This window comes from Lentzea sp. NPDC003310 (assembly GCF_040610935.1).
Taxonomy (GTDB): Bacteria; Actinomycetota; Actinomycetes; order Mycobacteriales; family Pseudonocardiaceae; genus Lentzea.
Genome location: NZ_JBEXNC010000011.1, coordinates 1 through 115,343 on the forward strand (window position 1 = coordinate 1; position 115,343 = coordinate 115,343).

Below are 115,343 nucleotides of genomic sequence, written 5' to 3' on the forward strand. Positions count from 1 at the left end.
GTCGGCCTTAAAAGCCGGGCTGAAAAGCGCCCGGCCGATCCGCGAGGGGTAGCACCTCGCACCCAAAGTCAAGCCCCGATCGCCGAGGCCGGGGCTTATCGCCTCGCAGCGCGCCGAGGTTCAGACGGCTCGCTTCGCATCGCCACGCCAGGCTGCGTGCGTGGTTGCCTTGCGCGGGCGGGCGCCTGTTCGATCGTGGTTGTCTGCTTGCGTGGGCGCGTGATGCGGCTGGCGCCGGCTTCATGCCCGCCCGCTGCCCGCTGCCCGCTGCCCGCAGCCTGCCGCCCGCGCGTCTGCCCGCTTGCCCGCCGCCGTCCGCCCCGCCGCCCCGTCTGCCGCCCATCCGCTCGCCGCCCGCCCACCCGCTCGCCGCCCACCCGACTGCCTGCCGCTCGCCCCGCCATCCCGTCCCGATTGGTGTGCGACTGCGGGTTCGCTCTGCGGGGATTTTCCGGGGAACTTCGAGGGGCTCGCAAACGTTCGCGGTTGGCGAAAAGTGCTGCTCGTAGCACGGATTCCCGGTGGTGGATACCCCGGATGGACCAGCGATCCGGTCAGAGATCAACGAGTTGGAACCTGTGATTGGCCACTGGGTACGGCGTGGTACTGGAGGGCTGTTAGAGTCGCGGGCTGAACCCGGATGTCCTCCGGGTTGCTTGGTCGTGGCTACCTGACTCGGCCTGCCAACTACCGCATGTGCCGGTCCCTGGGGGTCGGCAACGCTCAGGAGGTTCGCGTGCTCGGCGCATTCCGCTCGGCTCTCGCGACGCCGGATCTACGCAAGAAGATCCTGTTTACGCTCGGGATCATCATTGTGTACCGGCTTGGTGCGACCATGCCCGCGCCGGGCGTGTCCTTCAAGAACGTGCGGGCGTGTGCTGAACAGCTCGAGAGTCAGAGCATCTACTCGCTGATCAACCTGTTCAGCGGTGGCGCACTGCTCAACCTGTCGGTCTTCGCGCTGGGCATCATGCCCTACATCACCGCGAGCATCATCATCCAGCTGCTCACCGTGGTCATCCCGCGGTTCGAGCAGTTGAAGAAGGAAGGCCAGGCCGGCCAGGGCAAGCTGACGCAGTACACGCGCTACCTGACGATCGGTCTCGCGATCCTGCAGTCGACCGGTCTCGTGGCGCTGGCGGTGCGCGGGCAGCTGTTCGGTGAGTGCGACCAGGACGTCATCCCGAACAAGGACAGCATCTTCACCCTCATCGTGCTGGTCATCACCATGACCGCCGGTACCTCGGTCATCATGTGGCTGGGTGAGCTGATCACCGAGAAGGGCATCGGCAACGGCATGTCGTTGCTGATCTTCACCGGTATCGCCGCCCGCATCCCGGCCGAGGGCAAGAACATCCTCGACAAGAGCGCCCTGACCTTCTCGCTCGTCGTCGTGGCAGCCCTTCTCATCATCGCGAGCGTCATCTACGTCGAGCAGGCGCAGCGCCGCATTCCGGTGCAGTACGCCAAGCGCATGATCGGTCGCCGCATGTACGGCGGCACGTCGACGTACCTTCCCCTCAAGGTGAACCAGGCCGGCGTCATCCCGGTCATCTTCGCCTCTTCGCTGCTGTACCTGCCGGACCTGATCGTGCGCCTCACCCAGGGCTCCTCGACCGAGCAGAACTGGTTCTCGACCTTCGTGCAGACCTACCTGGTCAAGCAGTCGAGCTGGGTGCACATCGCCACGTACTTCCTGCTCATCGTCTTCTTCACGTACTTCTACGTCGGCATCACGTTCAACCCGGACGAGCGTGCTGACGAGATGAAGAAGTTCGGTGGCTTCATCCCCGGCATCCGCCCGGGTCGCCCCACCGCCGAGTACCTCAAGTTCGTCCTGGGCCGCATCACCCTGCCCGGTTCGCTCTACCTCGGCATCGTGGCGATCCTGCCGAACCTGTTCCTGGACCTGACCGGCGACGGCCAGAACCAGAACTTCCCGTTCGGCGGTACCGCGGTTCTGATCATGGTCGGTGTCGGCCTCGACACCGTGAAGCAGATCGAGAGCCAGCTCATGCAGCGCAATTACGAAGGGTTCCTCCGCTAGATGCGACTCGTTCTCGTTGGCCCGCCTGGCGCGGGCAAGGGCACCCAGGCCGAAGTTCTGAGCCGCAAGCTCGGCGTGCCGCACATCTCGACGGGCGACCTCTTCCGGTCACACATCAGCAACCAGACCGAGCTCGGGCTGGAGGTGCAGAGCATCCTCGACGAGGGCGCTCTCGTGCCGGACTCCATCACGAACGAGATGGTGCGCAAGCGGTTGGCCGAGGCGGACGCGGCGGACGGGTTCCTGCTCGACGGGTTCCCCCGCAACGTCGCCCAGGCCGACAAGCTGGGCGAGTTCCTGGCCGTCGGCGGCCACTCGCTCGACGCGGTGCTGGAGTTCCGGGTCGACGAGGACGTCGTGGTGGAGCGGCTGCTCGCCCGCGGGCGCACGGACGACAAGGAAGACGTCATCCGGCACCGCCAGCAGGTGTACCGCAACGAGACCGCGCCGCTGCTGAGCTACTACGCGGACAAGGTCATCTCCATCGACGCGGTCGGCGAGATCGACGAGATCAGCGAGCGTGCGCTCGCCGCGCTGAACGAGAAGTGACAGGCGGGCTGCTTCAGCGGTTCCGTGCTGTCGTCACAGGTGCAACAGATCGTGAAGGCATGAGCAAGATCGAGATCAAGACCCGCGGCCAGCTGGAGGCCATGCGCGCCTCCGGCCTGGTCGTGGCACGTGCGCTGCGCAACGTCGTGGACGCGGTCAAGCCCGGGGTCACCACCTGGGAGCTCGACGAGATCGCCGAGCAGACCATCCGCGACGCCGGCGCCGTCCCGTCCTTCAAGGGCTACCACGGCTTCCCGGCGAGCATCTGCGCGTCGGTGAACGACCAGATCGTCCACGGCATCCCCAGCAAGACGCAGGTGCTGGCCGAGGGAGACCTGATCTCCATCGACTGCGGCGCGATCCTCGACGGCTGGCACGGCGACTCGGCCGTCACGGTCGGCGTGGGCGAGCTGTCTCCCGCGGACCACAAGCTGTCCGAGGCGACCCGGCTGTCGATGCTCGCGGGCATCGAGGCGGCGCTGCCCGGCGGCCGGCTCACCGACATCTCGTTCGCCATCGAGTCCTCGGCCATCGAGTCGGGGGAGCGCGACGGCATCGAGTACGGCGTGGTCGCGGACTACGGCGGCCACGGCATCGGCACCAAGATGCACATGGAGCCGTTCCTGCCGAACTTCGGCAAGCCCGGCAAGGGGCCCCGGCTCAAGGTCGGCATGGCCATCGCGATCGAGCCGATGCTCACGCTCGGCACCGACGACTCCCAGGAGCTCGAGGACGGCTGGACCGTCGTCACGCTCGACGGCACGCGTGCCGCGCACTGGGAGCACAGCGTCGCGATCACCGAGGACGGCCCCTGGGTGCTCACCGCGCCCGAGGAGACCAAGTAGTCCCCAGGTTCTGGACATAGCCCCGTTCGCCTCGCGGTGAACGGGGCTATTTCGTTTGTCGGGCCCGATACGGTCGAGGTGACGAACGAGTCCAATGCTTGGGGGCATTGTGGGGGTCACCCGTTTCGTCCTGTCCACCCTTCTGATCGCACTAGCAGGCTGCGCTGCCTCTAAGCCGGCCACAGATCTGACCTACCAGGACGTGCCGGCTGAGCGAATAGCCGACCGGATCTTCCTGGCCGACGCCATCGCGGCTGCGGAGGGCTGTCAGCCACCGTTCTCCGACGTGCTCGTGCGGCGTCCGAACTTCGTCAGTCCGCCGCCGCCCGTCGACGGTGGCTGTGGAGGCCGTAGTCGCGCCTCCGCGCCGTGGGAGTACATCGACGCCGTGAGTCGCATCACCGTCCTGCACGACGTGGTCGTGCGTGAGTGGGAGGTGCTGCTGCAGTCCGGTCCGGAGGCCGCGGAGACGCGGGCCATCGGGACGACGTTGCTGAGCTGCCTCGATCGGGCGGGGTTCGTCCAGCGCGAACCCGGCGACCCGAGCCTTGCGAGCTACGGCATTGGATCGGGCGACGTCGCGCTCAACAACGCAGCTCAGAGGTGTTCCGACGACACCGGCTACGGGGATCGGACCGCCGCCCAGCGCCTGCGGACGCTCAAGTCGGTGCTCGGCAGGCACGAGTCCGAGATCAACGACATCGCGCGCCTGCGGCCCGTGCTCGAGCGGGGCGCACGGCCCGGCGAGGGCCGGGAGCGGACCCGATTTGGGTTGCCGCAGTGAACTGCGTACACTGGTCAGGTGGCGCACCAGTCGCGCCGGTTCTGTCATGCCCTTGCAGGTGAGATCGAACCGGGATGACGCGCGTCCAAAGGTTATTACCACCGTCACGAAACGCGGAGGACATGGGCAAGAAGGACGGGGCCATTGAGGTCGAGGGCCGCGTAGTCGAGCCGCTCCCCAACGCGATGTTCAGGGTCGAGTTGGAGAACGGTCACAAGGTACTCGCGCACATCAGCGGCAAGATGCGACAGCACTACATCCGCATCCTCCCTGAGGACCGGGTTGTCGTGGAGCTCTCGCCCTACGACCTGTCCCGCGGGCGCATCGTCTACCGCTACAAGTGACCTCCAGTAGCAGGAGATCTCAGGCGTGAAGGTTCAGCCGAGCGTCAAGAAGATCTGCGACAAGTGCAAGGTGATCCGCCGTCACGGCCGGGTCATGGTGATCTGCGAGAACCTGCGCCACAAGCAGCGCCAGGGCTGAGCAGTTCCACTTCGCGCTCGTCGGGTTCTTCGATGACGCAGTAACGAGAAGCCTCCTCGCACCTACCGCACGCCGGGCTTTCAGGCGTGCGGACACCCCCGGATTCCAGGCCGGGGCCGGGACACCGGCTGTGAGAACAGCCGGAACGACACACAGCGAGTCAGTCACCGGAATTGGGCGAGGAGCAGACCTGGAAGTAATCGACAGGAGTTAACCGCCACATGGCACGACTCGCTGGCGTCGACCTCCCCCGCGAAAAGCGGATGGAGATCGCGCTCACCTACATCTTCGGCATCGGTCGTACGCGCTCCAAGGAGCTGCTCGCCGCCACGGAGATCTCCCCGGACCTCCGGGTGAAGGATCTGACGGACGACGACCTCGCCAAGCTGCGGGACCACATCGAGACGAACTACAAGGTCGAGGGTGACCTTCGCCGTGAGGTCGCGGCCGACATCCGTCGCAAGATGGAGATCGGCTGCTACGAGGGTCTTCGGCACCGTCGCGGCCTGCCCGTTCGCGGACAGCGCACGAAGACGAACGCCCGTACCCGCAAGGGTCCGAAGAAGACCGTGGCCGGCAAGAAGAAGGCCGGCAAGAAGTAAGACCTCGCGTCTACTGCACTCGACTTAGGAGTTCGTTTTGCCACCCAAGTCCCGCACGGGAGCCGGGGTCAAGAAGATCCGGCGCAAGGAAAAGAAGAACGTCTCGCACGGCCAGGCGCACATCAAGAGCACGTTCAACAACACCATCGTGTCGATCACCGACCCGATGGGCAACGTGATCTCGTGGGCGTCCGCCGGCCACGTGGGCTTCAAGGGCTCGCGCAAGTCCACGCCGTTCGCGGCGCAGATGGCTGCCGAGAACGCCGCCCGCAAGGCCGCCGAGCACGGCATGCGCAAGGTGGACGTGTTCGTCAAGGGTCCCGGCTCCGGCCGTGAGACCGCGATCCGTTCGCTGCAGGCCGCCGGTCTCGAGGTCGGTACCATCCAGGACGTGACCCCGCAGCCCCACAACGGCTGCCGCCCGCCCAAGCGGCGCCGGGTCTGAGGCACGGGGAGGAGTAAGAACTAATGGCTCGTTATACGGGACCCGCGACGCGCATCTCGCGTCGCCTGAAGGTCGACCTCGTTGGTGGGGACCAGGCGTTCGAGCGCCGTCCGTACCCGCCCGGCCAGCACGGTCGTGGCCGGGTCAAGGAGTCCGAGTACCTGCTGCAGCTCCAGGAGAAGCAGAAGGCTCGCTACACCTACGGCGTGCTCGAGAAGCAGTTCGTCCGCTACTACAAGGAAGCGGTTCGTCGCCCGGGCAAGACCGGTGAGAACCTGCTCCAGATCCTCGAGGCCCGCCTCGACAACGTGGTGTACCGCGCGGGCCTCGCCCGCACGCGTCGCCAGGCTCGCCAGCTGGTCAGCCACGGTCACTTCCTGGTCAACGGCCACAAGGTGAACATCCCGAGCTACCAGGTGTCGAAGTTCGACATCATCGACGTGAAGCCGAAGTCGATGCCGACGCTGCCCTTCGAGGCCGCCCGCGCGTCGTTCGGTGACCGCCCGATTCCCGCTTGGCTGCAGGTCGTTCCGTCGAACCTGCGCATCCTCGTGCACCAGCTGCCCGAGCGCGCGCAGATCGACACGCCTGTCACCGAGCAGCTCATCGTCGAGCTCTACTCGAAGTGATCCTCTCCGAGCCATCGTCTCTTGTGGACGGTGGCTCGGGTCGGGTCCCGCATCGGCGCGAAGGGTGTGCCGAGTGCGTTTGCCGGTCCTCGTGTCCGGCTGTTGTTGACAGCGTCAAATAGTGGGCGCTGTTGTCGAAAGGTAGAACCCAGTGCTGATTTCCCAGCGCCCCTCGCTCGGCGAGGAAGCGGTCTCCGAGACCCGTTCCCGGTTCGTCATCGAACCGCTGGAGCCGGGCTTCGGTTACACGCTCGGCAACTCGATCCGCCGCACGCTGCTCTCGTCGATCCCCGGTGCTGCTGTCACGAGCATCCGCATCGACGGCGTGCTGCACGAGTTCACCACGGTTCCCGGGGTGAAGGAGGACGTCACCGACGTCATCCTGAACCTGAAGGAGCTCGTCGTCTCGTCCGAGGAGGACGAGCCGGTGACCATGTACCTGCGCAAGCAGGGCCCCGGTGTGGTGACCGCGGGCGACATCGTGCCTCCGGCCGGTGTCACCGTGCACAACCCCGACCTGCACATCGCGACCCTGAACGGCAAGGGGAAGCTGGAGATCGAGCTCGTCGTCGAGCGCGGTCGCGGCTACGTCCCGGCTGTCCAGAACAAGCAGGCGGGCGCCGAGATCGGCCGCATCCCCGTCGACTCGATCTACTCGCCGGTTCTCAAGGTGACGTACAAGGTCGAGGCGACTCGTGTCGAGCAGCGCACGGACTTCGACAAGCTGATCCTCGACGTGGAGACCAAGCCCTCGATCACCCCGAGGGACGCGGTTGCCTCCGCGGGTAAGACCCTGGTGGAGCTGTTCGGCCTCGCTCGCGAGCTGAACATCGACGCCGAGGGCATCGAGATCGGCCCGTCGCCGGCCGAGGCCGACACCATCGCCGCGTTCGCGATGCCGATTGAGGACCTGGACCTGACGGTCCGGTCTTACAACTGCTTGAAGCGGGAAGGCATCCACACCGTCGGCGAGCTCGTGTCGCGCAGCGAGGCGGACCTGCTGGACATCCGCAACTTCGGTGCGAAGTCGATCGACGAGGTCAAGATGAAGCTCGTCGGCCTCGGCCTCGCCCTGAAGGACTCGCCTCCTGGGTTCGACCCGTCCGCGGCTGCTGCCGACTACCACCCCGGTGACACGGGCTGGGGCGCCGGTGCCGGCCTGGACCCGCACGACGACGGCCAGGACTACGCGGAGACCGAGCAGCTCTGACGCTCTCAGAGCCAGAGGATCTCTTTCAGTTACAGGAGTAAGCGATGCCCACCCCTACCAAGGGCCCCCGGCTCGGTGGGTCTCCGGCGCACGAGCGGCTGCTGCTCGCCAACCTGGCGACGGCGCTGTTCCAGCACGGCCGGATCAAGACCACTGAGGCCAAGGCGAAGCGGCTGCGTCCGTACGCCGAGAAGATCATCTCGAAGGCCAAGGTCGGCGACCTGCACAACCGTCGCGAGATCATGAAGGTGATCCGCGACAAGGACGTCGTCCACAAGCTGATCGCCGAGATCGGTCCGTTCTTCAGCGACCGTTCCGGTGGTTACACCCGCATCACCAAGACGCTGGCGCGCAAGGGCGACAACGCCCCCATGGCCATCATCGAGCTGGTGCAGCAGAAGCTCGTCTCCACCGAGGCCGAGGCTGCGCGCAAGACCAAGTTCGCCAAGGACGAGAAGCCGGCCGAGACCGCCGTCGTCGACCAGGACGCTGACGCGCCCGAGTCCGCGACCAAGGACGCTGCCGACGAGCCCGCCGAGGGCGCTGTCGAGGTCGACGGCGAGCCGTCGGCCGAGGACGTCAAGGCGGAAGAGGCCAAGGACGAGTCCAAGGACAAGTCCTGACTCTGAACGCTGACGAGCCCGTCGTTCCCGGTTCCGGGGGCGGCGGGCTCGTTCGTGTGCGCCTCGACCTGGCGTACGACGGAACCGAGTTCTCCGGCTGGGCCCGTCAGCCTTCGCGGCGGACCGTCTGCGGTGTCCTCGAGGACACCATGTCGATGGTGCTGCGCGAGGACGTCGTGCTGACCGTGGCCGGTCGCACCGATGCCGGCGTGCACGCCAGTGGGCAGGTCGCCCACGTCGATCTCCCTGCCGCCGTGGATGTCGCCGGGCTGCCGAAGAGGCTGGCCCGGGCGTTGCCCTCGGACGTGCGGGTTTTCTCTGCTCGCGTGGTGCCTGAAGCCTTTGACGCCCGGTTCTCGGCGTTGCGTCGGCACTACGAGTACCGCGTGACCGATGCTGCGTTCGGCGCGCATCCGTTGCGGCGCTTGGACACCCTGGCCTGGCCTCGTCCGCTGGACGTTTCCGCGATGAACGTGGCCGCTGGGTTGTTGTTGGGGGAGCACGATTTCTGCGCTTTTTGCAAGCGGCGTGAGGGGGCTACCACGATCCGCGAGCTGCAGCGGCTCGAGTTGGTGCGTGGTGGTGATGGGGTGATCACGGCGTTCGTGTCCGCTGATGCGTTCTGCCACTCGATGGTTCGGTCGCTCATCGGGGCGTTGCTGGCTGTTGGGGAGGGGCGGAAGGCTGTCGAGTGGCCTGGGTCCCTTTTGTCGTTGAGCGGGCGTGCCAGCGGGGTGACTGTGGCTCCTGCGCACGGGCTTGCGTTGGTCCGGGTGGATTTCCCGGATGAGTCGGAGTTGGCGGCTCGGGCTGAGGCGACTCGGCGGGTTCGCACGCTGTCCTGACCCGTCGCGTGGGTTGTTCGTGCGTGGGGCGTTGAGTCCTGTGGCAGCGGTTGCTTCCTGGGGACTCCGCCCCCAGACCCCCACAAGCTGATCAAAGACCGGCCAGCGGCCCTTGCGCCTCGCGTCCTGCCCCTCCGTCCCGCCTCTGCCCCTCTTCGTGCAAAAGCAGAGCCCCCGGCTTCCCGGGGGCTCTGTCACGGCTGGTGCGGCTGGATCAGATGTCGAGCGTCCACGAGTCGATGTGGCCCGTGTCCTGGCGGTAGAGGTCGCGCACCCTCAGCTGCCACGTGCCGTTGGCGTCCTCCGCCGACACGTTCACCGCGTAGGTGGCGTTGAGGTCGTCGGCGCTGTCGGAGCCGTTGCTGACCTTCAGGGTCTTCACGGCGCCCGAGGGGGCGATGAGGGACAGTTCCAGGTCGCCTCGGTAGGTGTGCTTGATGGCCACCTTCACGGAGGCGGTGGCGCTGGCCTTGCCCAGGCAGTCGGCGATGGTGATGGGGGACTTGACCTCGCTGGCGTCCGGGATGGCGGTGTCGGTGTCGTTGGTCGCCGCCGGGCACTGGCCGGGCGGGTTGCCGGGGGCCGTGCCGGTGATGTGGAGCAGCTTGTTCGGGCTGCCGGTGCCGGGGGTGGTGACAACGTCCGAGGTGGCGTTGTCAACGAGGGCGTCCCGGACCTGCTGCGGGGTGGCGGTGGGGCTGGAGCCCAGGTAGACGGCGGCTGCGCCCACGACGTGCGGGGTGGCCATCGAGGTGCCGCTGATGGTGTTGGTGGCCTCGTCGTTGGTGTGCCACGAGCTGGTGATGTCGCGGCCCGGGGCGAAGATGTCCAGGCAGGTGCCGAGGTTCGAGAAGCTCGAACGGGCGTCGGTGCGGTCCGTGGAGCCGACCGTGATGGCTTCCGGGGTGCGGGCCGGGGAGGTGTTGCAGGCGTTGCCGCCGTTGTCGTTGCCGGCGGCGAGGCCGTAGGTGACGCCCGCTGCGATGGAGCGCTTCACGGCGTCGTCGACGGTCTGGTTGGCGCCGCCGCCGAGGGACATGTTGGCCACCGCGGGCTTGCGGGCCGGGTTGGCCTGGACGTCGGCGGTGACCCAGTCGATGCCTGCGATGACGCCTGCGAAGGTGCCGCTGCCGGAGCAGTTCAGGACTCGGACGGCGACCAGCTTCACGTCCTTGGCGACGCCGTTCTTCGTGCCGCCGACGGTGCCCGCGACGTGGGTGCCGTGGCCGTTGCAGTCCGAGGCGTCGGCATCGTTGTCAACGGTGTCCGTTCCGGACACCGCCCGGCCGCCGAAGTCCGCGTGGGAGATGCGGATGCCGGTGTCGATGATGTACGCGGTGACGCCCGCGCCCCTGTTCGGGTAGGTGTAGCTGTTGTCCAGCGGGAGGGCTCGCTGGTCGATGCGGTCGAGGCCCCAGGACGGGGTCGGGGTCTGCGTGTCGGAGACGCGGACCTCGCCGTCCTGTTCGACGTGGGCGACGGCCGGGTCCGCTGCCAGGCGCTTGGCCTGGGCTTCGGACATCTGCGCCGAGAAACCGCGCAAAGCGGACTTGTAAGTGTGCTTCACCTTCGCGCCGTACTTTGCGCTCAGGTCGTCTGCGCTCGCCGTGCTCACGTCCTTCAGCACGACGATGTAGTTGTCCTTGACCGCGTTGGCCGCCCCGAGGTTGCGAATCTCCCCCTCAGGCGCAGCGGTGGCCGAGACGGACGAAAGGACGAGCGCAGTGCCCGCCACCAGTCCGATTCCGGCCGCTCGTCTGGCCCACGATTCTCCCATAGCAGCAAGCTCCCTCGTCGCAGGGTTGTGCAGGTGAGAATTTTCTTAGTGGTGCGGACTGAATGGGCACAAGACGGTCCACGACATTGCCATCGAATGCCGAATCAACAGATTTGCTGCGGTTTGTGAATTAGTTGGTTCCGCTGATCTATGGACAAAACAATTGCGCCCCGAACGGTTGTCCGTTCGGGGCGCTTGTTCAGCTATTTCGTCTGTCTTCTCAATCGCCCCTGCGGACGGCTCCCAGGATCTGCTGTTCGGCGGGCGTGGTGTACAGGCGCAGGTGCGCCCACATGTCCTGGCCCATCGCGATGACCTGGTCGTCCTTGAGCTGCGTCAGCTGCTGGAACATCTGCGGGCGCAGGCGCCACATCTGGCCCGCGAGCTGCGCCTGGCCCATCGGGAGGCGCTGCAGCAGCACGAGGTCCGCGTTGTTCGCCGTGGACGACGCCTGCGGGTGCAGGTACGGCAGCACGTACATCGTGGTCTGCCACGGGGCGCGCGGCGGGAACAGCTCCTGCGGGACGTGGCCGCCGTCGTGGATCACGAGCAGCGGCATGTCCTCCGTCGGGCGCGGGAGGTCCGCCGGGGACAGTCGGCGCAGCTGCACCAACTGAGACGGACGGCCGTCCGGGCCCTGGCCCGCGGCGCGCACGACCGGCTGCCACGCCTGGGGGCGGCCGGTGGCGATGATGATCCACGCGCCGGTCGCCATGGCGCGCAACGCGATCTGGCGCGCCAGGTACAGGCCGCCCACGACCACCATGCGGGTCGGCGTCGGGCGCAGCACGGACACGGTGAGCGGCTCGCCCTTCGTGCCCTGGCCGAGCATCATGCCGCCGCGGTCACCGCTCGGGCTGACCAGGTCGAGCATGTTCGGCGACACCAGGAACTCCGGTGCCACGGCACCGCGGCCTCGTGTGTCGAGCAGACGGGACGACGAGCTCATGCGACACCTCCCAGCGGCAGCGTCGCGGCGAGGCCCGCGAGCTGCATGCCCCGCAACGGGGTCAGCGTGATGTCGAGCTTGTCACCCAGCTTCGCGAGCTGGTCCTCGGCCCTGCCGAGCTCGCTCGGCGTGCGGGCGCTCACCCGGACCAGACCGCGCAGCGACACCTGACCGTCCTCGCGGGACGGTGAGATGGACATCGCGAGCGTCGACGAGAGAGCGCGCACACCGGTCAGCGCGTTCAGGTTGCCCTTGAGGCCCTTGGACGGCCAGCCGGTGATCGCGTAACTGGCGTGCCCGACGCCACCCGCGGTGACGCCCGACCACTTCTCCCGCAGCGACACGGGGTTCGTGCCGCCGACGGCCGCGGTGAGCTCGGCCGACGAGATCGCCGCGCGCAGCAGCTCGTCCGAGTCGAGGGGACGGATCGTGACGCCGGCGGACTCCAGGGCGTTGCGGACGCGGGACAACGCGCCGATCAACGCGCGGTGGGCGCCGACGACGCCGCCGCCGCGCTCCCGGATCGCCTCGCCGCAGCGGCGCGGGTCCAGCCGGACCGTGATCCACGTGGTGCGCCGGGCCGCCGCGGGCAGCGGGCCGAGCACCTCCATGTACGAGCTGACGGCCGGCGAGTTCGGCGGAAGTGCCGCGCTGCCGGGGTAGCAGTGCCAGATCACCGTGATCGCGTCGAGCACGACACCGCGGTCCTCGAGGCACGGTGTGAGCGCTCCCAGCGGCAGCGACGGGGCCGAGCCGACCGCGGAGATCAGCGGCGGCGTCGGGTCGACCAGCAGCACCGCGGTCCACACGCCGTCGTGCCACGACAGCGCGAGCGGGCGGCGTTCGTGGTCGACGCCCTTCGCGATCACCAGGTCCGGGATCGCGAGGCGCAGCAACGCGACGCGGGGGTCCTCCGGGCCGAGCACCTGCAGCTCGTCGTCACCGGGCTTGGACTCCGCCGGGTCCTGCCGCTGCGCGGTCCGGCTGTGCGACCGGAAGTTGTAGCGCAGGCGGACGCCGATCCACTGGGTGAGCCAGCGGCCACGCGACCGGGTGAAGGCCAGGACCAGTGCGATGAGCAGCACGCCACCGGCGATCGAGACGGAGACGACGTTCAGCGCGTCGCCCTTCTTCACGCCCATGATCGCCAGCACGAGGAGGGCGATGGCGAGACCGACCTCGATCGTGACTACGTTCGACACGGGCAACGAGCCGAGGCTCACGCCCGCGGCTCTGCGACGGACACGCCCGACCGGACGCGGAGGCGCGGGTGCCTGCTGGCCAGGACCCCCAGGACCCCCTGGGCCCTGCGGCCGTGCCATCCCTGGGTTGGGCCGGGGCGGATGTGGAGTCTTCACGGACATCCGTTGTGGTCTCTTTCCCCTCGATGGTCGGTGGGCTTGGCGAACCGGCCCACGGAGCAACCTGCGTCCGGCTATCCTGCCGAACCGTACCGCGACTGGGAGAGCAGCGAGCCGAGAATGGCATCAACACCCACCACCAAGGCACAGGTCCAGGCCTACCGATTCGTCTTGAAGCGGATGCAGTCAGCTCTGGTCCGCAGAGACGCGGTGATGCTCAACGACCCGATGAGCACCCACTCGCGCGCGACAGCCGTGGGTGTGGTGCTGGGCGTTCTCGGTCTGATCGTGTTCCTCGTGATCGGGCTCTTCAGCCCGGCACCGAGGCTCGACGACCAGACCCAGATCGCCATCAGCAAGGAGACCGGCCAGGTCTACGTGGTCGACGCCTCACCCCGGCGGCTGATCCCGATGACGAACCTGGCGTCGGCCCGGCTGCTGTGGCTCTCGCGCCAGAGCCCGGACGCCCAGCAGGGCCAGGGCGGCGGTGACGCCCCGGCCGGACAGGCGGGCGTTCCGCAGGAGGCCGCGGGCGGCACCCCGAAGCTCGTGAGCGAGAAGGCGCTGGCGAACCTGCCGCGCGGCAGGCTCACCGGTCTGCCGGACGCGCCGGACGTGCTCCCCAAGCAGGACCTCCGCATCGACGCGCAGTGGTCGGTCTGCGACACCCTCCAGCTCGACAAGTTCCGCGAGGACCAGGCGGCGGAGAACCAGATCCGGACCTCCGTGATCGCGGGCGTCAGCGGCGGCAACCCGGAGTTGGGCGGCGAGGCCGTGCTGGTGCAGCAGCGCACCGGTGCCAAGAAGGCGTACCTGATCTACAAGACGCCGCAGAACCTGCGCGACATCTCGTCGTCGACGGTCCGCGCCGAGGTCGACCTGAAGAACGACCGGGTCGTCAACGCCCTCAAGCTCACCGGCAAGAAGCCCCGTGCCATCAGCACCGCCCTGCTGAACGCGATCCCCGAGGTCGCCCCGCTCATCGCGCCGGTCATGCCGAAGCAGGGCCAGCAGGCCACGTACGTCACCGAGACCAAGGTCAACGTCGGTGAGGTCGTCCAGGTCGAGCGCCAGAACGGCTTCGAGTCCATGGTCGCGCTGGAGGACGGCTTCCAGACCGTCGACGAGACGGTCGGCGACCTGCTGCGCTACGCGTACTCGAACAACCGGGCGGCGATCAGGCTCTCGCCGAGCGCGGTCGCGAACCACCGCAGCCCGGCGAAGCCGCTCGAGCTCACGTCGTACCCGGAGAAGATCCCGACGACGCTGGAGCCCAACCCCAACAACGTCGTGCTGTGCCTGGGCTGGAAGGCCGAGAACGTCACCGCCGACAACCGGGCCGAGCACACGACGGTCACCATCGGCTCCGCGCTGCCGGGCCCGAAGGACATGACCCCGGCCGAGCTCGGTGCGCCGGGTGCGGGCGGCGAGATCATCGACCAGTTCCTGATGCTGCCGGGCAAGGCCGCCGTCGTGCGGGCGAGCCAGGGCAAGAACGACTTCGGGACCGGGCCGGTGCAGATCGTCACGGGTCGCGGTGTCCGCTACGGCGTCCCGGACGCGGCCACGGCGGCGGCGCTGGGTCTCGACGGGACGTTCCCGCCGGCACCGAACCAGATCCTGAGCCTGCTGCCGATGGGGCCGCAGCTCAACAAGAACGAGGCGAACCGCAGCTACGACTCGATCCCGGTGCCCGGCAAGGGCGCGATCAAGGATCCGCAGGCGGTTCAGCAGAAGTAGCGGAACCACTCCGGGTGCATCACCGTCGAATGCGGACAAACGCACCCGGAGTTCGGTAGGGGGATTCGCTGTGGCCGGTCGGATCAGCGTCGATGCCGAGTGGTTGGAGAAGTACGCCGACCGCATCGACGGGACGACGGACGACCTGAGGCGGGTGCGGGACGCCATGAAGGTGTCCCCGCTGCGCCCGCAGTCGTTCGGCGAGATCGGCAGGACCCTCGGTACGGCGCAGGGGTACGCGCGGGCGGCCGAGTTGCTGAACTCGCAGCTCGGTCGTGCCTGCGACGTGCTCGACGCCGCGGCCAAGGGGTTGCACGCGGTCGCCGCGCAGCACGGGCGCGGCGACGAGGAGGCCCTGCAGGCCATCAAGAAGGTCGAACGGCGGTAGGGGCTGTGGTGACCAAGGACGGCAAGCAGATCGCGGCCGAGGTGGGTCCCGAGCTCGACTACCTCTCGCGGGTCAGCCGCAAGCTCGGCGTCGTGGACCTCGTGCACGACTTCTTCGACCCGCTCGTCGGCGACTGGAACGACCTGCGCGACGAGGCCGAGCGCTGGCGCAAGGCCGCGAAGGTGACCGAGGCGGTCAACAAGCACGTCACGGCACCGCTCGGCGGCGTCGACGCGCGCTGGGAGGGCAAGGACGCCGACGCGTTCCTCGACCACATGCGCAAGGTGGGCCTCGCGGGCGGCGACCTCTCCGACGCGATGAACGCCATGGCGGACGCGCTGGAGGAGACCGCGGACGGCGTGCGGGTCATCGTGCAGGACATGGCGCACGTGCTCGCGGACGCCGCCGACTCGGTGTCCGGCACGGCCGCGCTGCCGGTGGACGGCGACCAGCGCGCGATCCGGCACATCGAGGAGCTCAAGGACCCGGTGCGCGAGCTGCACGAGTCCGCGCGGCAGGTGCTGGAGGCGTTCCTCAAGCTGTGCGAAGGGGTCTCCGGGGACGCCGGCGGCTTCGGTGCCGTGCGGATGGAGCACAAGTACCCCGAGCAGAACTGGACCTACACGGCGCCCGCCAAGCCCGCGGCCACGCTCCCGCAACCGGCTGCGGCCTCGGTCACGGCGGCCGCGGGCAGCGGTGCCGGCTCCGGCGGTGGCGCGGTCGGTGGTGGCGGCGGCGGAGTCGGTGGAGGGGTCGGTGGCGGCGTCGGTTCGGTGGGTGCGCCCGCCGCTGCCGCGACACCCGAGCAGCCGATGCAGTTCGGAGGCGCCACAGGCGTCGCTGAGCAGGTTCCCCCGGCGGACAAGGGTGCCGGGGCCGGTGCGGCTCCCGCGGCGGCTGGTGGCCGTCCTGGGGCTGCTTCCGGGGGCATGGCGGGCGGTATGGGCATGGCGCCGATGATGGGTGCCATGGGTGGGCAGCAGGGCGGCGACAAGGAGCACAAGCCGCGGCAGCGCCTCACCGGGTCGATCGAGGACCTGCTCGGCAAACCCAAGAAGGCCGCGCCGAAGTCGATCGGCGACGACGACTGAGTTCCTTCCAGACCGACGAGAAGGGCCCCGCCGGACTGCTCCGGCGGGGCCCTTCTCGTCGGTCGGCTAGGCCGGACTGCCGCGCTTGCGGTTGAGCGAGTTGCGGATGAACAACGTCAGGGCCAGCAGCAGACCACCGACGCCGATGCCGCTCAGCGCCACGATGATCGGCGGCCAGTCGAGCCCCTGCGGAGGCGTGACGTCCGTGTTCATCTGCTTCAGCTCCGCGGCGGTGAACCCGGCCGCCTCACCCGGCAGCACGGCGGTCAGCGCGGCGACGGGGTTGACCATGCCGAAGCCGGTCTTGTTGTCCCTGCCGGTCACGTTGCCGGGGTGCAGCGCGGTGGCCTTGAGGCGCTCCATCACCTGGCGCGCCTTGAGGTTCGGGAACCGCTCGCGCACCAGCGCCGTGATCCCCGCCACGTACGGCGAGGCGAAACTGGTGCCCTTGATGTCCTGCACGCCCTGCGCGGTCACGTTGGCGTTGGTCAGGCCGGTGCCCTTGGGGTCGACGGAGATGATCTCCTCGCCCGGCGCGGCGATGCTGACCCAGGGGCCCCAGACGCTGAACGACGAGACCGCGCCCGAGCGCGAGATCGACGCCACGGACAGCACGTCGTCGGCGAACCACGCCGGCGACGAGACCGAGTTGACGTTGGCCGGGTCGAGGTTGCTGTTCTGCTGGGCGCAGCCCGTGCCCTGGTCGCTCAGGTTGCCGGCCGCCGTGACGATCACGGCGTCCTTGACGTCCACCGCGTACCGGATGGCGGCCTGCAGCTTCTGGTCGTCCGCGCTGAACCCCTTGGGGGAGCTGCAGTTCGTCAGCGAGATGTTGATGACCTTGGCGTTCTGGTTCGCCGCGCGGACGATCGCCTGCGCCAGCGTGCCGACCTTGCCGGCGGAGGCGCGCTTCTCGTTGTTCGCGTCGCCCTTGAACTCGAAGCGGTCGCTCGTCTGGCGGATCGCGAGGATCGTCGCCTCCGGTGCGGCGCCGACGAAGTCGCCCTCCGTCTTCGCCGCGGCGGCGACCCCGGCGACCTCCGTGCCGTGACCGTCGCAGTCGTCGAGGCCGTTCTGGTTGGCGACGTAGTCGCCGCCGCCCTGGACCCGGCCGCCGAAGCGCGGGTTGCGCGGGTCGACGCCGGTGTCGATGATCGCGATCTTGACGCCGGCGCCCGTCGCGAACCGGTGGGCCTGGTCCAGGTTCAGGTGGACCTGGCCCCACGGCATGTACTCGATCAGCTCGCTCTTGGTGTCGGACTCCACGCACCCCTTGGTGGTGCGCTCGTACTTCACGTCCGGCACGCCCTTGTCCTCGGGAGGCCCGACGTTCGCCGGGAGTTCCGGCGGCACCGAGTTCGACTTCGGTGCGACCGCCGAGGAGGACGGCTGAGCGGAGGCCTGCGGCAGCGTCCCCGTCAGCAGAAGCAGACCGGCGGTCGCGGCCGCCGTGGTGCGCCTGATGCCGGACCTCATAGCGTGATCAGACCTCGGAACACCTGGTACATGTCCATCACGGCGAGCGCGAGCGGCAGCACGGAGGCGATCAGGATCGCCTCGATGATGTCGACGGTGCGACGCAGCGGCGGCGAGAACTTCTGGCCGGGGAAGATCACACCGAGCACCAGCGCGAGCGCGCCCAGCACCAGCAGCGTGCCGAACACGAACGCGATGCGCTCGAACGACTGCGAGATGACCAGCCAGCCGAGCAGGATGCCCGCGCTCGCGACCATGCCGGTCGACAGCAGTGCGACGGCCTGCGCGCCGTTGGCGTACGCCCGGCCGCGCATCATCAGCACGATCGCGACGACGACGCCGTAGATCGGGCCCCAGATCGTCTCGGAGGACGCGGCGACGATGGCGGCCAGTGCCGCGACCACGCCGGTGCCGATGATCATGCCGGTCAGGTACTCGTGCGCGACGGCCGTGCGGCGCTCGATGACCGCGTACTCCGGGAAGCCGCTGTCCTCCTTGAGGTCCTCGGCGTTCGTCGGCACGACGGGCGGCGGGATCTTCGCGAGCTGCAGCGTGAGCCTCGGCAGCATCGACAGCGCGGCGAGCGCCACGGCACCGGTCGCCGCGGCCACGCCGGGCAGCGGGTGCTCGACGAACGTCGCGACGAGGAACGCGAGCGCCACCAGCGTGCCGCCGGTCGCGGCCGCGATGAACACCGTGATGCCCTGCCCGATCAGCAGGATGCCGCCCCACGCGAAGATCATCATCAGCGCGGACGCCAGCAGCATCTTCGGGTTGAAGCCGACGCCGGGCACCGCGTGGTAGCCGGCGACGAACGCCAGCGGCAGCGAACCGCACGCGGCGATCAGCACACCGGTCGAGACGGCGTTGTAGGCCCGCGCGATGGTCGAGCCCGCCGCCAGCAACGCGATCGCGCCGACGCCACCGGCGATGGCGGCCGCGAGACCGCTGCCGGAACCCGCCGTCGTGATCGGGCCGGACAGGAACAACGCCACCGCGGACGCGATCAGCGCGAGCGCGCCGGCGAGGTGACCGAACTTCTGCGCGGTCTCCTTGGTCCACGGCCGGAACGAGTCCGGATCGGACTCCGCGATCGCGTCGACGACGTCGTCGTACAACGGCGGAGGCGGATTCTCGTTGCGGCGCCGCAACTGCAGCAGCTCGCCGTCGACCACGCCGAGCGACGCCAGGGTGCGCGCGGGGTCGAGCGGGCTGTCGCCGAGCTTCGCGAGGCACCAGCCACCGTGCCGTACGCCACCGTCCGGAGTGGCCTCTCTCGCCATGTCCAGCAGCATCGGCAGGAGATCGGCCACCGCCACGTCGGCAGGCAGCGCGACGTCGATACGCGTTCGAGGTGCCACCACCGTGACACGGCTGAACACCGTCGTACCGGTCGCCACCAGGGCCCCCTAAGTCAGATCAGTGCTAACAAATCAACGGCCCGACCTTATTGGTCCACCTGGGCGGTTGCCGGGCGGCCCTAGTATGGCCTCACCGACGTCTCCTGCACGTGTCGTTTGCAGAACACGTTCGGTCAGGTTTTTTCCAGACCCACCTTCGCGACGCGCGCGGATGCGCAATAGTGTCCGTTGCTACTGGTGGCGTAACGAGTCGAAGAGGTGCCTGTCAGTTGAGCACGCTGCAGTTCAAGCGAACGGCACGCCTTGCTGCTCCCCGGCCTCCGGGCGGTGAGGTCCACCTCGAACCGCCACCCGAGGTCCCCCGCATCATCCCGGGCAACATCATGATGAAGGCGATGCCCGTCGTCATGATCGTGGCGTCCGTCGGCATGATGGGCATGATGCTCGTCTTCATGCCGCGGCAGCCCGCGGCGATGATCATGCCGGGCATGATGATGATCTCGACCATCGGCATGATGGCGAGCGGCATGGGCTCGGGCAAGGGCCAGAAGAAAGCCGAGATGAACGAGGACCGCAAGGACTACCTGCGGTACCTCGGCCAGATGCGCGACCGCGCCCGCGAGGCCGCCGACGAGCAGCGCGCCGAGCGCGAGTGGGTGCACCCGGACCCGCAGATGCTGTGGTCGCTCGCCACCACCCGGCGCATGTGGGAACGCCGTCAGAACGACCCCGACTTCTGCCACCTGCGCGCCGGACGGGGGTCGCAGCGACTCGCGACCCGCCTCGTGCCGCCGCAGACCGGTCCCGTCGAGGAGCTGGAGCCGATCGCGACGCTGGCGCTGCGCCGGTTCGTCCGCGCCCACTCGCTCGTGCCGGACCTCCCGATCTCCATCGCCCTGCGCGGGTTCGCCGCGGTCGGCCTGCTCGGCGAGATCGAGGACCGCCGCGACCTCGCGCGCGCCCTCATCGCCCAGCTCGTCACCTTCCACGCCCCGGACGACCTGCTGATCGCGGTCGTCAGCGCGGGCCGCACCAAGCAGCTGTGGGAGTGGGCGAAGTGGCTGCCGCACGCGCAGCACCCCACCGACATCGACGGCATCGGCCAGCGCCGCATGATGGCGAACTCGCTCGCCGAGATCGAGGCGATGCTGGACGAGAACCTGCGCGACCGGCAGCGGTTCACCCGCAACGCCCCGCCGCCGCCCGACCAGCCGCACATCGTGATCGTCATCGACGACGGCGACATCAGCCGCGAAGAGATGATCATCCTCGAGGAGGGCCTGGTCGGCGTCACGCTGCTCGACCTCTCCGAGTGCCTGGGCAACCTGACGGCGCGGCGCGGTCTGCGGCTCGTCGTCGAGAACAACCAGCTGGGCGCCCGCTCCGCGAGCGGTGTCGAGTGGTTCGGCGCGCCGGACCGGCTGACCATCGAGGAGTCCGAGGCCCTCGCCCGCCGCCTCTCGCCGTACCGCATGGGCGCGGCCGGCGACGCCGGTGGCGACAGCGGCGAAGACCCGTTGGCGATGAGCAACAACCCGCCGCTGCTCGAGTTCATGGGCATCCCCGGCGACCCGATCACGTTCGACGTGCAGCAGGCGTGGCGGCCGCGGCCCAAGCGCGACCGCTACCGCATCCCGTTCGGCATCGGCGAGCACGGCCAGCAGGTCGAGCTCGACATCAAGGAAGCGGCCGAGGACGGCATGGGCCCGCACGGCCTGTGCATCGGCGCGACCGGTTCCGGCAAGTCGGAGTTCCTCCGCACCCTGGTGCTGGGCCTGCTGGCCTCGCACTCGTCGACGGCGCTCAACATGATCCTCGTCGACTTCAAGGGTGGTGCGACGTTCCTCGGCCTGGACAAGGCCCCGCACGTCGCCGCGACGATCACCAACCTCGCCGGCGACCTCAGCCTCGTCGACCGCATGAAGGACGCCATCGAGGGCGAGGTGGCCCGCCGCCAGGAAGAGCTGGCGAAGGGCAACTACAAGAACGTCTGGGACTACGAGAAGGCCCGCGAGAACGGCGCCCAGCTCGACCCGCTGCCCGCGCTCTTCATCTGCATCGACGAGTTCTCCGAGATGCTGACGGCGAAGCCGGACTTCATCGACATCTTCCTCCAGATCGGTCGTGTCGGCCGGTCGCTGCAGATGCACATGCTCCTCGCGTCGCAGCGACTGGAGGAGGGCAAGCTGCGCGGTCTCGACACGTTCCTCTCGTACCGGATCGGTCTGAAGACCTTCAACGCGGCGGAGTCCCGTGCGGCGATCGGTGTGCCCGACGCCTACGAGCTGCCGCCGATCCCGGGCTCGGGTTACCTGAGCGTGCAGGGCATGCCGCTGACCAGATTCAAGGCGCTCTACGTCTCGGGCACCTACCGCCCGGCGGGCATGCAGTCCGTCGGCGAGTCGGTGGCCGTGCGCAGCGACAAGCGGCCTCGGTTCTTCGTGCCGGACTTCATCGAGATCCCGAAGGAGCCGGAGCGCCCGATCGAGCCCGTGAAGGTCGCGGAGCCGGTCAAGGAGGACGCGAACGAGCCGACCCAGCTCGAGCTCATCGTCAACCGGCTCGTCGGTCAGGGCCCGCCCGCGCACGAGGTGTGGCTGCCGCCGCTCAACGAGCCGCCGACGATGGACACGATGCTGCCGCCGCTCGACGTGACGTCGGACCGCGGTCTCACGTCGCCGGGCTACCCGGCCAACAGCACGCTGCAGGTCCCGGTCGGCATCGTCGACAAGCCGTTCGAGCAGCGCCGCGACCTGCTGTGGGCGGACTTCTCCGGTGCCGCGGGCCACGGCGCGATCGTCGGTGGTCCGCAGTCCGGCAAGTCGATGATGCTGCGCACGCTCATCGCGTCCATGGCGCTCACCCACACGCCGGAGGAGGTGCAGTTCTACTGCATCGACCTCGGTGGTGGTTCGCTCGCCGCGATGGAGGACCTGCCGCACGTCGGTGGTTTCGCCGGCCGTCTCGACGTCGACAAGGTCCGCCGCATGGTGGCCGAGCTCCAGACGCTGATCGCGGAGCGCGAGCTCCGCTGGCGCGACCAGCGCATCGAGCTCGCCGAGTTCCGCAACCGCAAGCGGCGCGGTGAGATCAAGGACGACGCCTTCGGCGACGCGTTCCTGGTCATCGACGGCTGGATGAACTTCCGCCAGGAGTTCGAGATGGTCGAGCCGCAGGTCCAGGCGCTCGCCGCCCAGGGCCTGTCGTACGGCGTGCACGTGATCGTCGGCGCGAGCCGGTGGGCGGAGATCCGGCCCGCGATGAAGGACCTCCTCGGCACCCGGTTCGAGCTGCGCCTCGGTGACCCGAGCGAGTCCGAGGTCGACCGCAAGGTCGCCATCAACGTGCCGCCCGGCCGTCCCGGCCGCGGCATCACCATCGACGGCGCCACGGGCCGCAAGCTGCACTACCTCGTCGGCCTGCCGCGCATCGACACCTCGCAGGACCCGACCACGGTCACGTCGGGTGTCGCGGACCTCGCGGCCAAGCTCACCCAGTCCTGGCAGGGCCCGCACGCCCCGCAGGTCCGGATGCTGCCCGACCTGCTCGACCACGCGCAGTTCATGCAGCACGTCCAGCAGACGTTCCCGAACCGCGGCCACCTGGTCCCGGTCGGCGTCAACGAGGACGAGCTCGCACCGGTCTACCTGGACTTCGACGCCGACCCGCACTTCATGGCGCTGGCCGACGGCGAGGCGGGCAAGACGAACATGCTGCGCACGATCGTCCGCGGCATCATGCAGAGCTACACCTCGTCCGAGGCGTTGATCCTGCTCGCGGACTACCGCCGCACGATGCTCGGCTTCATCGACACCGACCACCTGCTCAGCTACGCGGTGTCCGGTCCGCAGTTCACGCAGAACGTCCAGGAGGTCCGCGGTTCGCTCGCCGGCCGCATGCCCGGCCCGGACGTCACGCAGGAGCAGCTCAAGAACCGGTCCTGGTGGAAGGGTCCCGAGGTCTTCGTCATCGTCGACGACTACGACCTCGTCGCCCCGCAGGGCGGCCAGAACCCGCTGCAGCCGCTGTCGGAGTTCATCCCGCAGGCGAAGGACGTCGGTCTGCACATCGTCGTGGTCCGCCGCATGGGTGGTGCGTCCCGCGCGTTGTACGACCCGATCATGGGCAAGCTGAAGGAGATCTCGGCGCCGATCTTCGTGGGTTCCGGCTCGAAGGAGGAGGGCAACATCATCGGCAACCTCAAGCCGTCGCCCCAGCCTCCGGGCCGGGGCACGCTGGTGACCCGAAAGCACGGTCAGCAGCGCATGCAGTTCGCCTGGATCCCGCCGGAGTAAAGACTCACCGCACACGCCTTCGTGGGTGGTTCCGCCGATGTGGCGGGACCACCCACGAGTCGTTTCGGTGGTGTGCCGTGGGCGGGCCACTTGCGGTCGTTTCGGTGTTCCCACAAGGGCGTGCGCAGGTCCCGCGAACGCAAAAGGCCCGTGGCCGAAGCCACGGGCCCGCACGGGTGGCAGGGGACCACCCGCCCCCCATTGCTCGATCCGGGAGGCCCGCCGCGGCCAAGAGGGAGGCGGCCGCGCCGGGCGTTCCGGATCCGGTCCGGTGGAGGTCCCCCAGGCTGACTGCTCCGAACCGGCTGGTGAGAACTCTGCCGGACGCCGCTCACGTGCCGCTCACGTCTCGATCACACCGGCCGCGGAAAGTGAAAGGCCCGCAGCCGAAGCTGCGGGCCCTGACCGAACAGCAGGGGACTGTCCGGTTCCCCCATGACCGGTTCCACCCGGGCCGCACCACTGGGGAGGGGCGGCCAGAGCGGAGCACGGCGGTCGTGACACCCCCCAATGCTTCGTTGTCACGCTCGTCGTTCCGGCTGAGCACCACTCTGCCCCAGCGTGCTCACACTTCGGTCACACGGACTTCACGCCCCTAAACTCGGCGCTCGGTCACCGAGCGGGGGGAGGGGCGGGGTGCGAGTCGAGTACCGCGTGCTGGGTCCGCTCGAGGTCCTGCTCGACGGGGTTGCGGTGAACGTCCCGGCCGGTCGCTGCCGGGTCCTGCTCGCCACGCTCCTGTTGCACGCCAACGAGCCGGTGTCCACGCGGGAGATCGTCGAACGGCTGTGGGACGGGACTCCGCCCAGCGCGGACCGGGCGGGCAAGACGGTGTACATGGTCGTGACACGGCTGCGGCAGGCGCTCGGTCCGGCGAGCTGCGTGCGGACCTGCGCCGGTGGGTACACGGCCTCGGTCGAACCGGACCAGCTCGACCTGCTCCGGTTCCGCGCCCACCGCCGGGCCGGTGAGCACACCGCGGCGACGGCGCTGTGGCAGGGACCGGTGCTGGCGAACGTCGCGTCGGAGTCGTTGCACCGCGACCTCGTGCCGGCGCTCGCCGAGGAACGGCTGGGTGCGCTGGAGCAGCGGATCGAGGCCGACCTGGCGGCGGGGGCGGCGGCCGGCCTGGTGCCGGAGCTGCGGGCGCTCACCGCCCAGCACCCGGTGCGCGAGGAGTTCTGGGCCCAGCTGGTGCTCGCACTGCACCGCAGCGGTCAGCAGGCGGACGCGCTCGCCGCGTACCACGAGGTCGCGGCCGTGCTGGGCGAGCAGCTCGGCGTCACGCCGGGACCGCGGCTGCGGGAGGCGCAGCGGCAGGTGCTGGCGGGGGACCTGCCGCTGGTGCCCGTGCCGTCGCACCACCACGTCCCCCGGCAGCTGCCGAGCGCGTTGCCGCACTTCGTGGGCCGTGAGCCGGAGCTCGGCAGGCTCGACGCGGTGCTCGCGTCCGGCCACCTGGTGATCACCGGCAGCGGGGGCATCGGCAAGACCTCGCTCGCCGTCCAGTGGGCGCACCGGGTCGCCGCGCGCTTCCCGGACGGACAGCTCCACGCCGACCTGCGCGGGTTCGACCCGGCGGGCGCCCCGGTGAACCCGATCAGCGCGGCCCGCGACTTCCTGCTGGCGCTCGGCGTGCCGGCGGACGAGATCCCGGCGGGCTCCGAGGCGGTGCTGGAGAGCTACCGCGACCTGCTGGCGCGCCGGCGCGTGCTGGTGCTGCTCGACAACGTCCGCGACGTCGCGCAGGCGCGGCCGCTGCTGCCCGGCGGGTCGCTGAGCCTGGCCGTGATCACGTCCCGCAACCGCTTGCGCGGCCTGGCGGGGCAGGACCGGGCGTTCCGGCTCGACGTGCTGGGGCCGCAGGAGTCGATGGTGCTCTTCGGCGGCAGGGTCGGCGCGGACCGGGTCGCGGAGGAACCCGCGGCGGCGGCACGGCTGGTCGAGCTGTGCGCGGGCCTGCCGCTGGCGCTCGCGGTCGTGGCGGCACGGGCGACGCTCGACGAGTACCCGCTCGGCATGCTGGTGGAGGAGCTCGAGCACGCGGCCCTCGACGCGCTGGACACCGACGACCCGCTCACGAGCGTCCGGGCGGTGTTCTCGTGGACGTTCGGCTGCCTGAGCCCGGCGGCGGCCCGGCTGTTCGTGCTGCTCGGCCTGCACCCCGGCCCGGACGTGACCGAGGCGGCGGCGACCAGCCTGATGGCGGGTCCGGCGGCCGAGGCGTTGGACGAGCTGGTCCGCTACAGCCTCGTCAGCGGTCAGAACGGCCGCTACCGGCTGCACGACCTCATGCGGTCGTACGCGGCGGAGGAGGCGGCGCACCGGTTGTCGGCGACCGAGCGGGCGGCGGCCCAGCGGCGGTTCTTCGACCACGTCCTGCACTCCGCGCTGGCCGCCGCGGCGAAGTCGGACCCGTTGCGCCAGCCCATCACCACCCCGGACCCTGACCCCGGCGCCGTCGTGCTCGCGTTCGAGGCGAGCACGGACGCCGACCGCTGGTACGCGGAGGAACGCGCGGTCTTCGGTCCCGCGGTCGCCGCGGCGGACGAGGCGGGCTTCGACGGTCACGTGTGGCGCACGGTCTGGGCGATCCGGCACTTCCTGCTGGCCACCGGCCGGGTGCGCGAGGCCGAACGCCTGCAGCGCCTCGCCGTCGCGGCCGCGGTGCGGGCGGGCGACCTGGAGGGCGAATGCCGGGCCCGGCGCGGCCTCGTGTCGTGCCTGATCCCGCGGCAGGAGTTCGCGGAGGCCGAGCACCAGCTCCGCGAGGCCGTGGCGCTCGACGACCGGCTGGGCGACCTGATCGGGTTGTCGAACGACCTGCGCGGCCTCGCGTACCTGCTCGCACGGCAGGGCAGTCACCTGCGGGCGCTCGACCCGTTGCGGCGCGCCCTGGACGTCGCGGTGCGCAGCGGTGACCCCATCGAACTGGCGAGCGTGTCCGCGTCGCTCGCGTTCGTGCACCACGAGCTGGGCGACCACGTCGAGGCGGCGGCCCGCGCCGAGCAGGCCCGCGACATGTACCTCGAGCTGGTGCCGGACGAGCGGGACACCGTGGTGGCCTCGAACCGGGACACTCTCGGCAGCATCTACCGCGCGCTCGGCCGGTACGAGGAGGCCGAGGCGAACTACCTCAGGTCGGTCGAGCTGCAGGCCACGCTGTCCTACCGCCACTACCAGGCGGACACGCTGGTGCGGCTGGCCGACATGAAGAGGGAGCTGGGCGAGCTGGAGACGGCCCGCGGCTACTACCGCGCGGCGCTCGACGTCTACGACGACCTCGGCCACGCGCAGGCGGACGACGTGCGGCAGTCGCTGGCCTCGCTGAGCTGAGCGGCCGGCCCCTCCGCAGCGAAGAGGGAGGTAGCTGCGGCGGGACCGGCCACGACCAGGGTCCCCCGGCGTGCTCACACTCCGGTCACGGGCCGGGGAACTGATGAGCGGTGCTGGTGGCCCCCCAGGTCTTTCGCCACCAGCACCGCTGAGAAGTACTCTGCCCGACCCCGCTCACACTTCGCTCACACCGTGATCACACACCGTCTAAGCTGGCCGCGGAACCTGGGGGGACCATTGCGAGCCGAGTACCTGGTGATGGGGCCGGTGGAAGCGCTGCTCGACGGCGAAGCGCTGCCGCTGCGGCCCTCGCCCGCGGCAGGACCGAGCTCGAGCCGGTGCTCGCGAACCCTGCGGCGTCGTCCAGGAGGAGCCTCCGGAGCCACCTCGCAGCGCGGTTCACCACGCGACTCGCGGAGGTGGAGCAGCCGTGGCGCCGCCGCGGTGGAAGAGGTGTACCGCGACGGCGCCGGACCACAGCGACCCCCCAGGCTGAACCCTGTCGCTGTCGTCCTCGGCTGGTGACCAGCTTGCCGGACACCGCTCACACTCCGGTCACACCGATCCTCTGTGGACGAACCCGGTGAAGGAGCCAATGAACGTCGAGTACCGCGTCCTCGGGCCGCTGGAGGTGCTGCGCGACGGCGTGCCCGTCGCGGTGCCGGCCGGGCGGTGTCGGGTGCTGCTCGCGACGTTGTTGTTGCGGCCCAACAGGTTCGTGTCCGTGGACGAGCTGGTCGAACGGCTGTGGGACGGCGCGCCGCCCACGATCGACCGCGCCCCCAAGACGTTGCAGATGGTCGTGCGCCGGCTGCGGCTCGCGCTCGGCGAGGCCAACTGCGTCCGCACGGCGACCGGCGGCTACCTCGCGGACGTCGACCCGGACCGGCTCGACCTCACCCGGTTCCGGCGGCTCGCGGCCGAGGGCGAGTTCGCCGCGGCGCTCGCGCACTGGCGCGGTGAGGTGGCGTCCGACGTGGCCTCCGCGCACCTGCACCGCGAGGACGCGCCGCCGCTCGTCGAGGAACGGCTCGTGGTGCACGGCCGGCGCGTCGAGGCCGACCTGGCGCGCGGGCGCGGTGCCGCGCTGGTGGACGAGCTGCGGGAGCTCACCGCCGAGCACCCGTTGCGCGAGGGGTTCTGGGCGCAGCTCGTGCAGGCGCTGCACCAGGCGGGCCGTCCGGGCGAGGCGCTCGTCGCGTACGAACGGATCCGCGCCCGCCTCGACGAGGAGCTCGGCGTCGAGCCCGGTCAGCCGTTGCGCGACCTGCACGCGAGGGTGCTCGGGCGGGAGACCGTGCCGCGGCAGCTGCCCGCCGTGCCCGCGCACTTCGCCGGCCGCGCCGCCGAGCTGGCCCGGCTGAACCGGGTCGCCACGGGCGGTGCGGCGGTGGTGATCACCGCGATCGGCGGCACGGCGGGGATCGGCAAGACCGCGCTGGCGGCCCGCTGGGCGCACGCGGTCGCGGACCGCTTCCCGGACGGCCTGCTCCACGCCGACCTGCGCGGCGTCGACCGGCCCGCCGACCCGGCCGAGGTGCTGGCGGGGTTCCTCGGCGCGTTCGGGGTGACCGGCGGGCGGGTGCCGGTGGACCTGCCCGAACGCGCCGCGCTCTACCGCAGCGTCGTCGCCGACCGGCGGGTGCTGGTGCTGCTCGACAACGCCCGTGACGTCGAACAGGTCCGGCCGCTGCTGCCGGCCGGGCGCGGCTGCCTGGTCGTGGTCACCAGCCGCAACCGGTTCACCGGGCTCGTCGTCCGCGAGGGCGCCGTGCCGGTGACGCTCGGCCCGTTGCCCGACGAGGACGCCGTCGCGGTGCTCACCGCGCACCTCGGTGCCGAGCGGGTGGCGGCCGAACCCGAGGCGGTCGCGGACCTGGTCGCGTTCTGCGGCGGCCTGCCGCTGGCCCTCGCCGTCGCCGCCTCGCGCGCGGCCGGCGACCCCGGCCTCGCGCTGCGTTCGCTCGTCAGGGAGCTCACCGCCGCGGAGGGCACGATGAGCCACGTCGAGGCGGTCTTCGCCACGTCCTTCAGCCGCCTGGACGACGACACGGCGCGGCTCTTCCGGTTGCTCGGCCCGACGACGGGTCCGGACGTCTCGCTGGACGCGGCCACCGCGCTCGACGGCCGCGACCGCGCCGAGGTGCGCCGGTCCCTGCGGACGCTCGTGCGGGCGCACCTCCTCGCCGAACGCACACCCGGCCGCTACTCGTTCCACGACCTGCTGCGCGCCTACGCCGTCGACCAGGCGAAGAGCGGTGACCCGGGGTCCGCGACGACGATGCGCGAACCCGCCGCCCTGTTGCGGGAGGAACCGGGCGACGAGAAGGTGGCGCGGAACCGGATCGCCGGCCTCTCCCAGCAGGGGATATCGGGCTGCGGAGCGTCGTGACCGGCTGTCACACTCGATCGGAGAGGGGAGTGCGTCCGGGGGTGATCGTGAACGTCGAGTTCCGGGTGCTCGGCCCGCTGGAGGTGCTGGCAGACGGCGAGCCGGTCGCTGTCCCGGCCGGGCGCGGCAGGGTGCTGCTGGCCACGTTGTTGTTGCGGCCCAACAGGTTCGTGTCCGTGGACGAGCTGGTCGACCGGCTCTGGGACGGTGCGCCGCCGACCGCCGACCGTGCCCACAAGACGTTGCAGACCACCGTGCTGCGGCTGCGGCAGGCCCTCGGCGCCGCGAACCGCGTGCGCACGACCGCCGGCGGCTACCTGGTCGAGGTGACGCCGGAGGAACTCGACCTGCTGCGCTTCCGGGAGTACGTGCGCGGCGGCGACTTCGCCTCCGCGTCGGAGCTGTGGCGCGGGCCTGCGCTCGCCGACGTGGCCTCGGACGCGCTGCACCGCGACGACGTGCCGCAGCTCGAGGACGAACGCCTCGGCGTCCTGGAGCGCCGCATCGACGCCGACCTGGCTCGCGGCCAGGCCGTGCAACTGGTCGCGGAGCTGGGCGAGCTGGTGCGGCAGCACCCGTTGCGGGAACGGTTCTGGGCGCAGCGGATGACGGCGCTCGCCCGGTCCGGCCGGCAGGCGGAGGCGCTCGAGAGCTACCGCGAGATCACCGCGCTGCTGGCCGACGAGCTCGGCGTCGACCCCTCACCCGAACTGGCCGAGCTGCACCTCGCGCTGCTCAACGGCGAGACGGAGGTCGCCCGCCGGCAGGTGATCTGCCAGCTGCCGCCGGACGCCGCGGGCTTCGTCGGCAGGGAGGACGTGCTCCGCCGGGTTGACGAGGCGCTCACCGCCCCCGGCGTCCCGGTGGTCGTGCTGAACGGCGCCCCCGGCGTGGGCAAGAGCGCGCTGACGATCAAGGCCGCGCACCGGTTGCGGCACCGGTTCCCCGACGGGCAGCTGTTCGCCCGGCTGAACGGTGCGGGCGGCGATCCCCGCGACCCGGCCGAGGTGCTCGCCGAGCTGCTCGTCGCCCTGGGCGTCCACACCTCGGCGATGCCGGACGGGCTGGAGGCGCGCAGTGCCGCGTTCCGCGCCCGGCTCGCCGACCGCTCGATGCTGGTGGTGCTCGACGACGCGGCGGGGGCCGAGCAGGTCCGGCACCTGCTGCCCGGCACCCCCGGCTGCGCGGCCCTGGTCAGCAGCAGGCAGCAGCTCGTCCAGGTCGAGGGCGCGCGGAGCCTGCGGTTGCCGCCGCTGAACGCCGACGACGGAGTGGCCCTGCTGTCGCACGTGCTGGGCGAGGAGCGGGCGGGCACCGACCGGGCCGCGGTGAGCGCGATCGCCGGCGCGTGCGGAGGCTTGCCGCTCGCGCTCAGGGTCGCGGGTGCCCGGCTGGCCGCCCGCGAGTCGCTGCCGTTGCGGTCGCTGGCCCGCCGGTTGTCCGACGAACGCCACCGCCTGGACGAGCTCACCATGGGAGACCTGGAGGTCCGCGCGACCTTCGGCCCGAGCTACGAGGCACTGCCCGGGTCCGCCGCGACCGCGTTCCGCCGGCTGGGCCTGCTCGGCGCGACGGAGGTGGCCTCGTGGACGGTCGGCGTGCTGGCGGGCGGGGACGGGGAGCGCCTCGTCGAACGGCTGGTGGAGGCGAACCTGCTGGACGAGGTCGGGGTGGACGTGACCGGCGAGCCCCGGTACCGCCTGCACGACCTGCTCGCGGTGTACGCCGCCGAACTGGTGCGCGCGGAGGACGAGCAGGTGGTCGCGGCGGCCATGCACGACTACGTCAGGCTCCTGCTCACCCTCATGGAGCTCGCCACCCAGAACTGGGTCGGCGGCGACGAGGTGCCGAAGCGGCCTTTCGTCGAGTCCACCCTGCTCGACCGCTCCGAGATGGAGCGGATCGCGTGCGACGAGCGGTTCATGCTGGCGGAGAAGATCAACATCGATCACGCGATCATGTACTGCCTGCGGCAGAACTGGGTCGAGGACGCCGCGAACCTGGTCGACCGCGCGTTCTTCTTCCTCGACATCTACTTCTCCCACGAACGGGTCGTGCAGTTGCGCGAGCTCGTCAGGGACGCCGCCTTCGCCGACGGGAACGAACTGGTCGCGTGGCGTTCACAGCTCGACCTGGTGTACCAGCGGACGACGCGCGGGGTCACCGCCGAGCTGCTCGACCAGTACGCGCGCTGCGCCGAGGCGTTCGAGGCGATGGGCGCCCACGGCGAGCTCGCGTCCGCGTTGGGCGCGCTCACCTACTACACGATGGTGCTGACCGGGGAGCCGCAGGTGGAGCTCGCGGAACGCGCCGTCGCCGCGGCCAGGGCGAGCGGGAACGCGAACCTGATCTCGGGCAACCTGCGGGAGCTCGGGACCACCCTCGCCTCCAGCGGGCGCCACGACGAGTCGGTGCGGGTGCTGGACGAGGCGCTGGCCGTCACCCGCGACGGGAACAGGGTCGGTGAGGCCGCGCTGGTGCTCAGCCGGATCGCGTCGAGCGCCCTGGCCGGCGGCGATCCCGGTCGGGCGCGCTCCGCGATCCTCGAGGCGCTGGAACTGCTGAAGGGCCCCGACGACTCCCGCGGCATCGCCTACTGCACGGTCCAGCTGTCCCAGGCAGAACTCGCGCTCGGGGACCCGGGACTGGCGTTGACCCATGCGGAGAAGGCTTTGTCGATCTTCGAGGGGCTCGGCGAACGCCGCGGTGCCGTGCGCGCGCTGGCCGCGGCCGCCGAGGCGGAGCTGGCGCTCGGCCTGGCGGGCAAGGTGGTCGAGCTCGCGACCGCCGCCCTGGCGGACTACGCCGACGCGGGCGACGCGGACGCGGAGGAACGGCTGAGGGCAGCGCTGGCACGGGCCGAGAGAGAGGCGTGACGGGTGGCCGTCGAGTTCCGGGTGCTGGGTCCGCTGGAAGTGCTGCTCGACTCCGAACCGGTGGCGGTGCCGACCGGTCGGGTGCAGACGCTGCTGGCGACGTTGTTGTTGCGCCCCAACCAGTTCGTCTCGGTGGACGAGCTGGTGGAGAGGCTCTGGGACGGCGAGCCGCCGACCGCCGGCCGCGCGCACAAGACGGTGCAGATGGTCGTGGCCAGGCTGCGCAGGTCGCTCGGTGGCGCGAACCGCGTGCGGACCGTACCGGGCGGCTACCGGTTCGACGTCGACCCGGACGAGCTGGACCTGCTGCGGTTCCGGGCGTTGGTGGCCGCGCAGGACTTCACCGCCGCCACGGCGCTGTGGCGCGGCCCCGCGCTCGGCGACGTGGCCTCGGACGCCCTGCACCGTGAGGACGTACCGGCACTGGCCGAGGAACGGCTCGACGCGGTGGAGTCCCGCATCGAGGCCGACCTGCACCGCGGACTCGGACGCGAGCTCGTCGCCGAGCTGAGGTCGCTCGTCGCCGACCACCCGTTGCGCGAGTCGTTCTGGCGGCAGCTGATGCTGGCCCTGTGCCGTGCGGGTCAGCAGGCGGAGGCGTTGGCCGCCTACCAGCGGGTGCGCGAGAAGCTCGCGGACGAGCTCGGCGTCGATCCCGGCCCCTCGCTGCAGGAACTGCACCAGCAGGTCCTGCGGGGCGAGGCGCCCTCCGGCGGGCGCCAGGTGCCGCGGCAGCTCCCGGGCGGTGTCCGCGCGTTCGTCGGCCGCCACGCCGAGCTCCGCCTGCTCGACGACCTGGGCGGGGTCACGGTCGTGCACGGCGTCGGCGGGGTCGGGAAGACCGCCCTCGCGCTGCGGTGGGCGCTGGCCGTGCGCGACGAGTTCCCGGACGGCGACCTCCACGTCGACCTGCGCGGGTTCGGCCCGGACGCGCAGCCGGTCGACCCGGCGGCCGCCGCGGAGACCCTCCTGGCCGGGCTGGGCGTCGAGAAGGTCCCGGCCGCACCGGACGCGCGCTTCGCGTTGCTGCGCACCACCTTCGTCGACCGGCGGATGCTGCTGGTGCTCGACAACGCCGCCTCGGTGCGGCAGGTGCTGCCGCTGCTGCCCGGCACGGCCGGCGTGCGGGTGGTGATCACCAGCCGCAACCAGCTGCGCGCGCTGGTCTCGCAGCACGACGCCTCGTCGATCGGCCTGCTGCAGCTGGACCTCGACGCCGCGCTGGACCTGCTCGGCGCCGTGCTGGGCGCGGACCGGGTCGGTGCCGAACCGGAGGCCGCCCGCGCGATCGTCGAGCGGTGCGCGGGACTGCCGCTCGCGTTGCGGGTGTTCGCCGAACGGGTCGCGCGGTTCCCCGACGTGTCGCTGGAGGAGTTCGCGGCAGAGCTGGAAGAGGCCCGGCTCGACGCCCTGACCGACTACGACGACGTCGACGTGCGCACGGTGTTCTCCTGGTCCTACCGGGCCTTGGAACCCGAGGCGGCACGGATGTTCCGGCTGCTCTCGGTGCACCCCGGCACCGACTTCGACGCCGGGGCGGCGGCCGCGCTGGCCGGCGTGACCGTCCCCCGTGCCCGTCGCCTGCTGGAGCGGCTGGTGGTGGACCACCTGGTGCAGTCGCGCAGGCCCGGCCGGTACGAGCTGCACGACCTGTTGCGCGCGTACTCGGCGGAGCTGTGCGGCGACGACGGGACCGCGGCGCTGCGGCTGACCGAGTGGTACCTGCACACGCTGGAGAACGCGACCGCACTGGACTCGTCCCGGATGGTCCTGCGCGCCGATCCCGTCAGCACGGGGGTGGTGCCTCGGGAGTTCACGTCGTGGTTCGACTCGCAGCGGTGGCGCAGGGAGGAGTGGCACAACCTCAGGGCGGTTGCGTTCGCGGCGCTCACCGCGGGCCGGCAGCGGCAGGCCCTGCTGTTCCCCGTACACCTGTTGAGCTTCCTCGTCATCGACCACACCCACCGGCTCGACGCGGTCGACCTCTTCGAGGCGGTGCACGGGCTCGGTTCGACGAAGGAGCGGGCGCTCGTCCACACCAGACTGGCGACGCTCTACAACCTCGTCGGCCGCCAGGAGGACGCACTGCGGACCTTCGAGACCGGGTTGCCGCTGCTGCGGGAGGTGGGCGACCCGGCGGCGGTCGCGTCGATGCTGGGCAACATGTCCGGGACGTACCGCGCGCTCGGCCGCAGGGAGGAGGCCGAGACGACCCTGCGCGAGAGCCTCGCCATCGCGGCCGAGATCGGCGAGGTCCACACCCAGATCATCGGGCACTGCAACCTCGCCAGCCGGTTCAACGTCGACGGGGAGCGGGAGAAGGCGCTGGCGGAGGCCGAGGTCGCGGCGCGGCTGGCCGCCCGGCACGGTGACGAGTTCCTCATCGTCCGCGTGCGGGGCTACCGCGCCGACGCGCTCGCGGGTCTGGGCCGCCACGCCGAGGCGGAACCCGAGCTGCGGGCGGTCGTGGAGTTCCTGAGGACCGTCAACGACACCGATGGGGTCACCGCGGGACTGGAGCTGATCGGTGAGGTCCTGGTCGGCCAGGGCAAGATCGGAGAGGGCATCGACGCCTGGCAGGAGGCCGTCGACCTCCACCGGTCGCGCGACAACCCGCGGGCGGACGTGGTGGCGGCGCGCATCGCGGCGCTGGGCTGAAATCGGACACGGCGACCTTCGTCATCCATGTCGTCCCGCTCAGTCGTATCGGGTAAGCATGTGCGCGGAAGAGGGGAAGTGCATGTGAGCCTGCACGTCGCGGTCGACTTCGGCACGTCGAGCACCTGCGTCGCGATCTCGGCGCACGGACGCGAGCCGCAGGTCGTCGTGTTCGACGGCCAGCCGCTGGTGCCGTCCGCCGTGTTCGCCGCCGCCGACGGCACGTTGTTCGTCGGTCAGGAGGCCGAACGTCAGGCGGCGGTCGATCCCGCGCGCTACGAACCGCACCCGAAGCGCCGCGTCGACGAGGGGGAGTTGCTGCTCGGCAGCACCGTTCTGCCCGTTGTGGACGTTGTGCGCGCGGTGCTGGCACGGGCGGTGGGAGAAGCACGGCGCGTAGGCGGCGGGGCGCCGGTCGACCTCCTCGTCCTCACCCACCCCGCGGACTGGGGCACGGTCCGCACCCGAGTCCTGCTGCACGCCGCCCGCGGTCTCGGCCGCGAGGTCGTCCTGGTCCCCGAGCCCGTGGCCGCCGCCGTCTTCCACTCCGCGAGCCACTCCGTCCCGGACGGGGCCGCGCTCGCCGTGCTCGACCTCGGCGGCGGCACGGTCGACGCCAGCGTGGTGGCGCGGACGGGCAAGAGCTTCCGCGTGCTGTCGGCCAAGGGCGACCCGAGCTTCGGCGGCGCGGACATCGACCAGGCGCTGCTCGAGCACGTCGGCGGCCTGGTCGCGGCCAAGGACCCGGAGGCGTGGCGGCAGCTCGTCGAGGGGCGCGAGATGGCCGACCGGCGCAAGCGGCGGGTGCTGCGGCAGGACGTGCGGGGCGCCAAGGAGACGCTGTCCCGGCACGCCTACACCGACGTGCCGATGCCGCCGCCGTTCCCCGACGCGCACGTGACGCGGTCGGACCTGGAGCAGCTCATCGGCGCGCCGATCAGCAGGGCCGTGGCGCTCGCCGGCGCGGCGGTGCGCGACGCCGGGCTCGCACCGCAGCAGCTCGCCGGGGTCTTCCTGGTCGGGGGGTCCAGCCGGATCCCCCTGGTCGCGCGGATGGTGCACGAGCAGATCCGGGTGGTGCCGACGAGCATCGACCAGCCCGAGACGGTGGTGGCCCGTGGCGCGCTGCGGGCGGTCAGCCTCGACCCGGAACGCACCGGGGGCGTCGCCCAGCAGTCACCGGGTCCGTCGGGTGAGGTCACCCACAACATCCGCGTCGGCGAGGAGACCACCCGCAAGATCACCCGCCGGATCACGCCCCCGCCGCCCGGACAGTTCCCCGCCTCGTTCCCCGCGACCTCGCCGGTGCCACCGCCCGCGAAGAAGAGCAAGGCGCCGCTGTTCATCGCCATCGGTGTCGTCGTCGTGCTCGCGGCGGCCGGGGTGGGCGGCTGGTTCTGGTGGAAGAAGACCGACGACCCTCAGCCCCCGGCTCCGTCCGGCAGCCAGATCGCCGTCTACGACTACAGCTTCGCGCTGCCCGACGGCTGGGAGCAGACGGGCGGGGCCGCAAAAGACCGGCAGGTGCTTTTGCAACCGATAGCGCGTGCGAATTCCAATAGCAAACAACCGGAAGCGCGCATTGCTGTGCAGGAGCAAACTCTCGAGTACAACAGCGATCGGGATCGCACCCGCGCGTTGAGCGAGTTGAAGAGCACCTATGCGCAACGCAAGGAGAAAGGCGACGAGGTCGCCGAGTTCTCCGAAGACACCGCATTCGCGGGGAAGTCTGTTGTTCACTATCGCGAAGTGGTCGAGACGACCGGTGTCGAGTGGTACATCCAGTTCGCCGGGGAGCACCAGGTGAGCGTGGGCTGCCAGTCCACGGACGCCACGAAGGCCCAGGTCCGCACCGCCTGCGAGCAGGTCGTCCGGTCGCTCGTCATCAAGTCCTAGCCGCAATGTCAGGAGTCGCCGATGTCCGCCACCGAGGTCCTCGCCCGGTTCCGCGCCGAGGTCGGAGCAGCGGTCACCCGCGCCCGCCGCGCGTCGGGTGAGATCGGTGAACGCAACGCCAAGCTGCGGGAACGCACGCGTGACCTGGCGGAGCGGGCGCGGGAGCACCGCGCGGAGCCCGGCGGTCAGGCCACTCCAACCGACGTCCGGGAGGCCGCCGCGGGGTTCCGCACCGACCGCGGGCTGGCCGTCGAGCAGGTCCCGGAGCCGGTCGCGGTGGTCGTGCCGGTTCCAGTTGAGACGGAACCGGTCGCTCTCGGTTCCACCGCCGTCGCCGGTCCGAGTGGTCAGCTTCCCCGTGTGAGTGACGATGACGAGGACTTTTCGCAGTCGCGAATCCTTTATTGAACCTCCGCGCGCCTGCGGCCCGTTTACTTGAGCAACTACTTGGAACCATCTCGGGACAGGACGGAACCGACGTGGCAGGGTGCTCGTCGGAAGAGGCGTACGGAACAAGCAGTGCGACCTACCCGCCAAACTAAGGGGATCTGCAATGTCGGGCTTTAACGCAACTCCTGCCGAGATCGCGACTCTCGCCAAGGACGTCAACAACGCGAAGGCGGAGTTCGAGGGCATCCTCCGCGGCGTCGGCTCGACGTGCGAGACGCTGCGCGGCCAGTGGGACGGCCCCGCCGCCCAGGCGTTCTCCCAGCTGATGGCGCGCTTCCAGGAGAGCCAGACCAAGCTGCTGCAGGCGCTCGAGGTCATCGGCGAGGGCCTCGCCGGCACCGCGCAGGACATGGACGTGCGCGAAGAGGAGCAGGGCTCGGGCCTCGGCAGCATCGCCAACCGCCTCGGCTGACCTTCCTGTTCTCGCTGGTTGAGCACCTCTCCATCCACAGACTTCATCAGTACCTAAGGGGAAAATCGAAATGACGATCAAGGTCGGATTCGCTGCGCTCGCGGACGCTTCGTCGCAGATCTCCAGCGCCCACAACAAGATCTCCGGTGAGCTGGAGGCCCTCGAGGGCCGCGTCAAGGCCATGATGGCCGGCTACGACGGTGAGAGCTCCGAGGCCTACCACGCCGCGCAGGTCCAGTGGGACACCGCCGCCAGCGACCTGGCGCAGGTCCTCTCCTCCATCGGTGTCGCCGTCCAGCAGGCCGGTGAGGCCTACCAGGAGGGCGAGCGCAAGAACGCCTCCCGCTGGGGCTGAGCCGCCGGCAGGTAGCAAGACCCTTCGCGAGCCCCGGAACCACGTGGTCCGGGGCTCGCGTATGTCCGAGGGCAGGCGCTTCGGAGGACCCGTTTTGGTCCCCGCGCCACCCATCCGGTATCTTCTGACGTTGTTGTGCGGTAGCTGGCGCCCGTGTGTGCCGCGCCTGTCTCGGAACCACCGCTTGGCCAGTCCAAGATCGGTCTGGGGCAACCGCCGCAGTGACCCCAGACGCAAGTGACGACGAGGTAGATCCGTGCGCACGTACAGCCCGAAGCCCGGTGAGGTGACCCGCACCTGGCACGTGATCGACGCCCAGGACGTGGTGCTCGGCCGGCTCGCCACCCAGGCCGCGACGCTGCTGCGCGGCAAGCACAAGCCGACCTACGCCCCTCACGTTGACACCGGTGACTTCGTGGTCATCATCAACGCTGACAAGGTCGCCCTGACCGGCTCGAAGCGCGACCAGGCGTTCCAGTACCGCCACTCCGGCTTCCCCGGTGGTCTGCGCAAGCAGTCCTTCGGCGAGGTCCTGGACACCCGTCCGGACCGCCTGGTGGAGAAGGCGATCAAGGGCATGCTGCCCAAGAACCGCCTGGGCCGTCAGATCGCGAACAAGCTCAAGGTCTACAGCGGCCCGAGCCACCCGCACGAGGCGCAGCAGCCCCAGGCCTTCGAGATCAAGAAGATCGCCCAGTGAGCGACGAGTACACCGAGGAAGTTCCTGTGACCACCCCTGAGAACGAGACCCCTGAGGTCGAGACCCCCGAGGTCGAGGCCGAGGTTGTCGAGGCCGAGGTCGTCGAGGCTCCTGAGGCCGAGGCCGCTGAGGCCGAGGTCGAGGAGACCTCCGCGCCGGTGGTCGCGCCCTCGCTGAACGGCGCCCCGCACCTCGCGCAGACCGTCGGTCGCCGCAAGGAGGCCGTCGTTCGCGTCCGCCTGGTGCCCGGCACCGGCAAGTTCACGCTGAACGGCAAGACCCTCGAGGCCTACTTCCCGAACAAGGTGCACCAGCAGCTCATCCGTGAGCCGCTCGTCACCACGGAGAAGCCCGAGACCTTCGACGTCATCGCGAACCTGCGTGGCGGCGGCATCACCGGCCAGGCCGGTGCGCTGCGTCTCGCCATCGCGCGTGCGCTGATCGCCGTCGACTCCGAGGACCGCCCGGTCCTCAAGAAGGCCGGCTTCCTCACCCGCGACCCGCGGGTCAAGGAGCGCAAGAAGTACGGTCTGAAGAAGGCCCGCAAGGCGCCTCAGTACTCCAAGCGTTGATGCTCCGTCACCGCCGGAGCCCGGTTCCTCGGAACCAGGCACCTGCGCGGTGACTGCGGGGAGACCCGCACCGAGCGTCATCCAGCTGTACCCGCGGGAGCAGCAGTTCATTTCGAACTGCTGCTCCCGCAGTGTTTTCCGGGGTTTGAAGGTCTGTCCCCGCCGCCTCGCAGTGTCCACATCGGAGGTTCCATGGCCCGCCTGTTCGGCACAGACGGAGTACGCGGTCTCGCCAACGCCGATCTCACCCCCGAGCTCGCGATGTCCGTCGCCGCCGCGGCGGCGCGGGTGCTCGCCGAGCACGACCGCTCCCACCGCCCCGTCGCCGTCGTCGGCCGCGACCCCAGGGCGAGCAGCGAGATGCTCGACGCCGCCGTCACCGCCGGTCTCACCTCGGCCGGTGCGGACGTGCTGCGCGTCGGCGCGCTGCCCACACCCGCCGTCGCGCACCTGGTCGCCGCACTCGGCGCCGACATCGGCGTGATGATCTCCGCGTCGCACAACGCGATGCCGGACAACGGGATCAAGCTCTTCGCCGCCGGCGGCCACAAGCTGCCCGACGAGGTCGAGGACGAGATCGAGCAGCACATGGGCGCCGGTTTCGACCGCCCCACCGGTGCCGCGATCGGCCGGGTGCGCGACGTGCCCGACGCCGAGACCCAGTACGTCGAGCACCTGCTCAAGGTCACACCGCACCGCCTCGACGGCCTCAAGGTCGTGGTGGACTGCGCGAACGGTGCCGCGTCGGTGGCCGCACCGGACGCGTACCGCCGCGCCGGCGCCGAGGTGATCGCGATCAACGCGACGCCGGACGGCCTGAACATCAACGACGGCTGTGGTTCCACTCACATCGACGTCGTCGCGGCCGCCGTCCGCGAGCACGGCGCCGACCTCGGCATCGCGCACGACGGCGACGCCGACCGCTGCCTCGCCGTGGACGCCGACGGCAACCCGGTCGACGGCGACCAGATCCTCGCGGTCCTCGCGCTCGCCATGCGCGACGCGGGCGAGCTGTTCGAGGACACGCTCGTCGCCACGGTGATGAGCAACCTGGGCCTGCACATCGCGATGCGCGAGTCGAAGATCACCCTGCGCACCACCGCCGTCGGCGACCGCTACGTGCTGCAGGACCTCAAGGCCGGCGGCTACTCGCTCGGGGGCGAGCAGTCCGGCCACGTCGTGCTGCCCGCGCACGCCACCACCGGCGACGGCCTGCTCACCGCGCTGCGCCTGATGGCCCGCATGGCCGAGACCGGCAAGTCCCTCGCGGACCTCGCCTCGGTGATGCGCCGCCTGCCGCAGGTCCTGATCAACGTGAAGGTCACCGACAAGGCGGCCGTGGCCAAGGCCGAATCGGTCAGCGAGGCCGTCGCGGCCGTCGAGGCCGAGCTCGGCGACACCGGCCGCGTGCTGCTGCGCCCGTCCGGCACCGAGCAGCTCGTGCGGGTGATGGTCGAGGCGACGAGCCACGAACAGGCGGAGTCGGCCGCGCAGCGCCTGGCCGGTGTGGTTTCCTCGGTGCACTGAGGACAAATGGGGGCTGGGAGATGACCGTGATGATGTTGCTCGTGCTCCTGGTGTTGCTGGGAGGCGCGGTGGCCGTCGTCATCGCCGTGGTCGCGACGTCGAAGCGGAAGCCCGCCCAGCCCCCGTTCCCGCCCGGCCACGGCTACCCGCAGCAGCCGTACCCGCCACAGGGATTCCCCCAGCAGGGGTTCCCGCAGCAGGGCCAGTACCCGGCCCAGGGGCACCACCCGCAGCCCGGGTTTCCGCAGCCCGGCCCCCAGCAGTCGCAGCCCGGCTTCCCGCCGCCCGGCCCCCAGCAGCCGTACCCGCCGCAGGGGTACCAGCAGTAGTCGCCGCCTCCCGGCGACCCGCCTGCCCGGCGCGACCGGTACCACCACCCGATCAGTGGTGATCATCAGCGTCTTGCGCCGAATGGCTGTTTACTAAGGCAACCGACATCGTCGAGCTCCGGTCAGCAGCAGATCCGAGCTGGCACTGTATGGCGGAACCCGATGAGACCGAATTGCGTCAGATCGGGGACAAGGGGAGGCGAGCGATGTCCGGGTTCGGCGTACAGTCCGGCGATTTGACCAAGACGGCGGGGACGTACGAGGCAGAGGGATCAGCCCTGATCCAGATGAAGGCCTCGGTGGTGCCGGGCGTGACAGCCGGGCAGGTCGGCCGCAAGTTCCAGGGCGTCGCCGCCCAGTACAAGACCTACTTCGACAAGTTCGGGACGAGCCTCGAGAAGTTCGGCAAAGAGGCGACCGGCATCGCCACGCGCCTGAAGGACGTCGCCAGGACGTACGAGTCGAACGAGGCCCAGACCTCGAGCCAGTTCAAGGGGTAACGAGTCGTGGCGGACCAGAACGAGATCAAGAAGCTCCTCGACGACCCGAACGTCACTCCGGAGACCAAGAAGCAACTCGTGCGCGCCCTCGCCGGCGCCGGCGCTCCCCAGGAAGAGGTCGAGCGCTACGGCAAGGCGAACGGGGTCGACGTCCCGGACGACCCGAGCTTCGGCGACCACGTGGTGGGCACGGTCCTCGCGCCGCTGACGCTGGGCTTCAGCGAGTCCAACAACATCCGCAAGGAGATCCAGCACGGCGCCTTCACAATGGAGGGCGAGGAGGCGGACGACCTCGTCAAGAAGGCGGGCGAGGAACGCGAGCTCGGTGCCACCCAGAAGGTGCTGAACGAGCAGGGCGACGTGCCGAACAGCAACACGCTGCTCGACGCCGGCGCCCCCGGTCTGCGCTTCTTCGAGAAGTTCATCCCGATCTACAGCAAGGCCGCGCCGGCCTGCGGTCACCAGGGTGCCGCGCCGAACCTCGAAGGCGACATCTACCGCAGGTACGACGAGGTCCGCGACATCGACTTCGCGAAGTTCCGCGAGGACGCGCACAAGATCACCGAGAACGTGAAGAAGGCGGAGGCGCACGACAACGCGCTCGGCTCCGCCTGGAACGGACTCGGCTCCTGGGAGGGCCCGGCGGCCCAGGCGGCGCGCGGGTACCACGACAAGTTCGCGACGACCTCGAAGTCGTTCGTGCAGCAGTCGGGCACGGCCCCCGGTGCGATCACCGGCGGCGTGGCCAACATGCAGAAGCACGTCAAGGAGTTCGCGCAGCAGATCCACGACCAGTACTCGGAGAAGTGCGGCGGTCTGACGGTCGAGGAGGCCGAGACCGCGATCCGCCACGCCAACGGCGACCTCTTCGAGAACGACGGCGGCATCCTCGACTGGCTCGGGGGCGTGCCGAACGCGCTCTTCGGCGGCGTGCTCGGCGCGGTCTGCGGTGGTCCGCTCGGCATGCTCGCCGGGCTGGGCTGGGGCAGCTGGATCTCGAGCACCCGCGAGAACATCATCAACAACGCCAAGCAGAAGCTGAAGGCGCTCTGCGAGGAGTTCGACAGCAAGAAGAAGGCCTTCGACGGCTACTGCCAGGCCGTGCAGACCGGTGTGCAGAGCGACTACGACGCGATGTTCAAGGGTCTCGAGGCCTCGTTCGGCAACGACCCGTTCGGCAAGGTCGGCGACCCGCCCCCGTTCACCGAGCAGGGCGGCAACCGCAAGCCCGTCGACAACGGCGGTGGCGGCGGCACCCCGAGCGGTGGCGGCAGCCCCAGTGGTGGCGGCTCCCCGAGCGGCGGCGGTGGTGGCGGTGGCACGCCGGAGATCCCGAAGCCGGAGAACCCGCTCGACAAGGACGGCGACGGCAAGCCGGACGTCCCCGGTGACACCGACGGTGACGGCAAGCCCGACGACCTCGACGGCGACGGCAAGCCCGACCAGCCGAAGCCCGAGGAGGAGCTCGAGACCGTCACGGTCACGGCCGGCGACAACACGATCAAGGTCACGGAGCCCGACTCGAACGGGCACGTGAAGATGACGATCGACACGCCGAAGGGCGAGCCGAAGACCTACGACCTCGACTTCAGCAAGAACCCCGAGGCCGCGAAGGCCCTGATGGGCCAGAACGGCACGCAGGCCATCACCGCGATGGCCAACCAGCTCACCGGGTCGACCCCGACGGCGGCCGGGCAGACGCCTGCCGCCGGTGGCGCTCCCGCACCCGGTGGTGGCGCGGCGCCGGGCGGGACCGGACCGCTCGGCTCGGAGTCGAACCCGATCCCCGTCGAGGTCGGCGAGGACGGCAAGATCCACATCGAGCAGGACGGCGTCAACTTCACGGCCGAGGTGAACACCGAGACCGGTGAGATCAACCTGACCGCGGACAACGGCGACGGCACGCCCGACAAGATCGGCATCGGCTTCGGTGAGGACGAGAACCCCGCCGCGCAGACGCCCGGCGGCGAGTCCGGCGGCCCCGGCGGTGGTGGAGGTGCCGACGGCGGCAGGCTCGAGGACGGCCTGCGCACGCCGGAGGCCGACTTCCCGCAGGCCGTGGCGGACGGCGTCACGACGATGCCCGCCGAGGCCGACGTCCGGCCGATGCCCGCCGAGGCCGGTTTCCAGCCGATGCCCGCCCCGTCCGGCGAGCAGGTCTGGAGCGCGCCGGGCGAGGCCGCGCCGAACGTGGGCGAGCGCTTCCAGGAGTCCATGGCCCGCAGCTACGTCGAGGACAACGGCATCATGCCGAGCCTCGGCGAGTCCCGGACCCCGGCCGAGTCCCCGCAGTTCGCGCAGGCCTCGGACAGCACCACGACGTCCGGTGTCTCCTTCACCGGCGGCGCGGGCGGCAGCGCCGAGTCCGTGCTCGGCGGTTCGAACGCCGACAGCGCGTGGAACAGCCCCAACTCCGGTGACAGCAGCGGTGGTTCGTTCGACACGAACGCGTCCGAGGCCGGTCAGCCGGGCTCCGCGAACCTCCCGTCCCTGCAGGACGGCAGTGGTCAGGGGCCGAGCGGTGCGGCCTCCGGCGGCATGATGGGTGGCGGCGGCATGATGGGCGGCGGCATGGCCGGTGCCGGAGCGGGCGGCCAGCAGGGCGGCGACTCCGAGCGCGGTGCCAGCCAGTGGCGCACGACGGGAACGTTGTTCGACGAGGACAACAGCAACCCGTTGAGCGCCATGCAGACCACGCTGGGTGAAGACCGAGGAGAGGCCGCCAACCCATGGCGATGATCGGGGAAGTGGACCCGCGCGTCCAGGCGCTCTACGACGACAACCTCGCCAAGACCCGCCGGGCCACCGCCGAGGTCTCGGCGGAGCTCAAGGCGGGCCAGGACCGGGTGGCCGCGGACATCGCGGCCCGCGAGGAGAAGCAGCAGCGCGACCAGACCGCCGCGCGCGAGGCCGCCGAGAACATCGTCAAGCAGGGCGAGAAGCAGCAGCCGCGCAAGCCGCAGTGGGACCGTCCCGACCGCGGCACGGGCGAGATGGCGTTCGGCCCGGAGGACGACGACGGTGGCTACGTGCCGCCGCCACAACAGCACCAGCAGGCACCGGCGGCCGTTCCGCCGCCTCCGCCACCGCCTCCGGTCGCGCCGCCCCCGCCGGTCCACCGGCGTCGTCCGGCACCGGTCGACGACGATGACGACCTGAGCGGCCAGACCTGGCTGTCCTGAACGGTTCTGAACGGCGAAGGCCCGCGTCCACACCGGACGCGGGCCTTCGTCGTGTCGCCGTCAGCGCTTGAGCAGGGCTTCGCGCTGGAACACCAGGTTCGCGTTCTTCAGGTCGCTGTCGAGCAGCTCGTCGTAGGTCCGGTCCCCGGTCAGCACCCGCAGCAGGAACGCCGTCACGAACGCGCGCCCGAGCTTCTGCGAGCCCCGCTCGGAGCTGCCGTCCAGCATGAGCTCGCTCCAGTGCCGCCCCTCGGTGAACCCGAGGTGCGACGCCTTGGGCAGCAGCCGCAGCTGCACCGGGCCGCCCCACGCCTGCGCGATCGCCTCCGCGTGCCCGACCGGCGGCGCGATGCGGTCCTCGCCCGCCGCGAGGTGCAGTCCGGGAACGCCGACCTCGCGGGCCGCGTCCAGGGCGGACGGGCGCGTCTCCGTTGCGGCCAAAGTCACAACGGCCCGGACCCGGTCCGAACCGGACGCCGCGAGCACCGCCGCGCCGCCGCCCATCGAGTGCCCGGCGAGGGCGAGCTTGCCAGGGTCGACGCTGATCTCACCGGTGCCGAGCCGGACGCCGGTGGAGATGTCCAAAGTGGTCAGCAGGTTCGCGGCGAGCACCCGGGACGACAGCAGCGGGCCGCGCTCCACGGCCGGTGCCGCGGCGACCACGCCCCAGGACGCCAGGTGGCGCAAAAGGCCGTGGTAGCGCCGCACGGGCTGCATCCAGCCGTGCCCGAGAGCGACGGCGGGCAGACCCAGGCCGGACTGCGGCGTGAAGATCACGCCCGGCAGGCCTACGAGCGCGAGGTCGCCGCGCAGCACGGGGTGCGGGCCGGGCCTGCTGAGCTGCTCGAGAGCCTGTTTCGCGGTCAGCGTGATCACGCGGCGAGCCATGGGGAGAACCGTAGTCGATCCTGTCGCGCACACCACACCCGAGATTGGTCTACACCACTCGTGTCCCTGACCTGCGGTGACGTAGCTCGCTCACTCATTAGGGTTAGTGGCGTGGTCTAGCTAGTCTGTTTCCCGTGTGCGGAATCGTGGGATACGTGGGTCACCAGTCGGCACTCGACGTGGTGCTGGACGGGCTGAGGCGCCTCGAGTACCGGGGTTACGACTCGGCGGGCGTCGCGGTCGTGACAGGCGACGACCTCGCCGTCGAACGCAAGGCCGGACGGCTGCAGAACCTGGAGACGCTGCTCGACGAGGTGGGTCGCGAGAACTTCGTGGGCACCGTCGGCATGGGGCACACGCGGTGGGCGACGCACGGCGCGCCGATCGACCGGAACTCGCACCCGCACCGCGACACGACGAACCGTGTCGCCGTGGTGCACAACGGCATCATCGAGAACTTCCTCGCCCTGCGCTCCGAGCTCGAGGGCCTCGGCGTCGAGATGACGTCCGACACCGACACCGAGACGGTCGCGCACCTCGTGTCCTTCGCCTACGCGGACGGCGACACGAAGGGCGACCTGGTCGCCAGCGTGCGCAAGGTCGTGAACCGCCTGGAGGGCGCGTTCACCCTCGTCTTCACGCACGCCGACGAGCCGGACACGGTCGTCGCCGCGCGCCGCAACTCGCCGCTGGTCGTCGGCGTCGGCGACAACGAGTACTTCGTCGCGAGCGACGTGGCCGCGTTCATCGCGCACACCAAGGAGGCCGTCGAGCTGGGCCAGGACCAGATGGTCGTGCTGACCCGCTCCGGCTACGAGGTCACCGACTTCGACGGCGTGCCCGCGCAGGCCAAGCCGTTCACGGTCAACTGGGACCTCAGCGCCGCCGAGAAGGGCGGCCACGAGTACTTCATGCTCAAGGAGATCGAGGAGCAGCCGGAGGCGCTCGCGAACACCTTGCGCGGCCACTTCGCGAACGGCCGGATCGTCCTCGACGAGCAGCGGTTGAGCGACCAGGACCTGCGCGACGTCGACAAGGTCTTCGTCATCGCCTGTGGTTCGGCCTACCACTCCGGTCTCGTCGCGAAGTACGCGATCGAGCACTGGACCCGCCTGCCCGTCGAGGTCGAGCTGGCCTCCGAGTTCCGCTACCGCGACCCGGTGCTCGACCGCGACACGCTCGTCGTCGCCGTGTCGCAGTCCGGCGAGACCGCGGACACGCTGGAGGCCGTGCGCCACGCCCGTGCGCAGAAGGCCCGCGTCCTGGCCGTCTGCAACACCAACGGCGCGCAGATCCCGCGCGAGTCCGACGCCGTGCTCTACACGCACGCCGGCCCGGAGATCGGTGTCGCGTCGACGAAGGCGTTCCTCGCCCAGATCGCCGCGAACTACCTGGTCGGCCTGGCCCTCGCGCAGGCCCGCGGCACCAAGTACCCGGACGAGGTCGCCCGCGAGTTCCACGAGCTGGAGGCCATGCCCGAGGCCGTGCGGCGCGTGCTCGGCACCATCGACCAGGTCAAGGCGCTCGGTCGCGAGCTCGCGGACTCGAAGGCGGTGCTGTTCCTCGGCCGCCACGTCGGCTACCCGGTGGCCCTCGAAGGTGCTCTGAAGCTCAAGGAGCTCGCGTACATGCACGCCGAGGGTTTCGCGGCGGGCGAGCTCAAGCACGGCCCGATCGCGCTGATCGAGGAGGGTCTCCCGGTCGTCGTCGTCATGCCGTCGCCGAAGGGCCGTGCCGTCCTGCACTCGAAGCTGGTGTCGAACATCAGCGAGATCCAGGCCCGCGGCGCCCGCACGATCGTGATCGCCGAGGAGGGCGACGAGACCGTGCGCCCGTTCGCCGACCACCTGATCGAGATCCCGGCGGTCCCGACGCTGCTGCAGCCGCTGATCTCGACGATCCCGCTGCAGGTGCTCGCGGCCGAGATCGCGACCGCCCGCGGCTACGACGTCGACAAGCCTCGCAACCTGGCGAAGTCCGTTACCGTCGAGTGAGTGAGAGGCGTCTGGCACACCGAACGCGTCAAGTCCGCTGAAGAGGAGCTCATGGCGGTAGTCCCGCCGGGCTCGTTGATGCGCAAGGCCGCGTTCGGTGTGGCCACCCACGCCCTGAGGCTCTTGGCCGGACGACGTCGCGTCACGTTGCTTGTCGGTGCGGGCAACAACGGCGGTGACGCCCTGTGGGCCGGCTACTTCCTGCGCCGTCGCGGTGTCGCGGTGTCCGCCGTGCTGCTGAACCCCGAGAAGGCGCACGCCGAGGGGCTTGCGGCCTTCCGCCGGGCCGGCGGCCGCATCGTCACGGACGTCGGCACGCCGGACCTGGTGATCGACGGCATCGTGGGCCTCTCCGCCCGAGGCCCGTTGCGTCCCGAGGCGGCCGAACTGGTGGCGTCGGTGAAGACGCCGATCCTGGCCGTCGACCTGCCGTCCGGCATCGACCCGGACACCGGCGAGATCTCCGGCCCGCACGTCCGCGCGCACACCACCGTCACGTTCGGCTGCCTGAAGCCGGTCCACGCCCTGGCGGACTGCGGCGAGGTCCACCTGGTCGACATCGGCCTGAGGCCGGCGGACCCGGACTTCGTCCTGCTCGACCGCGCGGACGTCAGGTGGCCGGTGCCGGGCCCGTCCGACGACAAGTACACCCAGGGCGTCACGGGCGTGGCCGCCGGCAGCTCCACCTACCCCGGCGCCGCCGTGCTCTCCACGGGCGCCGCCGTCCTCGCGACCTCGGGCATGGTCCGCTACGCCGGTCCCGCCGCGGACGCCATCCGCGCCCGCTGGCCCGAGACGATCTGCACGGGTTCGATCACCGACGCGGGCCGCGTCCAGGCCTGGGTCGTCGGCCCCGGCATGGGCACCGGCCCGTCGTCCGCCGAGGTCCTGCGGGCCGTGCTGGACGCGGGAGTCCCGACGATCGCCGACGCGGACGCCATCACGTTGCTCGCGTCGAACCCGTCGCTGTGGGACGCCCGCGACCCCGACGCGCCCCTGGTCCTCACCCCGCACGACCGCGAGTTCGAACGCCTGGCCGGCCCGGTGGGCGCGGATCGCGTCGCCGCGGCCAGGAAGGCGGCCCAGCGGTTCGACGCCGTGGTGCTGCTGAAGGGGCACCGGACCGTGGTGGCCGCTCCGGACGGACGGGCGCTGGTGAACTCGGCGACGTCGTCGTGGCCCGCGACGGCCGGGTCCGGCGACGTGCTGTCGGGGATGATCGGCGCACTGCTGGCGAGCGGGCTGGACCCGTTCCTGGCGGCGGGCTACGCGGCGTACGCGCACGTGCTGGCGGCGGAGTTGGGGGCGGACGGCGCGCCGGTGCCCGCGTCGGGGCTGATGGCGGCGATCCCGGACGCGATCCGCGCGATCAGGGGGCGCTAGACCGCGGCCTGGCGGGCCGCCGTACCGGCGGTCGTCGCCAGGTCCCCGCTTCGCGCTCGGCGAAACGCGGGCGGGTGTGCGAGCTGTGCCATAGTCCCTGTTCCTGCCCGCCATGGCACGATTGACGGGTTATGGCCCGATCAGAAGTTGTCGTCGACCTGGGCGCGCTGCGGCACAACGTCGCCCTGCTCGCCGGTCTCGCGCCGTCCTCCGAGACCATGGCCGTCGTCAAGGCGGACGGGTACGGCCACGGCGCCGTCCAGGTGGCCCGAGCCGCCCTCGAAGCCGGTGCGACCTGGCTCGGTTCCTGCAGCACGCAGGAAGCCCTCGCGTTGCGCGCGGCTGGCATCCAGTCCCCGATCCTCGCCTGGCTCGACGCCCCGGACGAGGACCTCGCCGCGGGCCTCGCCGCCGACGTGGACATGGCCGTGTCCTCGCTGAGCGACCTGCGCCGGATCGAGGCCGCGGCCGAGGAGGCCGACGCCCGTCCCCGGCTCCACCTGAAGATCGACACGGGCCTGAGCCGCAACGGGTGCCAGCCCAGGGACTGGCCGGAGCTGGTCGAGCAGGCGAGCAGGCACGAGGTCGTGGCCATCTGGTCGCACCTCGCGTCCGCCGACGAGATCGGCGACCCGTCGATCGACCTGCAGGCCAAGCGGTTCGACGACGCCTACGAGGTCGCGAAGGCGCACGGCCTCGACCCCAAGCGGCACATCGCGAACTCCGCGGCCCTGCTGACCAGGCCCGACCTGCACTTCGACATCGTCAGGCCCGGCATCGCGATCTACGGCCTGAATCCCGTGCCGACCGACCACGACCTCCGGCCCGTCATGAGCTACCGGTCGCACGTGGCGCTCACGAAACGTATCCCCGCAGGGGAGTCCGTCTCCTACGGGATGACATGGACCGCGCCGAAGGACACGACGCTGGCACTGGTGCCGGCCGGGTATGCGGACGGTGTCCCGCGGGCGCTCTCCGGCCGGATGGAGGTGCTCCTGGACGGGAGGCGCCGCCCGGTGGTGGGGCGTGTCTGCATGGACCAGATCGTCGTGGACTGCGGGGACGACGAGATCGCGGAGGGTGCCGAGGTCGTCCTGTTCGGCGACGGGAGCCGGGGGGAGCCGACGGCGACGGAGTGGGCGGAGCTGACCGGGACGATCGACTACGAGATCGTCTGCGGGATGTACCGGCCGCGGGTGCGGAGGATCTACACGTGAAGCCGGTGTGGAAGGTCGTCGGGTGGGTCGGTGGCGCGGTCGGTGCCGTCGTCGCCGGTGCCGCCGTCGCGCAGACCGCGAAGGTCTCGCACGAGCGCAAGACCGCGTCCGACAGCCTCGCCGACGAACCGCTCGGACAGCTGCGGCCCGACCGCGAGTCGACGGTGGCGGCCGAGGACGGCGTGCCGATCTCCGTCGAGGAGGTCGACCCCGCCGACGGCGGCGAGCCGGACATCACGGTCGTGCTGGTGCACGGGTTCGCGCTGGACCGCCGCTGCTGGCACTTCCAGCGCCGCGACCTCGCCGAGCTGATCGACCCGCGCGTCCACCAGGTCCTCTACGACCAGCGCAGCCACGGCCGTTCGGGACGGTCGTCGGCCGAGAACAGCACGATCGACCAGCTCGCGCTCGACCTCGACTCGGTGATCAGGGCCATCGCGCCGGAGGGGCCGCTGGTGCTCGTCGGCCACTCCATGGGCGGCATGACGATCATGGCGCTGGCCGAGAAGCACCCGGAGCTCTTCGAGGAACGGGTGCGCGGCGTCGCGCTGGTCGGCACGGCCGCCGGAGCCGTGGGCGGCGCGGGTCTGCCGAAGTCCGTGCTGTCGCGCTACAACCCCGTGACGCTCGGCGTCGGCCGGCTCGCCGGGGTGCAGCCGGGGCTCGTCGAGTGGGTGCGCAAGAGCGCGAAGAGCCTCACCTGGAGCGGTATCCGCATGGGGGCGTTCGGCGACCGCAAGGTGGCACCGTCCCTCGTGGACCTGATGGAGCAGATGATCAACGGGACCACGGTGAAGGTGCTCACCGAGTTCCTGGAGACCCTCGGCACGCACGACCGCTACAAGGCGCTCGCGGGTCTGCGGCACTGCGAGGTGCTGATCCTGAGCGGCGACGCGGACAAGCTCACGCCGTTCTCGCACGCCGAGCGGATGGCCGAGGAGATGCCCCACGCCACCCTCGTCCGGGCCCCCGGTGCCGGGCACATGGTGATGATGGAGCAGGCTGATCTCGTCAACGACCACCTGGTCGCGCTGATCGAACGGTGCGCGACCGATCGCGGAGGAAATCGGAAGAAGTGGTGGCGCCGAGCGTGAAGACCGTCGAACTGCCCCTGGTGACCGACACCGAGGAGTTCGGCCGCAAGCTGGGTGAACTCGTCCGCGCGGGCGACCTCCTGTTGCTCGCGGGGCCCCTGGGTGCCGGGAAGACGGCGTTCGTGCGCGGGCTGGCGCGCGGCATGGGCGTGCAGGGCCGGGTGTCCTCGCCGACGTTCGTCGTCGCGCGCGTGCACGAGCCGGAGCAGGCGGGCGGCGTGCGGCTGGTGCACGTCGACGCGTACCGGCTCGGGGGTCACCTGGACGAGTTGGACGACCTCGACCTGGACACCGACCTGGTCGACGCCGTGGTCGCCGTCGAGTGGGGAGAGGGCGTCGCGGAACGCCTGAACGAAGATCATCTCCTGATCCGCCTCGAACGCGGAATCGACGACGTTCGCACAGCTCAGCTCGTTCCGCACGGCGAATGGGTCGACCGTCCCCTGCCTGTGTGACGATTTCTGGCGCATCGGGTGATGTCCATTAAGGACAGAGCGTGACCGGCCGATGAACCCCGCATGATCAAGAAGACGCTCTTCGCAACCGCAGTCATCGGCGGTGCGCTGCTCGCGGCCGCTGCTCCCGCTTCCGCCGGCGAGCACGACCGCCACGACGGTGGCATCAGCGTTGCCGACAACCTCTGCGCCGCGCCGTGGCAGTGGAACGGCCCGGCCTCGCTGCTGCACGAGGGTCACGCCCCCGGCTACGCCGCGTGCAACGACAACCACGCCGCCGGTGGTCACGGCATCAGCGTGCTGAACAACGCGTGCGTCGCGCCGTGGCAGTGGAACGGCCCGCTCGAGATCTTCACGGTCGACCACTCGCCGTCGTACGTCGCCTGCAACGGCAACACGTCCGGCCGCTAGGTCACTGACGTCGACGGCCGGCCGAACGAGCCCGTCGGTCGGCCGTCGGCAGTCCTCTCAGGACAGCTCTCGTTTGAGGACCTTGCCCATCTCGTTGCGCGGCAAGGCTTGCAGGTACCGCACCACCCGCGGCCGCTTGTGCGGCGACAGCAACCTCGCGACGTGGTCGCTCAGGGCCGATGGTTCCGGCGCTTCGCCCGCTGGAACCACCCAGGCCACGATCCGCTCGCCCAGGTCGTCATCAGGCTCGCCCGTCACCGCCACCTCGGCCACCGCCGGGTGCTCCAGCAGGGCGTTCTCGATCTCGCCCGCGCCGATCTTGTAGCCGCCGCTCTTGATCAGGTCCGTGGCCCGCCGCCCGACGATGCGCACGTACCCGTCGGGGTCGCGCACCGCCATGTCGCCGGTCCGGAACCACCCGTCCCGGAACGCCGCCTCGGTCGCGTCGGGACGGTTGAGGTACTCCAGGAACAGGTTCGGTCCGCGCACCTCGATCTCGCCGATCGCACCGTCCCCGACGACGTGGCCCCGCTCGTCCACCACCTGGACCTCGACACCGTCTACCGGCAGCCCGACCGCACCCGGCCGGCGATCGCCGTCGAACCGCACGCTGACGTTCATCAGCGTCTCGCTCATCCCGTACCGCTCGACGATGCCCTGCCCGGTCGCCCGCGCGATCCGCTCGTGGTCGCTCGCGGGCAGCGCCGCACTCCCGGACACCAGCAGGCGGGCACTCCGGAACCGGTTGGCAAGCTCGCGGCTGTTCTCCACGGCCTCGGCGATGCGGTGGTACATCGTCGGGACGCCGAACATCATCGTGGCGCCGGTCGCGAGCTCGTCGCCGATCGCCTCGGGTGAGAACTTCACGTGCCGCACCGACCCGCCGAGGCGCAGCGGGCCGAGGATCCCGATGCCCAGGCCGTGCACGTGGAACAGCGGCAGCCCGTGCACCAGCACGTCGTCGGCGGTCCACTGCCACGCCTTCGCCAGCGCGTCGACGTTCGAGGTCAGCGCCCGCCGCGGCAGCACCACGCCCTTCGGCGGGCCGGTCGTGCCGGAGGTGTAGATGACCAGCGCCGGCGTCTCGGGGCCGGGCTCGTCGAACGTCCCGGCGTCGCCGAACACCAGTGGTTCGTCGCGGAGCACCAGGTTAGGCCGGCTGTCGGAGAGGATGTGCTCCAGTTCGCGCTCGCCGAGCTTGGGGTTGAGCGGCACGATCGCGACGCCCGCGAGCAGTCCGGCTACGACGGACACACAGGTCTCCGGCGTCGAGGTCGCCCAAACCGCTACCCGAGTCTTGCCCTTCAGTCGCGATGCCAGAGTGCCTGCGGCCTGGTGCAACTCGGCGTACGTCAGAGACTTCTCACCGAAGCGCAACGCCTCGCGGTCACTCGGTTCAGCGAACATCCCCCTAGCGTCCAACGTGGGGCTAGAGGACGCATCGGAAGTGTGCGTTCAGACACGTACTACTCTGGACAATCGTGCTAGTGCTCGCCGTCGACACGGCCACCCCCGCAGTCACCGCCGGTGTGGTCGAACTCGTGCCCGACTCCCCGCCGCGCCTGCTCGCGAAGCGGGTGACGCTCAACGCCAAGGCGCACGGCGAGCTGCTCACCCCGCACATCAGCGATGCCCTGCAGGAAGCCGGCAAGACCTACGCCGACCTCGACGCGATCGTCGTCGGCGCCGGCCCCGGCCCGTTCACCGGCCTGCGGGTCGGCCTCGCCACCGCCGCCGCGCTCGGCCAGGCGCTGAACCGCCCGGTCTACCCGGTCGCCACCACCGACGCCATCGCGAAGGACGCCGCCAGCGGTCACCCGCTGCTCGTCGCGACCGACGCGCGGCGCAAGGAGGTCTACTGGGCCGCCTACGACGCCGCCGGCCGCCGCACGGACGGCCCGCACGTCGAGCGCCCGCAGGACCTCGCCGAGAAGCTGCCCGCGATGGGCGTGCACCAGGCGACGGGCGAGGGCGCCGAGATCTACGCCGAGGTCCTCGGTCTGGAGACGCTGGCAGCCAGGCACCCGAGCCCGGAGGGCCTGGTCGCCGCCGCGGCCGCCGAGGTGCTCGCGAAGGCCCGCCCGGCCGCCCTCACCCCGCTCTACCTGCGCCGGCCCGACGCCGTCGAGCCCACCGGGCGCAAGCGGGTGACCAGGGCATGACCACCGGCACCGTCACGCTCGCGCCTCTGCAGCACGCCGACGTGCCCAAGTGCCACGAGATCGAACTGGCGTTGTTCCCCGGTGACGACCCGTGGAGCGAGCACGCGTTCCACACCGAGCTCGACAACGGCAACTACTACGTGGGCGCGTACGCGGACGGTGAGCTGATCGGCTACGCCGGGCTCGCCGCCGGTCCGCACGAGGCCAGCGTGCACACCATCGCCGTCATCGGGCACTGGCAGGGCAGGGGCGTCGGCAAGACGCTGCTGAAGGACCTGCTGGCCCGCGTCGACGAGATCGGCGTGCCGGTCTACCTCGAGGTCCGCACGGACAACGAGCCCGCGATCGCGATGTACAAGGCGCACGGCTTCGAGCAACTCGGCCTGCGCCGCCGCTACTACCAGCCGTCGGGTGCCGACGCGTACACGATGGGAAGGCCAGCTCAGCATGTCTGACCGCTTGATCCTGGGCATCGAGAGCTCGTGCGACGAGACGGGCTTCGGCATCGTCCGCCTCGGTCCGGACGGCTCGCTCGAACTGCTCGCCGACGAGGTCGCCTCGAGCGTCGAGGAGCACGCGCGCTTCGGCGGCGTCGTGCCCGAGGTCGCCTCGCGCGCCCACCTCGAGGCCCTCGTGCCGACCATGCGCCGGGCGCTCGACGCCGCGCAGGTCGAGCTCTCGCAGATCCACTCCATCGCCGTCACCGCGGGTCCCGGCCTCGCCGGCGCGCTGCTGGTCGGCGTGTCCGCCGCGAAGGCGTACGCGGCCGCGCTCGACAAGCCGCTCTACGGCGTGAACCACCTCGCGGGCCACGTCGCCGCGGACACGCTGCAGCACGGCCCGTTGCCCCAGCGCTGCCTCGCGCTGCTGGTCTCCGGCGGCCACTCGCAGCTGCTGCTGATCGAGGGCGGCCTCGCGAACTCGATCACCGAGATCGGCTCCACGGTGGACGACGCCGCGGGTGAGGCGTACGACAAGGTCGCGCGGCTGCTCGACCTGCCCTACCCCGGTGGCCCGCCCATCGACAAGCTCGCCAAGCAGGGCAACGGGTGCGCGATCGCGTTCCCGCGCGGTCTCACCGGCCCGCGCGACGCGAAGTACGACTTCTCGTTCTCCGGCCTGAAGACCTCGGTCGCCCGCTGGGTCGAACGCGCCGAGCGCGCCGGCGAGGAGATCCCGCTGGCCGACGTCGCCGCGTCGTTCCAGGAGGCCGTCGCGGACGTGCTGACCGCCAAGGCGATCCGGGCCGCGAAGGACCTGGACGTCGGCACGCTCGTCATCTCCGGTGGAGTCGCGGCGAACTCGCGCCTGAGCGGACTCGCGGCCGAGCGCTGCGCCGAGGCCGGCATCGAGCTGCGCGTGCCCCGGCCGCGGCTGTGCACCGACAACGGCGCGATGATCGCCGCGCTCGGTGCCCACCTGGTCGCGGCGGGCGCCAAGCCGTCCCCGATGGACCTCTCGACGACGCCCGGTCTGCCCGTGAACACGGTGCAGATACTCTGACGCCATTCCTGGGCGGACCTGAATCTTGGAGTAAGCGGTGAGCGCTGAACCCATGCGCACGATCACGTACCTGTTCCCGATCTACAACGAGGGCGGGAACATCGATCTGCTGCACAAGACGGTCTCCGAGGTCGTCAAGCCGCTCGAGGACCGGTACCGGGTCAACTTCATCTACGTCAACGACGGCAGCCGCGACAACTCGCTGGACCTGCTCAACGCCGTCGCGGACGCCGACGACCGGGTCACCGTCATCGACCTGGCGCGCAACTTCGGTCACCAGCTCGCCGTGACCGCGGGGCTCGACCTCGCGGACGCCGACGCCGTGATCATCATGGACAGCGACATGCAGGACCCGCCCGCGGTCAGCCTCGAGCTGATCGAGAAGTGGGAGCAGGGCTACGAGGTCGTCTACGCCCAGCGCCGCTCGCGCCAGGACACGGCGTTCAAGAAGGCCACCGCGCGGGCGTTCTACTGGTTCCTGCGCAAGGTCGCGGACATCGACATCCCGGAGAACACCGGCGACTTCCGCCTGATCGACCGCAAGGTCGTCGAGGAGCTGCGCAAGTTCCGCGAGCACAACCGGTTCCTGCGCGGCCTCGTCAGCTTCATCGGCTTCAAGCAGACCGCCGTCCAGTTCGACCGCGACAAGCGGCACGCGGGCGTCACCGGCTACCCGCTGCGCAAGATGCTGCGGTTCGCCGCGGACGGCATCGTCGGCTTCTCCGCCGCACCGCTGAAGCTGATCTCGAAGGTCGGCTACTTCATCTCGATGCTCGCGTTCCTCGGCATCTGCTACGTCGTCGGCGTGAAGCTGTTCCTGCCGGACACCGCCGTCCCCGGTTGGGCGTTCATCACCAGCGCCGTGTTCTTCCTCGGCGGCATCCAGCTGATCATGCTGGGCGTGCTCGGCAGCTACATCGGCCGCATCTACACGGAGGTGCAGGCGCGGCCGCTCTACAGCGTGGCCTCGGTGCGCACCGCGACGGCCGTGCCGGTGCCGAACGACGCCAGGGCCCTCGCGCCGTGAAGCGGCTGCTGAGCGCCCAGCAACTGCGCTTCGCCCTGGTCGGCATCGGCAACACCCTCGTCGACCTGGTCGGCTACACGGTGCTGTTCGCGCTCGGCACGCCGCTGGTGATCGCGAACCTGATCTCGACGACGATGGGCATGGCGCTCAGCTTCACGCTCAACCGCAGCTTCACGTTCCGCGCGTCGGGCGGCGGCGCCGTCCGGCAGATCGTGCTGTTCGTGCTGGTCACGGGCATCGGCCTGTGGGTCATCCAGCCGCTGATGATCATGGCGACGCGCGGTCTTTTCTCCGGTCTGCCCGAGACCCTCGCCATCGCGGCGCCCAAGTTCGCGGGCATCTGCGTCGCACTCGTCTGGAACTACGTGCTCTACAGCAAGCTCGTGTTCCGCCCGGCAGAGCCGGTTGAAGAGCCTGCAAAGGAACCCGTTCATGACTGACACCGCGATCCGCGAGCCGGAGGTCGTCGCCGACGAGACGACCCGACCCGCTCCCCGGTGGAAGACCGCGCTGACGGGCGACTTCGCGAAGGTCTTCCTCCTGGTGTTCGCCTGGCAGGTCTTCATGACCGTGCTCGGCCGCGTCCTCGAACCACTGCTGCCGATCTTCGAGGGCACGCCGATCTCGTCGCGGTCGGTCGACACGCTGCTGTCGCACACGCACCGCTGGGACGCCGAGAACTTCACCGGCATCGCCGAGGGCACGGCGTACCAGAACGTGCCGACGTCGCAGGCGTTCTACCCGGTCTTCCCGCTGTTCGTGTGGCTCGTGAAGATGGCGTTCTTCGCCAAGATCGGGACGCTCGCCGCGGGCATCATCGTGAACACGGTCGCCACCTGGCTCGGCGCGGTGGCGCTGCTCAAGATCGCCAGGACGTTCCTGACCGGCGAGCGCGCTCCGTGGCTCGTCGTGATGCTGATGCTGACCTGGCCGTCGGCGTACTTCCTGCACGCGTTCTACAGCGAGGCCGTGTTCATCGCCCTCGGCTTCTGGGCGTACCTCTTCGCGCTGCGCCGGCAGTGGGTCTTCATGGGCCTGTGCCTGATGCCGCTGACCGGCGTGCGGATCACCGCCGTGCTGTTCGTCGGCCTGTGCTTCCTGGAGTTCTGGCGCAGCAAGGAGTGGAAGTTCCGCGGCCTGCTGTCGTGGCACCTGCTGTGGTTCCCGGCGAGCGCGGTGGGCTTCCTGGGCTTCGCGCTGTACCTGAAGATCCTGGTCGGCGACCCGCTGGGCATGACGTCGGCGTACGAGAAGGCCCCTGCCTGGTCGTACCACAAGTTCAACCCGAACATCTTCGGCACGCTCTGGAACGAGTTCCAGATCTCGATCAACAACCTGACCATCCCCGCCGAGCTCACCGCGTGGAACCTGACGAACCACGTCATCCCGTTCGCCGGCATGGTCCTGCTGATCGCAGGCTCGATCTACCTGCTGGCGGTGCGGCGCAACGAACTGGTGCCGGTCGCGCTGTTCGGGTTCGCCTCGACGGTCATGCTCACGCTGAACGGCAACCTGGTGTCCGTGCACCGGTACCTGCTGCCGTGCTTCGGCATCTACCTCGCGCTGGTGCTGCTCGGGCAGCGCGTGGCCGCGTTGAAGCCGGCGACGTACGTGGTCATGTACTCAGGCCTGGTCGTGCAGACCCTGATGTACCTGATGTTCGTGTCGGGCAACTGGTCCGGCTGATCTTCACAGCTTGTTGAGGCCCGGCCTCCGGTCTTCCACCGCGAAAGACGCCTTCGTGGAGATCGGGGAGCCGGGCCTCGTCACGTACTCAAGACCGCGGAAGTCCGTGCGCAGTTCATCGGGCGTGAACCTCGTCAGCGTGTACCCGCGGCGGTTGTTGAAGTACTTCACGTGCGGGTTCTCGCGCAGCCACAGCGGCGTCTCGGCGTACTCCTCCGAACCGTCGCCGCCGGCCGTGATCGAGGTCGTGACCAGCTCGGTCGCGAGGGTCCTCGACGACGGGTCGCTCCACCGCTCCTTCACCTCCGCGCCCCACGCCGCGTGCACGTCGCCGGTCAGCACGACCGGGTTCCGCACGTCGGCGAACCGCGCGACGACCCGGTCCCGGTCGGCCACGTAGCCGTCCCACGCGTCCAGCAGGAACTTGTCGACCTCGCCGGGGATGTAGTCGTACTGCGAGAAGAACACCTGCTGGCCGAGCACGTCCCAGCGCGCCTGGGAACCGCGCAGGCCGTCGAACAGCCACTCCTCCTGCGCCGCGCCGAGCATCGTGCGCTCGGGTTCGAGGCGCTCGGGGCAGAGCTGCAGGCCGTCCCCGCAGGCCTGGTCGGTTCGGTACTGACGGGTGTCGAGCATGTGGAACGTGGCCAGCGCGCCCCAGCCGATCCGCCGGTACAGCCTTGATGACCTGCGCAAAGGCATGTTCTCGTAGTACGCCTGGATGGCCGCGGCCCGGCGCGCGGGGAAGTCCGGCTGCGGCTTGTCCGGCAGCAGGCCCGCCCAGTTGTTGTCGATCTCGTGGTCGTCCCAGATCACCGACCAGGGCGCCACGGCGTGCGCGGCCTGCAAGTCGGGATCGGTCTTGTACTGCGCCTGCCGCCGCCGGTAGCCCGCGAGGGTGACGGTGGTCGGGCCCTCGACGTGCCGGACGTTGCCGCTCGGGGCGACGTGGATGCCGGCCTCGTACTCGTACGTGTAGTCGCCGAGGTGCAGGACCAGGTCCGGCTCGTCCTCCGCCATGCGCTGGTACGCCGTGAAGTAGCCGTGCTCGTACTGCGCGCACGACGCGAAGGCCATCGTCAGCGGTACGCGCAGCGCGTCCCTAGGGGGCGCCGTGCGCGTACGGCCCGTCCGCGAGAGGTGGTTGAGGGCCTTGAAGCGGTAGAAGTACTCGCGGCCGGGCTCCAGTCCGACGAGCTCCACGTGGACGCTGTGCGCCTCCTCCGGTCGAGCCGTGGTGGAGCCGTGCTGCACGATTCGGGTGAACCTCTCGTCCTCGGAGACCTGCCACAGGACCTCGATCGGACGGCTCGGCATACCTCCCAGACCGTCCTCGGCGAGCGGTTCGACGGCGAGCCGGGTCCACAGGACCACCTCGTCGGGTGCCGGGTCGCCCGAGGCCACACCGAGTGTGAAAGGGTCGCCGGGCCGGGCCGAGGCGGTGGCCGAGAACGCTGTGACTCCTGCCACGCCTGCGAGCAGCAGCGTTCGGCGCGTCAACGGGGACATGCCCTGAATACGGCTCCCGGATGGTGATCGGTTCGGGGGTCTCGTTGAAGGCTTGGCACTCTCGTGGGTAGAGTGCCAACTGCACGGCACCAGCACCGCCCCGACCCCCGCGACGGCGGGGTGGCAGGAGCCGTTAATTCGAACCTGCCAACGACCCGTGGAGGTCATCCCGGTGAGCGTGAACATCAAGCCGCTCGAGGACAAGATCGTCGTTCAGGCCTCCGAGGCCGAGACGACCACTGCCTCCGGCCTCGTGATCCCGGACACCGCGAAGGAGAAGCCCCAGGAGGGCAAGGTCCTCGCGGTGGGTCCCGGCCGCATCGACGACAAGGGCAACCGCGTTCCGCTGGACGTGGCTGTCGGCGACGTCGTCATCTACTCGAAGTACGGCGGCACCGAGGTCAAGTACAACGGCGAGGAGTACCTGATCCTCTCCGCCCGCGACGTGCTGGCCGTCGTCAACTAAGACGCTGGCTGTCATGCCTGACGCCCCGGCGCCCCATCCCGGGGTCGCCGGGGCGTTTCGCTACCCAGAGAGGCTTTGAGGTAAATGCCCAAGCAGATCAGCTTCGACGAGGACGCTCGTCGGGCCCTCGAGCGCGGCGTCAACAAGCTCGCGGACACGGTCAAGGTCACCCTTGGCCCGCGCGGCCGCCACGTCGTGCTCGACAAGAAGTTCGGTGGCCCGACGGTCACCAACGATGGTGTGACGATCGCCCGCGAGATCGAGCTGGACGACGCGTTCGAGAACCTCGGCGCGCAGCTCGCCAAGTCGGTCGCCACCAAGACCAACGACGTCGCGGGTGACGGCACCACCACCGCCACCGTGCTGGCGCAGGCGCTGGTCAAGGAAGGCCTGCGCAACATCGCCGCGGGCGCCAACCCGACCGCGCTCGGCCGGGGCATCCAGGCCGCCGCCGACGCCGTCGTGGACGCGCTCAAGGGCAAGGCCACCCCGGTCAAGGGCCGCGAGAACATCGCGCAGGTCGGCACGGTCTCGTCGCGCGACGAGTCCATCGGCGCCCTGCTCGGCGAGGCCATCGAGCGCGTCGGCGAGGACGGTGTCATCACCGTCGAGGAGTCGTCCACGCTCGCGACCGAGCTCGCGATCACCGAGGGCGTGCAGTTCGACAAGGGCTACGTGTCGACGCACTTCTCGACCGACCTCGAGGCGCAGGAGGCCGTCTACGAAGACGTCCGCATCCTGCTGCACCGCGAGAAGATCTCGGCCCTGGCCGACGTCCTCCCGATCCTCGAGAAGGTCGCGGAGTCCGGCAAGCCGCTGCTGATCGTCGCCGAGGACGTCGAGGGCGAGGCCCTGTCCACGCTGGTGGTCAACGCCGTCCGCAAGACCCTGAAGGTCGTCGCCGTGAAGGCGCCGTTCTTCGGCGACCGCCGCAAGGCGTTCCTGGACGACCTCGCGGTCGTCACCGGTGGCGAGGTCATCTCCTCGGAGATCGGCCTGAAGCTGTCCGAGACCACGCTCGAGCAGCTGGGCTCCGCCCGCCGCGTCGTCGTGACCAAGGACGACACCACGATCGTCGACGGCGGCGGCACCAAGGCCGACATCGCCGGCCGCGCGGAGCAGCTGCGCCGCGAGATCGAGGCCACGGACTCCGACTGGGACCGCGAGAAGCTCCAGGAGCGCCTCGCGAAGCTCTCCGGCGGCATCGCCGTGATCAAGGTCGGCGCCGCCACCGAGACCGAGCTCAAGGAGCGCAAGCACCGCATCGAGGACGCGGTCGCCGCTACGAAGGCCGCGGTCGAGGAGGGCATCGTCCCCGGCGGTGGCTCCGCTCTCGTGCACGGCTCCAAGGTGCTCGACGGCGGCCTCGACCTGACCGGTGACGAGGCCACGGGTGTCGCGCTCGTCGCGAAGGCCCTGTCCGCGCCGCTGTTCTGGATCGCTGCGAACGCGGGCCTCGAAGGCGCCGTCGTGGTGAACAAGGTCCGCGAGGGCGAGTGGGGCTTCGGCATCAACGCCGCCACGCTCGAGTACGGCGACCTGCTGGAGCAGGGCATCATCGACCCGGTCAAGGTCACGCGTTCGGCTGTCGCCAACGCCGCCTCGATCGCGCGCATGGTGCTGACGACCGAGAGCGCCGTCGTGGAGAAGAAGGCGGAGGAGCCGACCTCGGCCGCCGCCGGCCACGGCCACGGTCACGGGCACGGCCACTGAGTTTTCTGTCCCGCCTCCGGCGGGACGGCGAGCTCGAACAGGCTCGCCATTTTTTGAGAACGAACGAAACGGGCGGCGCTTCCCAGCGTCGCCCGTTTCGTTTTAAACGATTGCCAATTGTCGCTTTCGTGCCTTGATGATGTGGTCGCGCTCGGATTCCGAGAGTCCACCCCAGATTCCGTACGGTTCCTGCACGGCGAGCGCGTGTTTGCGGCACATCTCCAGCACCGGGCAGGCGAGGCAGACCGCCTTGGCGCGGGCCTCCCGCCGGGCTCTCGCCGGACCCCGTTCGCCGTCGGGGTGGAAGAAGAACGCACTGTCCATGCCCCGGCACGAACCGCGCATCTGCCAGTCCCACAGATCTGCGTTGGGACCGGGGAGCCTTCGGGTGTCCGCCATCGAGACCGCCTCCGTGACGACTGCTCCATTCGGCTTAACGATGATCCACCGTAGAACCGCGTCAAAACTTGTTCAAGAGGCAGAAGACCCTTATCAACTGATGGGTGACGGCACGCGTGTTCGATCACTCACCGCCCGGAGTTGCCGCCCGGATGAGGTGAACGGAACATGGCTCTCGTGATGACACCGCCGGAGCGCTCCTCTGCCGGGAGTCACACGACTGAGCCCCTTCTCTCAGTGGCCGCGGTGGCCAGGCGACTCGGCGTGGCTCCCGCCACCCTCCGCACCTGGGACCGGCGCTACGGCCTCGGTCCGACCGGCCACACCGTGGGGCGGCACCGGAAATACGGGCCTCCGGACGTGGCGCGCCTGGAATTGATGCAACGCGCACTTCTGCGCGGCGCGTCCTCCGCCGAGGCGGCCCGTTTCGCGCTGGAATCGAAATCGTCGATCACACACGGAGTGGTCCCCGTCGCACCATCGGGTGGTCGCGGGCTGAAAATGCCCGGAGCGTCTCGTTTGGCGCGCGGACTGGGGCGTGCGGCGGTCGCGATGGACTCGATCGCCGTCCAGGAGATGCTCGCCGACTCGCTCGCCTCCGACGGCGTGGTCGCCACGTGGAACGAGGTCGTCCGCCCGGTGCTGACCGCCGTCGCCGCGAAGTGGCAGCTGTCCGGCGCCGGCGTCGAGGTCGAGCACCTGCTGAACGAGTGCGTGCTCGCGGCGTTCGTGCGCGCCACACCGCTCGTGACCGCGGGGCGCAACCATCGGCCCGTGTTGCTCGCCTGCATGCCGGAGGAGAGGCACAACCTTCCTCTCTACCCATTGGCTGCCGAGCTGGCCCGTCGAGGCGTGGTGGTGCGGCAGCTCGGCGCCGCGCTGCCGATGGAGGCGCTCGCCGCAGCCGTGCGCCGCACCGCGCCCGCCGCGGTGGTGCTGTGGGCGCAGCTGCCGCGGTACGCCGATCCGGGGGTGATCTCGGCGCTGCCCCGGACCCGGCAGCAGGTGCGGCTGTTCGTGGGCGGGCCGGGGTGGCGGCGCGGGGTCGTGACGTCGCCCGCCGAACGCGTGGAGGACCTGGCGGCCGCCGTGGACGCGGTCGAAGCCGCGGTCACGTGATTTTTTGTCGGTGCCGGACGGCAGACTCGTCCCCGTGACCGAAGCAGAGCTGCGTCGCGCCGCCTTCGGCGACGCGCCCGACCTCGACGTGTGGTCCGCCCTCGCCGCCTCCAGCGCGCGCGTCCGGTGGCTCGCCGCCGTCGTCCTGGGCGGCCAGGGCCACTACGCCGCCGCGGCCACCGCGTTGGACGCGCTCCGGCACGACCCCGACCCGGTGATCGCGTCCCTGTCCCTCTCGACTCGCGCGTCGCACCACCGCCAGCTGGGCGCGCACCACCTCGCCCGTGCTCTCGACGGCGCCGCCCTCGCGCGCGTTCCGGACGGCGGTGCGGCCGACCCCGACGGCGTCGACCCCGCGGGCGCCCGGACCGACGCCCTGCTCGGCCTCGCCGCCGATTCGCTCGGTGCTCAACGCCTGGAGGAGGCCGGGAGGTTGCTCGCACGAGTTGAGACGCACTCGTGGCGGGGTGAGGTCCGGCGGGGCTGGGTGGCAGCCGAGATCGAGCTGGCGTCCGGCCGGGCCGAGGCCGCCGTGGCACCCGCCGAGGCGGCGTACGGCGTCGCGACGAGCCGGAAGGCGCTGCGGCACGAGCTCAAGTCGGCACTCGTCCTGGGCACCTCGTTGGTCGTGTGGGGGACCCCCGACGGCCTGAAAAGAGGAGTCGAACTAGTGGAGTGTGACCTAAATCACAGCGCCGAAAAAGGCCTTCAACCGTTGATCTGGCCGAGCGCTCTCGTCCTGGTGGGCCATGCCCCCACGGTGGGCGCAACCGCCATCGACCGGGCGACTGAGGCTCTGAGCTGCGTGTTACGGAGAGCTGATCCCGTCAGCCGACAGGTCGCCCTTGATTCCCCGTGGGTGCCGACCGGGCTGCTCCGTTCCGGGGAACCCCCGAACGCAGACCCTCAGATGAACTTCTTGACGGATTAAGCACCGGATCGTGTCAAGGTCGGGCCTCCAGCGTCCGATAGGGGAGATGGAACGTCACTCGGCTGCAGGAAAGGAGTCCCCGTGACCACGGTCCTTATTTGCGACGACCGGCGCAGTGTGCGGGAGGGTCTCACCCGCGTGATGTCGGCTGTCCCCGGGGTTAGCCGCATCGACTGCGTAGCGCACGGTGACGAGTTGTTGGCTCGCTTTTCAAGGCAGCCGGTCGACGTCGTCCTGGTGGGAACCCAGCGCGCCGTCCCGACCGGGGTTGAAGCAACCCGTCGGCTCGTCTCTGCGAACCCGCAGGCAAACGTCATCGTCTTCGGCGCACCCGACGACGCCGGGAGCATCGCCGCGGCGATCGCCGGCGGTGCCCGCGGCTACCTGAGGTGGGACGCGTCGCGTCCCGAGCTTGTGGCAGCCCTCGCGCACACGCTCGCCAGCACCTCGGTGCCGGCGCCTCGTCAGCCCTCCGACCCCGGCGTGCAGCTCACGGAGCGCGAGCTCCAGGTGCTGCGGGGCATGAGCCAGGGCAAGAGCAACGGCCAGATCGGTCGCGAGCTCTACCTGTCGGAGGACACGGTGAAGACGCACGCCCGTCGTCTCTTCCGCAAGCTCGGTGTCCGTGACCGCGCTCAGGCGGTCGCGCACGGCTTCCGGCGAGGCCTCGTCCAGTAGGTCGCTCTTGCCGCACCGGCTCCGCATCCTCATATGCCGCATGTGGGGAAGCGGAGCCGGTGGCGTGAGTGGGCTCACCCCGTGCGCGCGGTGACCCCCTCAGGATGCGCATTTAGCCCAGCCCGGTGACAATGTCGCCGGGCTGTAAGCCGTTCGGGCGTGTCTGCTGTTCACTCGGGGTGTCCATACCCCACCTATGAACAGAAGGCCTGAAGACCGGTACGGTGAAGCTGCGGCAACGGGTCGCTGTGAGTGACTCGTGCTGTTTCATGTCGGTACGCCAACAAGTAACACCAGGGCTGTTGTCTGCGATGACCAACTTGGGGGACGGACTGGACGCCGAAGTGGGCGCGGCCGTCGACGGCGACCGCCAGGCGATCGAACGCCTGCTGGCCTCCATTCGTCCTCTGGTGGTGCGGTACTGCCGCGCCCGAGTTGGCAGGCAGGAGCGGAGCTTCGCTTCGGCGGACGATGTGGCCCAGGAGGTGTGTCTCGCGGTGCTCACGGCATTGCCCAGCTACCGCGACCAGGGTCGGCCCTTCCTCGCGTTCGTCTACGGGATCGCGGCGCACAAGGTCGCCGATGCACATCGGTCCGCCGCCAGGAACCGCTCCGAGCCCGTTCCTGAAGTCCCCGACGCGCCGGAGACCGAAGCTGGTCCGGAGCAGCGGGCCATGCAGGGCGAACTCTCCGACCGGATGGCGGTGCTGTTGCGCGTCCTGCCGGAGAAACAGCGGGAGATCCTGCTGTTGAGGGTCGTGGTCGGACTCTCCGCCGAGGAAACTGCCGAGGCGGTCGGTTCGACTCCGGGTGCGGTTCGGGTGGCGCAACACCGCGCACTGGCCCGGCTGCGCAAGTCGCTGGCAGCGGAGGAGGTGGTCTGAGTGGCCGACGAACACGGGAAGGACGACGAGGAAGTGCGCGGACAGGACGATAGAGCCCCGCACGAAGGCGTCGCAGACGATCTTTCGGCTGTGCAGGCTGATGACAGGTTGCTGGACGCTCTGGGGTCGGCGACTCCGGGCGCGGCCGGCGCCTTGGGCGACGACGATCTGAACGCGTTGCTGCTCGCGTGGCGCAACGAGGTGGAGACCGAGCCGTTCGGCGAGCTCGTCGACACCGACACCGCCATCGCGACCATCCAGGCTGCCCGTCCGCAGCCGGTCAGCAGGCACCGCTTCCTGATCCCGCTGGCGAGCGCCGCCGCGGTCCTGGCCATCGCCTTCACCGGCGTGAGCCTCGTGGCCCGCGACGCCCAGCCCGGCGACGCGCTCTGGGGCCTCACGCGAGTGCTCTACTCCGAGCACGCGAAGTCGATCGAGGCCGCGGCCATCATCAACACCGACCTCGACGCGGCCCGCCTCGCCCTGCGCGAGGGCAAGGTCAACGAGGCCCGCGAGAAGCTGAACAAGGTCGAGGCCAGCCTCGGTTCCGTCTCGACGGCCGACGGCAAGGCGCAGCTCGAGGAGAAGCACAAGGAGCTCGCCAAGGAGCTCGACACGAACACCTCGACGGCGCCCCCGACCTCGACGACCCCGCCGGTGACGCAGCCGAGCCAGTCGACGCAGCCGACGACCACGACGACCACGCCGTCGACGCAGCCGTCGACCACGACGCCGTCCGTGCCGCCGTCGTCGGAGACGCCTCCGCCGCCCACCTCGGCCGGTGGCGAGGAGAACCCGCCGCCGCCCCCGCCGCCGGACCCGAACCAGGACCCCGGCACCGGGACCAACGGTGAGGCGACCGGGCAGTCGGTGGAGAACACCGGCACCAACTGAGACGTGCTGTGAACGGCCCCTGATCCTTCGAGGTCAGGGGCCGTTCACATGCCCGGGCGTTCACACGTCAGGTGGAATGTGACCGGAGTGGGGAGCGTGGCTCGTGGGGCCGGGCTCGTGAGGCCTGGCTCGGGCCGGACGCTTGGCCGGCGCATCCCCGGCCGGACGCTCTGCGGGAGCAGCTCCTGACCGGACGGTCCACCGGAGCACCTCCGGCTGGACGTTCCGCTGGGTGCATCCCGACCGGACGTTCCGCCAGCGCATCCCGACCGGACGTTCCGCGGGGCGCATCTCCCGACCGGACGTTCCGCCAGCGCATCCCGACCGGACGTTCCGCGGGGCGCATCTCCCGACCGGACGCTCCGCCGGCGCATCCACCGGCCAGGCATTCCGCCGCCGCATCCCCCGGCCGGGTGCGTCCGAACCTCACAACCCCAGGCGCGGTCTAGCGCGCGGACTCCGTCGCCGTCACGCCGTCGGCGTACCCGCGGCAGTATTCCCAGCTCACGTACGCCCCGGGGTTCGGGTCGAACGCCGGCTCGTGCGGCCGCATCCGCCCGTCGGCGAGCAGCTGCTCCAGTGAGGCTCGTAACAACGCCCAGTCGTGGTAGTGCGGTTCCTGGCACTCACCGCAGTCCACGACGATGCCGCGCACGCCTCTGTGTTCCAGCAGCGCCTGGTAGACGGCGAGGTCGCTCAGGTCGCTGACCAGCTCCGTCCGTTCGTCGTCGTCCATCGGCGGATGGTCGTGGTCGGGTTCGCCCAGGGACAGCGCGGGGTCGTCCGGGTCACCTGCGAAGGGGTCTGGTGGCAACGCGTCGTGCGGCACGACCCCGCACGGTACCCGCCGTACCCCCCGAGCCGTCCAGATACCATGGGTCGCACCGCCTCCGCCTGCGGAAACCACGCTCGCAGGAGGGGGAGCAGACCGCACGACGGAAGGCATGTCACCCGCTATGACCAGCGAGCTCAACGCTGACGGAGTCCCGGCCAAGTTCGCGATGCTGGGACTGACCTTCGACGACGTGCTCCTGCTGCCTGCCGAGTCCGACGTCGTCCCGAGCGGCGTCGACACGAGCACCAGGATCTCGCGCAACATCACCCTCAAGATTCCGCTGGCCAGCGCCGCGATGGACACGGTCACCGAGGGCCGGATGGCGATCTCGATGGCGCGCCAGGGCGGCATCGGCGTGCTGCACCGCAACCTCTCCGTCGAGGACCAGGCCCGCCAGGCCGAGACCGTCAAGCGGTCCGAGGCCGGCATGGTCACCGACCCCGTCACCTGCTCGCCCGACGCGACGCTGGCCGACGTCGACGCGCTGTGCGCCCGCTACCGCATCTCCGGTGTGCCGGTGACCGACGAGAACAACAAGCTCGTCGGCATCATCACCAACCGCGACATGCGCTTCGAGCTCGACCACTCCAAGCGCGTGGTCGAGGTCATGACCAAGGGCCCGCTCGTCACCGCCCAGGTCGGCGTGTCCGCGGAGGCCGCGCTCGGCCTGCTGCGCCGCCACAAGGTCGAGAAGCTCCCGATCGTCGACGGCGACGGCAAGCTCAAGGGCCTCATCACGGTCAAGGACTTCGTCAAGACCGAGCAGTACCCCAACGCCACCAAGGACCCGGACGGCCGCCTGCTGTGCGCCGCCGCCGTCGGCGTGGGCGAGGACTCGTTCCTGCGCGCGATGACGCTCGCCGAGGCCGGCGTCGACGTGCTGATGGTCGACACCGCGCACGGCCACTCGCGCGGCGTGCTCGAGATGGTCGCCCGCATCAAGAAGGAGCTCGGCGACTCGGTGGACGTCGTCGGCGGCAACATCGCCACGCGCGCCGGTGCCCAGGCCCTGATCGACGCGGGCGCGGACGGCGTCAAGGTCGGCGTCGGCCCCGGCTCGATCTGCACCACGCGCGTCGTCGCCGGTGTCGGCGTGCCGCAGATCTCCGCGATCTACGAGGCCTCGCTCGCCTGCCGCCCGGCCGGCGTGCCGGTGATCGGCGACGGCGGCATCCAGTACTCCGGCGACATCGCCAAGGCCATCGCGGCCGGCGCGTCCGCCGTGATGCTCGGCTCGCTGCTCGCGGGCACCCAGGAGGCGCCCGGCGACCTGATCCTGGTCAACGGCAAGCAGTTCAAGACCTACCGCGGCATGGGCTCGCTCGCGGCCATGCAGTCGCGTGGTGAGAACAAGTCGTTCTCGAAGGACCGCTACTTCCAGGACGACGTGCTCAACGAGGACAAGCTCGTGCCCGAGGGCATCGAGGGCCGCACGCCGTTCCGCGGTCCGCTGTCGCAGGTCGTGCACCAGCTCAACGGCGGTCTGCGCGCGGCGATGGGCTACACGGGCTCCCGCACGATCACCGAGCTGCAGGACGCGCAGCTCGTGCGGATCACGGCGGCGGGTCTGAAGGAGAGCCACCCGCACGACATCACGATGACCGTCGAGGCCCCGAACTACACCACCCGTTAGGGTCTGTCGGCTGTCCTAGTAGCTCTGGAGAGGAACAACAGGTGCGCGATCTGGTCGAGATCGGCATGGGCCGGACCGCGAGGCGGGCCTACGAGCTGGACGACATCGAGATCATCCCGTCGCGTCGGACGAGGTCGTCGAAGGACGTCTCCACGACGTGGCAGATCGATGCCTACCGCTTCGACATCCCGCTGATCACCCACCCGACCGACGCCATCGTGTCGCCGGGCACGGCGGTCGCGGTCGGCGAGCTCGGCGGCCTCGGCGTGCTGAACGCCGAGGGCCTCTGGGCGCGGCACGGCGACGTGGACGAGGCGCTGTTCCGCCTGGTCCAGGCGACCGAGGACAACGAGGACCCGGCCGCCGCGGTGAAGGTGCTGCAGGAGCTGCACGCCGCCCCGCTGCGGATGGACCTGATCGCCGAGGCGGTCAAGCAGGTCCGCGAGTCGGGCGTCACCGTCGCGGTCCGCGTCAGCCCGCAGCGCGCCGCCGAGCTCACCCCGGACCTGCTGGCCGCGGGCGTCGAGATCCTGGTCGTGCAGGGCACGATCATCTCGGCCGAGCACGTCACCCGCGGTGGCGAGCCGCTGAACCTGAAGTCGTTCATCGCGGACCTCGACATCCCGGTGATCGCCGGCGGCGTCGGCGACTACCGCACCGCCATGCACCTCATGCGCACCGGCGCGGCGGGCGTGATCGTCGGCTACGGCTACACGCCCGGCGTCACCACGACCGACCAGGTCCTCGGCATCGGCGTGCCGATGGCCACCGCGATCGCCGACGCCGCGGCCGCGCGCCGCGACTACCTCGACGAGACCGGCGGCCGGTACGTGCACGTCATCGCCGACGGCGGCGTCACGACCTCCGGCGACGTGGCGAAGTCCATCGCCTGCGGTGCCGACGCCGTGATGCTGGGCGAGCCGCTGGCCGCCGCCACCGAGGCGCCGGGCCAGGGCCTGTACTGGACGGCGTCGTCCGCGCACCCGTCCGTGCCGCGCAGCCTCGTCGCCGAGGCGGTGGACCAGGAGCTCGACCTGCGCAAGCTGCTGTTCGGCCCGTCCTCGGACCCGCGCGGCGTGACGAACCTGTTCGGCGCCCTGAAGCGGGCCATGGCCAAGACCGGCTACTCCGACCTCAAGGAGTTCCAGAAGGTCGGCCTGACGATCCGCGGCTGAACTTTTCGTCAGAAGGGCGCGCTCCCGCGGGAGCGCGCCCTTCTGCTTTGCTGGAGGACGTGCCGCTCGTCGAGATCAACTACGCACCCCACGTCCCCCACGCAGTGCTGAAGGACCTGGCGGCCATGCTCCCGCACGCCGTCTCGCTGGCGGTGGAGTGCCCGGAGGAGCCCTACGACGGCGACCTGCAGCCGGGCGACGTGGACCTGCGCTTCCGGCCACGCGGCCCGTTCGACTCGACCGGCATGGACCTCGTCATCGAGGTCCGCTCGAAGTACTTCGAGAGCCGCGCCCAGGACCGCGAGGACCGCGTGGATCGGCTCTGCGCGGCCGTCGAGAAGGCCACGGGCCTCGCTGACGTGGGCGTTTACCTCAGCCTGCCGATTGCCGCATGGGCCCAAACCTGATCTTGCAACCAGACGGCTGGTCCGTGCGTCCTTCTCTCCGTGGAATTGAATGCCCTGTTCGGTGACAGCGATGTGGACACCCTCGACGACGTGGACGTCGAGGAGGGAGCGCCGGAGGAGGTCGACGAGAAGGTCGGCGGCATCGGCTGGAAGGCCCTGGCCCTGTTCGTCTGCGGCGGACTGGTGATCACGGCCCTGGCCGTGGCGTTCACGGTGTGGGTGATCGAGGGTCTGGTGCTCTGACCGCGCTTCTGAACCGATAGGGGACTAGGCGTTACCGGAAGTAACGCCTACTCTCCGGTTCATGGGTGAACTCGTCGGTAACTTCGATGTCGTCATCGTCGGCTCCGGGTTCGGTGGCAGCGTGGCCGCGCTCCGCCTGACCGAGAAGGGCTACCGCGTCGCCGTCCTGGAGGCGGGGCGCCGGTTCGCCGACGACGAGTTCGCCAAGACCAGCTGGGACCTGCGCCGCTACCTGTGGGCGCCGCAGCTGCGGTGCTTCGGCATCCAGCGCATCCACACCCTGCGCAACGTCATGGTGCTCGCCGGCGCGGGCGTCGGCGGTGGCAGCCTCGTGTACGCGAACACGCTGTACCGGCCGCTCAGGCCGTTCTACGAGGACCGGCAGTGGGCGCACATCACCGACTGGCAGGACGAGCTGGAGCCGTTCTACGACCAGGCGAGCCGGATGCTGGGCGTCGTCACGAACCCCACGACCACCCCGAGCGACGTCGTCATGCAGAAGGTCGCGAAGGACATGGGCGTCGAGGACAGCTACCACGCGACACCGGTCGGCGTGTTCTTCGGCGAGCCGGGCAAGAAGGCCGCCGATCCGTACTTCGGCGGGGCCGGGCCGGAGCGGACGGGCTGCACCGAGTGCGGCAGCTGCATGTCGGGGTGCCGGGTCGGCGCGAAGAACACGCTGGTCAAGAACTACCTCTACCTCGCGGAGAAGCTCGGCGCGCAGGTCTTCCCGCTCACCACCGTCACGCAGCTCCGGCAGGACGGCGGCACCTGGACCATCGACACGAAGACGACCGGCGGCAAGGCCAAGAAGACCTTCACCGCCGACCAGGTCGTGATCGCCGCCGGCACGTGGGGCACCCAGCAGCTGCTGCACAAGGCGCGCGTGACGACGTTGCCGAAGATCTCGGCCAAGCTCGGCGAGCTCACCCGCACCAACTCCGAGTCGATCATCGGCGCCGCGCGCTACACGGTCGACCCGGCCACCGACTTCACGCAGGGCGTGGCGATCACCAGCTCCATCCACCCCGACGAGATCACGCACATCGAGCCCGTCCGGTACGGCAAGGGCAGCAACGCCATGGGCATGCTGCAGACCCTCGCCACGGACGGCGCGCTGAGCACGCCGCGGTGGCTGCAGTTCGTCAAGCAGGCCTTCCGCCACCCGCTCCGGCTGCTGAGGCTCCTCAGCGTGCACCGCTGGAGCGAGCGGACCGTGATCCTGCTGGTCATGCAGAGCCTCGACAACTCCATCACCACGTTCCTCAAGCGCGGCAAGCTCACCAGCAAGCAGGGCCACGGCGAGCCGAACCCGGCGTTCATCCCGGCCGGGCACGAGGCGAACCTGCTGGCCGCCAAGCACATCGACGGCATGGCGGGCGGGACCTGGGGCGAGCTGTTCAACATCCCGCTGACCGCGCACTTCATCGGCGGCTGCGCCATCGCCGACAGCCAGGACCGCGGCGTGATCGACCCGTACCACCGGGTCTTCAACTACCCCGGACTGTCCGTTGTGGACGGTTCGGCGATCAGCGCGAACCTCGGGGTGAACCCGAGCCTCACCATCACCGCGCAGGCCGAGCGGGCGTTCTCGCTGTGGCCGAACAAGGGCGAGGAGGACCAGCGGCCCGCGCAGGACCGGCCGTACCAGAGGATCAACCCGACGAAGCCGAAGAACCCGGCGGTTCCCGATCAAGCTCCAGCCGCATTGCGGTTGCCGATCGTGAAGGCGTCCTGACACGGTGGAGGCATGGCCAAAAAGCCTTTCGCCTCCAGCGCCGACCTCGCTCCCAAGGACGAGGTCTTCGTCGAGCTCGCCGACGGCGTCTACACCCTGACCGCCGAGGGCGACCCCAACGTCGCGGCCATCGAGGCCGAGGACTTCCTGATCTGCTTCGAGGCGCGGGCGACCCCCGCGGCCGCCCGCAGGTGGCTCGCGCAGCTGCGCAAGCACACGCGCAAACCCGTCCGGTACCTCGTGCTGAGCCACTACCACGCCGTCCGCACGCTCGGCGCCAGCGCGTTCGAGGCGCAGGAGATCGTCGCGCACGAGATGACGCGCGTGCTGATCGCCGAACGGGGACAGCAGGACTGGGAGAGCGAGTACGGGCGCATGCCGCGGCTCTTCGAGTCCCCGGAGGAGATCCCCGGCCTGACGTGGCCGACGCTGACGTTCTCCGACCGCATGACGATCCCGCTCGGCGACGAACGCGGCGACCTGGTGCTGCAGTTCCTCGGACGCGGGCACACGGCGGGCGACATCGTGGCGTGGCTGCCACAGCAGCGCATCCTGTTCGCGGGTGACCTGGTCGAGTCGCAGGCCGCGCTCTACACCGGCGACGCGTTCCACGACGAGTGGGCGACGTCCACTTTGGACGAGATCGAGGACCTCGGCGCCGAGGTGCTGGTCGGCGGTCGCGGCAAGGTCGCGCGCGACCGCATGGAGGTCGAGGCCGCGATCAACCAGAGCCGGCACTTCCTCAACGAGCTGCGCCGCACGGTCGGCGGCGTCCACGCCGAGGGCGGCACGCTCAAGCAGGCCTTCGAACTCGCCCACCAGGCCCTGGTCGGCCGCTACGGCCGGTGGCCGATCTTCGAGCACTGCCTGCCGTTCGACGTGCAGCGCTACTGGGACGAGTGCGACGGCAGGGACTGGCCGGAGATCTGGACCGCCGAACGCGACCGCGCGGTCTGGGACGCCCTGCAATGACCGTCCTGGTCGTCGGTGCCGGACCGGTGGGGCTCGCGTCCGCGCTGTTCCTCGCGCGGGCGGGCGTGCCGAGCGTCGTGCTGGAGAAGGAACCGGTGCGCGCGCAGGCCGGCAGCCGGTCGATCTGCGTGCAGCGCGACGTCCTGGAGATCCTCGAACGGATCGGCGTCGGGCAGGCGGTCGCCGACGCGGGCGTCACCTGGTACACCGGCCGCACCTACCACCGCGACCGCGAGGTGCTGACCCTCACCTTCCCGCCGGCCTCGGGTTTCCCGCCGTTCGTGAACACCCCGCAGACCGTCGTCGAGCGGCTGCTGGAGGAACGGGTCCGCGCCGAGCCGCTGATCGAGCTCCGCCACGGCCACGCCCTCGAAGGCCTCGCCCAGGACGACGAGGGTGTGTCCACACCGGACGGAATCAGGGCGACCCACTGCATCGCGGCGGACGGCGTGCACTCGAAGGTCCGGCAGCTGCTGGGCATCCCGTTCGAGGGCTTCTCGTTCGACGACCGGTTCATCATCGCCGACGTGCGCGTCGACCTGGACTTCGAGACACCAGAACGCCGCTTCTACTTCGACCCGCCCTGGAACCCCGGCCGCCAGGTCCTCCTGCACCCGCAGCCGGACGGCGTCTGGCGCATCGACTGGCAGGTCGCCGAGGACGTCCGGCTCACCGACGACCGCATCCGCGCGATCGTCGGCGACCGGCCGTACGAGGTCGTCTGGCAGTCCACCTACCGCTTCCACCAGCGGCGGGCGAAGACCCTGCGCGACAACAGGGTCCTGCTCGCGGGCGACGCGGCGCACGTGATGAGCCCGTTCGGCGCGCGGGGCCTCAACTCCGGCCTCTGCGACGCGGACAACGCGGCCTGGAAGATCGCCGCCGACCGCACCGGCGAGGCGGGCCCGCACCTGCTCGCCTCCTACGACGCCGAACGGGGCGCGGCCGCGGACGAGAACCTCCGCGTCACCGGCGAGACCATGCGGTTCCTGGTGCCCGGCACCCCCGAGGAGCGGGCCCACCGGGAGGACGCGCTCGCGTCCGGCGAGGGCATCGACTCGGGCAGGCTCTTCACCCCGTTCTCCTACGCGAGCTCGCCCCTGACGACCGACGGCGGCGAACTCGTCGCGCGGTCCCGGGACGCCGGCCCCGGCTTCACCACCCGCGACGGGTGGCTGATCAGGCCGGACGGGCACGTCGCCGCACACCGTTGCGACGAACAGGTGAAAAGGCGCGCGCTCGGCTGGTGAGGGCAACCCGCGGCGGGGCCGGGACGTGGTCACGCCATGGGGGTAACCAGGAGAACTTTCTTGCAGGGAACCGCCGTCACCGTCGCAGGCTTGGGGATGGGCACCGCGACGGCCGGAGCGGCCGGGGTCGACTGGGCGAGGCTGCGCCGGAGGCTGGGCGAACGGCTGGTGCTGCCGGGCGATCCGGGCTACGACGCGCTCCGCGTGCCGTGGAACGCGCTCTACGTGAACCGCAGGCCGGCCGCGATCGCGAAGTGCGTGCGCGCGGAGGACGTCCAAGCGTGCCTGGAGTTCGCGTCGCGCGAACGGATCCCGGTCGCCGCCCGCAGCGGCAAGCACAGCTACGCGGCCTACTCGCTGCCCGAGAACGGGCTGGTCGTCGACCTCGCCGCGCTGTCGGCGGTCACCGTGTCCGGCTCCCGCGCGCGGATCGGCGCGGGCACGCGTCTCCTGCCCGCCTACGAGGCCGTCGGCGCGGCCGGCCAGGCCCTGCCCGCGGGCACGTGCCAGACGGTCGGCATCGGCGGGCTGACGCTCGGCGGCGGCATCGGCGTGATCAGCCGCAAGTACGGCCTGACCAGCGACCACCTGGTCAGCGCGCGGATCGTCACGCCGGACGGCTGCCTGCGCACGGCCTCCGCGCACTCCGAACCCGACCTGTACTGGGCGTTGCGCGGTGGTGGTGGCGGCAACTTCGGCATCGTCACGGAGTTCACCTTCCGCACGGACCCCGCGCCGGACCTGACCTACTTCAACCTCCGCTACCCGGCCGGGGCGGCGGCGGACGTGGTCGACGCCTGGCAGGAGTGGATGGACGGGGCACCGGACGAGCTCTGGTCGGGCTGCACGGTCGAGTCGGACCGCACGAAGGTCACGAACGTCGGCGGCGTGTACGTGGGGCCGAAGAAGGACCTGCTGCCGTTGCTGGACAAGATGCCGCGGGTCGCCGAACGCACCGTGCAGGAGCTGAGCTACCTCGAGACGATGCGCCTCTACGCGGGCGGCACGGGACCCGGTACGCGGTTCGCGGCGTCGTCGCGCATGCTCCGCCGCCACCTGCCCGGCGACCACGTCGCGGCCCTGGTGCAGGAGCAGACCGACGGCGCGGTCCTGTTCGACTCCTTCGGCGGCGCGCTGGGGCGGGTCGCGCCGGACGCCACGGCGTTCCCGCACCGCGACGCCAAGGCCAGTGCCCAGATCTTCTTCGGCGCCGAGAGCAGGTCGGAGGCGGCGGCCCGGCGGGCGGTCGCGGAGGTGCGCGACGGGCTCGGCGCGGGCACCACCGGGTACGTGAACTACATCGACCCGGAGATGCCCGACTGGCCGACGGCCTACTACGGCCGCAACCTCGCGCGACTCAGGAGGGTCGCGCGACGCTACGACCCGGACCGCGTGCTGGCGTTCCCGCAGGGCCTCTAGCCACGACCCGGACCGCGTGCCGGCGTTCCCGCAGGGGCTTCAGAGCTGGATCCCGGTCAGCACCGTGATGCGCTCCTCGGTGAAGTCCTCCATCGCAGACCGGACGCCCTCGCGCCCGGTGCCCGACCCCTTCACGCCGCCGTACGGCATCTGGTCGGCGCGGTAGGACGGCACGTCACCGATGATCACGCCCCCGACCTCCAACTCGGCCGCGGCCTCGAACGCCACCTGCACGTCGCGGGTGAACACCCCGGCCTGCAGCCCGTACTTCGAGTCGTTGGCCTGCGCGAACGCGTCCTCGACGCCGTCCGCGACCGACACCACGAGCACCGGCCCGAAGATCTCCTCGGTCCACACCTTGGCGGTCTTCGGCACGTCGGTGAGCACGGTCGGCTCCACCGTCGCCCCGGTCCGCTTGCCACCGAGGAGTACGCGAGCGCCGACGTCGGTGGCCATGTTGACCCACTCCTCGACGCGCCGGGCGTTGTCCTCGTCGATCAGCGGCCCGACCTCGACCTCGGGGTCGTGCGGGTCGCCGGTCTTCAGCGCGCCGACCGCCGCCACGAGCTTCGGCACGAACTCCTCGGCCTTCGACCGGTCCACGATCACGCGCTGCACCGCGATGCACGACTGCCCGGCCTGGTAGTTGCCGAAGGTCGCGATGCGCTGCGCCGCGTGGTCCAGGTCCGTCCAATCAGGACAGATGATGGCGGCGGCGTTCGACCCGAGCTCCATCACGACGTGCTTGCGCGGCGCGGCTTCCATCAGGGACCAGCCGACCTTCGTGGACCCGGTGAACGAGATGACCGGCAGCCGTTCGTCGGTCACCAGGACGTCCATGTCCTTGCCGCGCACGGGAAGGATCGAGAACGCGCCCTCGGGCAGGTCGGTCTCCGCGAGGACCTCGCCGAGCAGCAAAGCGCTCAGCGGCGTGGCGGACGCGGGCTTCACGATCACCGGCGCACCCACCGCGAGCGCCGGCGCGACCTTGTGCGCCACCAGGTTCAGCGGGAAGTTGAACGGCGCCACGGCCAGCACCGGTCCGCGCGGCACGTGCCGGACGATCGCCATCCTGCCGACGCCACCGGCCTCGGTGTCGAGCCGCTGCAGCCCGCCGGTGAACCGGCGCGCCTCCTCGGCCGCGAACCGGAACGTGTTCACCGCGCGGGCGACCTCGATCTCGGCCCACTTGAGCGGCTTGCCGTTCTCCGCGGTGATCGTCTCGGCGATCTCCTCGGCGCGTTCGGCGAGCGTCCGCGAGACCTGCAGCAACGCCTCGGCCCGCACGTGGGCGGGCGTGCGCCGGAACTCCTTGGCCACGGCCGCCGCCGCGGCGATCGCACGTTCCACCTGATCTCTGCCCGGCACCGCCACCGAGGCGACCTCGGTGCCGTCGAACGGGTGGAGAACCTCTAACGCCTGCTCGCCCTGCTCGGGGCGGCCGGCGACCCAGCACGGCCTGGGTTGTGGGGTGAACGCGTCCATGAGGCCCACGTTAGGCCCTATTGGCCTGCACATACCTGATGAGATCCAAGTAGTAGACGTCATGCTCCTCCGCGCGTTGGAGTACGAACGCCGGATGTGTCCGAATCGTGTGGATCATGTCCTCCAGGCGGACCAGCACGTGCTCGGCGTCGTACTCGATCCCGTACGTCTCGCAGAACAGCCGCGTGCGCCGCTCCCGGTCGTCGGGCAGCGCCAGCACGAACTGGATCAGCGCCCAGCTCACGTCCCACCAGCGCGGCCCCGGATGCGCGCCGTCCCAGTCGAAGACGCCCTTCGGGTGCCCGTGCTCGAACACGATGTTGTACGGCGCGAAATCACCGTGCAGCACCACCTCGACCGGCTCGCGGGCGGCGAACTGCCACCCGTCCAGCTCGTCCACCAACGGCGCCGTCGCGTCGTGCAGCCGCCGGAGCAGCAAGGCCGACTCGATCAACGTCGTGTCGCTCGAAGGGGGCACGTGGCCAACCTCACCCGGCAGGTAGCTCAGCAGTTCGTGATCTCCGGAGAGCCCGAGCGGGACCGGCGCGATCCTCAGCGGTGCCAAGCGGCGCAACAACTCGTGCACCCGCGGCGCCCACGGCCCCGCCGGCCGCCGCACCGCCTCACCCACCCTGAACACCTGGTTCAGCCCGCCACCGGTCAGCAGTTCCTCGTCCACGCATGAGATCCTTGGCGGCGTGTCCGACACCAGCAACCGCCCTGTTCTCGTCGTCGACTTCGGCGCCCAGTACGCGCAGCTGATCGCCCGCCGCGTCCGCGAGGCCCAGGTCTACTCCGAGGTCGTCCCGCACACCGCGACCGTGAGCGAGATCCTCGACAAGAACCCGCTCGCCATCGTCCTGTCCGGCGGCCCGTCGAGCGTGTACGAGGAGAACGCCCCGCAGGTCGACCCGAAGCTGTTCGAGACCGGCGTCCCGGTCTTCGGCATCTGCTACGGCTTCCAGGCGATGGCGCGTGCCCTCGGCGGTTCGGTCGAGCAGACCGGCACCCGCGAGTACGGCCGCACCGACCTCGGCGTGACCGGCGCGGGCGGGGCACTGCACGAGGAGCTGCCCGGTTCGCACCCGGTGTGGATGAGCCACGGCGACGCCGTCACCAAGGCGCCCGAGGGCTTCACCGTCACCGCGACCAGCGAGGGCGCGCCGGTCGCCGCGTTCGAGGACACCGAGCGCCGCTTCGCGGGCGTCCAGTACCACCCCGAGGTGCACCACTCGCCGCACGGCCAGGAGGTCCTGCGCCGGTTCCTGCACGACATCGCGGGCATCCGTCCGCAGTGGACCACGTCGTCCATCGTGGACGAGCAGGTCAGCCGCATCCGCGAGCAGATCGGTGACGGCAAGGCGATCTGCGGCCTGTCCGGAGGCGTCGACTCGGCCGTGGCCGCCGCGCTGGTCCAGCGCGCCATCGGCGACCGCCTCACCTGCGTCTTCGTCGACCACGGCCTGCTGCGCTCCGGCGAGCGCGCCCAGGTCGAGCGCGACTACGTCGCCGCCACGGGCATCAACCTGGTGACCGTTGACGCCCGCGAGCGCTTCCTCAACGCGCTGGCCGGCGTGACGGACCCGGAGGAGAAGCGCAAGATCATCGGCCGCGAGTTCATCCGCGTCTTCGAGCAGGCCGAGCGCGACCTCAAGGCCGAGGGCGACTACCGCTTCCTCGTGCAGGGCACGCTCTACCCGGACGTCGTCGAGTCCGGCGGCGGCGCGGGCACCGCGAACATCAAGTCGCACCACAACGTCGGCGGCCTGCCGGACGACCTGCAGTTCGAACTGGTCGAGCCGCTCCGCGCGCTGTTCAAGGACGAGGTCCGCCGCGTCGGCACCGAGCTCGGCCTGCCCGAGACGATCGTGCAGCGCCAGCCGTTCCCCGGTCCGGGCCTCGGCATCCGCATCATCGGCGAGGTCACCCAGGACCGCCTCGACACGCTGCGCCAGGCCGACGCCATCGCGCGCGAGGAGCTCACTCTGGCCGGTCTCGACCGCACGATCTGGCAGTGCCCGGTCGTGCTGCTCGCGGACGTGCGCAGCGTCGGCGTGCAGGGCGACGGCCGCACGTACGGGCACCCGATCGTGCTGCGGCCGGTGTCGTCCGAGGACGCGATGACCGCGGACTGGACGCGCCTGCCGTACGAGGTGCTGGAGCGGATCTCGACGCGGATCACCAACGAGGTGGCGGAGGTCAACCGGGTGGTGCTGGACGTGACGTCCAAGCCGCCGGGCACCATCGAGTGGGAATAGGCGAGACGTGCGAAGGCCCCCTGGCTCACGAGCCAGGGGGCCTTTCCCATCAGCGGTTCTTGCGTCTCAGCGAGTTCGTCAGCAGCACCAGACCGACCGCGATCGCCGTCCCCCCGAGCGCCCACCGGAAGTCGAACCAGAACGACCCGCCGCTCAGCACGTAGGCCGCCGTCAGCCCGCCCCCGATCCCGAAGACCAGCGTCACCGGGTCGATCCGCCGCCGCATCCCCTGCTCAGTCACGCAGCACCCTCACCTCTCCGACGCTCGCCTGCACGTCGAGCTCGATCTTCAGCCCACCCTCGCCGTTCTCGCCGAGGTCGCGTCCGTCCACCGCCACGTTGCTGCCCTCCGCCCGCTTGCCCAGGCAGTCGAGCTCGCCGATGGACGACGCGTCGCACCGGAACGTCACGTCCGCGTTCTTCGGCACGTGCACGACCGCCTCGCCCAGTTCGACGTCGACCGCGGTCTTCACCTCGCCGGAGTCCGGGAGCTCACGCAGGTCGAGCATCACGCTGCCGACGCTCGTCTCGTAGCGGTCCCGCACGTCCGTCACGGCCTTGGGCGTCACGGTGTAGCTGCTCACGCTGGTCGGGCCGTCGAAGTCGACCGCGGTCATCGCGAAGCCGATCACCGACGCCGGCACCAGCAGCCAGATCAGGCCGCGGCCGCCGCCCGTGAACGAGCCGACCAGCAGGCCCGCGGCGAGCACCGCGACGACCAGGCCGATCGTGTGCGGCACGGTGAACCACGGCACCCACACGCTGAGGATCGCGGACGCGGCCACGGTCAGCGTCGCCACGCCGAGCGTCGTCATGCCGACGCGGGACTTGGGCGGGCGCGGGGCCGGCGGCTGCGGCTTCGGGGCCGGTTCGGGCAGGTCCCACGCGAACGGGGCGGCGCCCAGCGGGTCCCAGGCCGGCGCTCCCGGTGCCGGTGGGACGGCCGGCGGGTCCGCAAGCGTGGCCGGTGCGACCGGCTGCAGGTGCCCGCGGTTCTTCTGCAGCAGGTAGAAGCCGCCGACCACCGCGCCCAGCGTCACGAAGACCTGGAAGCCGCTGCCGCTGCCGACGGTGAACGCGAGGACCGGGAACATCAGCAGGCCCAGCAGCACCGTCTGGCCCTGCGGCATCGAGCTGCGGCCCCGGTTGAGCAGGGCCTCGAGCGGCGACGCCTCGTCGCCCTCCTCCGGCAGCAGCAACCAGCCCGCGAGGTACACCGGCAGGCCGACGCCACCCGACAGCGCGAGTGCGACGAACGCGATCCGGACGATCACCGGGTCGATCTGGAAGCGCAGGGCGATGCCGGCGGCCACGCCACCGACCTTGCGACCTGCGCGGGGCCGCACCGGACGGTGGGCCCAGAACTCTCTGAGCGTGTCCGCCACGCCCTGCATCGCCTTCTCAGTCCCGCTCACGATGACAAGGTTGCGCGAACGGCGGCCGAACCACATCAGGGACCAGCCCTGATTCGCGGAACCGGGGTCATCCCTGATGAACAACGGGGCACGACGTGTGACGATCAGGTGGTGAGTGCACGGATTGAGCCGATGCGCCGTCGACGCACCGGCCGGGTGGTCGCGGGCGTCGCGAGCGGACTGGCGGACCACCTGGGCGCACCCGTCTTCTGGGTGCGCGCGGTCTTCGCCGTGCTCGCGGCCTTCAGCGGGATCGGGATCATCGCCTACGGGCTGCTGTGGATGTTCGTGCCGCAGTCCGCGGTGGCGGAACCGGAGACCGACAAGGACCGCAAGGAGTGGCAGCAGGCCGTCGGCCTGGCCGCTCTCGGCATCGGCGTCGCGGTGTTCAGCGGCCTGCTCGGGGGATCGTGGAGCGGGTGGATCACCGGCCCGGTCGCGGTGGCGCTCGTGGGCGCCGCGGTCGTGTGGCGCGAGGCGGACGAGGCACAGCGACGCCGCTGGAAGGACGGGGCGTTCGCGCAGGGCAAGGCGGGGATCGTGCGGACGGTGGCGGGTGGCGCGCTGGTGGTGGCGGGGGTCGCCGCGTTCCTCGTCGCCAACGACACCATCGCGAACCTCTCGACCGTCATCCTCTCCGTCGTCGCGACGCTGATCGGCGTCGCCGTGCTCACCGTGCCGCTGTGGATGCGCCTGGTGCGCGACCTCGACTCGGAACGCCGCGCGCGCATCCGCACCGAGGAACGCGCCGAGATCGCCGCCCACCTGCACGACTCGGTGCTGCAGACGCTCGCCCTGATCCAGAAGCAGTCCGAGTCCTCGCGCGAGGTCAAGCGCCTCGCCCGCAGCCAGGAACGCGAGCTGCGCAGCTGGCTCTACGGCCGCGAGGTGGGGGAGCAGCCGCACTCCATCAGCGTCGCGATCGCCCAGGTGTGCGCGGACGTCGAGGACGACTTCGCCATCGCCGTCTCGCAGGTCGTGGTCGGGGACTGCGAGCTGGAGGACGGCATGTTCGCGCTGGTCCAGGCGTCGAAGGAGGCGATGGTCAACGCGGCCAAGCACGCGGGGGTGGCCGAGGTCAGCGTCTACGCCGAGGTCGAGCCGGAGAAGGTCACCGTGTTCGTGCGCGACCGGGGCAAGGGATTCGACCCCGACGCCGTGCCGGAGGACCGCCATGGCCTCGCGGGCAGCATCCGGGGGAGAATGACGAGGCACGGCGGGGAGGTGCGACTGCGCACGGCTCCGGGAGAGGGGACCGAGGTGCAGCTCGAGATGCCGAGGAAGCAGGAGGCCAGGACGTGAGCGTGAGGGTGTTCCTGGTGGACGACCACGCGTTGTTCCGCGCGGGGGTGCGGGCCGAGCTCGACACGATCACCGAGGAGGTCGAGGTCGTCGGCGAGGCGGGCAGCGTGGGCGAGGCGGTCGCGGGCATCGCGCACCACAAGCCGGACGTCGTGCTGCTCGACGTGCACATGCCCGACGGCGGCGGTGCCGAGGTGCTGCGGCAGATCCGCACCAAGATCCCCGAGGTCACGTTCCTCGCCCTGTCGGTCTCCGACGCGGCCGAGGACGTCATCAACGTCATCCGGGCCGGCGCGCGCGGGTACGTGACGAAGACGATCTCCAGCCAGGAGCTGGTCAGGGCCGTCGTGCGGGTGTCCGAGGGCGACGCGGTGTTCTCCCCGCGCCTCGCCGGGTTCGTGCTGGACGCGTTCGCCGACCGGCCGGGTGCCGCGCCGATCAGCGACCCCGAGCTCGACCTGCTGACGCCGCGCGAACGGGACGTCCTGCGGCTGCTGGCCCGCGGCTACGCCTACAAGGAGATCGCGTCCGAGCTTTTCATCAGCGTGAAGACGGTGGAGACGCACGTGTCGAGCGTCCTGCGCAAGACGCAGCTCTCCAACCGGTACGAGCTCTCCCGCTGGGCCACCGATCGCAGACTGGTCTGAGGGCTTTGATCAAGAAGGTCGCCCGCGGCGCCACCGAGGTGCTCGCGCCGTGGGTCTGGGTGGTCCTGCTGCCGTTCGCCGTCGCGGCGGCCACGGAGACGTTCTGGAAGACGCTGCTGTGGGGGTTCGTCGTCGCACTGACGGCGTCCATCATCCCGATGGCGGTCATCGTGCGTGGCGCGCGCAAGGGACGTTGGGACGGTCACCACGTGACCAACCGCGAGGGCCGGGTCGTCCCGTTGGTCACCGCGGGCGCGTCGCTGGCAGCCGGCACGGTGATCATGTTCCTGGGCGGTGCGCCGCAGAACGTGCTCGCGCTCGCGGGCAGCATGTTCGCGTCGCTGATCGTCAGCATGGCGATCACGTTCGGCGTGAAGTGGAAGATCTCGCTGCACGCCGCAGTGGCGTGGGCCGCCGTGATCACGCTGGCGATCGTCTACGGCCCGGCGTGGCTGCTCCTGGCACTGCCCGCCGCCCTCGTGGCCTGGTCCCGCGTCGAGCTCGGCGACCACACGACCGGCCAGGTGCTGGCGGGGTCCGTGATGGGCGTGGTCGTGGGCGGCGGAACGTTCTGGCTGCTCAGCGCATCTGCGTGATGCTGGTGATCTTCATGGCGTTGTTGACGGCGGCGACCTCGACCTCGTAGACGCCGCTCTTCGCCTCGCCCTTCTCGGTCACGAGTGCGAGGTCCACCGTGACCACCCAGTTCGGCCCGTGCGAGCGCACCGGCACGCTCGACAGCGTGCACGCCACCGAGCTGTAGCCCCTCCAGCGCTGGACGTACTTCTCCTGCGGCTCGCTCGCCCGTTCCCAGAGGTTCCGCCACGCGACGTCGGGGTTGGCCGGGAGCTGGCCGTAGTGCCCGAGCACGAACGCGGCCGCCTCCTCCGCCGAGTAGTAGCGGGGCTGCTGGGTCTGGAAGTCGGCCTGGTTGACCGGGCTGCCGCGGTCGTTGTCCGTGCCGCCCCAGTACGCGGCGGCCGCGCCACCACCGATGCCGAGCAGCGCGATGACCGCCAGGATGACGAGGATCCGCCGGTTCGGCGGCTTGAGCCGTCGTTCCTGCTGCTGGGGGATCTGCAGGGGCTGCGACGGCTGCGGCTCGGCGGCCAGCAGGTCGGCCGCCTCCTGCGCGGTGGGCCGGTCCTTCGGGTCCTGCGAGAGCAACCGCATCAGCAACGGCGTGAGCTCGCCCGCGTTCTTCGGGTCGCGCAGCTGCCCGCTCGCCGCCCGGTAGATGAGGCCGAAGCTGTTGTCGCTCGGCCCGAAGACCGACTCGCCCTCGATGGCGGTGTAGATGGTGGCGCCGAGCGAGAACACGTCGGACGCCTCGTCGGGGTGCTCGCCGCGCGCCACCTCGGGAGCGAGGTAGGCGGGGGTGCCCGAGATCATGCCCGTGTCGGTCATCGTGCCGTCGCCGGACGCCTTGGAGATGCCGAAGTCGGTGATCTTGACCGTGCCGTCGTGGCCGATCAGGACGTTGCCGGGCTTGATGTCGCGGTGCACGAGCCCCGCGTTGTGCGCCGCCGCCAGCGCCGAGGCGACCTTGGCCCCGATGCTCGCCGCCTGGGCCGGCTTGAGCGGCCCGCGCTCGGCGATCAGCGCCGAGAGGCTGTGGGAGGCGAGGTACTCCATGACGATCCACGGCTCGTCGTGCTCGTCGTCCGACACGACGTCGAAGACCGCGATCGCGTGCTGGTGGTGCAACCGCGCCGCGTTGCGCGCCTCGCGCATCGCACGCTGGTGGTCACCGGTGATGAGCTGCTTGACCGCCACCTCGCGGGCCAGCACCTCGTCGCGCGCCCGCCAGACCACGCCCATCGCGCCGCTGCCGACGCGGTCGAGCAGCGTGTAGCGGCCGCCGATGGTTGTCACACCCTGAGACTAGTCAATCGCTCAGGCGAGCATTCGGCGTTCCCGCCCACGGGGTGGTGCAGATCGCGCCGAGCCGGTCCACCGGTGGGGACTCGTGCCTGGGACACGCTCGGCTGTCGTCGTGGTGATCCGCTGGTCGACGAGCTGGTCGGCCACGCTGCCCCGCGTGCCGTCACCTCGTCCCGCGCCCGTGCGGCCACCCCGGCCCGCACCACTAGTCGATCGTCGACACCAGCTTCTGCAGCTCGCGGTCGAAGTCGATCCACAGGTCCTCCTCGCCGGGCTGGACCACGTCGTAGGAGTTGTCCAGGAACTCCGCCACGTCCTCGGCGACGGCGCTGAGGATGGCGAACCCGGTCGGCGCGTTCAGCTCCACCAGGACGCGCTCGGGGTCGTCGGACGCCGGGCGGACCAGGATGTCGCCCTCACCGGACGGCGTCAGCAGGCCGTCGGCCAGCAGGTCGCGGGCGAACATCCACTCCACGCGGCCGGAGCCCGTGAAGAAGACGACGGCGACCGCGTAGGGGTCCTCCGGGTCGTAGACGAGTTCCGCCTCGACCGGCGCGGGGGCCGCGCCGGGCGCGAGGAGCTGAAAAGTCGTCCGGCTCGTGACCTTCAGGTTGTCGTTGTTCATGTCGATGTCCTTCCCAGGCTGGTCTCCACGTCCGCTCACAAAGAGGAGACGGCCAACCAGCTCGATAAGGACGCGATTCGTCTCGGATCCATCCTATTGGGGGAGACGTGCGTCTCACCCTTCAGCGTTTGACCAGGTCGCGCGTCTCGTTTGGTGAGACGGTCTGACCTGCCGAGACGGCCTTGCGACGGGTCAGCGCGACGCCCACGAGCACCACCAGCATGCCGATCACGACCCTCGCGTTGAGTTGCTCCCCGAGGAAGATCGCTCCAAGGAGTACCGAGACGACGGGCAAGAGGTAACCGACGGTAGTCGCCGTCGTGGCTCCCTCGTCGGCGATGACGCGGTAGTTGAGGATGAACGCGACGCCGGTGCCGAACACGCCCAGGACGATCACGGCGACGACGCCGATCCAGTGCAGGTGCAGCGGCTGCAGGCCGCCGAACGGCGTGGCGAGCATCAGCATCCCCATCGCGGTGGTCAGCTGCATCGCGGCGAGCTGCGTCGACGTGGCACCCGTGTTGACCAGGAAGCGGCCGGCGTAGGAGTAGCCGATGGCGTAGCTCGCGGCGCCGATGAGGCAGAGCACGGCGCCCCAGCTCGCGATGCTGTTGGCCGCCTGCCACGGCGCGAAGATCACCAGGACGCCCGCGAAGCCGAGCACGAGGCCGAGCATCCGGACCACGTTGCTGATCTTCTCCGAGCCCAGCACCAGGCCGATGGCCAGCGCGAACAGCGGGGTCGTGGAGTTGAGCACCCCGGAGACGCCCGAGTCGACGGTCTGGCCGCCGAACGCGAAGAGCGTGAACGGGATCGCGCTGCCGAACAGCGCCACGAAGAGCATGTGACCCCAGATCCGGCGGTCGCGCGGCAGCGTCATCTTCGCCAGCGCGAGCACGACGAACAGCACGGCCGCGCCGAAGAACGTGCGCACGAGCGAGATCTGCAGCGGCGCGAGGCTGCCGAGCGCGAGCTTCATCCACAGGAAGCTGGATCCCCACAGCAGGGCGAGCACGCCCATCCTGATCAACGTTCCGCGTTGGTTCACACGTCAACCATGCGCCCTCGAACACCTGAAAACAATTTAATTGTTCTGGGAAACCTTTAAGCACGTCTGTAAGGTCGAGGCATGCTGGACGTGCGACGCATGCAGGTGCTCAGGGCCGTCGTGAGCACGGGTTCCATCACCGCGGCCGCGACGAACCTCGGCTACACCCCGTCCGCCATCTCGCAGCAGGTGGCGGGCCTGGAGAAGCAGGCGGGACTGCCGCTGCTGGAACGTGTCGGCCGGGGCATCCGCCCGACCGCCGCGGGCCGCCTGCTGACCGAGCACGCCGCCCGCCTCGCCGAGCAGCTGGCCGAGGCCGAGAGCGCCCTCACGGCGTTGCGCAACGGCTGCGCCGGCACCCTGCGCGTCCGCTACTTCGCCACGGCTGGAGCGGCGCTCGTCCCGCCCGCGGTGGCGACGTTCCGCGCCGAGCGCTCGGGCGTCGAGCTCGACCTGAAGCTCACCGAGCCGACCGACCCGTTCGTCGAGCTGGCGGCGGGCCGCGCGGACGTGGCGATCACCGTCCTCGAACCCGACGCCCCCGCTCCGGAGGGCATGGTCGCGCGGCACCTGCTCGCCGACCCGTTCTACGCCGTGCTCCCGCGCGGCCACGCCCTGGCCCGCAAACGCGTGCTGGACCTCGGCGAGCTGGCCGACGAGCCGTGGATCGACGCGGACTGCGGCGCGTCCGGGCCGTGCGCGGACCTCGTGCGCAACGCGTGCGCGGGTGCGGGGTTCTCCCCGCAGGTGGCGGTGGAAAGCGACGACTACGCCACCGCACAGGGATTCGTGGCGGCCGGACTGGGCGTCACGATCATTCCGCGGCTCGGACTGGGATATGCGCACCCCGGCGTTGTGCTGCGGAAGGTGCGCAATCCCGAACCCGTTCGGCACATTCACGTCGTCTACCGCGAGGACGCTGCCTGGAATCCGGCCGTGGTGAGCCTGGCCGAAGCCCTGGAGAAGGCCGCTAGGGCCTCCTGACCAGGGCGTCTGTCAGTAACCGGGAGCCGCGCCGTACGACCTGTCGGTGTGCACGTAGAAGTTCGGGCTGGCCCACTGGAACGAGATGCCGTGCCGTTCGGTGGTCTTGCCGCCGTTCTTCTTCGTGATCTCGACGTCGACTTCCCAGTAGAAGCCTTCTTTTTCGACCGCGTTGACGACCTTGGCTTCCTTGATGCCCGACCAGTAGTTCTTGAAGCCGTCGTAACCGCCGGGGTAGCTGCCCTGGAAGTTCGCGTTGCCCATCTTCCACGCGTCCTCGGGGGACCCCGGGGCGTGGCTGAAGTAGTCGTTCAGGAACGCGCGCATGTCGTCCGGACCGGGCTGGCTCGTCCACTGGCCGGCCTTGCCCGACGACTTGGGCGGCGTCGACTGCTTCGTCGGGTCGTTGCCCTGCGTCTGCTGCGTCGACGTGTTGGCACCGGCGTTGTTCGTGCCGTTGTCGTCGTCGCCACCGCTGGAGATCATGCTCGCGAACATGATGCCAATGACCGCCGCCGCCACGATGGCGAGCGCGGTGTAGAACGTCGACTTCTTGTTCTTCGAGACCGACGCCAGCGGCGAGGGCCGCGACTGGCGGGGACGCTGCGAGTACTGCGGCGCGGCGGCCGGGCGGTGGTTCGACGGCGGCTGCTGCGACGGCATGGGCCGCGGCGGCGTGCCGACGCCGAGGTCGACGCGCGTCGCGTTGGGCGGCGGTGCCTGCTGCTGCGCCGCCGGCGGCGTGAGGGCGCGCGTGGCGGCGTGCTGCTGGGGCTGCTGCACCGGCGCACCGCGCCACGACGGCGGGTGGGTCGGCGCGACCACGGCGGGGGTGAAGGCAGGTGCGGCCTGGCCGTTCGCGACGGCGGCGAGCGCGTCGCGGGCCTCGGCCATGGTCGGGCGGTCTTCCGGCTCCGCGCGCAGCAGGCGCATCAGCAGCGCGGTCAGCGGACCCGCGTTGCGCGGCGGGTTGACCTTGCCGGACGCGACCTTGTGCAGCAGCGCGATGGTGTTCTCGCTCAACCCGAACGGCGGTTCGCCCTCGATCGCCGCGTAGAGCGTCGACCCCAGGGAGAACACGTCGGACGGCGAGCCCGGGTCGTAGCCCTTCGCCACCTCGGGAGCGAGGTAGGCGGGGGTGCCCGCGAGCATGCCCGTCGCGGTGACCGTGACGTCACCGGTCGCGCGGGAGATGCCGAAGTCGGTGATCTTCACCGTGCCGTCGTCGCCGAGCAGCACGTTGCCGGGCTTGATGTCGCGGTGCACGATGCCGGCGTTGTGCGCGGCGGCCAGCGCGGAGGCGACCTGCATGCCGATCGACGCCACGTCGCGCGGCGGGAGCGTGCCGCGCTCGGACAGCACCGCGGAAAGGCTCTTCGACGGCAGGTACTCCATGATCAGCCACGGCTGGCTGTCGTCCTCGGCCACGTCGTAGACGGCCACGGCGTGCGGGTGCTGCAGGCGCGCGGCGATGCGGCCCTCCCGCATGGCCCGTCTCTTCGCCTCGTCCGTGTCTGACTCGGCGAGACCGGGCTGCAGGAGCAGCTGCTTGACCGCGACGGTGCGGTGCAGGCGTTCGTCGTGTGCCGTCCAGACGACGCCCATGGCGCCGCTGCCGATCCGCTGGCTCAATCGGTAGCGACCAGCGACCAATCGGCCATCGTCGGTCACAGTTGCTCCCCGCTGTGCGGTCACTTGCTCTCTGTTCAACGGATGATCACACCTTCGGGTTCAGATCACCCGGAGGTGCGGGTACCCACCTTACGAGATTTCTACGGCGTAACGACGCTTAGCCCTACGGCCCGGCCTGACTCGGCGCGGTCGTCGTCGTGGTCGTCGTCGTAGTCGTCGTGGTGCTGGACGGCTTCGGCGTCGTCGTCGTTGTCGTAGTCGTCGTCGTGGTGGTCGTGGTTGTCGTCGTCGTAGTGCTAGACGTCGTTTGCTGCGTCGTCGTTGCCTCGGGGGTGGTTGTCGTCACCTCGGGCAACGAAGTCGTCGGTTCCACCGTCTGCGAACTGCTCGCGGGCGGCGCCGACGGGGTCTGCGGATCCTTGTTGAACACCCCGAGCGCGACCATCAAACCGCCGATGACCAGCAACAACGCCAGGACGACCGCGGCGATCACCAACGGCTTGTTGTTCTCCTGGCCGCGCGCGGGAGCCATCGGGGGCGCCGTCCGCGGCGGCGAGGTCCTGGGCACCGGGCGGACCACGCGGGTCCGGTCGGGTTCCACGATCGTCGTCGGGTCGGGCCCCTCCACGACCGCCAGGCCGCTGAACGACGGCGAACGCCCGTGCGCGACCGCGTTCAGCACCTCGCGGGCCTGGGACATGGTCGGCCGGTCGTCCGGCTCGAAGTTCAACAGGTACAGCAGCGTGTCGGCGAGCGGGTGGTCGACGGTCGGCGGGTTGATCCGCCCGGCCGCGACGGCGTGGAGAACACCGAGAGTGTTCTCGCTCACTCCGTAGGGCGGCTCGCCCTCCATCGCGGCGAACAGCGTCGAACCGAGCGAGTAGACGTCCGAGGCCGGCGTCGGGTCCTGGCCCCGCGCGATCTCCGGCGCGAGGTAGGCGGGCGTGCCGGCGATGAGGCCGGTCTTGGTCACCGTGATGTCGTCGGACGCGCGCGAGATGCCGAAGTCGGTGATCTTGACGACGCCGTTCTCGGCGATCAGCACGTTGCCCGGCTTCACGTCGCGGTGCACGATCCCGGCCGCGTGGGCCGCGGCCAGAGCGGCCGCGCACTGGGCACCGATGCTCGCGACCTCGATCGGGTCCATCGGCCCGCCCTCGGCCAGCGCGTCGGCGAGGCTGTAGGACGGCAGGTACTCCATGACCAGGCACGGGACGCCGTCCTCCTCGACGACGTCGTACACGGCGATGGCGTTCGGGTGGTGCAGCTTCGCGGCGATGCGGCCCTCGCGCATGGCGCGCTGGATGGCCTCGTCCTGCTCGGTCTCGTCGAGACCGGGCGCCAGCAGCAGTTGCTTGATCGCGACCTCACGGCCGAGGCGCTCGTCGTGGGCGCGCCAGACGATGCCCATCGCGCCGGAGCCGATGCGGTCGAGGAAGCGGTAGCGGTCGGCGATCAGGCGGCCGTCCGAGGTGTCGGACGTCGTCACAAGCCCACCTCGGGGGTGCTCGAAGGCGTGACTGCGGCAGTGGCTGCAGATCCCACGCTCGTGCTCCTCGTGCCGGTAGTCAGCGGGTCGTCCGGAATGCCCGCACAGGGTACCTGCCGAGGGCCGTCGCCGAGCTACCTGTCGTACATCAGTTCGCGGGGGCGAAGAAGTCGAATCCGCCGACGGTGTCGCCCACGGTGTTCAGCACCGGGTCGAGCAGACCCAGGTCGATGCTCACGTCGACGGGGTTCGACGTGGGCGGCAGCGCGGTCTCCGACTTCGGCGGCGCCGAGCTGTCGCTGGGCGGCGGCGGAGTGGTGGAGGAGGAGCTCGGCGGGGCCGGGGTCTCGGAGGACGACGGCGGCGTGCTCGGCGTGCTGGTCTCCGTGGACGTGGACGGCGTGGTCGTCGTCGGCGCCTGGGAGGTGGGATGCTGCTGCGTCTGCTGGGTCTGCTGCGTCGGACGCTGCTGCTGGGTCTGGACGTACGGCGCGACGCGGGTGGTCGGATCCGCCTTCGTTTCTTCCGCCTGCTGCGTCTCGGTGGTCTCGGACTGCTGCGTCTTGTTGGACGGCAGCTTCACGACGCCCTCGGTGCCGGCGCTCGCACCGCGGGCCTGGGCGCGCTCGTCGAACCGCACCTCGGCGAGCGGGCGCTCGTCCGGCGAGGACAGCCAGGAGGAGGCGGCGAACGCGACGGAACCGCAGATGATCACGCCACCGCTGGCCGCGGCGGCCAGCTTGCCGACGGTGAACCCGCCGCGCTGCGTGTCGTCGGCCCGGCCTTCGCGGCGCAGCAGCTCGGTGATGTGCAGCTCCTTCATGGGCTGCTTCTTCACCTTGCCGCCCGGCGCCTTCACCGGCTTGAACTTGACCGTCGGCTCGAACGCCTCGGGGGTGATGTCGTCGGTGATCACCGGGATCTCCGCGGTCTCCGCCTCACGACGGGCGATCAGCTCCGCGACGGACAGCTGCCCGGTCGACTCGGCCGATCCGCTCAACCGCCGACGATGGTCCTCAATCGACACCGCTCGTTCACCCTTCCAAGTTCGCTCATGCGCACTGGCGGGAACATGGATACCGAATCGTGACCCGAGATGTAACCCCTTTGGGGGAATTTTCACGACCGAAACCGGCTTGAAGAGACGAACGGTCACCGTTCGACTGCGAACGGCGATCCCAGTTGGGCGCGGCCTAACTCCGCTGCGCCGAAAGGACCTCGGTTCCGACGATCCGCGGCTGAGTCGTTGACGTGAGCCAGAACAGCTGCTCGACGCGCAGCCAGCTGCCGTCCGCCTCCTGCATCGAGACGACCGCGAGCACCGACCCGTCGGGCCGCACCGACGTCTGGTCGACGTTCACGACCTTGATCCGGCCCCAGGACCTCACGAACTCCGAGGGGTTCGCGCCGACCAGTTCCGGCGACAGCAGCTTGGCCGCCGAACCGGGCCTGGTCGTGAGCAGCTCGTAGAATTTCTTCACCACGTCGACCTGCGGCACCGGGCCGACGGACACCTCGGGTGTGGACGGCTCAGCCGCCTGCGGCGCCGCGGTCTCCAGCAGCAGCGCGGACGGGTCCGGCATGGGCATGACCTGCGTGGTCTGCGGCGCCGGGTTCTCGTTGGGCAGCTGGGACGACAGGACGTCGGGGCGCAGCGCGCTCGACCCGGACAGCGCGACCGGTCTCTCGCTGACCGGGATGCCCGCGTTCTCCGGCCGCTTGCTCGCCATGACCGCGGCACCCGCGATGGACGAGACCAGCACGACCGCGCCGGCCAGCAGGCCGGCGGCCCTGGCGATGCGACCGGTCTTCGTGCGACGGCGCTTGCCGGGCACGGCCGGGATCACCGTCGTCGTGGCGGTCATCGCCTCGGTCGGGCCGAGCAGGGAGGTGACGAGAGCGTCGGTGGCGGCTTCCTCGTTCGACAGGATGCGCACCGGGGCGGGCTGCTGCTTGATCAGCTCGGCCACGCTGATCGAGCCGGCGTGGGTGTGCCGCCGTCCTGTCGTCGCCGCGGGACGCTGCACTGCTCTGGTCCTCCGTACTGTGCGTGGTCAGCTGAAGACGTACCGTGTCTCCGCGTGGCCACACCAGTGTCCTGAAGGACTTCACTCGTTCGTGGCGGCCAGCGGTGGCCAGGAATCGCTCGATGGTGCTACCTACTACGTTCGGTAGCTCCGGCCGTGACCTTTAGCCACTTCAGCCACCGATCTTCAACCGTTCACCGTTGATCAGCGGCAGGTCTCCGAGCGTGAAGCTCAGCTCGCGCTTCTCGGTGCTCACCGAGCCGTCCTTCTTCGTCACCTGCAGCAGGCTCACGGTGAGGCCCTTGCTCGGGTCGACCAGGATCTCCTTCACCTCGATCAGCGAGATGTCGGCCAACCGGCCCTCGAGCAACGCGTCGGCGTTCGAGCGCACGGTGTCCGTGGTCAGGGCGAGCGCGGTGTCCGCGTTCGTCGCCATCTCCCGGTAGAAGTGCTCGGTCTGCTCGGCGATCTTCCCGCCGTCGACGACGGGGGCCTGCGTGACCGGCACGGTCGTGATGACCGGCGGCACCGTCCCGGACGGCTTGCCCGGCGCGCTGGTGGCGGTCGCCTGCCCGCTGGTGCCCGGCACGCTGCCGGTCCCGGTACCCGGCGCGGGAACGCCCTTGCCGGTCTTCGCGGCGGACGGCGTGGCACCCGCGGTGGCCGACGCGCTGGTGCCGCCCGTGGGCAGCGTCGCGATCATCGGCACGTCCGAGGGATAACCGGGCAGCCCGACGGTCTCGACCTCGCCGCCCCCGCCGACCAGCTTGGCCGCGGCGACGCTCAGCCCGACCAGCACCAGCACCGACGAGACGACGGCGAACCAGGCGGCGCGCTTCCAGGTGCGCGGCGGCGTGACCGAGGCGGGCACCAGCCCGATGTTGAACTTGCGCAGGCCGTCGGTGTCCTGCAGCGGGTCGACCTGGCGGCGGCGGGGCAGCGGGATGCGATCGCCCCCGACGACGGGCCGAGCCTGTGCTGGTCCGTCGTCGAGACGATGTTTGCCCGGCAGTTCGTCCATCCCGACACCCCTCTGCGACGCAATCAGAGTAGGGCCGTCCGGACGCACCTGAACAACCAAATGGGGGTGTTCAGGACGAGTGACACTCGTTTGTGTGAAGTTCCTACCTGGGCGGGAGTTGTGCTTGACCGCTGTTCAGCTGCTTGCGCGTGCTCTGCACGCCGTTGAGCGCGGCCAGACCGGAGCCACCCGCGATGATCGCGCCGACGACGTCGGCTCCGAGCGAGTCACCCCCGGTGATCAGCAGACCGATCACCGCGCCGGCGGTGGTGATGATCGCGGTCTTCCAGCGGCTGCGGACGAACTGCGAGACGTTCGCCCCGGAGATGCCCTTCTTGTTCGCGGCCGAACCGAGCATGCCCAGGTAAGCGTCGTGCGCCAAGGCGGCGAGCAGGCCGGCGATGGCGATCAGTGCGGCGATGAGGCCCATGACTCCAGTGTGCCCCCAGATTTTTTCGGTGGACCATCCGTGATCGCCCTGATATCCGATTCGGGTGGACATGTTCTGGCACGACGACTGCCTCGAGCACGACGCCGGTGAGGGCCTGTGGGAGCTGCCGGGCTCCTGGCCGTGGCTGGACGTCGCCGAACCGCACCCGGAGACCGCGGCCCGGCTGCGCACGTTCCGGCACGCCCTCACGCACGGTCCGGTGGCGTCACACCTGAAGTGGCACGAGGGGCGCCATGCGTCCGTTGACGAGCTTCTGCGCGTGCACACGGCCGGGTACTTGGACTCGTTGCGCGTCTCGGAGCGTGTGGCGCTAGAGGTGAACACGGTCGTGGGGCCGGAGACGTGGCGTGCGGCCTCTGCGGCGGCGGGCACGGCCTTGGCGGCGTTGGAGTCCGGTGCACCCATCGCGTACGCGCTCGTGCGGCCGCCGGGGCACCACGCCCAGCCGGACATGGCGGACGGCTACTGCTTCGTGAACAACGCCGCGCTGGTGGCGGAGACCGCGCGGCGCCAAGGGTTGCGGGTCGCCGTCCTGGACTGGGACGTGCACCACGGCAACGGCACGCAGGAGGTGTTCTACGACCGTCCGGACGTGCTGACCATCTCGGTGCACATGCGGCACGGTTCGTGGGGCACGAACCACCCGCAGACGGGCGCACCATCAGAAGTGGGCGCCAACGGCAGGAACGTGAACATCGAACTGTCGCTCGGTGCGGGCGACACGACGTACATGCGCGCGCTCGACGAGATCGCGTTCCCTCTACTGCGCGACTTCGAGCCGGACCTGCTGGTGTGCGCGTCCGGGTTCGACGGGTCGGCGTTCGACCCCAACGGCCGGCACAACCTCACCGCGGACGGGTACCGCGAGATCGGGCGGCGGGTGGCGTCGTTCGGACCGCGCGTCGTGCTCACCCAGGAGGGCGGTTACCTGCGCGGGTACTCGGCGCTGTGCCTGCACGCGCTGGTCGAGGGGCTGCTGCGGCTGCCGGAGCCGTTGATCGAGGACCCGCTGGCCTACGTGCCGGACGACAGCCGGCTCGCCGACGTGGACCTCGACCGCGTCCGCAGGACCCTGGAGCCTTTTTGGCCCGGCGTGCTGTGACGCCGGGCCCGTCTTCCCGGACTACCTGCCGAGCGGGCCGCGACCCATCTTGAGCAGGATCATCGCGAGGTCCTTGCCCTCGGGGCCGAGCGGCTTGTAGCGGTTGAGGACGTCGATCTCGCGGTTGTGCACGATCTTCGTGCCGCCGGCCGCCATCCGGGCCGCGCCGATGATCTTGGATACCTCGACGCGCCGTTGCACGAGGCGGAGGATCTCGGCGTCGAGGTGGTCGATCTCCTCGCGCAGGGTGTTGATGTCGGGTTCGGTGGTGGTGTCCATCATCAGGTGACCTCTCGAGAACTTCGAGTCCTGGCCCGGAAGCGACGAAGCCCCGGGTCCGAGGACTCCGGGGCTTCGTGGTGGCTTTTCAGCGCTAGACGACCACGGGAGCCGGAGTCCGGATCCCGTAGAAAAACTCGAAGTACGTCGCGCGCATGGATTCAGTGTTGCACAGAACGGCCTGCCACCGCCAAGCCGCTCGGTGAGCGGGCTCACCAGGTGGGACGCCCCTGTCGCTGTAACCCTCCGGCCGCCCCGCCCGACAGAGGTCTCGAAGCGTTTTCCGAGACCTGGGGGTCACATGAAGTACGCACTCGGGATGGCGGCTGCCCTGACGCTGTCCCTCGCGGTGGTTTCGCCCGCGTCGGCCGAGCCCGATTTCGCCACCGTCACGCTCACCAAGGTTTCCGGCTGGTACGGCACCCCCACCTGGACCACCAGGGGCGGGTCCACGGTGCGGCAGGAGTTCGCCCTCGACATCACCAACGTCGCGGGCCACGACGAGCACGGGCTGTCCGTCTTCGTCTCGTTCCCGACCGACCGGCTGGAGGTCACCGGTTACGAGGGTGACGGCTGGACCTGCTGGGACGTGGCCGGAGGTCCGGGCGCCGAGGGCATCGAGTGCGAGCAGGACCACCTGATCGTGCACGAGGAGGCGTGGCCGACGCTCGTCGTCGAGACCAGGGCCGAGCAGATCTGGACGCAGGACAGCATCGACGTGTACGCCGAGGCGAACGGCCACGAGGCGGTCCACGCGGGCCAGAACTTCAGGATCGACACCAGCACCTGATCGAACACATGGTCGGGCGGTACCGAAATCGTCGGTGCCGCCCGGTACCGTGGGTGGACGATGAGCGCCTTGTTCGACTTGCCTTCAAGTCCCCCCGTTTCCCGCGCGGGTCACCTGCTCGACGATCTGAACCCCGCGCAGCGCCGTGCCGTCGAGCACGCCGGTTCGCCACTGCTCGTGGTGGCGGGCGCCGGCTCCGGCAAGACGCGCGTCCTCACCCGGCGGATCGCGTACCTGCTCGCGGAACGTGACGTGCACCCCGGCCAGATCATGGCCATCACGTTCACGAACAAGGCCGCCGCCGAGATGAAGGAGCGCGTCGCCGACATGGTGGGCGCGCGCGCCCGTTCGATGTGGGTGTCGACGTTCCACTCGATGTGCGTCCGCGTGATGCGCCGCGACGCCAAGGTCCTCGGCATGTCGTCGAACTTCTCGATCTACGACAGCGACGACTCGCGCCGCCTCATCACCCTCGTCGCGCGGGACCTCGACCTCGACCCGAAGAAGTACGCGGCCCGCACCCTGGCTGTGCACATCTCGAACCTCAAGAACGAGCTGATCGACCCGGAGACCGCCGCCGCCCAGGCCACGAACGACCTGGAGCGCCGCGTCGCCGAGGTCTACGCGGTCTACCAGCGCCGCCTGACCGAGTCGAACTCGCTCGACTTCGACGACCTGATCATGAGGACCGTCGAGCTCCTGCAACGCTTCCCGGACGTGGCCGAGCACTACCGCCGCCGCTTCCGCCACGTCCTGGTCGACGAGTACCAGGACACGAACCACGCGCAGTACACCCTCGTGCGCGAGCTGGTCGGCAAGGCGGGCGGCGAGCTGCCCCCGGCCGAGCTGTGCGTGGTGGGCGACGCGGACCAGTCGATCTACGCCTTCCGCGGCGCCACGATCCGCAACATCGTGGAGTTCGAGCGCGACTACCCGGACGCCACCACGATCCTGCTGGAGCAGAACTACCGCTCCACGCAGAACATCCTGACCGCGGCCAACGCGGTGATCTCCCGCAACGCCAACCGCCGCGACAAGACCCTGTGGTCCGACCTCGGCGAGGGCGAGAAGATCGTCGGCTACGTCGCCGACAACGAGCACGACGAGGCGGCGTTCGTCGCGAACGAGATCGACCACCTGGTCGACAGCGGCGAGGTCAACAACTCCGAGATCGCCGTCTTCTACCGCACGAACAACCAGTCGCGCGTCTTCGAGGAGATCTTCATCCGCCTGGGCCTCCCGTACCGGGTGGTGGGCGGCGTGCGCTTCTACGAGCGCCGAGAGGTCCGCGACGCCCTCGCGTACCTCCGCACCCTCGCGAACCCGGAGGACACGGTCTCCCTCCGCCGCATCCTCAACGTCCCGAAACGAGGCATCGGCGACCGGGCGGAGGCCTGCGTCTCGGCCTACGCGGAACGCGAGCGGATCAGCTTCGCCGCGGCGCTGCGCGAAGCGGTGGACGACCGGGTCCCGATGCTGAACCCGCGCTCCCGCAACGCCATCGCGGGCTTCGTGGAGATGATGGACCAGCTCGGCGAGATGGTCGCGCGCGAGGACGACGTGGCCGACATCCTCGAAGCCGTCCTGGACAAGACCGGCTACCGCACCGAGTTGGAAGCCAGCGAGGACCCGCAGGACCACACGAGGGTCGAGAACCTCAACGAACTGGTCACCGTCGCCCGGGAGTTCACCGAACTGGAGCTCCCGGAAGGCGCGGACCCGGTCCCGTCCCTCCCGGCGTTCCTGGAACGCGTCTCCCTGGTGGCCGACGCGGACTCGATCCCGGACGCGGACTCGGACGGAGTGGTCACCCTGATGACCATCCACACCGCGAAGGGCCTCGAGTACCCGGTCGTCTTCAGCACGGGCTGGGAAGACGGCGTCTTCCCGCACATGCGAGCGCTGGGCGACCCGGCAGAACTGGCGGAAGAACGCCGCCTCGCCTACGTGGGCATCACCAGGGCCCAACGCCGCCTCTACCTCTCCAGGGCCTTGGTGAGGTCGGCCTGGGGCCAGCCCTCGGCAAACCCGGCCTCCCGCTTCCTGGGCGAGATCCCCCAGGAACTCCTGGACTGGCGCCGAGTGGAACCGTCCCGCTCAGCCCCGGCAGCCGCCACCACGTGGGGCCGCTCGGCGTCGGGCGGCATCGCCTCCCGAGGCCTGAGCCGCCCGGCCCCGGGCAAGGCGGGCTGGAAGGACGCCCCGGCGATGAAGCTGGAGGTGGGCGACCGCGTCACCCACGACAAGTACGGCCTGGGCAGGGTCGTGGCGGTGGACGGAGCGGGCCTGCGGGCCACGGCGACGATCGACTTCGGCGGCTCGGGCACGGTCCGCCTGATGCTGATCGGCAGCGTCCCGATGACCAAGCTCTGACCAGCACCAGCACCAGCACCAGCACCAGCACCAGCCGAGGCGAAGCCGAAGGCGAGCACAAGGCAAGCGCCGCAAGCGAAGCCGAAGGCGAGCAGTCCTCCCGCAAAGGGTCCGGTGGGGTGGCTTCGTCACGAGTCGTGCCACCCCTCCAGGCATGTGGCCCGCTCTTGGCTCGACTCGTGACGAAGCCACCCCACCACCGCAAGAACCAACGCAACAGCAAGCCGCCCAACCCAACAGGCGTGCCATCTACCCGCGATCGGCGCCGGCCCGGCTTTTGATCAGATTGGCGGGGTCTGGGGCGGAGCCCCAGGACTCAACCGCCACAGCAGCAAGCACGGCGACCACGCACGGACAACAACCCGGCACCCGCCAACGCAACCGGGGGACGACCCACCAACCCACGCGCCCCGGGACAGACCCCAAACGGACGCAAGCTGATCAGCCAAAACACCCCCACGAAAAAATCCGGAAGAAATCCCCAAAACCAGCGCAACGGCACGCCACCACGTACGTCTATGTGGGTGTCGCAAGCAGCACAGCCAGGGAACGTTCGGGGCGGTCCAAGGCACAACGAGCAGCCTGCAGACACAAGGGGAGCGAAGGGACGGCGGGGGCCTAACTTCGCGGCGAGGTGCGGCCGGACCGAACGGGAGAGCGGTCCGGCCGCACTGTCTTCCAAGGCCTGCACCGTCTTCTCAGGACCATGCCTCAGGACCGTCACGTCAGGACGGCCACGAAGGACAAGCCGTCCACAACCCAAGGAACACCCCGGATCCACCGCGAGGTCGCCGCAGGACCCACCGCGAGGTCCGCGCAGAACCCGCAACCCGGTCAACGCAAAGACGGAAGATCGACGCAGGTCAACGACACCGCGTCGAAAATTGTCAGACCCCCGGAGCATCATCGACCGCATGAGGCCACAACCCCGGCGGGAGAGCTCGACTTGGATCACGTACTGGCAGGCGTCCTGCACGAACGCGTGTTCGCAATCCTCAACCAGCTGGAATCCCCGGACACCCGAAGACTGGTCGAGGCCTGGCGCACGATCCTGCACCTCCACGAACCCACGGAGAGCGGGGCCTGCAAGGCCTGCGGTCCACGCTGGCGCAAGCACATGTGCTCGGTCTGGCGAGTAGCCGCGACGCACTTCGCCCGCCCCGACGTCTGAACGCAGCCCCGACGTCTGAACGGCAGCACCCGACCGAGGGACATCGGGCCGGAGCCGCGTAACGCCGACAGCCCGCAGACCGAAGTCCTGGTGTCGGCCGCCACAAGCAGCCGATCACAGCGCGACTCGAGCGGTACTAGAGCCTCCTGGCCCGCCGCAGCCCCCTGGGGCCGCCAGAACACCGTCCCCCACCCCTCGGGGTGGGTCGGCGCGGGAACGCCCGGCAGAAAGCTACTGAGCCGTAGTTCAGCCGATCACGAACCAGCGGAGCTCAAACCAGAACCGAATCAGACGGTGACGCCGCGCGCGTTCAGCCAGGTCAGCGGGTTGATCTTCTGGCCGTCCGGGTTCCACACCTCGAAGTGCAGGTGGGGGCCGGTGGAGAAGCCGCGGTTGCCCATGCGGGCGATCTGCTGACCGGCCTTGACGACCTGGCCCTCGCGGACGCCGATGGTGTCCATGTGGCCGTAGACGGTGATGGTGCCGTCGGAGTGCTGCACGCGGACCCAGAGGCCGAAGCCGGAGGCGGGGCCCGCCTCGAGGATCACGCCGTCCGCGGCGGAGACGATCGGGGTGCCGATGGGGCCGGCGATGTCGATGCCGAGGTGCATGGTGCCCCAGCGGCCGCCGTAGCCGGAGGTGAACTCGCCGGCGGCGGGGCGGACGAACTTCGGGCGCTTCTTCTCGGCCTCGACGGCCTCGCGCTCGGTGGTGAGCTGCTGGCTGCGCAGGAGCTTGGCGGCTTCGGCGGAGCCCTCGGACGTGGTCTTGGAGACCGCGAGGATCTGGGGGGCGGGGGCGGTGTCGCCTCCGACGCCGTCGAAGGTCGCGGCGCCACCGGCGTGGTTCGCGAGCTGGACGTCGCTGCTGTCGTCGGCGGCTGCCTGGCCGATCTGGCCGGCGCCTGCCGCGGCGAACGCGCCTACTGCGACGGCTGCGACGACGATGCGTCCGCGCAGCGCAGACGGCGGTGGGGGGAGCCTGTGCGAGCTGACCGGACGCACGGATGCGCGGTCGACTGCCTCTTCAAGCGCAGCACTGCGTTCATGGCCGCCGGGGGAGCGGTGGTGACTCAAAGCTTGCCCTTCCGCCTTCGGGGAGCCTGATCGGGTGGACGGCCGGGCGGGGGATTCCCGGTGAGTCAGGATTCGGGGTTCTGACTCGGTGTCCTTCTGTGATCAGACCGTGACAACGGACCGGGGGACAGTAACGGCGGGGAGCCTCGGAGGGCAAACCCCAGTTCGTTATGTCGCCCCATCGGGCGGCAATCAGCGGGTTTCAACTGTCAACTGTGACTGTCGGTCAGACCGGAGGGTCGACACGCCGCTTCTCCAGCGGCGATGGGGTGAGTTGACGAGTCATCCGATCGGGTGATGGCCGTCACAACTACGTGAAGAGTCCTCGTGTCAACCGGCAAAGAAAGGTGACCTGAATCACGTATCTGGTGCTCTTCGACGAGCAACGAGGAGTGCTCCAGCCGGGCGTTGCGCTGAGGCACGATGATCTGATCCATCTCCGACCAGACCACGACGAAGCGCGTGCGGCACGGGCGGCAGGGCTCGGCGAGTTCCGCGAGCAGTTCGGAGCCGGGTCGCAGCTGCCGGGTCAGCGGCGTGGGCAGCAGGTAAGCGGCGAGAGTGCCGTTGTGCGGCGTTCCCAAGGTAACGAGTGAGCGAACCCGTGAGTCGCCGTGCAGCCGCTGCACGTAGTACCGGGCAATGAGCCCACCTAATGAATGGCCGACCACGTGCACCTGATCGGATCCGGTCTGCTCGCAGATCCGCTCGATGTGCGCGCCCAGCAGCGCGGCGGACCGGCGGACGTCGCCGGTCAACGCCGTCAGCACGCTGTAGTTGACGGCGTGCACCACCCCGAAGCCCCGCCTTCGCAGCGCCCCCGACAGCACCGCGAAGGCGGAACGGTTGTCCCCGATGCCGTGCACCAACACGATCGGGGTGCCCGCCGCGTCCATCGCCGAAACCATCAGGCCGCGCTGGCGCGGCGGCAGGCCGTCGGTGCGGTAGTGCCGGTGCAGGCCCTCCGGTCGCAGCTGCTCGGCGACCGCGCCCCACGGGTAGAGCACCGCGTGGGCCGTCAGCCAGGCCGCTTCCATCGCGACTCCGCGCACGCCGCCGGGCGTGGCCATCGCCCGCAGCGCCACCTTCACTTCCTCCGTGACGTCCCGCGCTGTGTGGACGCCCCAGACGGCGCGGTCGAGGACCGCGTCAGTCAGACGCGTGAACCACGACCCGCCGTTGTCGCTCATGTGAGCGACGGTAAGTGATGAAGTCACAGGCTTGGAGTACCCGGCGGCCGTTTTCCACACGCGAACGAATTTCGTCTTGATAGGTCATGCGCGACCACACACCGGAGTTGCTAGGTTCGCCCGCGATGACTCGCACCGAGCTCGAGAACCAGACCCCTGCCGCCGCCCGGCTCCGCACGTCGTGGGCCCTCGCCGCGGCGGGCTCCGTCCTTCTAGTGCTCGGGCCGCTGCTCGGCGTGGTCGACGGCGCGGAACCCGCCTTCACGTCGTGGCCGCTGCTCGCCCTGCTGGCGCTGTTGCCGCCGGTCGTCGCGGGCGTGCTGCTGACGCGCGGCCGCCCGTTCGTGGCCGCGGGGCTGATCGCCGCGACCGGCGTGTTCGCGGTCGGCCGGCTGCTGAGCGACCTGCTGATCGCCTTCGAGCCGATGGCCGTGGCACGCCCCGAGCTGTTCCGGCCGACGACCCTCGTCGCGGTCACGCCGACGCTCGGCGTGTGGCTGCTGGTCGGCGGACACCTGCTGGTGATCGCCGCGGGCGCTCTGTCCGCGGGCCGCGCCGGCATGCCGGCCGACGAGTCCGAGCCGCCGACCCTGGTCGCCGTCCCGGTGCTCATCGCCCTGGGCGCCGCGATCGGCCTGCTGGGCAAGCCGTTCACCTCCACTGACCCGTTCCAGCTCGACCGCGGAGCGTGGGACCTTCCGGTGCTCGGCCTGGTCGGCGGCCTGCTGATCGCGGTGGCCGCGCCGCTCGCGACGGCACTGGCGGCCAGTTCGCCCGACCCGGACACCCGCCAGGGCGGAACGATCGGCGTCTCGTTGTCCCTTCTCGCGATCGTGGTGCCCTCTCTGGCCGTGGGCACCCTCGCGCCTGGACTCACCATCAGTGCGGGACCGGTGTCCGTGTTCATCGCCGCACTCCTTCTTCCTGCCGTGCCCCTCGTCGGACGGACCGTGCGCCTGCTGCGCGGTCAGCGCGACGAGAAGTACGACCCCGCGCTGCCCTCCATCGGGCGGATGCACGCGATCGCGGGCGCGTTCGCCGTGCTGGCCGCCATCGCGATGCTGGTCGGCGCGCTCCTGCCGCAGCTCGTCCTCACCACCGGTGGCACGGCCCCCGACCTCGCGTCCGTGAACCTGCTCTGGGTCGCGGGGCTCGCGTTCGGCGTGCTCGGCGTCCTCTTGTTCGTGCCGTCGGCCGCGTCGGTCGTGCGCCCGGCGCTGCTGGGCGGCTACCTCGCCATGCAGCTCGCCGCGGCGGGCATCACCCAGGTCGTGGTGGCGGCGAGCCAGGTCGGCGTCGCCCAGCCCGGCGCGGGCTTCTGGCTGATGGTCGTCGAGGTCCCGCTCGGCCTGCTCGCCCTCGCCTGCGCCGGCCTCGCGGGCGCGACCGAACGCGAGTACGCGGGTGAGGTGAAGAAGGAGCAGCTGCCGGTCACCGAGCTCGGCGCGATCCTGCTGGCGGGTCTCTTCGCGATCGGCGCCTACGTCACCCCGACCATGCGCGGCGACAACTACACGTCGCCCACGGTGGTCCCGGACAGCGACCCCGCGGTCTCATGGGCTCTCCTCATCTCTCTAGTGGCACTGATCGTCTCCCTCGTGACCGTGTTCCGGTCGAGGCCCGCTCGTGGCGCCGCCACACTCGCCGGTCTGGCGCTACTGCTCGGCGTCCGCGCGCTCGAGCTGCCGCTCACCGGCGACCGGGTCGAGGGGGCCGCGGCGGCACCCGGCACCTGGCTCGCGCTGGCGTCGATCGCCGCTCTGGTGCTCGCGGCCGGCTTGATGGGAGCCCGCGCGAGCCGCTGAAACGTGGCGCGCGACTCGCTTTCCCCTATATCGCGCGCGTGCGCGTGATCGACCTCACCGCCGTTGAGACCGACCTCACCGGTGGTGGCGTGCGAGCGGTAGCCGCAGCTCGATAGTGTCTGGGCCCAGCCGCGTCAAGTGGGTTCGCTTGGCCCCTTGAGGACCACCCAGGCGCGGTGTTGTGTTCCGACACCGACGTCGCAGGAGACCCGAGTGGACCTGTACGAATACCAGGCGAAGGACCTCTTCGCCGCCCACGGCGTCCCGGTACTGCCGGGCGATGTGGCCACCAACCCCGCCGACGCCAAGGCCATCGCCGCGAAGTTCGGCCAGGCCGTCGTCGTCAAGGCCCAGGTCAAGACCGGCGGCCGCGGCAAGGCCGGTGGTGTGAAGCTCGCTTCCACCCCCGAGGAGACCGAGGAGAAGGCGACCGCCATCCTCGGCCTGGACATCAAGGGGCACATCGTTCACCGCGTGCTGGTGACGCCCGCCTCCGACATCGCGGAGGAGTACTACTTCTCCTTCCTCCTCGACCGTGCCAACCGCACCTTCCTCGCCATGGCGAGCGTCGAGGGCGGCATGGACATCGAAGAGGTCGCGGCCACCAAGCCCGAGGCCCTCGCGAAGATCCACATCGACGCCATCAAGGGCGTCGACGTCGCCAAGGCCACGGAGATCGCCGACGCGGCGAACTTCCCGGCCGAGGTCAAGGACCAGGTCGTCGACACCATCGTGAAGCTCTGGGAGACCTTCGTCTCCGAGGACGCCACGCTGGTCGAGGTCAACCCGCTCGTCCGCGACCCGCAGGGCAAGATCGTCGCCCTCGACGGCAAGGTCACGCTCGACGAGAACGCCGACTTCCGCCACCCGGCCCACGCCGAGCTGGTCGACAAGGCCGCGGAGAACCCCCTCGAGGCGAAGGCCAAGGAGAAGGGCCTCAACTACGTCAAGCTCGACGGCGAGGTGGGCATCATCGGCAACGGTGCCGGTCTCGTGATGTCGACGCTCGACGTCGTGGCGTACGCCGGTGAGCAGTACGGCGTGAAGCCCGCGAACTTCCTCGACATCGGTGGCGGCGCGTCCGCCGAGGTCATGGCCAACGGCCTGGACGTCATCCTCGGCGACGAGGCCGTCCGCTCGGTCTTCGTCAACGTCTTCGGCGGCATCACCGCGTGCGACGCCGTGGCCAACGGCATCGTGAAGGCGCTGGAGATCCTCGGCGACTCGGCCACCAAGCCGCTCGTCGTCCGCCTGGACGGCAACAACGTGGAGGAGGGCCGCGCGATCCTCGCCGAGGCCAACCACCCGCTGGTGACCGTTGTCGACACGATGGACAACGCGGCCGCCAAGGCCGCCGAGCTCGCGGCTGCGGGGGTCTGAGTCAGATGGCTATCTTCCTCAACGAGAACAGCAAGGTCATCGTCCAGGGCATGACCGGTGCCGAAGGCACCAAGCACACCAAGCGCATGCTCGCGTCCGGCACGAACATCGTCGGTGGCGTGAACCCGCGCAAGGCGGGCGAGAAGGTCGACTTCGACGGCACCGTCCTCCCGGTCTTCGGCACCGTCAAGGAGGCCATGGAGGCCACCGGCGCGAACGTGACCGTGATCTTCGTCCCGCCGGCCTTCTCCAAGGCCGCCGTGGTCGAGGCGATCGACGCCGAGATCGAGCTGGCCGTCGTCATCACCGAGGGCATCCCGGTGCACGACACCGCCTACTTCTGGGCGCACGCCGTCGCGACGGGCAACAAGACCCGCATCATCGGCCCGAACTGCCCCGGCATCATCAGCCCCGGCAAGTCGAACGCCGGCATCATCCCCGCGAACATCGCGGGCAGCGGCAAGATCGGCCTCGTGTCGAAGTCGGGCACGCTGACCTACCAGATGATGCACGAGCTGCGGGACTTCGGTTTCTCCACCGCGATCGGCATCGGTGGCGACCCGATCATCGGCACCACGCACATCGACGCCCTGGAGGCCTTCGAGGCCGACGAGGAGACCGTCGCGATCGTGATGATCGGTGAGATCGGTGGCGACGCCGAGGAGCGCGCGGCCGCGTACATCAAGGAGAACGTGAAGAAGCCGGTCGTCGGCTACGTCGCGGGCTTCACCGCTCCCGAGGGCAAGACCATGGGCCACGCCGGCGCCATCGTCTCCGGCTCGGCGGGCACCGCGCAGGCGAAGAAGGAGGCCCTCGAGGCCGCCGGCGTCAAGGTCGGCAAGACGCCGTCCGAGACCGCCGCGCTGATGCGGGAGATCATGCAGGCTCTGTGAGGTCGCCGGAGGCCTTCAGGTTGCTGAGGCTCTGATCTCACCACGTTCTGCCACGCGAGGGCTGGGCTCCGAGTACCTTCGGAGTCCAGCCCTCGCTCGTATGGCGGAACCGGCATGATCGGTCCATCGTCTTAGCGGGTACAGAGCACTGCTAGCGTCAGTCGACGCACCCTGGTTTGAGGAGGAGACCTCGACATGTCCGTGCCTTACGGCGCACCCCAGCAGCAGCCGCCGGGTCCGGCACAGCACCAGGCACCGCCGTCGGCCCACGGGGCCCCCGGCGCCAACAGCATCAACCTGACCCTGATCCTCCCGCTGGTCGCGGCGGGTCTCGGTCTGGTGGCGTACCTCGTCGCGTTCGCGGACGACGTCAGCAGCGGCAACGTGGTCTACCTGCTCGCCGCGGGCGCGCTCGCCGGCCTCTCGGTGCTCCCGAGCACCCCGAAGGGCTTCGTGCCGGTCGCCGCTGTCCTGGCCGCCGTGCAGACGCTGCTGCAGCTCCAGGTCATCATCAAGTCGCCGTCCGTCCAGGGCCTCGACATCGTGTTGCTGATCGTCGCGCTGCTCGAGACCGCCGCGATCGTGCTCGCCTTCCTGATGGCCGAGGGCATCGTGAAGTTCGAGCCGAAGCCGGCGAACCCGTACGCGGGCCAGCAGCAGCAACAGCAGGGCCAGCCGGGTGGCTGGAACCCGCAGTCCGGCGCGTTCCCGCAGCAGGGCGGCCAGCAGTTCGGCCAGCAGCAGCCGCAGCAGGGCCAGCAGGCCCCGCAGCAGCAGTCGTTCGGCCAGCAGCAGTCGTTCGGTCAGCAGCCGCAGCAGCCCGCGCAGCCGGGTCAGCCGCCGCAGCAGACGAGCTTCATGCCGCAGCCGGGCCAGTTCGGCTCGCCGGGCACGCCGCCCGGTGGCTTCGGCGGCCCGCAGCAGTAGGGTCCGCTCACCGTTCGACCTCAGGGGTGGTGCCGGTTCTCCGGTGCCACCCCTGTCGCTTGACCCGGCGTGCCTGACCTGATCAGCGCAGTCGGCCTGAGACAGTGGAGAAGTGCCCGTGCTGCAACGCGAGGTGACCCGCGAGGTCAACACCGTGCGCCCTCCCGAGTTCTCGCGGTCCGAACGCCTGCGCGTGCTGGTCGCCGCCGCGGTCGGATCCGTCGTCGTCGGGTACGCCGCGGTCGCCGCCGTCCTCGCGCTGGTCTCCGCGACGGCCACGTACGCGGAGTTCTCCACCTCCGGCGTGCTCAGCGCCGCCGCGCCCGCCTGGCTGGCGGCGCACCACGTGCCGTTGCGCTTCGAGTCGGGCCAGCTCGGGGTGCTGCCGCTGCTCGCCACCGCGTTGCTGATGCTGCTGGTCGGCCGCACCGCAGCGGGCACCGCCGACCGCCTCGGCCTCTACGAACCGCTGCAGGCCCGCGGGGTCGTGCTCAGCATCGCCGGAGCGCACGCCGTCGTCGGTGGCGCGATCGCGCTGGTGATGGGTGATGGTGTCGTGCGTGCGACACCGGCCGTGGCGTTCTTCGGCTGTGCGGCGGTGTCCGGCCTTGCGGCGACCATCGGTGTCGCACGCCGGTGCGGCCTCTACGAGGTGGTGTTCGACAAGCTCGACCCGGTGGCGTTGCACGGGCTGCGCGCGGGTTTCATGGCGTTGTTCGGGCTGGTCAGCCTGGGTGCGCTCGCGGTCGCGGCGGGGCTCGCGGCCTCGTGGCCCACGACCAGCGGGCTCTTCGCGGACGCCGGTCCGTCGTTCGGCGTCGGCCTCGGCGTCTTCCTACTCTGCCTCGCCTACCTGCCGAACGCGATCATCGCGGGCTTCTCCTACGTCGTCGGCGCCGGGTTCTCGCTGGGTGCCGTCGAGGTCACGCCGCTGAAGTTCACCGGTGGCCAGGTGCCGCCGGTGCCGTTGCTCGCGGCGATGCCGGAGAGCGCGTTCGTGTGGAGCCCCGCCGTGCTGGTGGGTGGTGCGGTGATCGGCGTGCTGGTCGGCTGGACCTGTCGCAAGGTGTCCGACCGGTCGACCTCGCGGGTGCGCGCGGTGCTGGTGGCCGCGATCACGGCGGGCGTGGGTGCCCTCGTGCTCGCCGCGACCGCTGGTGGCCGGCTCGCGGGCGGCGCGTTCGACCCCGTCACGGTGCCCGCGGGACTGCTCGCGCTGCTCGTGGCGCTGTGGGTGCTGGTGCCCGGCGCGCTGGTGGCCTGGCTCGCCGGCAACCGCAAGGCGGTCGCGGCGGCGGAAGGCACCCCCGAGTTCGTCGAGCCGGACTACGACGAGGAGACCGCCGACCCGGACGTCGTGTTCGAGGACGACGAGCTCACCGACCAGTTCGAACAGCTCGAAGTCGTGGACGAGGACGAGTTCGGGGTCGACGACGACCTCGAGGACGACGACTACTACGACGAAGAAGAAGACGAGTACGAGGACGAGGAAGACCTCGACGACGTCGACGAACTCGAAGAGCCGGAAGACGTCGAGGACGAGGAAGAAGACGCCGAGGAAGAGGTCCCCGAAGAGGAACAGGACCTCGACGCCGAGTTCGACGAGATGCTGGGCATGGAGCCCGAGGAGGACCTGGACGGCAAGCCGGAACGGTGACGGCCTAAACTGCCCCTGAGCTGCTGCAACACGACGCCCAGGAGTAGACGCTGAGCACCGAACTTCGGCTTCCGACACCGGCGCGCGTCGTCGTACTCGTCTCCGGTTCCGGAACCCTCATGCAGGCCCTGCTGGACTCCGACCTCCCGATCGAGGTGGTCGCCGTCGGCGCCGACCGCGAGAACATCGAAGGTCTGAAGCGCGCCGAACGCGCCGGGGTACCGCACTTCGCCGTGAAGCTGCGCGACCACCCCGACCGCGACGCCTGGGACGCGGCGCTGACCGAGGAGGTCGCGTCGTTCGAGCCGGACCTGGTCGTGTCCGCCGGCTTCATGAAGATCATCGGTGAGCGGTTCCTCGCCCGCTTCGGCGGCCGGATGATCAACACCCACCCCGCGCTGCTGCCATCCTTCGCCGGAGCGCACGCCGTGCGCGACGCGCTGGCCTACGGCGTGCACGTCACCGGTTCGACGGTGCACCTGGTCGACGCGGGCGTCGACACCGGCCCGATCCTCGCGCAGGAGGCCGTGGTCGTCGAACCCGGCGACACCGAGGACACCCTGCACGAACGCATCAAGGTCGTCGAACGCCGGCTGCTCGTCGAGACAGTCGGCCGACTCGCCCGCGAGGGCTGCACCGTGAACGGACGAAAGGTGAGCATCCCGTGACCACTCCTGCCGAGAGGCGACCGGTACGCCGGGCCCTGATCGGGGTCTCCGACAAGGCCGGCCTGCTGGAACTGGCCACCGGCCTGCACGCGGCCGGAGTCGAGGTCGTGTCCACCGGCGGCACCGCGAAGGTGCTGGCCGACGCGGGCGTCCCCGTGACGCCGGTCGAGCAGGTCACCGGGTTCCCCGAGTGCCTCGACGGCCGCGTGAAGACGCTGCACCCGCGCGTGCACGCCGGTCTGCTGGCCGACCTGCGCAAGGACTCGCACGTCCAGCAGCTGCGCGAGATGGACATCGCGCCGTTCGACCTGCTGGTCGTGAACCTGTACCCGTTCACGCAGACCGTCGCGTCGGGCGCGTCCCCGGACGACTGCGTCGAGCAGATCGACATCGGCGGCCCCGCGATGGTCCGCGCGTCGGCGAAGAACCACGCCAACGTCGCGGTCGTCGTCGATCCGGCCCGCTACGAGTGGGTGCTGGAGAACGTCCGCGAGGGCGGCTTCACGATGGCGGACCGGCAGCGCCTGGCCGCGGACGCGTTCCGCCACACCGCGTCCTACGACGTCGCGGTGGCGTCGTGGATGGGCAACGTGCTCGCGCCGGACGACGAGGGCAGCGGCTTCCCCGGCTGGGTCGGCGCGACCTGGAACCGGTCGAACGTGCTGCGCTACGGCGAGAACCCGCACCAGAACGCCGCGATCTACACGCAGGGCGACGGCCGCACCGGCCTCGCGTCGGCGAAGCAGTTGCACGGCAAGGAGATGTCGTACAACAACTACCTCGACGGCGACGCCGCCTGGCGTGCCGCGTGGGACCACGAGCTGCCGTGCGTCGCGATCATCAAGCACGCCAACCCGTGCGGCATCGCGGTGTCCGAGCTGAGCATCGCGGACGCGCACCGCAAGGCGCACGAGTGCGACCCGGTCAGCGCGTTCGGCGGCATCATCGCGGCGAACCGCGAGGTGACCGTGGAGATGGCCGAGTTCGTCTCGGAGATCTTCACCGAGGTCGTCATCGCTCCGTCCTATGCGGACGGTGCGGTGGAAGTGTTGCAGCGCAAGAAGAACGTGCGCATCCTCGTGGCCGAGGCGCCCGCGCGCGGCGGTGCGGAGATGCGCCCGGTGTCCGGCGGCCTGCTGCTGCAGCAGCGCGACGCCATCGACGCCGACGGCGACTCGCCGAAGAACTGGACGCTCGCGTGCGGCAAGCCCGCGGACGAGAAGACGCTGGCGGACCTCGAGTTCGCGTGGCGCGCCATCCGCGCCGTGAAGTCGAACGCGATCCTGCTCGCGAACGACGGCGCGACCGTCGGCGTCGGCATGGGCCAGGTCAACCGCGTCGACTCGTCGATCCTCGCGGTGAAGCGCGCCGGTGACCGGGCTCGCGGCGCGGTCGGCGCGTCCGACGCGTTCTTCCCGTTCCCGGACGGCCTCGAAGTGCTGCTGGAGGCCGGTGTCCGCGCGGTCGTGCAGCCCGGCGGTTCGGTGCGCGACCCCGAGGTCATCGCCGCCGCCGAGAAGGCCGGCATCACGCTCTACCTCACGGGCACGCGTCACTTCGCCCACTGAGGCTCGTTGCTCGAAGGGGCCGCTTCCGTCGGGGGAGCGGCCCCTTTCGCGTTCAGAGCTTCCCGGCCATGTCCTGCGCGATCCCCTTGGCGGCCGCTTCGAGCTCCGCCGGGTCGGGCTTGGTGTTGGAGAACAGCCCCGCGTCCCAGCCGGAGATGTCGACCTCGACGAGGTAGTCGCCCGCGCGCACGATGACCGCCAACTCGGTGAACGCGGAGTTCGTCTCCACCAGGATCACCACGGCCTCGTCGCCCAGGCCCTCGATCGGCTTCTGCAGCGGCGTGCCCTGCTTGTTGGCCATGTTCATCGAGACGGCCCGGTTGAACGCGGTCTCCACCGCCTCCCGCTCGGCGTGGACGGTGACGTCCGTGGAGCGCTGGCCCGACCCGTCGACACCCTTGGTCTGGTTCCACGAGCAGATCGTGTTCGTGCCCTTCGGCACCTTCGTCTCGCGGGACGCGCGCCCGTTCGGGTTGGTGGTGCGGGCCTGGGCGAGCGCGGCCTCGGAGACGTGGCCGCACACCTCGGGGAGCTTGTCGGCGCGCTTCTCGGTGCCGCTGTCGGCGTGCGCGTCGAGGTAGAGGACGAGGGCGGTGGCGGCGCCCGCGAGCACCAGGAGGCCGGCGAGGATGCCGATTACCAGCGGGGCCTTGCTCTTGCGGGGTGGCTGGGGTGGGTAGCCCGGCTGAGGTGGGTAGCCCGGTTGGTGCTGCCAGCCTTGCGGCCCAGGGTGCTGCGGACCGGGTTGTGGGGTGCCAGGTTGTTGCTGGCCGGGGTGTTGGTGGCCTAGTTGGTGTTGGCCGTGTTGCTGAGGTGGCCCCGGCTGTTGCGGTCCCGGTTGCTGCGGCCAGCCCTGCTGCTGGTGCCAGCCGTGCGGTGGTGGTTGGTTCACAACTTCCCCAGAACGTCGTCGAGGACGGCGCGGCCCCTCGCCCGGAGCCGCGACTCGTCCGGTTCCTCTGCTTCGCCGGTGGTGCGGTGATGGGCCATCCGATACCTGCCGCCGGCCGCCACCGCACCCGCCGTGAGCGCGACGGCCGCCACGACCGGGAACGTGCCCTCGTCCGGTCTCCGTGCCGCTGCCAGTGCACCCACCTGCGGTTCCCCCTCGACCTCATGTCGATCGAGCAACCGTAGAGGACCTTCCGGACCCGTGTGGCCGTGTCCACCAAAAGGGTGACGCTCTGGCGTTGACACAGGGGTGTGTCCACGCGCTACGATCATCCCGTTCGTTCGAACAAGAGTTCGAATAAGCAAGTCGCCGAACTTCCCACGGCGGCCGTGCACAGGGGTGCGCACGGTCCGAGATGGGAGGTGGGTGGAGTGTCCAGGTCGGCAACGGCGTCGCTGTCCGAGCTCGGGGTGAACCCGGCCAGCGAGCTGACCAGCACCACCACCGACCACGCCACGGGGCGGGTTCTGCCGGTTCACGGGGAGCTGGCGGGCCTGCTGCCGTGGGGCGGCTTGCGGCGTGGCAGCACGGTGTCGGTGGGCGGATCGACATCGTTGCTGCTCGCCCTGCTGGCGGGAGCGACCGCGGACGGCTGCTGGGCCGCCGTGGTCGGCCTGCCGCAGCTCGGGGTGCTGGCCGCGGCCGAACTGGGCGTCGCGGTGCAGCGCCTCGCCCTGGTCCCCAGTCCCGGCAGTGATCCGGGCCCGGTCATCGCGGCCCTGCTCGACGGCATCGACCTGGTCGCCGTCGCCTGCCCGGTGCCTCCCTCGCTCGCCCGCCGGTTGACGGCGCGGGCTCGTCAGCGCAAGGCCGTGCTCATCGCCTTCGGGGCGTGGCCCTCGGCCGACGTCGCGCTGACCGCCGAGTCGGTCAGCTGGAACGCGCTCGACGACGGCGCGGAGACGTTGCGGCGTCAGCAGATCAGCGTGCGCAGCGGTGGCCGCGGTTCGGCCGGGCAGGCGCGGCAGGTGCTGCTGACGTTCGGCGAAGAAGAGATCGAGCTCCCGCTGGTGGCCGGTTCCCCGGCCCGCTCCGACGAGCCGGCTGATGCCGGTCCGGGCCGGGCCGACGAACTGGCCGCCAGGCGGGCTGACCCTGCCGCCACCCGGCGGTCGGAGGCGATCGAGCGGCTGGTCCGGCTCGCGGAGAAGGGTTCCGCGCGGTGAGGGACACCCGTCTGCTCGCGGTCTGGTGTCCGGACTGGCCCGTTGTCGCCGCCTGCACCGCCACCGGCACCGCCCTGCACGTGCCGGTGGCGGTGGTCGACGGCAACGAGATCGTGGCCACCTCGGCGGTGGCGCGCACCGAGGGCATCCGGAGGTCGATGCGCAAGCGCGCGGCCGAGGCCATGTGCCCCGAGCTGATCACCTTCGAGCACGACCCGCAGCGCGACGCGCGGTTCTTCGAGCCGGTGGCGGAGGCCGTCGAGGAGCTCGCGCCCGGCATCGAGGTCGTGCAGCCGGGGCTGGTCGCGGTGCCGGCACGGGGACCGGTCGGCTACTTCGGGACGGCCGAGCAGGCCGCCGAACGGATCGTCGACCACGTCGCCGCCCGCACCGGCACGGAGGCCCAGGTCGGTGTCGCCGACAGCCTGTTCGCTGCCACGAAAGCCGCGCACCGCAACGTGATCGTGCCACCGGACCGGACGGCGGAGTTCCTGGAACCGCTGGGAGTGCACGAACTCGACGCCCCGGAGCTGGTCGACCTGCTCCGCCGGCTCGGGCTGAAGACGCTCGGCGCGTTCGCCGAGGTGCCCGAGAACGCGGTGGCGTCGCGGTTCGGCGGCCCGGCGACGAGGCAGCACCGGCTCGCCCGCGGGCTGCCCGAACGCCCGCTGGACAAGCGGAGGCCCGCGCCGGAGCTGGCGGTGACCGAGACCTTCGACGACCCGGTCGAGCGGATCGACGCGGCCGCGTTCGCCGCCAAGACCCTCTCGGAACGGCTGCACGAGAACCTCGCCGCCCGCGGTCTCGCGTGCACGCGGCTCGGCATCCACGCCCGCACCGAGACCGACGAGGAGCTGCACCGGGTCTGGCGGGCCGCGGAACCGTTGACACCGCGGGGGATCGCGGACCGCGTGCGCTGGCAGCTCGACGGCTGGCTCACCCGCGAACGCCTCGCCTCCGGCATCCGCACGCTCACCCTCGAACCGGTCGAGGTCGTCACCGGCACCGCGCTGCAGCTCGGGCTGTGGGGCCACGACGACGAACGGGCGGTGCGGGCGTTGCTGCACGTCCAGGGACTGCTCGGGCCGGACGGTGTGCTCACCGGCGTCCTCGACGGCGGCCGGGGACCGAAGGAGCAGGTCAGGCTCGTGCCGTGGGGCGACGAGCGAACGCCGCTGCGCGCTCCGGACCACCCGTGGCCCGGCCGGCTCACCAGGGCTCCCGCGACCCTCGCCGACGACCCGGCGGAGCTGCGGGACGCCGCCGGTGGCGAGGTCGGCGTGACCGGGCGACTCGAGCTCACCGCGC

104 protein-coding genes and 1 pseudogene (1 of these 105 running past the window's edge) are annotated in these 115,343 nt (G+C 70.4%); 77 read left to right on the forward strand and 28 right to left on the reverse strand.

Translation table 11 applies throughout. The features are described 5' to 3' along the window. Positions 1 to 736: 736 nt before the first annotated feature. The 12 genes from secY to truA all read left to right on the forward strand — a co-directional run bounded on the left by secY (position 737) and on the right by truA (position 9,062). Positions 737 to 2,047, forward strand: a complete 1,311-nt coding sequence (gene secY / locus ABZX02_RS23015; protein ID WP_355300624.1) for a preprotein translocase subunit SecY — start codon at positions 737 to 739, stop codon at positions 2,045 to 2,047. Beyond that, positions 2,048 to 2,596, forward strand: coding sequence for an adenylate kinase (locus tag ABZX02_RS23020; protein WP_285643076.1), 549 nt, complete (start codon positions 2,048 to 2,050; stop codon positions 2,594 to 2,596). 59 nt (positions 2,597 to 2,655) lie between these two features. Continuing rightward, on the forward strand, positions 2,656 to 3,441 hold the full coding sequence (map, locus tag ABZX02_RS23025; protein WP_355300625.1) for a type I methionyl aminopeptidase: 786 nt from the start codon (positions 2,656 to 2,658) through the stop codon (positions 3,439 to 3,441). A gap of 202 nt (positions 3,442 to 3,643) precedes the next feature. Then, a complete protein-coding gene (locus ABZX02_RS23030; RefSeq protein ID WP_355300626.1) occupies positions 3,644 to 4,225 on the forward strand; it encodes a hypothetical protein in 582 nt (193 codons plus the stop codon). Between the two features lie 122 nt (positions 4,226 to 4,347). Next, positions 4,348 to 4,569 carry a translation initiation factor IF-1 gene (gene infA, locus ABZX02_RS23035; RefSeq protein WP_005166804.1) on the forward strand — a complete coding sequence of 74 codons (222 nt, stop codon included), beginning with the start codon at positions 4,348 to 4,350 and terminating at the stop codon, positions 4,567 to 4,569. Between the two features lie 25 nt (positions 4,570 to 4,594). Next, the gene (gene rpmJ / locus ABZX02_RS23040) at positions 4,595 to 4,708 is read left to right on the forward strand and encodes a 50S ribosomal protein L36 (protein ID WP_010148647.1); all 114 of its coding nucleotides are present in this window, start codon (positions 4,595 to 4,597) and stop codon (positions 4,706 to 4,708) included. Positions 4,709 to 4,929: 221 nt separating this feature from the next. Continuing rightward, a complete protein-coding gene (gene rpsM, locus ABZX02_RS23045; RefSeq protein ID WP_045309821.1) occupies positions 4,930 to 5,310 on the forward strand; it encodes a 30S ribosomal protein S13 in 381 nt (126 codons plus the stop codon). 37 nt (positions 5,311 to 5,347) lie between these two features. Continuing rightward, positions 5,348 to 5,755: a 30S ribosomal protein S11 gene (gene rpsK, locus ABZX02_RS23050; RefSeq protein ID WP_086669042.1), complete on the forward strand. Its 408-nt coding sequence runs from the start codon at positions 5,348 to 5,350 to the stop codon at positions 5,753 to 5,755. Positions 5,756 to 5,778: 23 nt separating this feature from the next. After that, on the forward strand, positions 5,779 to 6,384 hold the full coding sequence (gene rpsD / locus ABZX02_RS23055; protein WP_030472035.1) for a 30S ribosomal protein S4: 606 nt from the start codon (positions 5,779 to 5,781) through the stop codon (positions 6,382 to 6,384). Positions 6,385 to 6,535: 151 nt separating this feature from the next. Then, a complete protein-coding gene (locus tag ABZX02_RS23060; protein WP_089915248.1) occupies positions 6,536 to 7,594 on the forward strand; it encodes a DNA-directed RNA polymerase subunit alpha in 1,059 nt (352 codons plus the stop codon). Positions 7,595 to 7,638: 44 nt separating this feature from the next. Next, positions 7,639 to 8,217 carry a 50S ribosomal protein L17 gene (gene rplQ / locus ABZX02_RS23065; protein WP_355300627.1) on the forward strand — a complete coding sequence of 193 codons (579 nt, stop codon included), beginning with the start codon at positions 7,639 to 7,641 and terminating at the stop codon, positions 8,215 to 8,217. A gap of 56 nt (positions 8,218 to 8,273) precedes the next feature. Beyond that, entirely contained in the window at positions 8,274 to 9,062 is a 789-nt protein-coding gene (truA, locus tag ABZX02_RS23070) for a tRNA pseudouridine(38-40) synthase TruA (RefSeq protein WP_355300628.1), read from the forward strand. A 214-nt stretch (positions 9,063 to 9,276) separates the two neighbouring features. Here truA and ABZX02_RS23075 read toward each other — a convergent pair whose 3' ends face one another. The 3 genes from ABZX02_RS23075 to eccE form a co-directional block, all read right to left on the reverse strand. Continuing rightward, positions 9,277 to 10,839 carry a S8 family serine peptidase gene (locus tag ABZX02_RS23075; protein WP_355300629.1) on the reverse strand — a complete coding sequence of 521 codons (1,563 nt, stop codon included), beginning with the start codon at positions 10,837 to 10,839 and terminating at the stop codon, positions 9,277 to 9,279. Positions 10,840 to 11,059: 220 nt separating this feature from the next. Continuing rightward, positions 11,060 to 11,788, reverse strand: coding sequence for a hypothetical protein (locus tag ABZX02_RS23080; protein ID WP_355300630.1), 729 nt, complete (start codon positions 11,786 to 11,788; stop codon positions 11,060 to 11,062). Continuing rightward, entirely contained in the window at positions 11,785 to 12,990 is a 1,206-nt protein-coding gene (gene eccE, locus ABZX02_RS23085) for a type VII secretion protein EccE (RefSeq protein ID WP_355300631.1), read from the reverse strand. Before eccE ends, ABZX02_RS23080 begins: the two co-directional genes overlap by 4 nt. A 279-nt stretch (positions 12,991 to 13,269) precedes the next feature. Between eccE and eccB the strand changes: the two genes are divergently transcribed. The 3 genes from eccB to ABZX02_RS23100 all read left to right on the forward strand — a co-directional run bounded on the left by eccB (position 13,270) and on the right by ABZX02_RS23100 (position 16,368). Next, positions 13,270 to 14,889 carry a type VII secretion protein EccB gene (gene eccB, locus ABZX02_RS23090; protein ID WP_355300632.1) on the forward strand — a complete coding sequence of 540 codons (1,620 nt, stop codon included), beginning with the start codon at positions 13,270 to 13,272 and terminating at the stop codon, positions 14,887 to 14,889. A gap of 70 nt (positions 14,890 to 14,959) precedes the next feature. After that, entirely contained in the window at positions 14,960 to 15,277 is a 318-nt protein-coding gene (locus ABZX02_RS23095) for a type VII secretion target (RefSeq protein WP_355300633.1), read from the forward strand. 8 nt (positions 15,278 to 15,285) lie between these two features. Then, positions 15,286 to 16,368 carry a hypothetical protein gene (locus tag ABZX02_RS23100; RefSeq protein WP_355300634.1) on the forward strand — a complete coding sequence of 361 codons (1,083 nt, stop codon included), beginning with the start codon at positions 15,286 to 15,288 and terminating at the stop codon, positions 16,366 to 16,368. A gap of 66 nt (positions 16,369 to 16,434) precedes the next feature. Here the strand turns inward: ABZX02_RS23100 and mycP are convergent, their stop codons facing one another. Together mycP and eccD are read right to left on the reverse strand one after the other, a co-directional pair. Beyond that, positions 16,435 to 17,844 (reverse strand): type VII secretion-associated serine protease mycosin, encoded by a 1,410-nt coding sequence (gene mycP, locus ABZX02_RS23105; RefSeq protein ID WP_355300635.1) that lies wholly within the window; start codon positions 17,842 to 17,844, stop codon positions 16,435 to 16,437. After that, positions 17,841 to 19,244 (reverse strand): type VII secretion integral membrane protein EccD, encoded by a 1,404-nt coding sequence (gene eccD, locus ABZX02_RS23110; RefSeq protein ID WP_355300636.1) that lies wholly within the window; start codon positions 19,242 to 19,244, stop codon positions 17,841 to 17,843. Before eccD ends, mycP begins: the two co-directional genes overlap by 4 nt. Positions 19,245 to 19,474: 230 nt before the next feature. Here eccD and eccCa point away from each other — a divergent pair, with 230 nt between their 5' ends. The 16 genes from eccCa to ABZX02_RS23190 all read left to right on the forward strand — a co-directional run bounded on the left by eccCa (position 19,475) and on the right by ABZX02_RS23190 (position 44,685). Beyond that, complete coding sequence (eccCa, locus tag ABZX02_RS23115) at positions 19,475 to 23,500, forward strand: type VII secretion protein EccCa (protein WP_355300637.1); 4,026 nt, start codon at positions 19,475 to 19,477, stop codon at positions 23,498 to 23,500. A 636-nt stretch (positions 23,501 to 24,136) separates the two neighbouring features. Next, positions 24,137 to 26,836, forward strand: a complete 2,700-nt coding sequence (locus tag ABZX02_RS23120) for a BTAD domain-containing putative transcriptional regulator (RefSeq protein WP_355300638.1) — start codon at positions 24,137 to 24,139, stop codon at positions 26,834 to 26,836. A 583-nt stretch (positions 26,837 to 27,419) separates the two neighbouring features. Further along, positions 27,420 to 29,228 (forward strand): AfsR/SARP family transcriptional regulator, encoded by a 1,809-nt coding sequence (locus ABZX02_RS23125; protein ID WP_355300639.1) that lies wholly within the window; start codon positions 27,420 to 27,422, stop codon positions 29,226 to 29,228. A 41-nt stretch (positions 29,229 to 29,269) separates the two neighbouring features. Beyond that, the gene (locus ABZX02_RS23130; protein WP_355300640.1) at positions 29,270 to 32,104 is read left to right on the forward strand and encodes a BTAD domain-containing putative transcriptional regulator; all 2,835 of its coding nucleotides are present in this window, start codon (positions 29,270 to 29,272) and stop codon (positions 32,102 to 32,104) included. A gap of 3 nt (positions 32,105 to 32,107) precedes the next feature. After that, on the forward strand, positions 32,108 to 34,762 hold the full coding sequence (locus ABZX02_RS23135) for a BTAD domain-containing putative transcriptional regulator (RefSeq protein ID WP_355300641.1): 2,655 nt from the start codon (positions 32,108 to 32,110) through the stop codon (positions 34,760 to 34,762). A gap of 84 nt (positions 34,763 to 34,846) precedes the next feature. Continuing rightward, positions 34,847 to 36,658, forward strand: a complete 1,812-nt coding sequence (locus ABZX02_RS23140) for a type VII secretion-associated protein (RefSeq protein WP_355300642.1) — start codon at positions 34,847 to 34,849, stop codon at positions 36,656 to 36,658. A gap of 21 nt (positions 36,659 to 36,679) precedes the next feature. Further along, positions 36,680 to 37,066 (forward strand): hypothetical protein, encoded by a 387-nt coding sequence (locus tag ABZX02_RS23145; protein WP_355300643.1) that lies wholly within the window; start codon positions 36,680 to 36,682, stop codon positions 37,064 to 37,066. A 145-nt stretch (positions 37,067 to 37,211) separates the two neighbouring features. Continuing rightward, positions 37,212 to 37,520 carry a WXG100 family type VII secretion target gene (locus ABZX02_RS23150; RefSeq protein WP_355300644.1) on the forward strand — a complete coding sequence of 103 codons (309 nt, stop codon included), beginning with the start codon at positions 37,212 to 37,214 and terminating at the stop codon, positions 37,518 to 37,520. 70 nt (positions 37,521 to 37,590) lie between these two features. Further along, a complete protein-coding gene (locus ABZX02_RS23155) occupies positions 37,591 to 37,875 on the forward strand; it encodes a WXG100 family type VII secretion target (RefSeq protein ID WP_355300645.1) in 285 nt (94 codons plus the stop codon). Positions 37,876 to 38,131: 256 nt separating this feature from the next. Then, the gene (gene rplM, locus ABZX02_RS23160) at positions 38,132 to 38,575 is read left to right on the forward strand and encodes a 50S ribosomal protein L13 (protein ID WP_355300646.1); all 444 of its coding nucleotides are present in this window, start codon (positions 38,132 to 38,134) and stop codon (positions 38,573 to 38,575) included. A 26-nt stretch (positions 38,576 to 38,601) separates the two neighbouring features. Continuing rightward, positions 38,602 to 39,147, forward strand: a complete 546-nt coding sequence (gene rpsI / locus ABZX02_RS23165; protein WP_355300647.1) for a 30S ribosomal protein S9 — start codon at positions 38,602 to 38,604, stop codon at positions 39,145 to 39,147. Positions 39,148 to 39,339: 192 nt separating this feature from the next. Further along, positions 39,340 to 40,674 (forward strand): phosphoglucosamine mutase, encoded by a 1,335-nt coding sequence (gene glmM, locus ABZX02_RS23170; RefSeq protein WP_355300648.1) that lies wholly within the window; start codon positions 39,340 to 39,342, stop codon positions 40,672 to 40,674. Positions 40,675 to 40,694: 20 nt separating this feature from the next. Further along, the gene (locus tag ABZX02_RS23175) at positions 40,695 to 41,003 is read left to right on the forward strand and encodes a hypothetical protein (RefSeq protein ID WP_355300649.1); all 309 of its coding nucleotides are present in this window, start codon (positions 40,695 to 40,697) and stop codon (positions 41,001 to 41,003) included. A gap of 236 nt (positions 41,004 to 41,239) precedes the next feature. Beyond that, positions 41,240 to 41,503 carry a hypothetical protein gene (locus ABZX02_RS23180; protein ID WP_355300650.1) on the forward strand — a complete coding sequence of 88 codons (264 nt, stop codon included), beginning with the start codon at positions 41,240 to 41,242 and terminating at the stop codon, positions 41,501 to 41,503. Positions 41,504 to 41,509: 6 nt separating this feature from the next. Further along, positions 41,510 to 44,242 carry a hypothetical protein gene (locus ABZX02_RS23185; RefSeq protein ID WP_355300651.1) on the forward strand — a complete coding sequence of 911 codons (2,733 nt, stop codon included), beginning with the start codon at positions 41,510 to 41,512 and terminating at the stop codon, positions 44,240 to 44,242. Beyond that, a complete protein-coding gene (locus ABZX02_RS23190) occupies positions 44,233 to 44,685 on the forward strand; it encodes a hypothetical protein (protein WP_355300652.1) in 453 nt (150 codons plus the stop codon). The genes ABZX02_RS23185 and ABZX02_RS23190 overlap by 10 nt, the downstream gene beginning before the upstream one ends. 60 nt (positions 44,686 to 44,745) lie before the next feature. On the opposite strand, the gene ABZX02_RS23195 is transcribed toward ABZX02_RS23190, so the two are convergent. Continuing rightward, positions 44,746 to 45,573 (reverse strand): dienelactone hydrolase family protein, encoded by an 828-nt coding sequence (locus ABZX02_RS23195; protein ID WP_355300653.1) that lies wholly within the window; start codon positions 45,571 to 45,573, stop codon positions 44,746 to 44,748. A 134-nt stretch (positions 45,574 to 45,707) separates the two neighbouring features. Between ABZX02_RS23195 and glmS the strand changes: the two genes are divergently transcribed. From glmS to ABZX02_RS23225, 6 genes are all read left to right on the forward strand, one after another. Beyond that, positions 45,708 to 47,567, forward strand: a complete 1,860-nt coding sequence (glmS, locus tag ABZX02_RS23200; RefSeq protein ID WP_355300654.1) for a glutamine--fructose-6-phosphate transaminase (isomerizing) — start codon at positions 45,708 to 45,710, stop codon at positions 47,565 to 47,567. Next, complete coding sequence (locus tag ABZX02_RS23205; RefSeq protein WP_355300655.1) at positions 47,568 to 48,950, forward strand: NAD(P)H-hydrate dehydratase; 1,383 nt, start codon at positions 47,568 to 47,570, stop codon at positions 48,948 to 48,950. 131 nt (positions 48,951 to 49,081) lie between these two features. Next, the gene (gene alr, locus ABZX02_RS23210) at positions 49,082 to 50,167 is read left to right on the forward strand and encodes an alanine racemase (RefSeq protein ID WP_355300656.1); all 1,086 of its coding nucleotides are present in this window, start codon (positions 49,082 to 49,084) and stop codon (positions 50,165 to 50,167) included. Next, the gene (locus ABZX02_RS23215; protein WP_355300657.1) at positions 50,164 to 51,261 is read left to right on the forward strand and encodes an alpha/beta hydrolase; all 1,098 of its coding nucleotides are present in this window, start codon (positions 50,164 to 50,166) and stop codon (positions 51,259 to 51,261) included. The genes alr and ABZX02_RS23215 overlap by 4 nt, the downstream gene beginning before the upstream one ends. Beyond that, entirely contained in the window at positions 51,258 to 51,716 is a 459-nt protein-coding gene (gene tsaE / locus ABZX02_RS23220) for a tRNA (adenosine(37)-N6)-threonylcarbamoyltransferase complex ATPase subunit type 1 TsaE (protein WP_355300658.1), read from the forward strand. Before ABZX02_RS23215 ends, tsaE begins: the two co-directional genes overlap by 4 nt. A gap of 63 nt (positions 51,717 to 51,779) precedes the next feature. Further along, positions 51,780 to 52,127 (forward strand): hypothetical protein, encoded by a 348-nt coding sequence (locus ABZX02_RS23225; RefSeq protein WP_355300659.1) that lies wholly within the window; start codon positions 51,780 to 51,782, stop codon positions 52,125 to 52,127. A 57-nt stretch (positions 52,128 to 52,184) separates the two neighbouring features. Here ABZX02_RS23225 and ABZX02_RS23230 read toward each other — a convergent pair whose 3' ends face one another. Further along, complete coding sequence (locus tag ABZX02_RS23230) at positions 52,185 to 53,534, reverse strand: acyl-CoA synthetase (RefSeq protein ID WP_355300660.1); 1,350 nt, start codon at positions 53,532 to 53,534, stop codon at positions 52,185 to 52,187. Positions 53,535 to 53,608: 74 nt separating this feature from the next. Here ABZX02_RS23230 and tsaB point away from each other — a divergent pair, with 74 nt between their 5' ends. From tsaB to ABZX02_RS23260, 6 genes are read left to right on the forward strand one after another with little or no spacing between them, the layout of a single operon-like run. Continuing rightward, positions 53,609 to 54,289 (forward strand): tRNA (adenosine(37)-N6)-threonylcarbamoyltransferase complex dimerization subunit type 1 TsaB, encoded by a 681-nt coding sequence (gene tsaB, locus ABZX02_RS23235; protein ID WP_355300661.1) that lies wholly within the window; start codon positions 53,609 to 53,611, stop codon positions 54,287 to 54,289. Continuing rightward, positions 54,286 to 54,744 carry a ribosomal protein S18-alanine N-acetyltransferase gene (gene rimI / locus ABZX02_RS23240; RefSeq protein WP_355300662.1) on the forward strand — a complete coding sequence of 153 codons (459 nt, stop codon included), beginning with the start codon at positions 54,286 to 54,288 and terminating at the stop codon, positions 54,742 to 54,744. The genes tsaB and rimI overlap by 4 nt, the downstream gene beginning before the upstream one ends. Beyond that, on the forward strand, positions 54,737 to 55,792 hold the full coding sequence (gene tsaD, locus ABZX02_RS23245; RefSeq protein WP_355300663.1) for a tRNA (adenosine(37)-N6)-threonylcarbamoyltransferase complex transferase subunit TsaD: 1,056 nt from the start codon (positions 54,737 to 54,739) through the stop codon (positions 55,790 to 55,792). The genes rimI and tsaD overlap by 8 nt, the downstream gene beginning before the upstream one ends. 37 nt (positions 55,793 to 55,829) lie before the next feature. Continuing rightward, on the forward strand, positions 55,830 to 56,819 hold the full coding sequence (locus ABZX02_RS23250) for a glycosyltransferase family 2 protein (protein WP_355300664.1): 990 nt from the start codon (positions 55,830 to 55,832) through the stop codon (positions 56,817 to 56,819). Beyond that, positions 56,816 to 57,259, forward strand: a complete 444-nt coding sequence (locus ABZX02_RS23255; RefSeq protein WP_355300665.1) for a GtrA family protein — start codon at positions 56,816 to 56,818, stop codon at positions 57,257 to 57,259. The genes ABZX02_RS23250 and ABZX02_RS23255 overlap by 4 nt, the downstream gene beginning before the upstream one ends. After that, positions 57,252 to 58,505, forward strand: a complete 1,254-nt coding sequence (locus ABZX02_RS23260; RefSeq protein WP_355300666.1) for a hypothetical protein — start codon at positions 57,252 to 57,254, stop codon at positions 58,503 to 58,505. Before ABZX02_RS23255 ends, ABZX02_RS23260 begins: the two co-directional genes overlap by 8 nt. Positions 58,506 to 58,508: 3 nt before the next feature. Here the strand turns inward: ABZX02_RS23260 and ABZX02_RS23265 are convergent, their stop codons facing one another. Continuing rightward, a complete protein-coding gene (locus ABZX02_RS23265; RefSeq protein ID WP_355300667.1) occupies positions 58,509 to 59,975 on the reverse strand; it encodes an alkaline phosphatase D family protein in 1,467 nt (488 codons plus the stop codon). A gap of 211 nt (positions 59,976 to 60,186) precedes the next feature. On the opposite strand from ABZX02_RS23265, the gene groES reads away from it, so the two are divergent. Then, positions 60,187 to 60,480, forward strand: a complete 294-nt coding sequence (gene groES, locus ABZX02_RS23270; RefSeq protein WP_030478362.1) for a co-chaperone GroES — start codon at positions 60,187 to 60,189, stop codon at positions 60,478 to 60,480. Positions 60,481 to 60,564: 84 nt separating this feature from the next. Next, positions 60,565 to 62,193: a chaperonin GroEL gene (gene groL, locus ABZX02_RS23275; RefSeq protein WP_355300668.1), complete on the forward strand. Its 1,629-nt coding sequence runs from the start codon at positions 60,565 to 60,567 to the stop codon at positions 62,191 to 62,193. A 102-nt stretch (positions 62,194 to 62,295) separates the two neighbouring features. On the opposite strand, the gene ABZX02_RS23280 is transcribed toward groL, so the two are convergent. Beyond that, on the reverse strand, positions 62,296 to 62,592 hold the full coding sequence (locus tag ABZX02_RS23280; RefSeq protein ID WP_089915132.1) for a WhiB family transcriptional regulator: 297 nt from the start codon (positions 62,590 to 62,592) through the stop codon (positions 62,296 to 62,298). A 180-nt stretch (positions 62,593 to 62,772) separates the two neighbouring features. Here ABZX02_RS23280 and ABZX02_RS23285 point away from each other — a divergent pair. The 6 genes and pseudogenes from ABZX02_RS23285 to ABZX02_RS23310 form a co-directional block, all read left to right on the forward strand. Next, positions 62,773 to 63,006 (forward strand): annotated as a pseudogene (locus tag ABZX02_RS23285) (MerR family transcriptional regulator); the annotation flags it as partial. 105 nt (positions 63,007 to 63,111) lie between these two features. Beyond that, positions 63,112 to 63,711 carry a hypothetical protein gene (locus ABZX02_RS23290; protein WP_355301074.1) on the forward strand — a complete coding sequence of 200 codons (600 nt, stop codon included), beginning with the start codon at positions 63,112 to 63,114 and terminating at the stop codon, positions 63,709 to 63,711. Positions 63,712 to 63,745: 34 nt separating this feature from the next. Further along, positions 63,746 to 64,642 (forward strand): hypothetical protein, encoded by an 897-nt coding sequence (locus ABZX02_RS23295; protein ID WP_355300669.1) that lies wholly within the window; start codon positions 63,746 to 63,748, stop codon positions 64,640 to 64,642. An 81-nt stretch (positions 64,643 to 64,723) separates the two neighbouring features. Then, on the forward strand, positions 64,724 to 65,320 hold the full coding sequence (locus tag ABZX02_RS23300; RefSeq protein WP_030471988.1) for a response regulator transcription factor: 597 nt from the start codon (positions 64,724 to 64,726) through the stop codon (positions 65,318 to 65,320). A gap of 311 nt (positions 65,321 to 65,631) precedes the next feature. Then, positions 65,632 to 66,204, forward strand: coding sequence for a sigma-70 family RNA polymerase sigma factor (locus ABZX02_RS23305; protein ID WP_030471987.1), 573 nt, complete (start codon positions 65,632 to 65,634; stop codon positions 66,202 to 66,204). A 90-nt stretch (positions 66,205 to 66,294) separates the two neighbouring features. After that, on the forward strand, positions 66,295 to 67,098 hold the full coding sequence (locus ABZX02_RS23310; protein WP_355300670.1) for an anti-sigma-D factor RsdA: 804 nt from the start codon (positions 66,295 to 66,297) through the stop codon (positions 67,096 to 67,098). Positions 67,099 to 67,543: 445 nt separating this feature from the next. Here ABZX02_RS23310 and ABZX02_RS23315 read toward each other — a convergent pair whose 3' ends face one another. Beyond that, entirely contained in the window at positions 67,544 to 67,927 is a 384-nt protein-coding gene (locus ABZX02_RS23315; protein WP_355300671.1) for a DUF5319 domain-containing protein, read from the reverse strand. A 127-nt stretch (positions 67,928 to 68,054) separates the two neighbouring features. Here ABZX02_RS23315 and guaB point away from each other — a divergent pair, with 127 nt between their 5' ends. The 8 genes from guaB (at position 68,055) to ABZX02_RS23355 (ending at position 76,770) form a co-directional block, all read left to right on the forward strand. Further along, on the forward strand, positions 68,055 to 69,566 hold the full coding sequence (guaB, locus tag ABZX02_RS23320; RefSeq protein WP_355300672.1) for an IMP dehydrogenase: 1,512 nt from the start codon (positions 68,055 to 68,057) through the stop codon (positions 69,564 to 69,566). Between the two features lie 41 nt (positions 69,567 to 69,607). Continuing rightward, the gene (locus tag ABZX02_RS23325; protein WP_355300673.1) at positions 69,608 to 70,741 is read left to right on the forward strand and encodes a GuaB3 family IMP dehydrogenase-related protein; all 1,134 of its coding nucleotides are present in this window, start codon (positions 69,608 to 69,610) and stop codon (positions 70,739 to 70,741) included. A 59-nt stretch (positions 70,742 to 70,800) separates the two neighbouring features. Further along, the gene (locus ABZX02_RS23330; RefSeq protein ID WP_355300674.1) at positions 70,801 to 71,148 is read left to right on the forward strand and encodes a hypothetical protein; all 348 of its coding nucleotides are present in this window, start codon (positions 70,801 to 70,803) and stop codon (positions 71,146 to 71,148) included. A gap of 39 nt (positions 71,149 to 71,187) precedes the next feature. Then, on the forward strand, positions 71,188 to 71,391 hold the full coding sequence (locus tag ABZX02_RS23335; RefSeq protein WP_355300675.1) for a hypothetical protein: 204 nt from the start codon (positions 71,188 to 71,190) through the stop codon (positions 71,389 to 71,391). 61 nt (positions 71,392 to 71,452) lie between these two features. Then, the gene (locus ABZX02_RS23340) at positions 71,453 to 73,129 is read left to right on the forward strand and encodes a GMC family oxidoreductase (protein WP_355300676.1); all 1,677 of its coding nucleotides are present in this window, start codon (positions 71,453 to 71,455) and stop codon (positions 73,127 to 73,129) included. A 12-nt stretch (positions 73,130 to 73,141) separates the two neighbouring features. Further along, positions 73,142 to 74,101 (forward strand): MBL fold metallo-hydrolase, encoded by a 960-nt coding sequence (locus ABZX02_RS23345; protein ID WP_355300677.1) that lies wholly within the window; start codon positions 73,142 to 73,144, stop codon positions 74,099 to 74,101. Beyond that, entirely contained in the window at positions 74,098 to 75,351 is a 1,254-nt protein-coding gene (locus tag ABZX02_RS23350; RefSeq protein ID WP_355300678.1) for an FAD-dependent monooxygenase, read from the forward strand. The genes ABZX02_RS23345 and ABZX02_RS23350 overlap by 4 nt, the downstream gene beginning before the upstream one ends. A gap of 96 nt (positions 75,352 to 75,447) precedes the next feature. Next, entirely contained in the window at positions 75,448 to 76,770 is a 1,323-nt protein-coding gene (locus ABZX02_RS23355; RefSeq protein ID WP_355301050.1) for an FAD-binding protein, read from the forward strand. 39 nt (positions 76,771 to 76,809) lie between these two features. Here ABZX02_RS23355 and ABZX02_RS23360 read toward each other — a convergent pair whose 3' ends face one another. Both ABZX02_RS23360 and ABZX02_RS23365 read right to left on the reverse strand, forming a co-directional pair. Beyond that, complete coding sequence (locus ABZX02_RS23360) at positions 76,810 to 78,255, reverse strand: aldehyde dehydrogenase family protein (protein ID WP_355300679.1); 1,446 nt, start codon at positions 78,253 to 78,255, stop codon at positions 76,810 to 76,812. A 10-nt stretch (positions 78,256 to 78,265) separates the two neighbouring features. Continuing rightward, positions 78,266 to 78,934 carry an aminoglycoside phosphotransferase family protein gene (locus tag ABZX02_RS23365; protein WP_355300680.1) on the reverse strand — a complete coding sequence of 223 codons (669 nt, stop codon included), beginning with the start codon at positions 78,932 to 78,934 and terminating at the stop codon, positions 78,266 to 78,268. 19 nt (positions 78,935 to 78,953) lie between these two features. Between ABZX02_RS23365 and guaA the strand changes: the two genes are divergently transcribed. Next, positions 78,954 to 80,513 carry a glutamine-hydrolyzing GMP synthase gene (gene guaA, locus ABZX02_RS23370; RefSeq protein WP_355300681.1) on the forward strand — a complete coding sequence of 520 codons (1,560 nt, stop codon included), beginning with the start codon at positions 78,954 to 78,956 and terminating at the stop codon, positions 80,511 to 80,513. Positions 80,514 to 80,562: 49 nt separating this feature from the next. Here guaA and ABZX02_RS23375 read toward each other — a convergent pair whose 3' ends face one another. Further along, positions 80,563 to 80,754, reverse strand: coding sequence for a hypothetical protein (locus ABZX02_RS23375; protein WP_355300682.1), 192 nt, complete (start codon positions 80,752 to 80,754; stop codon positions 80,563 to 80,565). Next, a complete protein-coding gene (locus ABZX02_RS23380; protein WP_355300683.1) occupies positions 80,747 to 81,928 on the reverse strand; it encodes a PspC domain-containing protein in 1,182 nt (393 codons plus the stop codon). The genes ABZX02_RS23375 and ABZX02_RS23380 overlap by 8 nt, the downstream gene beginning before the upstream one ends. A gap of 132 nt (positions 81,929 to 82,060) precedes the next feature. On the opposite strand from ABZX02_RS23380, the gene ABZX02_RS23385 reads away from it, so the two are divergent. Genes ABZX02_RS23385 through ABZX02_RS23395 form a run of 3 tightly spaced genes read left to right on the forward strand, consistent with a single transcriptional unit; the run spans position 82,061 to position 84,473 of the window. After that, entirely contained in the window at positions 82,061 to 83,230 is a 1,170-nt protein-coding gene (locus ABZX02_RS23385) for a PspC domain-containing protein (protein WP_355300684.1), read from the forward strand. After that, entirely contained in the window at positions 83,227 to 83,877 is a 651-nt protein-coding gene (locus ABZX02_RS23390; RefSeq protein WP_355300685.1) for a response regulator transcription factor, read from the forward strand. Before ABZX02_RS23385 ends, ABZX02_RS23390 begins: the two co-directional genes overlap by 4 nt. A 5-nt stretch (positions 83,878 to 83,882) precedes the next feature. Beyond that, a complete protein-coding gene (locus ABZX02_RS23395; RefSeq protein ID WP_355300686.1) occupies positions 83,883 to 84,473 on the forward strand; it encodes a phosphatase PAP2 family protein in 591 nt (196 codons plus the stop codon). On the opposite strand, the gene ABZX02_RS23400 is transcribed toward ABZX02_RS23395, so the two are convergent. From ABZX02_RS23400 to ABZX02_RS23410, 3 genes are all read right to left on the reverse strand, one after another. Further along, positions 84,457 to 85,752, reverse strand: a complete 1,296-nt coding sequence (locus ABZX02_RS23400; RefSeq protein WP_355300687.1) for a serine/threonine-protein kinase — start codon at positions 85,750 to 85,752, stop codon at positions 84,457 to 84,459. The two genes, ABZX02_RS23395 and ABZX02_RS23400, sit on opposite strands and share 17 nt — an antisense overlap. Positions 85,753 to 85,966: 214 nt before the next feature. Next, complete coding sequence (locus ABZX02_RS23405; protein WP_355300688.1) at positions 85,967 to 86,386, reverse strand: SsgA family sporulation/cell division regulator; 420 nt, start codon at positions 86,384 to 86,386, stop codon at positions 85,967 to 85,969. Positions 86,387 to 86,507: 121 nt separating this feature from the next. Next, complete coding sequence (locus ABZX02_RS23410) at positions 86,508 to 87,434, reverse strand: DMT family transporter (RefSeq protein ID WP_355300689.1); 927 nt, start codon at positions 87,432 to 87,434, stop codon at positions 86,508 to 86,510. Between the two features lie 81 nt (positions 87,435 to 87,515). On the opposite strand from ABZX02_RS23410, the gene ABZX02_RS23415 reads away from it, so the two are divergent. Next, entirely contained in the window at positions 87,516 to 88,418 is a 903-nt protein-coding gene (locus tag ABZX02_RS23415; protein WP_355300690.1) for a LysR family transcriptional regulator, read from the forward strand. A 12-nt stretch (positions 88,419 to 88,430) separates the two neighbouring features. Here the strand turns inward: ABZX02_RS23415 and ABZX02_RS23420 are convergent, their stop codons facing one another. The 6 genes from ABZX02_RS23420 to ABZX02_RS23445 all read right to left on the reverse strand — a co-directional run bounded on the left by ABZX02_RS23420 (position 88,431) and on the right by ABZX02_RS23445 (position 95,017). Then, the gene (locus tag ABZX02_RS23420; RefSeq protein WP_355300691.1) at positions 88,431 to 90,089 is read right to left on the reverse strand and encodes a protein kinase; all 1,659 of its coding nucleotides are present in this window, start codon (positions 90,087 to 90,089) and stop codon (positions 88,431 to 88,433) included. A 124-nt stretch (positions 90,090 to 90,213) separates the two neighbouring features. Beyond that, positions 90,214 to 91,539, reverse strand: a complete 1,326-nt coding sequence (locus tag ABZX02_RS23425) for a serine/threonine-protein kinase (RefSeq protein WP_355300692.1) — start codon at positions 91,537 to 91,539, stop codon at positions 90,214 to 90,216. A gap of 148 nt (positions 91,540 to 91,687) precedes the next feature. Continuing rightward, positions 91,688 to 92,539, reverse strand: coding sequence for a hypothetical protein (locus tag ABZX02_RS23430; RefSeq protein WP_355300693.1), 852 nt, complete (start codon positions 92,537 to 92,539; stop codon positions 91,688 to 91,690). Between the two features lie 193 nt (positions 92,540 to 92,732). Then, complete coding sequence (locus ABZX02_RS23435) at positions 92,733 to 93,566, reverse strand: hypothetical protein (protein ID WP_355300694.1); 834 nt, start codon at positions 93,564 to 93,566, stop codon at positions 92,733 to 92,735. Between the two features lie 172 nt (positions 93,567 to 93,738). Continuing rightward, positions 93,739 to 94,587, reverse strand: coding sequence for a hypothetical protein (locus ABZX02_RS23440; RefSeq protein WP_355300695.1), 849 nt, complete (start codon positions 94,585 to 94,587; stop codon positions 93,739 to 93,741). A gap of 103 nt (positions 94,588 to 94,690) precedes the next feature. Next, positions 94,691 to 95,017, reverse strand: a complete 327-nt coding sequence (locus tag ABZX02_RS23445) for a hypothetical protein (RefSeq protein ID WP_355300696.1) — start codon at positions 95,015 to 95,017, stop codon at positions 94,691 to 94,693. A gap of 70 nt (positions 95,018 to 95,087) precedes the next feature. Between ABZX02_RS23445 and ABZX02_RS23450 the strand changes: the two genes are divergently transcribed. Further along, positions 95,088 to 96,140: a histone deacetylase gene (locus ABZX02_RS23450; protein ID WP_355301052.1), complete on the forward strand. Its 1,053-nt coding sequence runs from the start codon at positions 95,088 to 95,090 to the stop codon at positions 96,138 to 96,140. Between the two features lie 21 nt (positions 96,141 to 96,161). On the opposite strand, the gene ABZX02_RS23455 is transcribed toward ABZX02_RS23450, so the two are convergent. Then, positions 96,162 to 96,422, reverse strand: a complete 261-nt coding sequence (locus ABZX02_RS23455) for a chorismate mutase (protein ID WP_355300697.1) — start codon at positions 96,420 to 96,422, stop codon at positions 96,162 to 96,164. 298 nt (positions 96,423 to 96,720) lie between these two features. Here ABZX02_RS23455 and ABZX02_RS23460 point away from each other — a divergent pair, with 298 nt between their 5' ends. The 3 genes from ABZX02_RS23460 to ABZX02_RS23470 all read left to right on the forward strand — a co-directional run bounded on the left by ABZX02_RS23460 (position 96,721) and on the right by ABZX02_RS23470 (position 100,753). Next, complete coding sequence (locus ABZX02_RS23460; RefSeq protein ID WP_355300698.1) at positions 96,721 to 97,209, forward strand: hypothetical protein; 489 nt, start codon at positions 96,721 to 96,723, stop codon at positions 97,207 to 97,209. A gap of 60 nt (positions 97,210 to 97,269) precedes the next feature. Continuing rightward, entirely contained in the window at positions 97,270 to 99,582 is a 2,313-nt protein-coding gene (pcrA, locus tag ABZX02_RS23465) for a DNA helicase PcrA (RefSeq protein ID WP_355300699.1), read from the forward strand. Positions 99,583 to 100,528: 946 nt separating this feature from the next. Continuing rightward, positions 100,529 to 100,753, forward strand: coding sequence for a hypothetical protein (locus tag ABZX02_RS23470; protein WP_355300700.1), 225 nt, complete (start codon positions 100,529 to 100,531; stop codon positions 100,751 to 100,753). 287 nt (positions 100,754 to 101,040) lie between these two features. Here the strand turns inward: ABZX02_RS23470 and ABZX02_RS23475 are convergent, their stop codons facing one another. Then, positions 101,041 to 101,757 (reverse strand): M23 family metallopeptidase, encoded by a 717-nt coding sequence (locus ABZX02_RS23475; RefSeq protein WP_355300701.1) that lies wholly within the window; start codon positions 101,755 to 101,757, stop codon positions 101,041 to 101,043. A gap of 281 nt (positions 101,758 to 102,038) precedes the next feature. Then, positions 102,039 to 103,019: an alpha/beta fold hydrolase gene (locus tag ABZX02_RS23480; protein WP_355300702.1), complete on the reverse strand. Its 981-nt coding sequence runs from the start codon at positions 103,017 to 103,019 to the stop codon at positions 102,039 to 102,041. A gap of 125 nt (positions 103,020 to 103,144) precedes the next feature. Here ABZX02_RS23480 and ABZX02_RS23485 point away from each other — a divergent pair, with 125 nt between their 5' ends. The 7 genes from ABZX02_RS23485 to purH all read left to right on the forward strand — a co-directional run bounded on the left by ABZX02_RS23485 (position 103,145) and on the right by purH (position 111,917). Next, positions 103,145 to 104,824, forward strand: coding sequence for a hypothetical protein (locus ABZX02_RS23485; protein WP_355300703.1), 1,680 nt, complete (start codon positions 103,145 to 103,147; stop codon positions 104,822 to 104,824). A 213-nt stretch (positions 104,825 to 105,037) separates the two neighbouring features. After that, positions 105,038 to 106,204, forward strand: a complete 1,167-nt coding sequence (sucC, locus tag ABZX02_RS23490) for an ADP-forming succinate--CoA ligase subunit beta (RefSeq protein WP_189154469.1) — start codon at positions 105,038 to 105,040, stop codon at positions 106,202 to 106,204. A 5-nt stretch (positions 106,205 to 106,209) separates the two neighbouring features. Continuing rightward, positions 106,210 to 107,097 (forward strand): succinate--CoA ligase subunit alpha, encoded by an 888-nt coding sequence (sucD, locus tag ABZX02_RS23495; protein ID WP_355300704.1) that lies wholly within the window; start codon positions 106,210 to 106,212, stop codon positions 107,095 to 107,097. 195 nt (positions 107,098 to 107,292) lie between these two features. Further along, positions 107,293 to 108,024, forward strand: coding sequence for a DUF5336 domain-containing protein (locus ABZX02_RS23500; RefSeq protein ID WP_355300705.1), 732 nt, complete (start codon positions 107,293 to 107,295; stop codon positions 108,022 to 108,024). Between the two features lie 112 nt (positions 108,025 to 108,136). After that, positions 108,137 to 109,681, forward strand: a complete 1,545-nt coding sequence (locus tag ABZX02_RS23505; protein ID WP_355300706.1) for a DUF6350 family protein — start codon at positions 108,137 to 108,139, stop codon at positions 109,679 to 109,681. Positions 109,682 to 109,731: 50 nt separating this feature from the next. Next, positions 109,732 to 110,349: a phosphoribosylglycinamide formyltransferase gene (purN, locus tag ABZX02_RS23510; protein WP_355301054.1), complete on the forward strand. Its 618-nt coding sequence runs from the start codon at positions 109,732 to 109,734 to the stop codon at positions 110,347 to 110,349. Beyond that, a complete protein-coding gene (gene purH, locus ABZX02_RS23515) occupies positions 110,346 to 111,917 on the forward strand; it encodes a bifunctional phosphoribosylaminoimidazolecarboxamide formyltransferase/IMP cyclohydrolase (protein ID WP_355300707.1) in 1,572 nt (523 codons plus the stop codon). Before purN ends, purH begins: the two co-directional genes overlap by 4 nt. A 52-nt stretch (positions 111,918 to 111,969) precedes the next feature. On the opposite strand, the gene ABZX02_RS23520 is transcribed toward purH, so the two are convergent. After that, a complete protein-coding gene (locus ABZX02_RS23520) occupies positions 111,970 to 112,530 on the reverse strand; it encodes a hypothetical protein (protein ID WP_355300708.1) in 561 nt (186 codons plus the stop codon). Between the two features lie 275 nt (positions 112,531 to 112,805). Then, positions 112,806 to 113,012, reverse strand: a complete 207-nt coding sequence (locus tag ABZX02_RS23525) for a hypothetical protein (RefSeq protein ID WP_355300709.1) — start codon at positions 113,010 to 113,012, stop codon at positions 112,806 to 112,808. Between the two features lie 228 nt (positions 113,013 to 113,240). On the opposite strand from ABZX02_RS23525, the gene ABZX02_RS23530 reads away from it, so the two are divergent. Next, positions 113,241 to 114,035: a hypothetical protein gene (locus ABZX02_RS23530; RefSeq protein ID WP_355300710.1), complete on the forward strand. Its 795-nt coding sequence runs from the start codon at positions 113,241 to 113,243 to the stop codon at positions 114,033 to 114,035. After that, positions 114,032 to 115,343, forward strand: partial view of a DNA polymerase Y family protein gene (locus ABZX02_RS23535; RefSeq protein WP_355300711.1) — the 5' portion only. It continues 191 nt past the right edge of the window; only the first 1,312 of its 1,503 coding nucleotides appear in the window; it begins with the start codon at positions 114,032 to 114,034; the stop codon falls past the right edge of the window. The genes ABZX02_RS23530 and ABZX02_RS23535 overlap by 4 nt, the downstream gene beginning before the upstream one ends.

Excerpts from the sequence above, each read along its gene's own strand:
- ABZX02_RS23020 (WP_285643076.1), top strand. The coding sequence starts at position 2,048 with ATGCGACTCGTTCTCGTTGGCCCGCCTGGCGCGGGCAAGGGCACCCAG.
- map (WP_355300625.1), top strand. The coding sequence starts at position 2,656 with ATGAGCAAGATCGAGATCAAGACCCGCGGCCAGCTGGAGGCCATGCGC.
- infA (WP_005166804.1), top strand. The coding sequence starts at position 4,348 with ATGGGCAAGAAGGACGGGGCCATTGAGGTCGAGGGCCGCGTAGTCGAG.
- rpsM (WP_045309821.1), top strand. The coding sequence starts at position 4,930 with ATGGCACGACTCGCTGGCGTCGACCTCCCCCGCGAAAAGCGGATGGAG.
- rpsD (WP_030472035.1), top strand. The coding sequence starts at position 5,779 with ATGGCTCGTTATACGGGACCCGCGACGCGCATCTCGCGTCGCCTGAAG.
- rplQ (WP_355300627.1), top strand. The coding sequence starts at position 7,639 with ATGCCCACCCCTACCAAGGGCCCCCGGCTCGGTGGGTCTCCGGCGCAC.
- ABZX02_RS23075 (WP_355300629.1), bottom strand. The coding sequence starts at position 10,839 with ATGGGAGAATCGTGGGCCAGACGAGCGGCCGGAATCGGACTGGTGGCG.
- ABZX02_RS23080 (WP_355300630.1), bottom strand. The coding sequence starts at position 11,788 with ATGAGCTCGTCGTCCCGTCTGCTCGACACACGAGGCCGCGGTGCCGTG.
- eccB (WP_355300632.1), top strand. The coding sequence starts at position 13,270 with ATGGCATCAACACCCACCACCAAGGCACAGGTCCAGGCCTACCGATTC.
- mycP (WP_355300635.1), bottom strand. The coding sequence starts at position 17,844 with ATGAGGTCCGGCATCAGGCGCACCACGGCGGCCGCGACCGCCGGTCTG.
- ABZX02_RS23145 (WP_355300643.1), top strand. The coding sequence starts at position 36,680 with ATGTCCGCCACCGAGGTCCTCGCCCGGTTCCGCGCCGAGGTCGGAGCA.
- ABZX02_RS23150 (WP_355300644.1), top strand. The coding sequence starts at position 37,212 with ATGTCGGGCTTTAACGCAACTCCTGCCGAGATCGCGACTCTCGCCAAG.
- ABZX02_RS23155 (WP_355300645.1), top strand. The coding sequence starts at position 37,591 with ATGACGATCAAGGTCGGATTCGCTGCGCTCGCGGACGCTTCGTCGCAG.
- glmM (WP_355300648.1), top strand. The coding sequence starts at position 39,340 with ATGGCCCGCCTGTTCGGCACAGACGGAGTACGCGGTCTCGCCAACGCC.
- ABZX02_RS23175 (WP_355300649.1), top strand. The coding sequence starts at position 40,695 with ATGACCGTGATGATGTTGCTCGTGCTCCTGGTGTTGCTGGGAGGCGCG.
- ABZX02_RS23190 (WP_355300652.1), top strand. The coding sequence starts at position 44,233 with ATGGCGATGATCGGGGAAGTGGACCCGCGCGTCCAGGCGCTCTACGAC.
- ABZX02_RS23195 (WP_355300653.1), bottom strand. The coding sequence starts at position 45,573 with ATGGCTCGCCGCGTGATCACGCTGACCGCGAAACAGGCTCTCGAGCAG.
- alr (WP_355300656.1), top strand. The coding sequence starts at position 49,082 with ATGGCCCGATCAGAAGTTGTCGTCGACCTGGGCGCGCTGCGGCACAAC.
- ABZX02_RS23225 (WP_355300659.1), top strand. The coding sequence starts at position 51,780 with ATGATCAAGAAGACGCTCTTCGCAACCGCAGTCATCGGCGGTGCGCTG.
- ABZX02_RS23230 (WP_355300660.1), bottom strand. The coding sequence starts at position 53,534 with ATGTTCGCTGAACCGAGTGACCGCGAGGCGTTGCGCTTCGGTGAGAAG.
- rimI (WP_355300662.1), top strand. The coding sequence starts at position 54,286 with ATGACCACCGGCACCGTCACGCTCGCGCCTCTGCAGCACGCCGACGTG.
- tsaD (WP_355300663.1), top strand. The coding sequence starts at position 54,737 with ATGTCTGACCGCTTGATCCTGGGCATCGAGAGCTCGTGCGACGAGACG.
- ABZX02_RS23260 (WP_355300666.1), top strand. The coding sequence starts at position 57,252 with ATGACTGACACCGCGATCCGCGAGCCGGAGGTCGTCGCCGACGAGACG.
- groL (WP_355300668.1), top strand. The coding sequence starts at position 60,565 with ATGCCCAAGCAGATCAGCTTCGACGAGGACGCTCGTCGGGCCCTCGAG.
- ABZX02_RS23280 (WP_089915132.1), bottom strand. The coding sequence starts at position 62,592 with ATGGCGGACACCCGAAGGCTCCCCGGTCCCAACGCAGATCTGTGGGAC.
- ABZX02_RS23305 (WP_030471987.1), top strand. The coding sequence starts at position 65,632 with ATGACCAACTTGGGGGACGGACTGGACGCCGAAGTGGGCGCGGCCGTC.
- guaB (WP_355300672.1), top strand. The coding sequence starts at position 68,055 with ATGACCAGCGAGCTCAACGCTGACGGAGTCCCGGCCAAGTTCGCGATG.
- ABZX02_RS23340 (WP_355300676.1), top strand. The coding sequence starts at position 71,453 with ATGGGTGAACTCGTCGGTAACTTCGATGTCGTCATCGTCGGCTCCGGG.
- ABZX02_RS23345 (WP_355300677.1), top strand. The coding sequence starts at position 73,142 with ATGGCCAAAAAGCCTTTCGCCTCCAGCGCCGACCTCGCTCCCAAGGAC.
- ABZX02_RS23350 (WP_355300678.1), top strand. The coding sequence starts at position 74,098 with ATGACCGTCCTGGTCGTCGGTGCCGGACCGGTGGGGCTCGCGTCCGCG.
- ABZX02_RS23355 (WP_355301050.1), top strand. The coding sequence starts at position 75,448 with ATGGGCACCGCGACGGCCGGAGCGGCCGGGGTCGACTGGGCGAGGCTG.
- ABZX02_RS23360 (WP_355300679.1), bottom strand. The coding sequence starts at position 78,255 with ATGGACGCGTTCACCCCACAACCCAGGCCGTGCTGGGTCGCCGGCCGC.
- ABZX02_RS23385 (WP_355300684.1), top strand. The coding sequence starts at position 82,061 with ATGCGCCGTCGACGCACCGGCCGGGTGGTCGCGGGCGTCGCGAGCGGA.
- ABZX02_RS23405 (WP_355300688.1), bottom strand. The coding sequence starts at position 86,386 with ATGAACAACGACAACCTGAAGGTCACGAGCCGGACGACTTTTCAGCTC.
- ABZX02_RS23415 (WP_355300690.1), top strand. The coding sequence starts at position 87,516 with ATGCTGGACGTGCGACGCATGCAGGTGCTCAGGGCCGTCGTGAGCACG.
- ABZX02_RS23440 (WP_355300695.1), bottom strand. The coding sequence starts at position 94,587 with ATGGACGAACTGCCGGGCAAACATCGTCTCGACGACGGACCAGCACAG.
- ABZX02_RS23445 (WP_355300696.1), bottom strand. The coding sequence starts at position 95,017 with ATGGGCCTCATCGCCGCACTGATCGCCATCGCCGGCCTGCTCGCCGCC.
- ABZX02_RS23450 (WP_355301052.1), top strand. The coding sequence starts at position 95,088 with ATGTTCTGGCACGACGACTGCCTCGAGCACGACGCCGGTGAGGGCCTG.
- ABZX02_RS23455 (WP_355300697.1), bottom strand. The coding sequence starts at position 96,422 with ATGATGGACACCACCACCGAACCCGACATCAACACCCTGCGCGAGGAG.
- ABZX02_RS23460 (WP_355300698.1), top strand. The coding sequence starts at position 96,721 with ATGAAGTACGCACTCGGGATGGCGGCTGCCCTGACGCTGTCCCTCGCG.
- pcrA (WP_355300699.1), top strand. The coding sequence starts at position 97,270 with ATGAGCGCCTTGTTCGACTTGCCTTCAAGTCCCCCCGTTTCCCGCGCG.
- ABZX02_RS23480 (WP_355300702.1), bottom strand. The coding sequence starts at position 103,019 with ATGAGCGACAACGGCGGGTCGTGGTTCACGCGTCTGACTGACGCGGTC.
- ABZX02_RS23485 (WP_355300703.1), top strand. The coding sequence starts at position 103,145 with ATGACTCGCACCGAGCTCGAGAACCAGACCCCTGCCGCCGCCCGGCTC.
- sucD (WP_355300704.1), top strand. The coding sequence starts at position 106,210 with ATGGCTATCTTCCTCAACGAGAACAGCAAGGTCATCGTCCAGGGCATG.
- ABZX02_RS23500 (WP_355300705.1), top strand. The coding sequence starts at position 107,293 with ATGTCCGTGCCTTACGGCGCACCCCAGCAGCAGCCGCCGGGTCCGGCA.